We start from the raw sequence: 97,207 nt of genomic DNA, 5'->3' as shown, positions 1-97,207 counted from the left end.
TATCGTAGCATGAGGAGAGTGGTGAGCTCGCATCGCTTGCGCGGGAACGCAAGCTACAAATTGAAGCGCCACTGTATGCCGAGCGCGAATGCGAGGCATTGCTTCGGACGATTGCTTCAAGCTGCGTCATGACTGCGACCGCCGTTTCTAGCTCCAGCTCGCAATTCTTTCTGCGGATGGACTTGGAGTTCACGCAAAAGAGAGACACTTTGCAGGTTGCGTCGGCAAGGCGGCTGGAGCTTGCGTTCGTTCAGGTCGACTACCGGGATCAGCATCATTCGAATGCAAGAGCTAGCGCCGATGACATCTATGCGCAGATCGCATCCGACTGCGACAAGTCGATTGCGGCGGCGGGTCCCTGCAAAATCGATCGCATCTATCTAAATACCAATGTCGCCGAGCAGAACGGGCCGGCAACCCGTGTCTTCACGCGGGGATCGGCGAACTTTTTTCTCGTACGCGAGGAGGAAGGGCGCGCAAGTCTGGCGACACCGCCGGATAATGCCCGTGAGCCGGGGTGAAGAGGTCAATGCAAAGAGTGATTTCGTTGCGGCGGGGCCTTCTTATCGCTGGAGTCCTTCTTGGAGGCCGATTTCTGCTTTTCGGACCTACGGAGAGGCCGAACGATACGGAAACAGCGCGTACCGTGCTGGAGGAAACATACGGTCCCTTCAGTGTCGCCAACCGGGATGTCGACCTTCTTCCCGCCCTTGTCAACAAGAATGGATTGAGCCGACACCACACGGCGCATGTGGAACTCGCCTGGCCGCAGGAGGTATTCGGAACGTCATGGTCTGAACAGAAGCGCAATCTGGAGGCGCAGGCCACAGCGCTTGCCGAGCGTGAATGCGAAGCTTTTCTGCGCACATTCGCGTCCCGATGCGGGACCTCCTCGACCAGCGTCAGCGCGTGGTCACGGTCTGTCTCCCTGGTTATAAATCTCTATTTCGCGCTGAAGAATGATTTTGGCACTGCGCCTCAGGCCGATGAGAAACGACTTTATACGTTCGACCTGCGCTATGAAGGCGATGGCGGGATTTCCCCCCAGCTTCGTTCTGCCTCAGCGGGAGCGTCCCGGCGCGACAGTATCTATAGGCAGATCAGGCAGGACTGCGAGGATGTGAAAACGGTGTATGGCAATTGTCTGCTCTATCGCGTGCACATCAGTACAGTGGTGGCGGGAGGAGACAGGAAGCCTGACCTTTCCATCAGTGGTTATGCTTCGCTGGCCACGCTCCTTTCCAAGGACAGGCAGGTTCCGAACGACTGGCGGTAGGGAACCGCTCGAGAAATTGCTCGCCTGAACATTGAGTAGGCGACACAAATGTTTACAAGGCAAAACCGTCGCCAGCCTCTTCCGAACAAGTTGAAGGAAGGTTTAGGCGCGATGCTCTACAAACCGCTGCCGCTGTCGTGAAAATCCCGAAACCTGCGACACGGTTTTGTCCCGTGGATTATGTTCGGTTTGCAGCAGGGTGATCAAATCCAGTGAATGTCTCAGAAAAAGTCGAAAGCGGCCTTTCATATCAATCAGCGTTTGTAGGATCGCGCCTAAATCCGTGTAACTGACCTTCTAGCTAAGCGATGAGAAACGCTCGCCACGCCGCGCCCGCCAGAAATGGGCCGTGTCGCCGTAATTCCAGCCGAAATATTCACCCCACGTCAGGGACTTCCGTCAGCGCCGGAAACCCTCTCGCTGCGCCTCCTCGTATGATTGATGAGCCCGCCAGCCCATGCCAGAATCTTCGGAAATTAATGTAGCCAATTATCTGGATGAGGCGGCAGCCGACTTTTAGCCCGAGAATCCGCCACCATCCAGGAACGTTTGCTCCTGCGGCGTGGTCTCGCGGCCAAGCATTTTGTTTCGGTGCGGAAAACGACCGAAATTCTGGATGATGTCGCGGTGCTCGACAGAGTATTTCAGATAGGGTTCGGCCCTGGCCTGGGTCAGATCGACCGATATATGCTGGTCGGCGAGCAGCTCCGAATGCTCGTACGGCAGATAGAGGAAGACGCGGACTTCTTCCTCGAGCGCCAGATCATGGCCGGCCGCGATCGCCTTTGCGGCAAAATATCTGGCGAGCGGGTCGGTCGCGTACATGTGGCCGGTGCCGCGAAAGCAGTTGCGCGGAAACTGGTCGAGCAGGATCATCAGCGCCAGCGCGCCTTCGGCATGCTCCAGCCAGCTGTCGCATTCACGCCGCGCAACGGCGTAGTGCAGATCGAGAAAGCGGTCGCGGAAGTCGGCATCGAAGGCCTCATTCTTCTCGAACCACGCGTCCTCGCCGGCATCGCGCCAGAATTTGGTGACCGACAGGGCTCTGCTGTCCAATTCCATGCCTGATTCCTTGCTCAGTCGGCGGGTTCGGATTTGTGCAGCACACCGGCCGTTTCTTCGTTGAGTGCCTGACCAGGGCGGCGCGGCGTGGAGAGCGGTGTCGGAATCGGCGTGCCGATATTGCCCCTCAGGAAGCGCTGTCCGGCGCGAATGCCTTCGGCAAGCTGGGTTTCGAAGCGGTCGGTGTCGCGGCGCCTGACGTCTTCGATCGTTTCAGCCACGTCTTCCGGATCGACACCCAGCGATTCCAGCGCCGAGCCGCCGAAAACAAGTGCAGATTCGAAGGTTTCACGCAGTTGGTAATCAACGCCGGTGCGAATAAGTTGCAGCGCGGTACCACGATCGAAAGCGCGTGCCAGCACGGTGAGCAAAGGAAACTCAGCCTTGACGAGCTCCGCGATGCGGACAGCGGCATCGGCCTTGTCGACGCAGATCAGCACGGCGCGCGCCCGGCCGGCGCCGGCGGCATGCAGGATGTCCAGCCGCGTGCCATCGCCATAGTAGACCTTGAAGCCGAAATCGGCCGCCGCCTGGATCATTTCGACATCATTGTCGATGATCGAGACGTCGATGCCGCGCAGCAGCAGCGGCTGGCTGGCGATCTGGCCGAAGCGGCCGAAACCGATGACCAGCACGCTGCCGGTCAGGCCATCGGCGACATCGACCCCGTCGAGCGACTGTTCGTCGCGCGGCGTGAGATATCGCAACGCAATGATCGCCAGCGGCGTCAGCACCATGGAGATGATGACGATCGCCGTCAGCGTCGCGTTGGCGTTGCCGTCGATGATGCCGACTGCCGCGGCCGCGGAGTAAAGGACAAAAGCGAATTCACCGCCTTGCGCCATGAAGACCGCGCGCTCCAGCGCCTCGCGATGGCCAGTTTTCAGGATACGGGCGACGATGTAGATGCCGAACGCCTTCATCACCATGTAGGCGACGACATAGATGGCAATCAGCCGCCAGTTCGCGGCGACCACATGCAGGTCGAGCGACATGCCGACGGCAAGGAAGAACAGGCCGAGCAGGATGCCGCGGAAGGGTTCGATGTCGGCTTCGAGCTGATGGCGGAAGGTCGATTCGGACAGCAGCACGCCGGCCAGGAATGCGCCCATCGCCATCGACAGGCCGCTGAGCTGCATGGCGAGCGCGGATCCGAGAACGACCAGAAGTGCTGCCGCCGTCATCACCTCGCGAGCACGGGCATCCGCCAGGATGCGGAAGAACGGATTGAGCAGATACCGGCCGGCCACCACCAGGCCGACGATCGCGGCGAGGCCGATGCCGACCTCGGTCAGCCGCTCCGACAGGCTGGTGTCGGCTCCACCAGGCGCCAGGAACGCAATCAGGGCAAGCAACGGCACGATGGCCAGGTCCTCAAGCAGCAGGACCGATACGATGCGCTGGCCTTTCGGTGCGGCGATTTCGCCGCGTTCCTCGAGAAGTTGCATGACGATCGCGGTCGAGGTGAGCACGAAGCCGGCGCCGGCGACGAAGGATTGCGCGATCGGAAACCCTCCCGCCACGCCGACAGCGGTCAGCAGCAGCGCGCAGACACCGACCTGCAGCGCGCCGAGGCCGAAGATCTCGCGGCGCAGGCCCCACAGCCGCGACGGCTGCATTTCCAGCCCGATGATGAACAGGAACATCACCACGCCGAGCTCGGCGACATGAAGAATGGCTTCCGATTCGGAAAAGACGCGGAGGCCGAACGGGCCGATGACCACGCCTGCGGCCAGATAGCCGAGGATCGAGCCGAGGCCCATGCGCTTGAAGATCGGAACGGCGACGACGCCGGCCGCAAGCAGCGCCACCACTTGAACCAGATCGCTGCTCGATGCCTCTACCGCCATGCCGCCATTCCGCTCGTTTGAGGACCGATTCCGATTTCGGGTTTGTGTGACAAGGGGCGAAGATAGGGGCTTCGGCGGGCATCGAACAGCCCGAATCCGGATCGCCGGCGATGTTGCAGGCGCGATACACAAGTTGACACCGGGAACACGTTGCATCTTGCCACAATCGAAGGCTAAGGACGCTCGGCTTCGGCCGTTGGAGGGTGAGCGACGATCAAGTCGCACCCTTTTGAGGAGATGACTGACATGAAGAAGTTTTTGTTTGTTGCCGTCGGCCTGGCGGTGCTTGCCGGTTCGGCTTGCTCGAAGGCGCCTGAGTGCACGGCGGAAATCGCGACCAAGAAGGCGCAGGACATGGCTGCCGCGCTGCAGGAAGCGATCACCAAGGACCCGTCCAAGGCGGCTGATCTGACCGCCAAGGTCCAGGCGGTGACAACCAAGTATCAGGGCGCCACGACGTTGGCCGACGCCTGCAAGGCGTATGACGAAGTGACGGCCGCGATCAAGGGCTAACGCCCTGATTCGAGATCAAGGGCTAAGCGCCTGATTCTACCGGTTCAAACGAGGCGGCGACCGTTGGGTCGCCGCTTCTTTGTTTTCAGGGATCGATGATTGTTCAGTTCGGCGCGATGGAGCCGACTTCGACGGCGTCGACGCGCTTCAGGCTCATGCCGATCACCGGCACCAACTGGTCGTCGACGCGCACTGCAATGGTCACCGTCATCGAATTGTCGTCGGGGATGCGGGCCTGCATGACGCCGCGCAGCTGGTTGCGGTTGATGGTGAAGACCACCTTGCGGGCATCGACGACGTTGCCGCCGATGATGTCGAGGCCGGAACCGGTCGCGCCACCCATGAAGCTGCCCCTGTAGCCCTCGCGGCCCTTGCGCTCGATCTTGGCCGACATCGGCTGGGTGAACATGCCGACCCGGCAGCCGCCGTCGAGCGACATGCCGACCTTGCCGTCCGGCGTCGAGCCGGTGAAGCTGCAGTTGAACTTGGTGCCCTTGTACTTGCCGGCGACGATTTCGCCAGGACCGATCCATTTGCCTTCGGCCGACTGGAAGAACTGCTTGTCCGGCTCCGCCGCGGAGGCCGCTCCGGCAATGCCGACGAGCGCTGTGATCACGGTTGCCAGGGGCAGGACGCTGGATAGTATGACACTTTTCATCGACGACACCCGGCAACAAAGAGGCTGTTTGGAACCCGTCTGACCATGAACAAGATTGGTTAATGCTTCGTCACTGCGGGGCCGCCGCAAAGCAGTCCGGTGACAATTCCGCAGGTCCAAACGCTCCGGCCGGGCTCACTTGCCGGACGGGGTTGTTTCACCATCTTTCCTGGTTGCAAACGATGTCAGCGCCGAAAGGAAATCGCCCAGTCCGGGACGCTTCGCGGCGCTGAAGGGCAGGGGGCGCGCCGTCTCCATCGCCGCGATGCCGATGCGCGCCGTCATCATGCCGTTGACGACGCCCTCGCCGAGCTTGGCCGAAAGGCGCGCCGCCAGGCCGTGACCGACGATCTGCTGGACGAAACTGTCGCCGACCGCGATCGAGCCGGTGACCGCCAGATGCGCCAGCACGCTGCGCGCCAGGCGAAAGAAACCCAGCGTTCCCGGCCGTCCGCCATAGAGTTCCGACAGGCGGCGAATGAGCCGCCCGGCCTCGAACACGACGTAGGCGACATCGACAAGTGCGCGCGGACTGACCGCCGTCACCAGCGAGACGCGCTTGGCGGCCTCGAGAATCATCACCTTTGCCCTGGCATCGAGTGGTCCGAGAATCTCGGCTTCGGCCAGGCGCACCAGGTTGCCGCCGTCGATGATCTCGCCGCGCAGTTCGGCCAGCGCGCGCCGGCCGGCCGCGGTCTCGGGTTTGGCCGCGACAAAGGCCGACAATTCGTCGACGACCGATCGTGCCGCCTTGGGATCGTCACGCGCGATCGCATCGAGCGCCCGCTTTTGCAGCTTTTCGACCTCGGCGAGGCGGGCGATGGCCAGGAACTCGCGAATCAGGATCACCACAAGCGCCAGCACGGCGATGGCGGCCATGCCCGCGGCCAGCCAGCCCAGCCATTCGGCGCGCGCAAAGAGGTCGCGTATGAGCTGATCGGTCCACAGGCCGACAGCCAGCGAAACCAGCACGCCAAAGGCGCCGAAGAAGATGCCGCCGAGCAGCGAGCGTTTCCTGCGGGCGATGGCCGGTGGCGGCTCCGCGGCAATGATGTCAGGTTCGTCGAAGACGTCGACTTCCGCCGGTATGACCATAGCGACATCGGTTTTCATCGCGCGGGGTTTGCGCTGGGTGTCGGCCTGGGCGTTGCGCGCCTCCGGCGTTTCTTGTCTCGATGAGGCTTCCGGCTCGATGCGGAATGCCGCCGGTTTGCGGGGCACGGTCATGCCAGATGATCTCCGATCAGGAACTGCAAGGCTCGGTCGAGCCTGATATGCGGCAGCGACAGCGTGACACCTTCGGCCGTGCGTTCGAGCTTTGGTGGACGGAAACGGACGAAGCGGATTGCCGGGTCCGCGGAGTCCTGCTTGTGATCGGCTCCCGAAATATCGAAAACCGCGTCAATATTCTCCGGTAAGTCACCGGGAAATATGGCTGTTTCTGTCTTTCCATCAAAGGTCTCGCCGTTGATCTTCTCGCCGGCGATAGGCGTGCCGATGATGACGGGAAGCGTCTCCCGCCCTTGCTTGACGGTGCCTTCGCGTGTCGCGCGCATCGCCGCCATGGCGACGACATCGACATCGGCGCCGGTGAAGTTCGCCCGTGCCACGGCGCGGTCGGCAAGCCGCCGCACGATCGCCTGCAGGCGATCATGGCTTTCGTGATGCAGATGGTCGGCCTTGGTCGCCGCAACCAGTATGCGGTCGATGCGCCGCGAGAACAGGTCGGTGAGGAAGCTGCCGCGGCCGGGACGGAAACAGCTAAGGATCTCGGTCACCGCGCGCTCCAGGTCGGCCATGGCGCCGGGGCCAGCATTCAGCGCCTGCATGGCGTCGATCAGCACGATCTGGCGATCGAGGCGGGTGATGTGTTCGCGGAAGAAGGGTTTGACGACATGCGTCTTGTAGGACTCGTAGCGCCTGTCCATCATGGCGTGCAGCGAGCCCGGGCGCGGACGCCTGTCGCCAATCCCGGTCAGGGGCGCGAAGGTCAGTGCCGGCGAGCCTTCGAGATCGCCCGGCATCAGGAAGCGGCCGGGCGGCAAGGTCGAGAGCGCCCGCTCGTCGAGCTTGCACGCCTTGAGATAGGCGGCGAAGCTCTCGGCCAGGCGGCGCGCCGTCATCTCGTCGGCATCGGCGTTCGGGTCGATCTCCGCCGACAGCGTCCGCCAGGCCCGCGACAGGTCCTCGCGCACCGGCAGAACGGCCATTTCGAAGGCTTCATGCGAAAAATCGGCGAAGGATTTGCCGAGCAGCGGCAGGTCGAGCAGCCATTCGCCGGGATAATCGACGATATCGACCGACAGTCTGCCGGAGGAAAACATGCGGCTCCAGCCGGAGGCCGATTCATATTCGATGGTCAGCCGCAGTTCCGAAATGGCGCGCGTCGAATCGGGCCAGGCGCGGTCGTTGACCAGGGCGGCGATGTGATCCTCGTACTGGAAGCGCGGCACGGCGTCGTCCGGCTGCTGCTCGAGGAAGGCGCGGGCGATGCGCCCCGATTTCTGCGCCTCGAACAGCGGCAGGCGCCCGCCATGGATCAAATTGTGGACAAGGGCCGATATGAACACCGTCTTGCCGGCGCGGGACAATCCGGTCACGCCGAGGCGCAGCGATGGGGAAAAAAGCCCGGTGGCGCGGCCCGATAGCGTGTCGAGGGCAATCCTCGCCTCGTCGGTGAAGGTGGTCAGCGATGATGCCAAAATATGCTCTCTCGGACTTCGGTCCGTCCGATATAGGCTCTGCAACCAGGCTTTGAAATGGCTTCAGAGATCGGCCGGCGTCAGGAACGCTTCGAGATAGCCGGTGCCCTGGGCGGCCTTGGCAAGATCGCCGTCAAAACGGACGACGGCGAGGCCCGAGGTCGGGAACCCATGGTTGAGCGTGGCCCGCGCCGTCTCGTCGCCGTCGCCCGAAACCGCCATGGCGAGATCTTCCGTCATCGGATTGTGGCCGATGACCAGCAATGAACCAGCCCCGCCATTGTCGCGGATGAGCTGGAGGTAACCGGCCGCGTCCGCGCTGTAGAGCGTGTCGAAGAACAGGACCCGGCCGGTGTCGGTCTGGCCGGCCAGGCCTTCCAGCGTCTCCTTGGCGCGTTTGGCATTGGAGCACAGCGTCAGGTCCGGAACATAGAAGCGGGAGCGCATGGCGGCGCCCATCATTTCGGCATCGGCACGGCCGGATGCATCGAGCGGGCGATCGAAATCGCGCATGCCGGGCAGCGCCCAGCCAGCCTTGGCATGTCGCAACAGATAAAGCCTGCTCACCCAACCTCCGAATGCCGAAGCCTTCCAGGATTAGCCACGAGAACGGCATTGCGCACAATGGCCCGTGTTCGTCGAACACAGCGAATCACCATGCGGCGGCGCCGCAAAAGGCGCCTGTGCTTCGGCCAGAAGATCACGGTCGATCTTCGGAAAGCATGTTTTGCCGGATCCAAAGTGTCGCAGCGTAGTTTGGTACCAAAGCGACCGTACGCTGCTGCAAAGGCGCGCGCCGGTGCACATTAACAATTGCGTGAGACGGCGGCCGATTGCGCTTGTGCAGGCGTCGGGCGACGAATATATAGGCGCGAAAATTGGGGCAGTTTGGGTGAGTCGAATGAACGACATCGTTACCGCCGATTACGTACCCTCCGAAGACGAGCCGTTCATGAACGAGCGGCAGAAATCCTACTTCCGCTCAAAGCTCGTCACCTGGAAGAATGACATATTGCGCGAAGCGCGCGAAACACTGGAAATCCTGCAGCAAGAGAACGCCAACCACCCCGATCTGGCCGATCGCGCCTCTTCGGAAACCGACCGCGCTATCGAGCTCAGGGCCCGCGACCGTCAGCGCAAGCTCATCGCAAAGATCGATTCCGCCCTGCAGCGCATCGACGAAGGCACCTATGGCTATTGCGAGGAGACCGGCGAGCCGATCGCGCTGAAGCGGCTCGATGCGCGTCCGATCGCAACGTTGTCGATCGAAGCGCAGGAGCGGCATGAGCGCCGCGAAAAAGTCTACCGCGACGACTAAGGGTCAAGGCTGGCGGCGCACGACCAGCCGTCATGAGCGACGTTGATTTTGAAATGGCCGGTTTTCCGGCCATTTCTATTGGCGTGGCATCCACCGTTCAGGGCGCACGAAATCCACAAGCCCTTGACGTATGGGCCTTCCGAAAGGTGGTTCGGCAGCCAAACCGGTTACGATTTTCGCTTGATATCTTGATATAGTGACTCAGCGGCCGCTCATCGCTTCTGGCTGGAGAGTTCGCCGAGAAGCTTGGTCATTTCATCGTCGAGCGACTGAGGCGCCTTCGCCACCGGTTTGCTCACCGGGCCGCCTGAGCGGGGCTGGTCGAGCGACACTTCGAGTTCCCTCATCAGCGTGTCGTCGATGCTGTCCTGCACAGGTGGCGGCGGTGGCGCGTGCCTGACGACATTGGCATTGGCGGAGCCGTAGGCGGGCAGCGGCGTGACATTGGTCGGCTGGTAGCTTTGCTGCGCCACCGGCTTTGCCGCGGGTGCCGGTGCCGGTGCCGGCGCTATTTGGCGCGGGCGGGCGGGCGGCGCCGTGTTCACCGGCTGCGGAGCGGGTGCCTGTCTTGCCGGCGGTGGAGCGGGTTGCGGCGGACGCGGCCTTGCCGCCGGGGCCGCGGTGGCCGGGACCGGCTGCAAGCCGCCATCTCCGGTCAATGCCGGACGGCGTAGCGCCGAAAGACGGATATCGCGCTCGACGACGACGTCGGTTGGGCCGCCGATCAAGAGCAGGTGCTCGATGTCGTCGCGGCGCACCAGCACCAGCCGGCGATGGCTGTCGACAGCGGTGGCATCCATGACGGCCAGCCGCGTCTTGCGGTTGCGGCCGCCGGCAACGAAAGTTCCGAACGTCAGATTGCGCACCAGCTTGATGATGACGAGAACGATGACCAGCAGGACAAGTGCTGCAAACGTCCACAACAGTGCTGCGGCATAACCAGGGCCCGCCACGCTATCCAGCCATTGCATTGGTTACCCCTGATTGCCCTTGGAAGTGATGCGACACTAGACCGTTGCGGCGGGCCACCGCAAGTTGCGTTTCACGCTGGTGAACAGCTAGAAAAACTCCGAAGGCCGCAAGACATCATTTTTATCCGACATTTGCCGCCCAGGCCTTTTCCGGACTAGGAGAATGTGATTCAACCCGGTACGGGCGGGTGTCGGAACACCGGAATTCACGAGCAGGGGGCATATGGCCAAGGAAGCGCGCGGCGATTTCTATCCGGTACCGATCGTCGACCAGAATACGCGACCGGGCGCGGTCACCCGGCTTATCATTTTCATCGTCGTTCTGACGGGGGCGGCGATCGTTTTCGGCCTGTTCCGCGAGCGCCTCGGCGATCCTTTCCTGCTCGGCATGCTCGGCGTGCTGGCGATGATCGGCGTCGGCTTCCTGTTTGCCACGGCGATCGGCTTCGTGCAGGTCACGCCACGTTCGACGGGCGACGAACTGTCGAAATCCTTCGTCGACTCCATGTCGCAGGGCCTTCTCGTCACCGACACCAAAGGCCGTGTCGTCTACGCCAATCGCGCCTATGCCGACATGACCGGAGCGTCGTCGGCGGCCGACCTGAAGACGGTCGAGGGGTTGCTCTCGGATGTTCCTGAAGCTTCGGTGACGATCTATCGCCTGGCGTCCGGCCTGCGTGACGCCCAGCCGGGCGATGGTGAGTTTCGGCTCGCGCAATCCATTCGGCCAGGCGCGGAGCCAGGCGCCCGCTGGTACAGGGCGCGGGCGCGCACCTTCAGCGTTCCGGGCCAGCGGCTGCCGATGCTGGCCTGGCAGCTGGCCGACATCTCGCAGGAGCGGGCCGAGCAGGAGCGTTTCTTCCTCGACTTGCAAAAGGCGATCGATCATCTCGACCACGCGCCGGCCGGCTTCTTTTCGGCCGACCAGGAAGGCCGCGTCACCTACATCAACGCCACGCTCGCCGAATGGCTGGGCATCGACCTCACCAGCTTCACGCCCGGTGCCGTCTCCCTGGCCGAGATCGTGGCCGGCGACGGCATGGCGCTGGTCCGCTCGGTCAAGGCCGACCCCGGCACGACACGCAACGCGGTGATCGATCTCGATTTGACGACGATGACGGGCGAGGCGCTGCCAGTGCGCTTCATGCATCGCGTTTCGGCCAGCCGCGAAGGCCTCAACGGGCCGACGCGCACAATTGTGCTCAACCGCACGCAAGGCGAGGACTCCTCGGCCGATTTGCGGGCCTCGGAAGTGCGCTTCACCCGCTTCTTCAACTCGACACCGATGGCGATAGCCGGCGTCGACCACAACGGGCGCATCCTGCGCACCAATGCGCCGTTCCTGTCGCTGTTTTCAGCCGTCGTCGATGGCGACGCCGTCGATCGCCGTGTGCGGCTCGACACGGTGATCCATGAACGCGACCGGCCCGCCTTTGCGGCTGCCTTCGAAAGAGCGCAGCAGCGGCAGGCCGACATCGAGCCGATCGACACGCTTTTGCCCGGCAACGACGAGCGGCACATCCGTTTCTACGTCAACGCGGTCGCCGACGGCACCGGCGGCGAAGGCGCCGAGGAGTCGGCGATCGTCTACGCCGTCGAGACGACGGAGCAGAAGGCGCTCGAAGGACAGATGGCGCAAAGCCAGAAGATGCAGGCGGTCGGCCAGCTTGCCGGCGGCATCGCGCATGATTTCAACAATGTGCTGACCGCCATCATCATGGCGTCGGACCTTTTGTTGACCAACCACCGTCCGTCGGACCCGTCCTTCCCCGACATCATGAACATCAAGCAGAACGCCAACCGGGCGGCTTCGCTGGTGCGGCAACTGCTGGCCTTCTCGCGCAAGCAGACATTGCGGCCGGAAGTGCTCAACCTGACCGACGTGCTCGCCGATCTCAGGATGCTGCTGGCCCGGCTGGTCGGCAACGACATCAAGCTGAAGGTCGACCATGGCCGCGACCTGTGGCCGGTCAAGGTCGATATCGGGCAGTTCGAACAGGTGGTGGTCAACCTTGCGGTCAACGCGCGCGACGCAATGCCGGCGGGTGGCGATCTCACCGTGCGCACCCGAAATGTGACCGCCGAGGAGTGCAAGGCCTTTTCCTATCGCGAGCTCGCCCCGGCGGACTATGTCGTGGTCGAAGTCGAGGACACCGGCAGCGGTATCGCGCCCGACGTGCTGAAGAAGATCTTCGAGCCCTTCTTCACCACCAAGGAAGTCGGCAAGGGCACCGGCCTTGGCCTGTCGATGGTCTACGGCATCATCAAGCAGACAGGCGGCTTCATCTTCTGCGATTCCGAAGTCGGCAAAGGCTCGACTTTCCGCATTTTCCTGCCGCGTCATATTGCGGAAGCGAGAAAAGCAGGCGAGCCCGGCGATGTGCCGGCGGCGCCGGCGAAGGTCGCCGATGCGGCCAAGGACCTGTCGGGCTCGGCCACGGTGCTGCTCGTCGAAGACGAGGATGCCGTGCGCATGGGCGGCATGCGGGCGCTGACCTCGCGCGGCTACACCGTGCACGAGGCGTCATCGGGCGTGGAGGCGCTGGAGGTGTTCGAGGCGCTGGGCGGCAAGGTCGACATCGTCGTTTCCGACGTGGTGATGCCGGAAATGGACGGGCCGACGCTGCTTGGTGAGTTGCGCAAGCGCCAGCCCGACATCAAGTTCGTCTTCGTATCCGGTTATGCCGAGGACGCATTCGCCAGAAACCTGCCTGCCGACGCGCATTTCGGCTTCCTGCCAAAGCCGTTCTCGCTCAAGCAACTGGCAACGATCGTCAAGGACGTGCTGGAGTCCTAGAACCTCCTTCATGTTCTTTCCTTGCGCTGCGCCGCGACAACGCCATGATTGCGGGTGAAACGGCAGGCCGGCTCGGGGGAGCAGCGATTGACGCCACACAACGAAGCAGACAAGGGCGACTACGCCGACACAGTGTTGTTGCCGGGTGATCCGCAGCGCGCCGAGTGGATGGCGCAAACGTTTCTGGAGGCGCCGCGCTGCATCAATCGCCGACGTGGCGCGCTTGGCTTTACCGGGCTGTTTGGCGGCAAACCCGTCAGCATTCAGGCGACGGGCATCGGCGTTTCATCGTTTCTGATCTATGTGCATGAATTGCTGGAACATTTTGGTGCGCGAACGTTGATCCGCACCGGCACCTGCGGCAGCCTGACCGCCACGGCAAAACTGCGCAGCCTTGTCATCTCGCAATCGGCACAGGCGGAGAGCGCCCAGAGCGGTCAGGTTTTCGGCCTCTATGGACCCGCCGGCCCGGATCCGGCGCTTCTCGCCTGTGCGCTGGCCAAGGCAGCCGAACTTGGCATCGACCATTGTGCGGGCCTGACGGTGTGCAGCGACATCTTCTATCACCCGGAAGGACGCGCCCGTTTTGCCGACGCGCAGGCAGCCGGAGCTCTGGCCGTCGATATGGAAACCAGCGCGCTCTACCGCATATCAGCGCATTTCGGGGCTCGTGCGCTGTCGATCTGCGCGGTGGTCGACAACATCGAGACCGGTGAACTGACCGATTATTCCGAACGCCAGGCGCTTTTCACCGACATGAGCCGATTGGCGCTCGCTGTCGCTGTGGAAGCGCGCTAGGCAGCTTCCCGCTTCAGCGCCATCTGCTCGTCCACATCAGGCCTATGGCCACGCAGGTAGAGCGCGCAGGTGGTGCGCAGCATCGATGCGAAGTTCGGAATGGCGCCGTTGATCTCGATGGCTTCGTCATAGAGCTTGGAGATGAATTTTGGCGTCGTCAAACCCTGATTTTCGGCGATTTCGTCCAGCAAAGCCCAGAATGTCGCTTCAAGCTGGATGCTGGTCGAGTGGCCGTCGATGCGAATCGACCGGTTGATCTGGCGATAGCCTTCGGGATCCTGGCCCGCAAACACCCTGCACATCCGACAAACCTCCCATGATTGTTGGTCTTGGGTGGACGGCGCGCAGCCTGACACCGCTCAACCTGTCCCCACATGCATTGTCGGGCAAAATTGGCGGAACGGCAATCGGACTTTCGTCCCCGTCGCCGAAGCAGGACAATTCACGGGTCTTGAGCGTGGTAACCGGCTGCCACCACCTTTTTTCCGCGCTGCCCATAATCGTTTCCACACATTAGGACGGAGACTGATTTGGCAAAAGCGATCCATTCCATGATCCGGGTTCTCGACGAGGCCCGATCCGTCGATTTCTACAGAAATGCCTTTGGGCTCGATGTCGCCGACAGGCTGGACTTCGAGACATTCACGCTCATTTACCTCAGCAATGCCGAGACAGGGTTCGAACTCGAACTGACCGTGAACAAGGATCGGCAGGGGCCTTACGGGCTCGGCGATGGCTACGGCCACCTCGCGGTCTCGGTCGTCGACCTCGACAGCGAACATGACCGTCTCGGCGCGCTCGGCCTCAACCCGAAGAAGATCGTCGAGTTCAACCGCGACGGGTCGCTGATCGCCCGCTTTTTCTTCATCGAGGATCCGGACGGCTACAAGATCGAGGTTCTGCAACGCGGAGGTCGCTTCCAATAGGAGACATAGCAACCGCACCGGCAGGTGCGGCGCCAGCAACGGCGCTCACCAGAGCGCACATAGCAAGCAGGGAGGAATAAAATGGTCACGATCTATGACGCGAAGCCTGGGCTTTCACGTCGTGAACTTCTCAAGCGGGGTGGCATCGGCGCGCTGCTCGTCATCTCCGGCAGTGCGGTCATCAGCCCCGAACATGCCTGGGGCCTCGAGACATCGGCGCTCAAGCCCGAAACCATGGCGACGCTGATCCAGATGGCGCGCGACATCTATCCGCACGATCAGGTTCCCGACAAATATTACGCCATTGCCGTGAAGGGCCATGACGAGCAGGCCGGCAAGGACGCCGCCTACAAGGCGACGATCGAAGACGGCATCGCCGACCTAGACAAGAAGTCCGGTGACGGCGGCTACCGCGGCCTCGGCTGGGAGGACCAGCGCGTCGGCGTGCTGAAGCAGATCGAGGCGACGCCGTTCTTCCAGGCCATCCGTGGCGGCCTCGTCGTCAGCCTGTACAACCAGAAAGAGGTGTGGCCGATCTTCGGTTACGAGGGCGAGTCCTATTCCAAGGGCGGCTACATCGCGCGCGGTTTCAACGACATAGAGTGGCTCTGAGCCCCGTCGTTCCTGAACCCGCAAACAGAAATCATGGGAGGAAACCATGGCAGCTTCATTTGATCTGAACAACGACGGCGTGGTCGTCATCATCGGCTCGGGCGCCGGCGGCGGCACGCTCGGCAACGAACTCGCCCAGAAGGGTGTCGACGTCGTCATCCTGGAAGCCGGCGCGCGCCACGAATATGAGGATTTCATCAATGACGAGTGGGGTTCGTTCGCACAGCTCGCCTGGACGGACAAGCGCACCACATCCGGTGACTGGCGTGTGGCCAAGGATTTTCCGAACCTGCCGGCCTGGATCGTCAAGTCGGTCGGCGGTTCGACCACGCATTGGGCGGGAGCCTCGTTGCGCTTCCAGGAGCATGAGTTCAAGACGCTGTCGACCTACGGCAAACTGGAAGGCGCCAACCTGCTCGACTGGCCGATCACACTGGCCGAGATGGAGCCCTACTACGCCAAGGCCGAAGCCAAGATGGGCGTCACCGGCACCAATGACTGGCCGCGGCTGCCGGGCAACAACAATTTCAAGGTGTTGAAAGCCGGCGCCGACAAGCTCGGCTACAAGGAATGCCACACCGGCAACATGGCGATCAACTCGGTCGAGCGCGACGACCGCATGTCCTGCCAGCAAACCGGCTTCTGCTTCCAGGGCTGCAAATGGGGCGCCAAATGGTCGACGCTCTACACCGAGATCCCCAAGGGCGAGGCGACAGGCCATCTTGAAGTCAGGCCGAACGCCATGGCGATCAAGATCAACCATGACGCCTCGGGCAAGGTGACCGGCGTCGTCTATGCCGACAAGGACGGCAAGCTGCAGGAGCAGAAGGCCCGCATCGTCGCCGTTGCGGGGAATTCGATCGAGAGCCCAAGGCTGTTGCTCAATTCGGCATCGGGCAAATTCCCCGATGGTCTTGCCAACTCGTCGGGGCAGGTGGGCAAGAACTACATGCGCCACACCACCGGCTCGGTCTATGCCATCTTCGACAAGCCGGTGCACATGTATCGCGGCACCACCATGGCCGGCATCATCCGCGACGAGGCGCGCCATGATCCGTCACGTGGTTTCGTCGGCGGCTACGAGTTCGAGACGCTGTCACTCGGCCTGCCGTTCATGGCGGCCTTCCTGGATCCCGGCGCCTGGGGCCGCTCGTTCACCACCGCACTCGACCACTACGACCACATGGCCGGCCTGTGGATCGTCGGTGAGGACATGCCGCGCGCGGAGAACCGCATCACGCTGCATGCCGACGAGAAGGACGCGCACGGCATGCCGATCGCCGACGTGCATTTCGACGACCATCCGAACGACACCGCGATGCGCAACCACGCCTATAAGCAGGCCACGGCGCTCTATGCGGCGGTTGGTGCCACGCGCACCTTCCCGACGCCGCCCTATCCGTCGACTCACAATCTGGGCACCAACCGGATGAGCGAGAAAGCGGCCGACGGCGTCGTCAACAAGCACGGCCAGGCGCACGACATCAAGAACCTGTTCGTGTCGGATGGCAGCCAGTTCACCACTGGGGCCGCCGAAAACCCGACCCTGACGATCGTGTCGCTGGCGATCCGCCAGGCCGACTACATCGCCGCGCAGATGTCGGCCAAGACGATCTAGTCACATCCTCCCCGATTGCGTGATGGCGCGGAACCCACAAGGTTCCGCGCCTTTTTCTTGCCATCTCAACCTCTGGTGCAGGTCGAGGCGGTGAAGGCGCCGTCGGGTTGTTTCATGATGATGTCGAAGGAGGGCGTGGTCTGGCCGTCCAGCGTTGCCTGGGTCAGCGACAGCGAGTTGCCGCCGGCGGTGTAGCCGCCCAGCGGTCCCAGCCAGGAGATCACGCCGTTTGCATCCATCTGATAGTTGTACCCCTGCTGCGCGGTGCCGAAGGTGCCAAGGCCGGTGTAAATTGGGCCGCTGTAGACGTTCCCCTTGATGGTGATGTCGCCGAGGTTGAGGAACATGCCGAGCAGGTAGACCTCGCAGTGATAGGTGCCGTCGGGCATCTTGCCGTCGCTGAAGTCGGCTCGTGCGGTCCCGGTTGCTGCCGCCAGAAGCAATATGCCGATAAAGATGCGTGAAATGCCTGAAGCCATGACGTCGCTCGTTTGAGGAACGAGCTTGCCCTATTTTTGCACTGCGCCGCAACATCGGTCGTCGGCGATACGCCTGCGAAGGCCAAAATCTAGGCATTTGGCAAAAATGGGCGAAAATTAGGCAGAGGTCGCGTGCGCTGCGCAAATTTCTCTCAATCAATTTTTAACCGGCTCTCTTTGTTTTTATAAGCCTAATATTTCAAGGCACTGATAATGCGTAATTATTGGTTTCTCCTCGGCGTCGCCAAAGCGATTGGCATGGGGGTTGCATTGTAGTGTTGCGGTGCAATCAACCAGCTTGGGAGTCTGTAATATGAGGGGTAATTTCTCGACCATAACAAAAATGTTTTCGGCGAGCGTGGTTGCCGCCGGCCTGTTGATGTCCGCTCCCGCCAAGGCTGCTGACGACACGATCAAGGTCGGCATTCTCCATTCGCTGTCGGGGACCATGGCGATTTCGGAGACGACGCTGAAGGACGCCATGCTGATGCTCATCGACGAGCAGAACGCCAAGGGCGGCCTGCTCGGCAAGAAGCTCGAGGCGGTCGTCGTCGATCCGGCTTCCAACTGGCCGCTGTTTGCCGAAAAGGCACGCGAGCTGATCTCCAAGGACAAGGTCGCGGCGGTGTTCGGCTGCTGGACCTCGGTGTCGCGCAAGTCGGTTCTCCCGGTGTTCTCCGAACTCGACAACATCCTGTTCTATCCCGTCCAGTATGAGGGCGAGGAAAGCGAGCGCAACGTGTTCTACACGGGTGCTGCGCCGAACCAGCAGGCAATCCCGGCTGTCGACTATCTGATGAGCGAGGATGGCGGTTCGGTGAAGCGCTGGGTGCTGGAAGGCACCGACTATGTCTATCCGCGCACCACCAACAAGATCCTCGAGGCCTATCTGAAGGCCAAGGGCGTCGCGGCGGAAGACATCATGGTCAATTACACGCCGTTCGGCTTCTCCGACTGGCAGACCGAGGTTTCGGCGATCAAGAAGTTCGGTTCGGCCGGCAAGAAGACCGCCGTCGTCTCGACCGTCAACGGCGACGCCAATGTGCCGTTCTACAAGGAACTCGGCAACCAGGGCATCAAGGCCGAGGACATCCCGGTCATGGCCTTCTCGGTCGGCGAGGAAGAGCTTGCCGGTCTCGACACCGCGCCGCTGGTCGGCCATCTCGCCGCCTGGAACTACTTCGAGAGCGTCGACACGCCCGAAAACAAGAAGTTCATCGCCGACTGGCACAAGTTCATCAAGAACGACAAGCGCACCACCAACGATCCGATGGAAGCCCATTACATCGGCTTCAACATGTGGGTGAAGGCGGTCGAGAAGGCCGGCACCACCGATCCGGACAAGGTCATCGACGCCATGATCGGCGTCTCGGTGCCGAACCTGACCGGCGGCTATTCGACGATGATGCCGAACCACCACATCACCAAGCCGGTGCTGATCGGTGAAATCCAGGCCGACGGCCAGTTCGAAACCGTGTCGCGCACGCCGGGTCTGGTGATGGGCGACGAGTGGTCCGACTATCTGCCGGACTCCAAGGACCTGATCTCCGATTGGCGCGCGCCTCTGTCCTGCGGCAACTTCAATGTTGCCACCGGCAAGTGCGGCGGCAAGGGCACAAACTGATCCTCCCCGGGCTGGACCTTCAGGTCTATGCCCATGACCGCGCGTCCGGACGGTTTCCTCCGCCGTCCGGACGCCCAATTCAACTTTCAAAGGTCACCTGGAGCCGATGAACCTGTTTCGCGCCATTGGTCTGACGCTGTTGTTCCTGCTGGCGACGCTGTCGTCATCGGGCGCAAGCGAAGCCGATCTGCGCGGCATCATCGCCAAATTCGCGACGGCCAAGGGTTTTTCGGAGATCGGAGCCGTCGTCCACGAACTGGCGGCCATTGGCGATCCGGCGGTGGAACGGCCGCTTGCGGCGCTCGCCGACGGCAACCTCTATGTCCGCAAGGTCGATTCCCTGGTGTTTGCCGGCAAGGAAGCGGGCGAAACCGTTCAGCTCTCCGACCCGTTGAGCGGCGAGGCATCGGGCGAGGCGGCCAAGGACGACATCACCAAGATCAAGGTCAACAACACGCTGCGTCGCGTCATCCGCGATGCGTTGGGTACGCTGACGCTTGGCGCCAAGGACCCGGCAGTGCGCATTGCAGCCGCCGACACCATGTTCAAGACACCCGATGCCGCAAACATCGGGCCGCTCGACACGGCCATTGCCAACGAAAGCGTGGCCAGCGTCAAGGCTCTGCTCGAACAGGCTCGTGCCGCCTCCGTGCTGGTCTCCGATCGGCCGGATGCCGACAAGCTGGCTGCCGTCGCGCTGATCGGCGCGCGTGGCGACCGTGATGCTGTTTCGCTGCTCACGTCTGTCGAGGCGAATTCCGCGGACGCGGTCAAGCAAGCTGCCACGGCCGCGATCGCCAACATCAATTCGACGCTGGCCTTCTGGGATGCCGGCCAGAACATCTGGTACGGCATTTCGCTGGGCTCGGTGCTGCTGCTGGCGGCGATCGGCCTTGCCATCACCTTCGGCGTCATGGGCGTCATCAATATGGCGCATGGCGAGATGGTCATGCTCGGCGCCTACACGACCTTCGTCGTCCAGCAAGTGATCCGTACGTCTTTTCCGGACCTGTTCGACTGGTCGCTGGTCATCGCGCTGCCGCTCGCTTTCCTCGTCTCGGCTCTGGTTGGCCTGATCATCGAGCGCGGCGTCATCCGTTTCCTCTACGGGCGGCCGCTGGAAACGCTGCTGGCGACATGGGGTGTCTCGCTGATCCTGCAGCAAGCGGTGCGCTCGATCTTCGGGCCGACCAACCAGGAGGTCGGCAACCCGTCGTGGATGTCGGGCTCGTTCAATGTCGGACAGCTTGCGATCACCTGGAACCGACTGTGGATTCTGGTTTTCGCGCTCACCGTGTTCGCGGTGCTGCTCTATGTGATGAAGCGCACGCCCTGGGGCCTGCAGATGCGCGCCGTCACCGCCAACCGGCGCATGGCCGCCTCGATGGGCATCAGAACGCCATGGGTCGACGCACTGACCTTCGCGCTCGGTTCCGGCATTGCCGGCATCGCCGGTGTCGCGCTCAGCCAGATCGATAATGTCTCGCCCAATCTCGGCCGCGGCTACATCATCGACAGTTTCATGGTCGTCGTCTTCGGCGGTGTCGGCAATCTGTGGGGCACGCTGGTCGGCGCCTTCTCGCTCGGCATCGTCAACAAGTTCCTTGAGCCCTATGCCGGCGCGGTGCTCGGCAAGATCGTCGTGCTGGTGCTGATCATCCTGTTCATCCAGAAGCGCCCGCGCGGTCTGTTCGCGCTCAAGGGCAGGGCGGTGGAAGCATGATGTCAGGACGCTTCTTCGCTGCGGGCGCGGACCGCCGCATCGCCATCACGATCTTCATCCTGTTGGCTGCGGCCGTCATCGTGCCGCTGCTCAATCTCGCGGTGTCTCCCACCAGTACCTTCTACGTCCCGTCCTATATTGTGGCGCTGACCGGCAAATATCTCTGCTATGCGCTGCTCGCCTTGGCGCTCGATCTCGTCTGGGGCTATTGCGGCATTCTCTCGCTCGGGCACGGCGCCTTCTTCGCGCTCGGCGGCTATGCGATGGGCATGTATCTGATGCGCCAGATCGGCTCGCGCGGCGTCTATGGCAACCCCATCCTGCCCGACTTCATGGTGTTCCTGAACTACAAGGAACTGCCGTGGTTCTGGTATGGCTTCGACCATTTCTGGTTTGCCGGCCTGATGGTGCTCGCGGTGCCTGGCCTGCTGGCTTTCGTGTTCGGCTGGTTCGCCTTCCGCAGCCGCGTCACCGGCGTCTATCTCTCCATCATCACCCAGGCGATGACCTATGCGCTGCTGCTCGCCTTCTTCCGCAACGACATGGGTTTTGGCGGCAACAACGGCCTGACCGATTTCAAGGATATTCTTGGCTTCAACGTGCAGGCCGACGCGACGCGTTCGGCGCTGTTCGCGGCCAGCGCTGTTACGCTCGCGCTCGCCGTCTTCGTCACCTGGGCGATCGTCGGCTCGAAATACGGCAAGCTGCTGATGGCGGTGCGCGATGCCGAGAGCCGCACCCGCTTCCTCGGCTGGCGGGCGGAGAATGTAAAACTGTTCGCCTTCACCGTATCGGCTGTCATGGCCGGCATTGCCGGCGCGCTCTACGTGCCGCAAGTCGGCATCATCAACCCTGGCGAGTTCGAGCCGGCCAATTCGATTGAAGTCGTGGTGTGGGCCGCCGTCGGCGGGCGCGGCACCATTGTCGGACCGATCATCGGTGCGCTGCTGGTCAATGCCGGCAAATCCTGGTTCACCGGCGTGCTGCCGGAATTCTGGCTGTTTGCGTTGGGTGGGCTGTTCGTCGCCGTCACGCTTTTGCTGCCCAAGGGCATCATCGGCATGTGGGATTCCTGGCGCGGCAACGCCAGGGCGTTGCGAGCAGCCTCGATTGCCGAGGAAGCCGGCACCGATGCCGACGTCACGCCGCCGGCGAAAATCGTTCGTAGCGCGGCGACAAAGCCCGGCGACTGGTCCGCAGCCAGCCCCGAACCGCAGCCGGCGGAGTGAGCGGCCATGTCAAAGTCGAACACGATCCTCTATCTCGACGGCGTCTCGGTCTCCTTCGACGGCTTTCGCGCCATCAACAGTCTGTCGCTGGTGCTCGACAAGGGCGAGATGCGCGCCATCATCGGCCCCAACGGCGCCGGCAAGACGACGATGATGGACATCGTCACCGGCAAGACGCGGCCCGATGAGGGCGAGGTGTTCTTCGACGGCCAGGTCGATCTCACCAAGCACGATGAAGCCGAGATCGCCATGATGGGCATCGGCCGCAAGTTCCAGAAGCCGACCGTCTTCGAAAGCCACACTATCGAAGAGAATCTGATGCTGGCGCTGAAGGGGCCGCGCTCGATCTTCCCGGCGCTGTTCCATCGCCGCTCGACGGCCGAGACGCGGCAGATCGACGACATCCTGGGCATCATCCGGCTTGGCGACAAGCGTAACGAACTGGCGGCCAATCTCAGCCATGGACAAAAGCAGTGGCTCGAGATCGGCATGCTGCTGGCGCAGGATCCGAAGTTGCTTCTGGTCGACGAACCGGTCGCCGGCATGACCGACGCAGAGACCGAGGAAACCGCGCGGCTGCTCAAGGATATCGCGCGCGACCATTCGGTCATCGTCGTCGAGCACGACATGCATTTCGTGCGCGAGCTCGGCGTCAAGGTCACCTGCCTGCACGAGGGCTCGGTGCTTAGCGAAGGCACACTCGATTTCGTGTCGGCCGACGAGCGCGTCGTCGAAGTCTATCTGGGGAGATAAATATGGTCTGGCGGGTGCAATTCCATCACTTCGACCTGTCCTTCCTCAGGTTCTGGAGAAGGCGCTGACATGCTCGAAGTATCCGATGCCACGCTGCACTACGGCGCCGCCCAGGCGCTGCGCGGCGTGTCGCTGAAAGCCGGCGCCGGCAAGATCACCTGCGTGCTCGGCCGCAACGGCGTCGGCAAGACCAGTTTGATGAGATCGATCGTCGGCCACCACCGGCTGACGAGCGGAAGCGTTGCCTTCGAGGGGAAGGCGCTCGACCGGAGCGCGGCGTATGATCGCGCCCGGTCGGGCATCGCATTCGTGCCGCAGGGCAGGGAGATATTTCCGCTGCTCACCGTGCGGGAGAACCTGGAATCAGGCTTTGCGCCGCTGAAACGGGCCGACCGCAACATACCGGCGCATGTGTTTGAGCTGTTTCCGGTGCTGAAGCAGATGCTCGGCCGCCGCGGCGGCGATCTTTCCGGCGGCCAGCAGCAGCAACTCGCCATCGGCCGGGCATTGGTGATGCAGCCGAAGCTGCTGGTGCTCGACGAGCCGACCGAAGGCATCCAGCCGTCGATCATCAAGGATATCGGCCGCGCCATCCGCTATCTGCGCGATCAGGCCGGCATTGCCGTGCTTTTGGTCGAACAGTATCTCGACTTCTGCCGCGAGTTGGCCGACGAGGTCAACATCATGGACCGTGGCGTGATCGTCCATACCGGCCCGGCGGAAGATCTCGACAGGGCGGATGTCCGCAAGTTCCTGACGGTCTAGAATCGTCGTTGGACTTCAGTTGACGTTCCCAAGTCATTGGCAAGTCCAATATTTCTCCGCTCCAACCTTCCGCGTCACTGGCGCACCATGGGCTGCGTGCTAGTCTTTCCCAGGGCTTTTGTGAGTCGGCCGCTTCCGTATCAGTCTGGTTGGTTGCAGATAGAGGGAAGGTGCAGGCTCCAGCCGGCAAGTTCCACGCAAGCAAGGCTTCCTAGCTTCCCTCCTGCGATCTCTGTCGTTCAACGCGTTTGGGCACACAGGCTAAGGGACAGCCATGGAACGTTACGTCGAGGACTACCAGAAGCGGCGGCTTACCGAACGTGTCGACATCATCGCCGCCATCAACATCTTGAGGTCACAGGGCTGCGAATACGACGACCTGATCGAGGAGATCACCAAGGTCTTCTATGTCGACCTGGATACCTTCAATGAAATCGTCATCGCGGCATAAGGGCCGCCTTTGCTCATCCTGATCGTAGCTACGGCATCGATGCGCGCGGTCAGCTTGCGCGCCGGAATGGAGAGGCGGTGACGCGGTTGCGGCCGCCGCGCTTGGCGGCATAGAGCGCCTTGTCGGCAGCGCTGAGCACCTTGTCGAAGCTGAGACCCTCCTTGGTGCCGAAGGCAAATCCGGCACTGACCGTGCATGTCAGTGAACCCATCTCGGTTTCGATGCGACGCGCGGCAAAAGCTGCCCGTATGGCCTCGGCGGTGGCCTCCACCGTTTCGGGTAAGGTCCGCTTCAGCACCAGCGCGAACTCCTCGCCGCCCATGCGCGCGGCGACGTCGGCCGGGCGAAGATTGCCGGCGAGGTCCCTGGCGAAAACCTTCAGCACTTCATCACCGGCGGCGTGGCCGAATTCGTCGTTGATGGCCTTGAAGCTGTCGAGGTCGAAGACAACCACCGCCGTGAAGGCACCGACCGGGGCATCGCCGTGCAGGTCGAACAGGGCGCGGCGGTTGAGCAGGCCGGTCAGCGGGTCGGTCAGGGCATTGTGGCGGTGATGCCTGGCCAGGCGCCCCTGATTGAGCGCCAGGGAAAGCGCTCCGATACCGGTCATGCTGGCGATGACGATGATGAGGCTCAGCTCCTCGGCCCAGTTGCTGGGCGCATGACCAAGGATCAGCTTTCCATCCCAGACAAGAACCATGGCGCACAGAGCGAAGGACGTGGCGGTGGCCGAATAGAGCGCGGTGATGCCGATCGTCAGGGCAGGGGCTTCGTCGCGGCCTTTCCAGTATTCGAACGCCGTTACGAACAGAAGCAATGCGGCGAAGGCGTTTTCGAACATGAAGCCCAGCCCGTCATAGCCAAGAGCCATGGGGGGCAACGTCACAACCAGCGAAATGGCGCCGACAAGCACCATTCGCGGCATTGGCGAGCCGCCGGTTCTGAATTGGTAGGCGGCGCCCAGCATTGTCGAAAAACCGAGCAGGAGGAAAGCCAGCGTGGCGATGCCCTGCAGGCGCCCGGGCATATCGATATAGGCGTCATAGACAAAAATATCGCCGACCACGAACACCAGGCTGATCGCCCATGTCAGCAGGAACTTCTCCGTGCGAGCGGTCAGCCACATGCCAAACAATGTCAGGCTCAGGCAGGCGGCGGAAAAGCCGACAGCCAGCAGAAGTGAAGTGTAGTCGAGCGACATGCCCCTCGTTTCCTTGCCGGCGGCGGTTCCAGCTCTGCAACTTGGCGTGCCGGATTCATGCAGCAAGGAAGTGTCGATAAGGTTACGATGGCGCTGAATACGCCACGATCAAGCGCTTTGCTGCGCGCAAAACGCATAGGAGACGCGCTTTGCTCGTCAGTCTGTCACGCGCTTCATCAGCGCCATGGCGCCGAACGGCGCGCGCACCTTGCCCTCGGTGATGAAGTAGACGAACACGTCGCGCGGCTTGACCGGCGCCTCGGTGGCGGGATCAGCGCGCCGCAGGTCGGCGGGCACCTTGCCTTCCGCCCAGGTCTTCGCACGTGCCGCCCATTCATCGAGGCCTTTCGGCGTGTAGCAATCGGGATTGTCGTCACTGCCGGTCTGCAGCCGCGCATAGATGAAATCGCCGGTGACGTCGGCGATATCAGGATATTTGGCATGGTCGGCATAGACGATCGCGACCTTGTACTTGCGCACGAGTGCGGCGAATTCCGGCACGACGAAGGTGTCGTTGCGCACCTCGACCGCGTGGCGCAGCGCAACGCCGTCCTGCTTTTCCGGCAGGAGTTTCAGGAAGGCTTCGAAATCGTTGGGATCGAATTTCTTGGTCGGCGCGAACTGCCACAGGATCGGCCCGAGCTTTTCGCCGAGTGCCGCCACGCCCGAGCCGAGGAAACGCATCATCGACTCGCCGGCCTCGCCGAGCACGCGCCGGTTGGTGACGAAGCGGTTGCCCTTCAGCGCATAGACGAAACCGTCCGGCGCCTCGCTGGCCCATTTGACGAAGGTCGGCTCCTTGAAGCTGGAATAATAGGTGCCGTTGACCTCGATGCTCGCCACCTGGCGGCTGGCGTAGTTCAGCTGCTTGGCCTTGGAAAGCTTGTCGGGATAGAAGGACGTATCCCAGGGCTCGAAGGTCCAGCCGCCCATGCCGGCGCGGATTGTTCCCGATGTGCTCATGTTATCCTCCCGAGTTCAGAAAAATCAGGCCGCTGTGATCTCATCGACGGTTTTGGCCATGTCGACGAGCACCCATCCTGGCCGGTAGGGATTGGGCCGGCGACCCGTTTCGTGGAAACCATAGGCCAGATAGAGCGCGATGTTCCGCTCCATCCTGGCGTTGGTGTAAAGCCGTACCTCGGGCAGGCCCCACAGGCGCGTCTGTTCGTCCGCGTGTTTCAGCAACGCAATGCCGAAGCCTTTGCCCTGAAAGTCAGGGGAGACCGCGACGGAAAAGATCATGGCGTGATCGTCATGCCGTTCCAGGGTGAGCAGCCCCGCAAGTTCGCTGCCGCTCTCGAGCAGCCAGACCTCGCCACGCGCGATGCGCGGCTCATAGTCTTCGGTGACCGGGATCGGCGGTGCGCCGAGCAGGGCGGTGTAGGGTGCATAAGCGGCTTGCGTCAGCGAGACGACGGTTTGGAGATCACCGGCAAGCGCTCTTCGGATTGTCATTCAAAAACTCTCCAGGCGCCAACCGGTCCGATCACTCCGCCGCTTCGCGCTTGCCTCCGGGGCGCCGTTCCAGCAGTTCCTTGAGGAATTGGCCGGTGTAGCTGCGCTTTTCGCGCACGATCGCTTCCGGTGTGCCCTGTGCGACCAGTTCGCCGCCGCCGTCGCCGCCTTCGGGGCCGAGGTCGAGCACCCAGTCGGCGGTCTTGATCACTTCGAGATTGTGCTCGATGACCACCACCGTGTTGCCCTGGTCGACCAGTTCGTGCAGCACTTCCAATAGTTTGGCGACGTCGTGAAAATGCAGGCCGGTGGTCGGCTCGTCGAGGATGTAGAGCGTCTTGCCGGTCGCCTTGCGCGACAGTTCCTTGGCCAGCTTGATGCGCTGCGCCTCGCCGCCGGACAGCGTCGTCGCCTGTTGGCCGATATGGATATAGCCGAGGCCGACCTGCTTCAGCGTGTCGAGCTTGTCGCGCACGCCGGGCACGGCGGCGAAGAAGTCGACGCCTTCCTCGACCGTCATGTCGAGCACGTCGGCGATCGACTTGCCCTTGAACACGACGTCGAGCGTCTCTCTGTTGTAGCGCTTGCCGTGGCAGACGTCGCAAGTGACGTAGACGTCGGGCAGGAAGTGCATCTCGATCTTGATGACGCCGTCGCCCTGGCAGGCCTCGCAGCGGCCGCCCTTGACGTTGAACGAGAAGCGTCCCGGCTGATAGCCGCGCGCCTTGGCTTCGGGAAGGCCAGCGAACCAGTCGCGGATCGGCGTGAAGGCGCCGGTATAGGTGGCGGGATTGGAACGCGGCGTACGGCCAATGGGCGACTGGTCGATGTCGATGACCTTGTCGAGGAATTCGAGGCCCTCGATGCGGTCATGATCGGCCGGATGCTCACGCGAGCCCATGATGCGGCGCGAGGCCGCCTTGAACAAAGTCTCGATCAGGAAGGTCGACTTGCCGCCGCCCGACACGCCGGTCACGGCGGTGAAGGTGCCGAGCGGGATTTCGGCGGTGACGTTCTTCAGATTGTTGCCGCGCGCGCCGACGATCTTGAGGCGCCGGTTCTTCTTCGCTTCACGGCGCACGCCAGGCGTCGCCACTTCGAGAGCGCCCGACAGATATTTGCCGGTGATCGAATTCGGATTGGCCATCACCTGCTGCGGCGTTCCCTGGGCGATGATCTCGCCGCCATGGATGCCGGCGGCCGGGCCCATGTCGACGACATAGTCGGCATGCAGGATGGCGTCCTCGTCATGCTCGACGACGATCACCGTGTTGCCGATGTCGCGCAGGTGCTTCAGCGTATCGAGCAGGCGCGCATTGTCGCGCTGGTGCAGGCCGATCGATGGCTCGTCCAGCACGTAGAGCACGCCGGTGAGGCCGGAGCCGATCTGCGACGCCAGCCGGATGCGCTGGCTCTCGCCGCCCGACAGCGTGCCGGAATTGCGCGACAGTGTCAGATAGTCGAGCCCGACATCGTTGAGGAAGCGCAGCCGCTCGCGGATCTCCTTCAAGACGCGCACCGCGATCTCGTTCTGCTTGTCGTTGAGCGACGCGGGCAGGTCGGTGAACCACTGGTCGGCCTTGCGGATGGACAGCTCGGTGACTTCGCCGATATGCCTGCCTGCGATTTTCACCGCCAGCGATTCGGGCTTCAGCCGATAACCCTTGCAGACCGGGCAAGGCGTCGCCGACATGAAGCGCTCGATCTCCTCGCGCATCCAGGCGGATTCGGTCTCTTTCCAGCGCCGCTCGAGATTGGGGATGACGCCTTCGAAGGTTTTCGTCGTCTTGTAGGAGCGCAGGCCGTCATCATACTGGAAGGTGATTTCGCGCTCGCCGGTGCCGCGCAGAATGGCTTCCTGGGCTTCCGTGGTTAGATCCTTGAACTTGTCGCCGAGCTTGAAGCCATAAGCCTTGCCGAGCGCTTCCAGCGTCTGCGCGTAATAGGGCGAGGTCGACTTGGCCCATGGGCTGACGGCGCCGTCGCGCAGCGAGATGTTTTCGTCCGGCACGATCAGATTGCCGTCGATGGCGCGCTGGCTGCCGAGACCGTCGCAGGTCGGGCAGGCGCCGAACGGGTTGTTGAACGAGAACAGGCGTGGTTCGATTTCCGGAATGGTGAAGCCGGAGACCGGGCAGGCGAACTTTTCCGAGAACAGGATGCGCTCATGCGTCTCGTTCTTCGACTTGTTGACCGAATCCTCGCCGGTCTGGCTGGAATCGAGCGGCTTGTCGGCAAATTCGGCAACCGCCAGCCCATCGGCCAGTTTCAGCGCGGTTTCGATGGAATCGGCAAGCCGCGTCGCCAGGTCGCCGCGCACGACGATACGGTCGACGATGACGTCGAGATCATGCTTGTACTTCTTGTCGAGCGCCGGCACGTCGGCGATTTCATAGAAGACGCCGTCGACCTTGACGCGCTGAAAGCCCTTCTTCTGCAGCTCCAGCAATTCCTTGCGGTATTCGCCTTTCCGGCCGCGCACCATCGGCGCCAGGATGAACAGGCGCGTGCCTTCCTCGACCGCCAGCACACGGTCGACCATCTGCGAAACCGTCTGGCTCTCGATCGGCAGGCCGGTGGCCGGCGAATAGGGGATGCCGACGCGCGCAAACAGAAGCCGCATGTAGTCGTAGATTTCGGTGACGGTGCCGACGGTCGAACGCGGGTTCTTCGAGGTGGTCTTCTGCTCGATGGAAATGGCAGGCGACAGGCCGTCGATCTGGTCGACGTCAGGCTTCTGCATCATTTCGAGGAATTGCCGCGCATAGGCCGACAGGCTTTCGACGTAGCGGCGCTGGCCTTCGGCGTAGATGGTGTCGAAGGCAAGCGACGATTTGCCGGAGCCCGACAGGCCGGTCATGACAATCAGGCTGTCACGCGGCAGGTCGAGATCGACATTCTTCAGATTGTGTTCGCGCGCCCCGCGAATGGAAAGATATTTATGGTCGGCCATAGCCGGTCGCCGCCTCAGAATCTGGAATTTCCTGGAATGGCGGGTTTTCCCGGCCATCCCCTATGTAGGTAGTTTTGCCGCCACGTCGAGAGACGCCACAATTCCCGACAAATGCGTTTAACCGTCTTTCGCGTGCACGGGCAAGCGGAAAGAACAAAGGCCGAACACGCTCCTGACAAAGCTGTGCAAAGAACTGACTTGTACGTAACCTCCCCGCGATCACATTTTTCGGTAACCGGCTATTGAAGGTTGACGTCCCCGACTCAGGGGCGCAGACTCCAGCAGTCAACGAAGCCGGCCGTCTTTCGATGGCCTCGCCGCCCAGAGGCGGCCTGCGAGACGCCGCAGGCATTTGCGATTTGCGCTTCGGGACAACAACGTCGCAACGGACACAGGAGCGGAGCCATGACGCCACCGGATCGTCCCCTAGGGTTCCAGTTGTCACTGGAGCCGTGGCGGGCATAAGTGCCAGGGTTTAGCGTTTTCGCCACCCGACAAACCGTGACCTGCCATCTCCCACAAAAATCAGAGACTGCTAGTCGGATCGACGGCGGAATGCCGCGATGCATCCGAAATCAAACGCCGGCAGTACACTCCCGGCAAAATTGGATTTGAGATCCAAAAGGCCCCGTCCGTTTGCGCAAAGCACGGCGGGGCCGTTTTTATGTTCGAGATCATCTCGTGCCTGCGCAGCAATCGCGTAATCAAATTTCATTGAGGCAGCCAATTGCGAGCGTCGGCGCCGCCCCTCATTGCCCTGCCGGGCATTTCTCCCCGTATAGTGACGGGGAGAAAGACGCTGGCCGCAGCCTTGGCACCCTTCTTGCGCGCTGGCGATTGGCGAAAGCGTCGATGATAGCGTCCCTCTCCCCGTCACTATACGGGGAGAGGATGCCGGCAGGCAGGTGAGGGGCGGCGCCGACGCTCGTAAGGTTCAAACCCTACCGATTGGACGGCTTGATCGCGCCCACCCCGACATCAACCGTGATGCTGCCGGAAATCCTGACATCCGTATCGCCGATCTTGAACTGGCCGTTGCCGTTGCTGGGAAACGCGTCGTCGGGTTCGGGCTTGGGAGCCGGCTTGGCGATACGATAGTCGCCGGTCACGCCGGGCAGGGCGCTTTTTTGCGTCGACGGCGAACTGTCCTCGGCAAGTGCCGCGCCGCTGATGAGGCCCGCAATGGCGAGCGCTACAACGACGATGACGCGGCGGCGCAACGGTCTGGACGGATGAGTGTCGATCATCCCAGGGACTATAGTGACGTGCCGGCGACGGGACCAGACCGGCATCGTCAAATCTTCGACAACCGGCAGGAGCCGGATAGAGCCCTGGCTTCAGGTCGCCTTTTTGCGCGTGTCGAAAACATGGTCGACGATGCCCCATGCCTGGGCCTCGCGGGCCGTCATGAAGTGGTCGCGATCCAGCGTGCGCTCGACCTCTTCATAGGTGCGGCCGCAATGTTGCGCGTAGAGTTCGGCCATGTGCCTTTTCGTCCGGCCGATGCGCTCGGCATGACGCTGGATGTCGGAGGCCTGGCCCTGGAACCCGCCCAGCGGCTGATGCAGCAGGATGGTGGCGTTCGGCAGCGAGATACGACGCCCCGGTGTGCCTGCCATCAGCAGGAAAGAACCCATCGACGCGGCGAACCCCATGCACACGGTCGATACCGGGCAGCTGATGTATTGCATCGTGTCGTAGATGGCGAAGCCGCTGGTCACCACGCCGCCCGGCGAGTTGATGTAGAGCGAGATCTCCTTGTCGGGGTTGTCGGATTCCAGCGACAGCAGCTGTGCGCAGACCAGCGCCGAGATGTCGTCGTTGATCTCGCCGTTGATGAAGACGATGCGCTCGCGCAGCAGCCGTGAAAAGATGTCGAAGGCACGTTCGCCGCGGCTCGATTGCTCGATCACCATCGGCACCAGACTGGCAAGGCCGCTCATTGTATGTCTCCGTTGTTGTCGCTCAGGCTGCACGCAGCAAGAGGCGAGGCGTGTTTGCGGCGATTGGCTTGCGTGAGTTGTTTGCGTTGAGCGAGAGGCGGCAGCCGGCGCCGGCCATGGCAACCGCGGGCATTGCCGTTCGGGCGAAGCCGTCATGGACGATGCGCAGATGCGTGCCGCCTGAAACGGTGCGGGCGAGTGTGAAGGTGACAATGCTGTCCAATGGGCTGTCGAGCGGATCCTGCCGCGCGCCATCGCCTGGCTGCGAGCGCTCCCGCCAGGAATAGCGCAACAGCCGTTCGGGCTCGGCGTCGAGGATTTCGCATTCGATCGGCGCATCCGGACCGGCGAAGGCAAAACGATTGCCGATCTCGGGTCTCATGTCGTTCGGCATCATCCAGGCGGCGAGCAGCTCCGGTACGGTCAGGGCCCGCCACACCTTTTCCGGCGGCTCGGCAAGGTCGTACTCGAACTCGATCGCGTCCGGGGCGTCGCTTTGGCCCTCGTTGGTCGTTGATTCCGCCTTCTTCATTGATCCATGTCCTTCAAAGATCCATGTCCTTCAAAACCGCCTTCAGCCTTTCGATGCGTTCCGGCCAGAAGGTCCGGTAGCGTTCGATCCAGGAGAGCAAGGGGGCGAGCCCCTGCGGATCGGCGCGGTAAAAGGCGTTGCGGCCCGCACGCCGCTCGACCACCAGGCCGGCGCCGCGCAGCACCGCCAGATGCTGCGACACAGCCGGCTGCGATACCGTCATGCCGGTGCGCAATTCCGACACGCTCATCTCGCCGGCGGCGAGCCGCTCAAAGACAGCGCGGCGCGTCGGGTCGGCCAGGGCCCGGAAAATCTCTGCTTCGATCATGACCAAAGCATAAGTCTACACTTATTGATTTGGCAAGCGCTCTTTTCACGAGACTGCCGGAAGCCAGCGCCTCACTGCCCCAACAGGTCCATCAAACGTCGCCTCGAAGATTGGCGATGCAAGCACGGCGTGAATATGAAGCGTTCCGGTGCCGACGTTCTTGAACCCGTGTTTCCTTTTCGCGGGAACAACAAGAGACTGGCCCGGTGTCAGGACGCGGTGCTCATCGTCGATCCACATCTCGGCCCTGCCGGCGATGACGGTCAGCACTTCCTCGACGGGATGCCAATGCGTTGGGGCGCCGACCGTGGGCTCGACCCAGTGTTCGAATATGCAAAGTTGCGATGCACCGTTGCTGGCCGACACATGCATACGCGTTTCCACGCCTGCTCGCCATTGCTCGCGCTGCTGGTCTTCATGTGCGACGGACTTCATTTGATCGCCCCCGAGCCATTCCCGATTTCATGGAAATCTCGGACCAGAACACTACATCTTGCTGACAAACATTGACAGAACGTCGTATATATCATAGAACGAATAGAGAACAAAAACCTTGTGGGTAAAGGCAGCCATGGCAGGCGGCTGACGTCCGCAGCCTGTAAGGTGCTGCAACAAAAATTTGTTTTGGATGAGCGCGGAGAAATATCATGGCGGGTAGCGTCAACAAAGTCATTCTGGTCGGCAACCTCGGTGCGGACCCTGAAATCCGCCGGTTGAACTCGGGCGAGCCGGTCGTCAACATCCGCATTGCCACGTCGGAAAGCTGGCGCGACAAGAATTCCGGCGAGCGCAAGGAAAAAACCGAGTGGCACAATGTCGTCATCTTCAATGAGGGCATCGCCAAGGTGGCGGAGCAGTATCTGAAGAAGGGCATGAAGGTCTATGTCGAGGGCCAGCTGCAGACGCGCAAATGGCAAGACCAGACCGGCGCCGACAAGTACACGACCGAGGTCGTGCTGCAGAAGTTCCGTGGCGAGCTGCAGATGCTCGACGCGCGCGGACAGGGTGAGGGCGGCCAGGTCGGCGGCTATGCCGGTGGCAGCAGCAGCCGTGGTTCCGATTTCGGCCAGTCCAGCCCGAGCGAAAGCTTCAATCGTGGCGGCGGCGCTCCCAAGGGCGGCGGCGGTTCTTCACGCGAGCTGGACGACGAAATCCCGTTCTGATCGCAACGGCAGATGCTATTTTTGGCTTAAGTCAAACATTGCGCCCCGAGAGTCCCTCATGGACTTTCGGGGTTTTGCATTGTCGAATTGAACGCTGACTTGGCGATCAACGAAATATGGCGAAGGACGAGTTCGATGAAAGCACGCGTAAAATGGGTCGAGGAACGCACCTTCGTCGGCGAGTCCGGTAGCGGCCACAAGGTCGTTCTGGGAACCGCGCTCGGACCGGACGGCAAGACGCCGGGGCCGAGCCCGATGGAACTGGTGCTGATCGGTACAGGCGGCTGCTCGGCCTATGATGTCGTGCATATTCTCGAAAAGGGCCGCGAGGCGGTCGAGGACTGCGTCGTCGAACTCGACGCCGACCGGGCCGAAACCGAGCCCAGGGTTTTTACCCGCATTCACATGCATTTCGTCGTCAAGGGCCGGTCGCTCTCCAGCGACAAGGTCAAACGGGCGATTGACCTTTCGATCGAAAAATACTGCTCGGCCTCCGCGATGCTGGCCAAGACCGCGACGATCACGCATGATTTCGAAGTGGTCGATACTGCTGCTTGAGTGAGGGTCGGGCCGATGTCCATAACAGCTTCGCCCAAGGCGTCACTCTATGGCCTCCTTGTCGCTGAAATAGCGCGAATTGCCGCGCAGAACGAACCAATCCAACTGACTTCTGAAGGAAAATTTGTTGATAGGAAACAAACAGATAAAGCTGAAGTCGGCCGAAAGGGAAGTGTCTTTTGTCACAACTTCACGTCAGCCTTTGAAAGGGCTTCTTTCGTCCTCTGGGCACTCGAGATAGCCGAGCCCGTCAAGCAGACTGGTGCACATTGGACCATAGTTCGAGATCATCCTCCCGGCAGCATGAGGCCTTACTATCAACTTCAGCACGATGTCGACGCCATAGCTGCTGTGGCAGCAAAGGAAGCGTCCCGTATTTTCCCGTCTCTAGATTATGTCTTGAGTACGTATCTCGATGTAGTCGAGCAGTCGATGTATCTCTTGGTCGAGTTCACAAAAGTATTGAACGATAGCAGCGAATGGGGCTCGGAAAAACAACTTAAACAGGTGGTCGGCTCGATGTTGCCGGACGGATATACAGGAGCGCGCGCGGAACTGCCGGCCGTTTTTGAATCGTCAGTTCCCCGATTGGCGACGTTGTTGGAGAGAGCAGGCTATGTCACCAGCGAAAACGGCCACCTAGCTTGGACGGAAGCGGCGGCACCGGCTTTGCGTGGCCACTGGTATGCCTTGCAAGGCGGCGATGTCAGCATCGATGATGGCCGACCTCGGCTGAGGCTGCGGCAGTAGATAGGATGTGCCGATCGTTCAGCCCGCCATCAGCGCCTTGATGCCGTCGGCGACGAACTGCACGGCCAGTGCGGCCAGGATGACGCCGAGCAGCCGGGTCAGGATCGAGCGGCCGGTCTGGCCGAGGATGCGGTCGATGCGTTCCGACAGCACGAACACCAGATAGGTGATGGCGAGGCAGACGAAGATGATGCCGACCAAAGCCGCCTGCGCGGCAAAGCCCTGGAACGAGCCGGAGAGCAGCACCGTCGCCGAAATGGCGCCGGGTCCGGCGATCAGCGGGATCGCCAGCGGAAAGGCGGCGATGTTGTGGATCATGTCCTTGGTGATGGCGACATCGCCGATCTTCTCCTTGCGGTCCTGCCGGCGCTCGAACACCATTTCGAAGGCGATGAAGAACAGCAGGAAGCCACCAGCGACGCGGAAAGCCGGCAGCGTGATGCCGAACACCGACAGGATCGAGGCGCCGGCAACCGCAAACAGCGCCATCACCAGGAAACCGATGATCGAGGCACGAACGGAAACCTGCTGGCGCTCCTCGCGGTTCATGCCGCGTGTCACGGCGAGGAACAGCGGCGCCAGGCCAGGCGGATCGATGGTCACGAGAATGGTGACGAAGGCGTTGAACAGGCTGTCGAAGCTCGGCATCTCTGACCCCTCCCGCCGGGCCGTGCCCGCACCAGCATATTGGTAGAGCAAAGCCCGGTCGGTGGGAACTGTCAGGACAGCGAAACCGGGTTTAGCCGGCAGCGCCGCAATAGGCCTCGATGCGATAGCCGTCCGGGTCGACGACAAAGGCGGCATAGTAGTTGTCGCCGTAGTCGGCGCGCAGGCCCGGCGCGCCATTGTCACTGCCGCCTTCGCGCAGAGCGCCGGCATGGAAAGTGTCGACGCTGGTCCGCGTTGGTGCGGCGAAGCAGAAATGCAGACCGGATTTGTCGTCTGACGGCACAGGCCGAGCCGCCTCGTTCACCCACAACACGACGTTTTGAGCGCCATAACCAAGCGAGCCCGGTGACTGGCTCAGACAGCTGTAGCCGAGCGGTTTCAGGGCGGCATCATAGAAGCGCTTGGAAGCGGCGGCGTCGCGGACGCCGATCGAGATATGATCGAACATGATTTTCTCCATTGTTACAATGTCTTGTGGTGTCAACTTGTGGTTGCGCGGCGCGCCAGGAACTCGACCTCCAGCCGCCATGTCGCGCCATTGTCGTGCGAGCGCTCGCCAAGCCAGCGGAAGCTGCCTTCGGTGATCCGCGAAAAACTCCAGCGTACCGATGTGCCGGTGCCGTCGGCGCCCACTTGCACGATCGTGTCACCCTCGGCGCGGCCGAGCTGGCGGCTGAAATACTGGTTGCGCGGATCGCTCCAGAAGATGTGCCAGGCATCCGCGGCGGGATCATAGACGCGCAGGGTCGTGCCATAGAACGTCCATTTGCCTAGGGAAGGCTGGGAGCCAGTGTCCCGCGCGGGCAGGATCCACACATCCTGGATCGCCCGGCCTTCGAGCACCCAGCCGAAATGCACCTCGCCACGCCCAGTCAGCACCGTGCCCTCCTCGAGATGGCGCGAGGCGTCGAACGTCCAGGCGCCGACGAAGCGGCCGTAAAGCTTCAGCTTTTCAGCAAGCCCTTCCGCTGGTCCGGGGCTGTGCAGGGCTTCGGCAAAGGGGTCGAACATGGTTCCGGTCTCTTCTTGTCAGGAGACCGAGAGGAGTAGGCGGTGACGGGGTTCAGGGCTTGGGAAAAATTGCTATATTCCGCCCATGACAGCGACCACGCACACGCTCGCATCCGGACCCGGCTGGCACGTGACGGACGTGATCTGCACGGCCGGCGCCGGCGACCGGCCGTTCGAGGAAATACATCAGGATTTCTGCGTCGCTGCGGTCACCAGCGGCACGTTCCGCTACCGCTCCCAACAAGGCACGGCGATGCTGGCGCCCGGTGCGCTCCTGCTCGGCAATCCCGGCACATGTTACGAATGCGGGCACGAGCATGGCAGCGGCGACCGTTGCCTCTCGTTCCATTTCGGGCCGTCTTACATGGAACGGATCGTGGCTGGCGTGCCGGGCGCCAGGAAGCTCGCCTTCGAGGCGGCGCGCCTGCCGCCTTTGCCGGTCCTGGCGCTACTGCTGGCCGAGGCGGAAACCGCGCGCGAGATGGCCGACAACGGCGCCTTCGAGGAACTTTCCCTGCGCATGGCCGGTGCTGCCGTGGCTACAGCCTCTGGCGCTACGCATGTCAGGCGCGCACCAAGCCGCCGCGATCAGAAACGGGTTGCCGAGGCCGTGCGGCGGATCGAACTGGACGCCGACGGGCCGGTCTCGCTCACCGAGCTTGCCGGCGAAACGGCGACCAGCCCCTATCACTTCCTGCGCATCTTCCGGCAGGTCGCGGGCATGACGCCCTATCAGTTCCTGCTCAAGACGCGGCTGCACAGGGCCGCGATGCGGCTATGCATGTCTGACGATGCGGTCTCGGCGATCGCCTTCGAGGCCGGCTTCAACGATCTGTCGACCTTCAATCGTCGTTTTCGGCGGATCATGGGCGAGACGCCGGGCCAGTATCGCACCCGCCGCGCAGCGGCCCGCTAAGGCTTGCCGCTTAGTCCGATGTTGGCCCGCACCAGCCGGGCAGATAGTCCGCGTCCTTGCTCTTGGAAAGGCTGACGGCTTCCTTCATCGCCTTGTCGAAATTTTTCGCCACCGCATTGCTGTCGATGCGCCGGCGAAAAAAGTCCGCCCACAGGAATTCGCTGAACGGCGTGGTGTCCTTGGCAAAGCCGCCCTGCCGGCGCAGTTCGCCGGCCAGGCTCCTGTAGGGATCGTCGACGAGCTCGGCCATGGTTTTGGGAATGGCGTCGTAGTCCCGGCGCTTGCCGTTCTCGTCGAACGGGTGCATCCAGCCTCTGTTATCGAGCACGACGAAAAATGCCTCCTTGTCGAGCCCCGACAGGTCGCTGATCACCGTCACCAGAACATCCCTGATGCCTTCCTCGAGCAGGGCGCGGGCGAGATGGTGGTGATCGGTGACATAGTTGCGCTTCTTCGGCCCCAGCACGACCGGAACCATGTGGGTGCCGAGAAACGTGCCCGTCTTCCTGGCGCTCTGCGAGCGGATCATCTGGCGCTTCAAGGCGACTTCCCGCATGCCGACGGTGATCTGCGTCGGCCGCAAATCCCTGACAGCGACGGGGGTCAGCAAGGGTTCCCGCTGGGTCGTCATTTGACTTCGTCCTGTTGTGGCGGCTTTTGGCCTGGACCGAGCGTCCTGATGGCGGCATCGACGCTGTGAAAGATCCGCTCGGGACCGATCAGTTCGGCGATGCCAAATCGTGCCAGCGCCGCCTGGGCACGCAGCGATTCCAATCGCGCGATGGCAAATATCGCGCCCGCCTTGCGGCAATGGGTGACGGTGTCGATCAGGGCTTGCGCGGCTGTATAGTCGATTTCGACGATGTTGCTGGCCTCCAGCACGACCAGCCTCACGCTTTCGCTCCTGGTGTCGATGAGATCGCAAAGGCCACGCTTGAAGCGGTCGGCATTGACGAAAGACAGCGGCGCCTGGAACGCCGCGACCAGCACGCCGGGGAGCTGTTCGCCGACAGCTGGGTTGCCGGGCGGCCACCACACCGAAGTGCCCGGCACCTGTTCCAGTTCGATCGGAAGCGTGCGGGTCGCGCTCCAGATTCCGTGCAGCAGCGACAGGCCGATACCGATCGCCACGCCGGTCTCGATCGGCAGCACGATGATGGCCGCCATGGTGATGAGGATCAGTGCGAATTCGACCGGCGCCTGCCGGTAGACACTGGCGAACACCTTCCAGCGCAAAATGTGCTGCGCCACGAACAACAGAACGCCGGCAAGGGCCGCCTGTGGAACATCGGCAAGCAGGCCGCCGCCGAAAGCACCGAGCGTCAGCACGATGGCCGCGGCAATGAGGCCGGACAATTGCGAGCGGCCGCCCGACTGGGCGACGATTGCGGTGCGCGGCGGGCTGGCATTGACGGCAAAGGCGCCGAACAGGCTGGATGCGATGCTGCCGGCGCCAACGCCGACGAAATCGCGATTGACGTCGGGAGCCTCGCCCTGCCGCGGCGCGAAGGAGCGGGAGGTGGCCGCCGTCTGCACCATGACGACGATGGCGATCAGCAATGCCAGTGGAAACAGCGCCTGCACATCGTCGAGGCTGGTAAGCGGCAGGCCGGCCTGTGGCAGGCCGTTGGGCAAGGTGCCGAGCACCTCGACGCCGCGGTCCTTAAGGCCGAAGACGGCAACCGCCATGGTGGCGAGCACCATGCCGATCAACGCGCCGGGGATGCGGGCGCTGATCCGGTCGGCGCAGAACACGATCGCGAACACACTGAGGCCGAGCGCGAGGCTCCAGGGATTGGTGAGATGGAGATTGCCGGCGATCTCACCGATGTGCCGCAAGGTTTCGCCGCTTTCGGAGGGCAGGCCGAGCAGTCCGGGCAATTGCGAAACGATGATATGGACGGCGATGCCGGCCAGAAAACCTGTCGTGACCGGCACCGACAAAAGGTCGGCGATCCAGCCAAGGCGAAAGACACCGCTTAGGGTCACGATCAGCCCGACCATCAGCGCCAGCATGGCTGCCAGCGCCAGATAATGCGGCGACCCGGATGCCGCTAGCACAGCGAGACCGCCGGCAAACAAGGGCGTGATGGTCGAATCCGCGCCGGACGAGAGATGCCGGTTGGCCCCGAACAGAGCAAATGCCACCGAACCGGCAACAAAGGCGAAGAAGCCGATCTCTGGGGCAAAGCCGCCCAGCCGGGCCGTTGCCATCTGTTCGGGAATGGCAATCGCCGCCAATGTCACGCCCGCGATCAGATCGCTGTTGAGATCCCGGGGTCGCCAACCGCTCAGTGCTCGCAAAGGCAGCCACGGGGTCCAATTCATCGCGCTCGTGGCTTTCGCAGGGGAAAACGGTCCATTGCAGGCTTTTGCATCGGTGGCGGCGAAAACCGCCTTGGCCATATCGTCGCAATCAGTGGTATCCATTTGAAATTACCACCAAAAATGACACTGGAAAAGTGCCGCGGACGTTGGAGTTTCGGCCTTGCTTCCTATATAAGGCCCAAGTGATTCCTGATTAGATTGTGATCCGATTTGACCGACCAGAAGACACCGCGCGGCGCCGACGGCGGCCCCACCGGCATCGAGCCGATATCCATCGTCGAGGAGATGCAGCGTTCCTATCTCGATTACGCCATGAGCGTGATCGTCAGCCGCGCGCTGCCCGACGTGCGCGACGGCCTGAAGCCGGTGCATCGCCGCATTCTCTTCGCTGCCCATGAGAGCGGCTACCACTGGAACCGCAAATATGTGAAGTCGGCGCGTCCGGTCGCCGACGTGATGGGTAAATACCATCCGCATGGCGACGCTTCCATCTATGACGCCTTGGTACGCATGGCGCAGGATTGGTCGCTGCGCGTGCCGCTGATCGACGGACAGGGCAATTTCGGCTCCATCGACGGCGATCCGCCGGCGGCGATGCGCTACACGGAAGCGCGGCTGACCAAGGTCGCACACGAGCTTTTGGAGGATATCGACAAGGACACCGTCGATTTCCAGGACACGTACGATGCGTCGGGCAGCGAACCGAAGGTTCTGCCGGCACGGTTTCCCAACCTTCTGGTCAACGGCTCCGGCGGCATCGCGGTCGGCATGGCGACAAACATCCCACCGCACAATCTCGGCGAAATCTGCAACGGCGCCATCGCCATCATCGACAATCCGGCAATCGACCTGCCGGCGCTGATGGAGATCATTCCGGGACCGGATTTCCCGACCGGCGGCATTGTGCTTGGCCGTTCCGGCATCTACAGCGCCTATTCGACCGGCCGCGGCTCCATCGTCATGCGCGGGCGTGTCAACATCGAACAGCGCGGCAACGACCGCGAATCCATCATCATCACCGAAGTTCCCTACCAGGTGAACAAGTCGTCGATGATTGAGAAGATGGCCGAACTGGTGCGCGACAAGCGCATCGAGGGCATTTCCGACATTCGCGACGAGAGCGACCGCCAGGGCTACCGGGTCGTCATCGAATTGAAGCGCGACGCCGTTGCCGACGTCATCCTCAACCAGCTCTATCGTTTCACGCCGCTGCAGACCTCTTTCGGCGCCAATATGGTGGCGCTGAACGGCGGCAAGCCGGAAGTGATGAACCTGACCGACATGCTTAAGGCCTTTGTGGCCTTCCGCGAGGAGGTGATCACCCGGCGGACGAAATTCCTGCTGCGCAAGGCGCGCGACCGCGCCCATGTGCTGGTCGGTCTCGCCATCGCCGTCGCCAACATCGACGAGGTCATCAAGCTGATCCGCACCGCGCCGGATCCGCAGACCGCGCGCGAGCAGTTGATGGAGCGGCGCTGGCCGTCCGGCGACGTCGAATCGCTGATCCTTCTGATCGACGATCCGCGCCATCGCATCAACGAGGACGGTACCTACAATCTGTCCGAGGAGCAGGCGCGCGCCATCCTCGAACTGCGCCTGCAGCGCCTGACCGCGCTCGGCCGCGACGAAATCGCCGACGAGTTGAACACGATCGGCGCCGAAATCATTGATTATCTGGACATTTTGTCGTCCCGCGCGCGCGTTCAGCAGATCGTCAAGGACGAGCTTGCCGCCGTTCGCGACGAGTTCGGCACGCCGCGCCGCACCGAGCTCACCGATGGTGGGGCGGACATGGAAGACGAGGACCTGATCCAGCGCGAGGACATGGTCGTGACGGTGAGCCATTCCGGCTACATCAAGCGCGTTCCGCTGTCGCTCTACCGGGCGCAGCGCCGCGGCGGCAAGGGCCGCTCCGGCATGTCGACCAAGGAAGAGGATTTCGTCACCCGGCTGTTCGTCGCCAACACGCATACGCCGGTGCTGTTCTTCTCCTCGCGCGGCATCGTCTACAAGGAAAAGGTCTGGCGGCTGCCGATCGGCAATCCGCAGTCACGCGGCAAGGCGCTGATCAACATGCTGCCGCTGGAGCAGGGCGAGCGCATTACCACCATCATGCCGCTGCCCGAGGACGAGACCAGCTGGGGCGAGCTCGACGTGATGTTCGCCACCACGCGTGGCACCGTGCGCCGCAACAAGCTTTCCGACTTCGTCCAGGTCAACCGCAACGGCAAGATCGCCATGAAGCTGGAGGAGGATGGCGACGAGATTCTTGGCGTCGAGACCTGCACCGACAATGACGACGTGCTTCTGACCGCCAGTTCCGGCCAGTGCATCCGCTTCTCGGTCGGCGACGTGCGCGTCTTCCAGAGCCGCAATTCGGTCGGCGTGCGCGGCATCACCATGGCTGAGACCGACCGCATCATCTCGATGTCGGTGATCGAGAATGTCGATGCGCCGCCGGCCGAGCGCGCAGCCTATCTCAAGCGGGCGGCGGCCGAACGGCGGCTTGCCGCCGGAATCGCTGCCGGCGAAGAGGAAGAGATCGCGCTGACCAATGAAGAGGTCGGCGAGGAGACGGAGCTTTCCGACGAACGCTACGAGTTCCTCAAGGCGCATGAGAAGTACGTGCTGACGGTGACCGAATTCGGCTACGGCAAGCGCTCTTCGTCCTATGATTTCCGGCTGACGGGACGCGGCGGCAAGGGCATCCGTGCCACCGACGTGTCAAAGGTAGCCGAGATCGGCCGGCTGGTGGCGACCTTCCCGGTCGGCAATGACGACCAGATCATGCTGGTCTCGGATGGCGGCACCGTCATCCGGGTTCCGGTCAACGGCATCCGTTTCGCCAGCCGCGCCACCAAGGGCGTGACCATCTTCAACACGGCTGAAGGTGAAAAGGTGGTTTCGGTCGAGCGGATCTCGGAACCGCAATCGGACGAAGAAAGCGAAGAGACCGTCGAGGGCGGTGCTGATGCCGCTCCGGCGCCTGACGCCGGTCCGGAGGGTGCGGACTAAAGCGTGTCGCGCCTGAACGGATTCAAGCGACCCGCTTTAGGTCTTTGTTTTTATGCATGTCGTTCTCCCAAAACCGAGGTCACTTTTGGGCGACATGCATTAGGTCCGGCACCCAGGTTTTGACATAGCAACGCCGGCCCATCGGCCGGCGCGGCAGCAAGTTCAGGCTTTATCAGTAGTGACGATATGGCTTGCGGGGGCCGAAGCCTTCGAAGCGCTTGGTGTTTGCCCTGACGCGGACGCGTTGTGCCTCCTGATGCAGCCCAAATACGGTGGCGATCAGCATGGCGACGGTCATTGCGGTGGCGAGCATGTAGATCAGCATATGCGTGTTCTCCTGCGCCTAACAACGGATAGATGGGATTTTGGTTTCATCTTATTAAGGTGCAACCTAGTGAACGCTGCGTGAAGGCTTCGTGATCAGCGTGTTCATCTGTCGTTCATGTGCCGGAAAAGGTTCACGGCCGGCGCGCCGATCGGATTTGCCTTTGCGAGAGAGGCTCGCTAGAAGCACCTGCCATGACTGAACGCATCGCCCTCTATGCCGGCTCCTTCGACCCGCTGACCAACGGCCATCTCGATGTGCTGAAGGCCTCGCTGGCCGTGGCCGATATGGTTTATGCGGCGATCGGCATCCATCCGGGCAAGCAGCCTCTATTTTCCTTCGAGGAGCGGGTGAAGCTGATCGAGACGGCGACGAAGGCGGAATTCGGCCGCGACGGCGCCCGCATCAAGGTCGTCGCCTTCGACGGGCTGGTCATCGACGCGGCCAGGAAGCAGGGCGCCTCGATCATGATCCGCGGCCTGCGCGACGGCACCGATCTCGACTATGAGATGCAGATGGCCGGCATGAACGAGACCATGGCGCCTGAACTGCAGACGGTTTTTCTGCCCGCCAGCCCCTCCGTGCGCACCATTACCGCCACACTTGTCCGCCAGATTGCCTCGATGGGAGGCGACATCCGCCCCTTCGTGCCGGCGGCTGTCGCTGGCGCGCTCACCGCCAAATTCAAGAAATAAGACCCCGGAGACAGATATGCAGCTGAAAAAGCTCGCCTCGTTCCTCGTTGTGCTTGCCGGTCTTGTGACCGCATCGGTCTCGGCTTTCGCCGCCGACCCGGAAAACACCATGATCATCACACTGAAGGACGGCGACGTCACCATTGCGCTGAGGCCCGACCTCGCGCCCAAGCATGTCGCCCAGATCAAGACGCTGGTGCGCCAGGGCGCCTATGACAATGTCGCCTTCCACCGCGTCATCGACGGTTTCATGGCACAGACCGGCGACGTCAAGTTCGGCAATATGAAGAAGGGTTTCAGCGCCGAGGCCGTCGGCACCGGCGGTTCCGACCTGCCAGACCTGCCGGCCGAATTCTCACAGACCGAACACTACAAGCGCGGGGTGGTCGGCATGGCCCGCTCGCAGGACCCCAACTCCGCCAATTCGCAGTTCTTCATCATGTTCGCGCCGGCGCCGCCGCTCGATGGCCAGTACACCATCGTCGGCAATGTCGTCAGCGGCATGGAGCTGGTGGACCATATCAAGAAGGGCGACCAGGCGGACAACGGCACGGTCTCCGATCCCGACCGGATGATCAAAGTGCGCATCGCCGCCGACAAGTAAAATTGTCAAATAACTCTGTTTTCTCAAAAGGATATCTGACATGGCCGAAATCAAGGACCGCGAGAACGCGCTCATCATGGAAACGACCAAGGGCAAGGTCGTCATTGAACTTTTCCCCGACCTGGCGCCCGGCCATGTCGCCCGCATCAAGGAACTGGCTAGGGAAGGCGCCTATGACGGCGTGGTCTTCCACCGCGTCATCGAGGGCTTCATGGCGCAGACCGGCGACGTCAAGTTCGGCAATTCCTCGAAACCGACATTTGCTCCATCCCGCGCGGGCATGGGCGGCTCGGAAAAGCCGGATCTGAAGGCTGAATTCTCCAACGCCAACCATGGCCGCGGCACCTGCTCGATGGCCCGGTCGCAGAACCCGAACTCGGCCAATTCGCAGTTCTTCATCTGCTTCGACGACGCCGCCTTCCTCAACCGCCAGTACACGGTCTGGGGCCAGGTCATCGAAGGCATGGACAATGTCGACAAGATCAAGCGCGGCGAGCCGGTGCAGGATCCCGACAAGATCGTGTCGCTGAAGGTCGCGGCCGACGTCAAGTAAGGGCAAACGACAATGATGGGCGTCGTCTGGTCGCTTTTCGGCATCCTGTCCGGCGCCTTCATTGCCATTCAGGCACCGATCAATTCGCAGTTGGCGCGCGGCCTGGGTCTCCCGGTCGCGGCGGCTGCGTTTTCGTTCCTGTCGGGCGCGATCGTGCTCGGCATCATCTCCGTTACGGTGGTGAGGCTGCAAGGCATCTCGCTCGACTGGAAAGCGCCGGCGCCCTGGCTGTTCGTGGCCGGCGGCATGCTCGGCGGCTTCTATGTCACGCTGTCGACGGTTCTGACGCCACGCATCGGCGCCGCCGCGCTGATGGCGTTTCTGGTGGCCGGCCAGTTGCTGGCTGGCATGCTCATCGACCGCGTCGGTTTCCTCGGCGTCGCGGTGCGTGAAATCTCGCTCGGCCGCATCGCCGGCGCGGTGCTGCTGCTGGCCGGAGCGCTGCTCGTCCGGCTCTACTGATGCGTGTCGATCTCTTTGACTTCGATCTGCCGGAGGAGCGCATCGCGCTTCGCCCGGTGGAGCCGCGCGACAGCGCCAAAATGCTGGTGGTCAAGCCCGGCGAAGGGCTGGACGACCGCAGGGTTGGCGACCTGCCGTCCCTGCTGAGGGCTGGCGACGTGCTGGTTTTCAACGACACCAAGGTCATTCCGGCGCAGCTCAAAGGCATCAGGCGGCGCGGCGAGGCGGCGGCTCAGGTCGAAGCCACGCTGCACATGCGCACGGCGCCGGACCGCTGGCTGGCCTTCATGCGGCCGGGCAAGCGCATCGCAGCCGGCGACCGCATCCATTTCGGCCATGACGGCAATTCCTGTTTCCTCGGCCAACTCGACGCCACGGTGATCGAGAAAGGCGAGGGCGGCGAGGCACTGCTTGGCTTCGACCTGTCGGGACCCTTCCTCGACGAGGCACTGCACGCGGTCGGCCACATTCCGCTGCCGCCCTATATCGCCTCGAAGCGTGACGACGACGAACGCGACCGGGCCGACTACCAGACCATCTATGCCCGCGAGGAAGGCGCCGTCGCGGCACCGACAGCGGGCCTGCATTTCACGCCTGAGCTTTTTGCAGCGCTTGACGCCAAGGGCATCGAACGCCGCTTCGTCACCTTGCATGTCGGCGCCGGCACGTTCCTGCCGGTGAAGGCGGACGACACCGCCGACCACAAGATGCATGCCGAGACGGGTTCGGTCAGCCGAGAAACCGCGGATGCGCTCAATGCGGCCAAGGCGAGGGGTGGGCGCATTGTCGCCGTCGGTACGACCTCGCTGCGCCTGCTGGAGAGCGCGGCGCGTGAGGACGGCACTCTGCTTGCCTGGTCCGGCCCGACCGATATCTTCATCACGCCCGGCTACCGCTTTCGCACCGCCGACATGCTGATGACCAATTTCCATCTGCCGCGCTCGACGCTGTTCATGCTGGTTTCGGCCTTCAGCGGCCTCGACACGATGCGTACGGCCTATGCGCATGCGATCGAGAACCGCTACAGATTCTATTCCTATGGCGACGCAAGCCTGCTTTTTCGAGCGGAGACGAGCGATGGACGATGATCTGCAATCCCTTGACCGCGATGCGCTGATCGCGGAGGTGAAAAAACTGCGCGCCGGCATTCGCCAGCATCGCGATGCAACCGGCCATGATCTGTGCTGGCATCACCCCGATCTGTGGGACCTTTTGCCGGAGAAGACCGAACCATCGATCGCCGTGCCGCCTTGGCCCAAATTCATGCGCGGCTGCATCCAATACCGCCAGTCGCTCGACAAGCAGGCACCGGGCGCCCCGGTCCACGACAAGGAATTCAATGGCTAAGCCGTTCAGCTTCAAGGTTCTGGCGACTGACGGCAAGGCGCGGCGCGGTGTGATCGACATGCCGCGCGGTGAAATCCGCACGCCGGCCTTCATGCCGGTCGGCACCGGCGGCACCGTCAAAACGATGTATATGGATCAGGTGCGCGGCCTCGGCGCCGACATCATCCTTGGCAACACCTATCACCTGATGCTGCGGCCTGGCGCCGAGCGTGTTGCGCGGCTCGGCGGCTTGCATGAATTCGCCCGCTGGCCGCATCCGATCCTGACCGACAGCGGCGGTTTCCAGGTGATGTCGCTGTCGAAGCTGCGAAAGCTGACCGAAAAGGGCGTCACCTTCCGCTCGCATATCGACGGCGCTGCCTACGAGATGTCGCCGGAGCGCTCGATCGAGATCCAGGGGCTGCTCGATTCCGACATCCAGATGCAGCTCGATGAATGCACGGCGCTGCCCGCCGAGATGAAAGAGATCGAACGCGCCATGGAGTTGTCGCTGCGCTGGGCCGAGCGCTGCAAGACAGCGTTCGGCGACCAGCCTGGCAAGGCGATGTTCGGCATCGTGCAAGGTGGTGACAATGCAGCGCTGCGGGTGCGTTCGGCGCAGGCGCTAAGCGCGATGGAGTTGAAAGGCTACGCCGTTGGCGGCCTTGCCGTCGGCGAGCCGCAAGCGGTGATGCTCGAAATGCTCGACATCACCTGTCCGGAACTGCCAGCGGATAAACCACGCTATCTCATGGGCGTCGGCACGCCTGACGATATCCTGAAATCGGTGGCGCGCGGTATCGACATGTTCGACTGCGTGATGCCGACGCGGGCCGGCCGCCATGGCCTTGCCTATACCAGGCGCGGCAAGGTCAATCTGCGCAACGCCCGCCATGCCGACGATCCGCGGCCGCTTGACGAGGAAAGCGACTGCCCGGCCGCCCGGGACTATTCGCGCGCCTATCTGCATCATCTGGTGCGCTCGCAGGAGGCGCTCGGCGCCATGCTTTTGACCTGGAACAACCTTTCCTACTACCAGAAACTGATGCAGGACATTCGCGCTGCGATCGAGGCCGGCACCTTCGAAGCGAGCGGCGCGGAAATCACCGAGGGCTGGGCGAGGGGCGATATCCCGTTGCTGTGAGGCCTCAAGTGCTGAGTGAATTCGACGCGCGCAGGCTGCAGCCGGTGATCTGGAACCTGCCGTCGGGCTGTTGCTGCAACGTGTAGACAGCCTCGTAGTCCTTGCCGTCCGGTCCAACGATCAGCACCTGTTGGACGATCGAACCCGGGGCCGTCTCCTCGACCTTGCCGAAGGAGTAGGTCTGCGGCTTGCGCACCGGCGGGTAGCCGTTGGTCACCATGTTCATGAAGGCGTCGACGGTCGGGAAGATCCGTTTCACATTCGGGGCGGCGAAGCTGTAGGCGGTGGCGCCGTCATTGGCGATGAGGGCCTTCAACTGACCGTCGATGACAGACTGCCCTGCCTTGATCTCGGCATCGCCGGCGAATGCCGACGAGGCGAGGATGAGTGGAACGAACGCGAATGCGAAAAACTTGCGGCGCATGGCCTGTCTCCGTTGTCCCGCGAAATATCTTCCCTCAAAAAACAGTGCTGTCCGAAGACGCATCATAACATACGCTTGGCAGCGCATCGCGGTTTCAGCGATTGCGATTATTCGCCAGCTGCGGGGCACGCCGGCGCTGGTGATTGGCGGCAGGCTGTTCAAGCGCGGCATGCCGGTGGCGGAGCTGCGGGAGGTCGTAGCCCAGGTCCGGGCCGGCTGAGCATTCATTCCAGCGCTTGAAAGCCCGCCTCCAGTCTGCCAGAAGGGCCGCTGGACTTGGACGTTTAGCGGGACGAAGCCATGAAGGCGTTTTTCGTGCAGATCAAATGCGAGCTCGGCAAATCCTATGAGGTTGCCAGTGCGCTTGCCGATGCCGAGATTGCTTCGGAAATCTACTCGACTGCCGGCAACTACGATCTGCTCGCCAAATTCTATGTCGACGACGAGGAAGATGTCGGCCATTTCGTCAACGAGAAGGTGCAGATTCTCCCCGGCATCAAGGACACGTTCACCGTCGTCACGTTCCGCGCCTTTTAGCCGCTAAACCCACTTGCCCGGACACGAGGCAAAGCCTGATTACTGTCATATTTCGGCTGCCTCAATTTTAGGCAGGCGCAACATACTGATCGCCCGTATCTCCCAAATCACCGATTGCGCTTGATTTTCTCCGGCGACGCCAGTGAAATGGCGTCACAGGGGAGTATGCGATTGGCAGCGTTCGATGAAATGCTTCCGGAAGTCTCCGGATTGAGAACACCGTATTCGGCCTATGATCGCTGGCTGAAGGAGCAGGATCCGGCAAGGCTGACCGAAAAAATGCAGGACGCCGAACGCGTCTTCCGCAAGACCGGCATTACCTTCGCCGTCTATGGCGAGCAGGAAGCCTCCGAGCGGCTGATCCCGTTCGACATCGTTCCCCGCATCATTTCAGGCAATGAATGGCGGCGCCTCACGCAAGGCATCGAGCAACGCGTGCAGGCGCTGAACGCCTTTCTCGACGACATATACCACCGCCAGGAGATTCTGCGGGCAGGGCGCGTTCCCCGGGAGTTGATCGCCAGGAACGAGGCATTCCTGCCGGAGATGATAGGCGTCAGGCCGCCGGCCGGCGTCTATACGCACATCATCGGCGTCGACATCGTCCGCATTTCAGAGGACGAATTCTACGTGCTGGAGGACAATGCGCGCACGCCGTCAGGCGTCTCCTACATGCTGGAGAACCGCGAGACGATGATGCAGCTGTTTCCCGAGCTGTTCCAGAAGATCAAGGTGCGGCCGGTGGAAAACTACCCGCAGCTTCTGCGCCAGTCGCTGGCGGCGGTGCGGCCGCAAAGCACCAAGGGCGCGCCGACCATCGCGGTGCTGACGCCCGGCAGCTACAATTCCGCCTATTTCGAACACGCCTTCCTTGCCGACCAGATGGGCGTGCAACTGGTCGAGGGCCAGGATCTGCGCGTCGTCGACGGCCATGTCGCCATGCGTACGACCGAAGGCTACAAGCAGATCGACGTGCTCTACCGGCGTGTCGATGATTCTTACCTGGACCCGCTGACGTTTCGGCCGGACTCGGCGCTTGGTGTGCCCGGCATCATGGATGTCTACCGGGCCGGCAACATCACCATCGCAAACGCGCCTGGCACCGGCATCGCCGACGACAAGGCGATCTATTCCTACATGCCCGAGATCATCGAATTCTACACCGGCCGCAAGGCGATCCTCGGCAACATTCCGACCTGGCGCTGCTCGGAGCCGGACAGCCTGAAATACGTGCTCGAGCACATCGACGAGCTGGTGATCAAGGAAGTGCACGGTTCCGGCGGTTACGGCATGCTGGTCGGGCCGGCGGCGACCAAGAAGGAATGCGAGACCTTCGCCAAGAAACTCGCGGCAAAACCGTCGAACTACATCGCCCAGCCGACGCTGGCGCTGTCGACATGCCCGATCCTGACGGAAAAGGGGCTGGCGCCACGCCACGTCGATCTCAGGCCTTATGTGCTGGTCTCCGATCGCATCCAGATCGTGCCCGGCGGGCTGACGCGCGTCGCGCTCAAGGAAGGCTCGCTTGTGGTCAATTCCTCGCAGGGCGGCGGGACGAAGGACACGTGGGTGCTGGATGATTGAAGCGAATAGCGAATAGTGAGTAACGAATAGGGGAAGGGCAGCAAAACGACGATTAACTCTTACAGGGACTTGATTGTTTGGAAGGCGGCCGTCGAGTTGGCCGTAGATTGCTATTCAGCAACGAAAGCTTTTCCAAGCAGCGAAGTTTACGGAATGACCTCTCAGATGCGGCGGTCGTCCGTATCAATTGCCGCGAACATCGCTGAAGGACATGGGCGAGAAAGTACAGGATCATTCATTCAATTTCTTCGCATGGCCCAGGGATCTCTCAAAGAGTTGGAAACGCACCTGATCGTGTCCGGAAAAGTAGGGTTGATGGTTGAAGCAGAGGTGGTGCGCTTGCTTAGCAAAGCCGATGAGATAGGGAAAATGCTACGTTCTATGATCAGGAGCCTGCAACAAAAGTCATGAAGCTATTTTTCCCCTATTCGCTACTCCCTATTCGCTACTCGCTCAAAATCGGGGCACGTTGACATGCTTCTCGGCCGCACCGCCAACGGGCTTTACTGGATGAACCGCTACATCGAGCGGGCGGAAAACATGGCGCGCTTGGTCGATGCCGGCCTGCGCATGGCGCTTACCCGCACGCAGAGCGCCTCGGAAGAGTGGAATTCGGTGCTGCTCAGCGCTGGTTCTGACGTCACCTTCAGCCAGAAATATTCTGACTATACCGCCGCCAATGTCGCCGATTTCCTGTTGCGCGACACGTCGAACCCGTCCAGCACCATGGCGTCGATCGAGACGGCCCGCAACAATGCCCGCATGGTGCGCACCGCGCTGACGCGCGAGACCTGGGAAAGCATCAACGAGGCCTGGATGTCGCTGAAGCGGATGCTGGCCAGGCCGATCGACGAGCGCGACCTGCCCAGCGTGCTCGACGCGATCAAGCGCGAGACGGCGCTAATCCGCGGCTCGTTCTACGGCACCATGCTGCGCAACGAGATCTTCGATTTCTCGCAGCTCGGCACCTATGTCGAGCGCGCCGACAACACGGCGCGCATCCTCGACGTGAAATACTATGTGCTCCTGCCGTCGATCTCCTGGGTTGGCTCGACGCTCGACAACTACCAGTGGGAATCGATCCTGCGTTCGGTCTCGGCGCATCGCTCCTACCGTTGGGTCTATGACGCCGATTACAAGCCGACCAACATTGCCGACTATCTGATCCTCAATGTCCGCATGCCGCGCTCGCTGACCTTCTGCTATCGCTTCCTGTCGGAGCATCTGAAATTCCTCGGCGACGATTACGGCGAGCGCCATGCCTGCCACGCAACGGCCGAGAAGACGCAGACAATGCTGAGAGCCGGGTCGATCAAGGATATTTTCGATACCGGCCTGCATGAATTCCTGGCCAAGTTCATTCGCGACAACACCAAGCTCGGCGATGAGATCGCACAAGATTACCGGTTCAATTGATATGCGGCTGAAGATCACTCACCGGACCGAATACCGCTACGATGCACCGGTGCACTATCTGTTGCAGCGGCTGCGGCTGCTTCCGGTCAGCGGATCGACGCAGACCGTTCTGTCCTGGGCGCTGGCGATCGAAGGCGCGCGCGAAGAGGTTCGCTTTGTCGACCATTTCGGCAACGACACAAGGCTGCTGAGCGTCGAGGGCGAGCGCGACTTCATCACGGTGGAAGCGTCAGGCGAAGTGGTGACGCGCGACACCGCGGGTGTCTCGGGACCACACCAGGGCTTTACGCCGCTCTGGCTGTACAGCCATGAAACGCCATTGACGACGATCGGCAGCGGTGTTCGCGAACTCGCGGCATCGATCGGCAAGGGCACCGACATCGAGAGGCTTCACCGGCTGATGGCTGTCATCGGCGAGCGCGTTGCCTACACGCCCGGCACCACCAATGCGACGACGCCGGCGGAGGAAGCCTTGGCGCTCAAGACCGGTGTCTGCCAGGATCACACCCATATCTTTGCCGCCGCGGCGCGCGCCATGGGCTTTCCGGCCCGCTATGTCAGCGGCTATCTGATGCTGGATGCGACGGTCGAGCAGGCCGCAAGTCATGCCTGGGCCGAAGCGCATGTTTCCGGTCTCGGCTGGGTTGCCTTCGATGCCGCCAATGGCATTTCGCCTGACGAGCGCTATGTAAAGGTGGCAACGGGCCGCGACTACCGCGACGCCACGCCGGTGTCGGGAATTCGGCTGGGACAGGCGGAAGAACAGCTTGCGGTCACCGTCACGGTGGAGCAGTAATCCTTCGCAAGATTGCTGTCAGAGCGATTCATCGTTTCAAGGAAACGCCGAACCGCTCTATCCCTTTGTTTTAACGCAATTCCGGACGGAAAACCGCTTCACACTTTTCCTGGAATTGCTCTAGAAGAGATTCCATGACTTATTGCGTTGGCCTGAAGATCGATCGCGGGCTCGTGTTCATGTCCGACACGCGCACCAATGCCGGCATGGATTCGATTTCCACCTTCCGCAAGATGCATATCTGGGAGCAGCCGGGCGAGCGCGTCATCGTTTTGATGTCGGCGGGCAATCTGGCGACGACGCAGGCCGTGGTCAGCCTGCTTGACGAACGCACCAAGGCAATTGCCGACCGTCACGCCACGCTTCTGGAAACGCCGTCTATGTATCAGACGGTGCGGCTGGTCGGCGATACGGTCAAGGAGGTCATCGCCAGCTCGTCGCCTGCGGGCGAGAAGGCGGATTCCTACTTCAATGCTTCCTTCATCCTCGGCGGCCAGATCAAGGGCAGCGAGCCGCGCCTGTTCATGATCTATCCCGAAGGCAATTTCATCGAATCGACCGATGACACGCCGTTCTTCCAGATCGGCGAGACCAAATACGGCAAGCCGATCATCATCCGTGCCTATGAAAAAACGATGAGCCTCGCCGAGACGGTGAAGCTGCTTTTGGTGTCGTTCGATTCGACGCTGAAGTCGAACCTGTCCGTCGGTTTGCCGCTCGACCTGCTCTTCCTTGAGAAGGACGCCTTCAAGGTCGGGTTGAAGAAGCGGATCGGCCAAGACGACCAGTATTACCGCACGATATCGGACGGCTGGTCGAATGCGCTGAAGACGGCTTTTGCCAGCCTGCCGGATTTCCCGGGCTGAGGCATGCCGCATTCGCTGGCGGTTGCATATATTTCACGCGTTAATTAATAAAGAGGCCAGCCGTGATGGATGGCGGCGAGGGATCATGTCGGGAGGACAGGATGAACAACAATGATTTCCGGCAATGGTCGCGGCGCGCCGCCGACTGGGGTGCCGACTACCGTAACTCGCTGCGCGAGCGGCCGGTGCGGCCGCAGGTCGATCCGGGCGCCATTTTCAAAAGCATCGAGGCTTCGCCGCCTGAAGACGCCGAACCGATGGACCGGATCTTCGCCGACTTCGAAGAGAAGATTTTGCCGGGGATGACGCATTGGCAGCATCCGCGCTTCTTCGCCTATTTCCCGGCCAATGCGGCGCCGGTCTCGGTGGTGGCGGAATATCTGGTTTCGGCGATGGCCGCGCAATGCATGCTCTGGCAGACGTCGCCGGCGGCGACCGAACTCGAAACGCGCACCGTCGACTGGATGCGCCAGGCGCTCGGCCTGCCCGAAGGGTTCGCCGGGGTGATCCAGGATTCGGCCTCGTCGGCAACACTGGCCGCGGTGCTGACCATGCGCGAGCGGGCACTGGACTGGCAAGGCAACAAGCAAGGGCTGGCAGGGCAGGCGCGGCTGCGCATCTATTCCTCCGACCAGGTGCACACTTCGATCGACCGCGCGATCTGGGTGTCCGGCATTGGCGAGGACAATCTTGTGCGCATTCCCGTCGGCGGCCGCTTTCGCGCCATGGATACGGCAGCGCTCGAGGCGGCAATCGTCGCCGACCGGGAAGCAGGCATGCTGCCGGCCGGCATCATCGCTTGCGTCGGCGGCACCAGCACCGGCGGCACCGACGACATTGCGGCGGTTGCCGAGGTGGCGCGGCGGCATGGACTTTATCTTCACGTCGATGCCGCCTGGGCGGGATCGGCGATGATCTGTCCGGAGTATCGGCATTTCTGGACAGGCGTTGAAGGTGCCGATTCGATCGTTTTCAATCCGCACAAATGGCTGGGCGCGCAGTTCGACTGCTCGATCCAGTTCCTGCGCGACCCCGAAAGCCATGTCAGGACGCTGGCCATCAAGCCGGATTATCTCAAGACACACGGCCACGACGGCATCATCAACTATTCCGAATGGTCGGTGCCGCTCGGCCGGCGGTTCCGTGCGCTGAAATTGTGGTTCCTGCTGCGTGCCCATGGCCTGGAAAGCCTGCGCACGATGATCCGCAATCATGTTGCCTGGAGCGAAGGGCTTGCCGCGCGGCTGGCAAGGGAGCCGGATTTCGAGCTCGTCAGCGAGCCGATGCTGTCGTTGTTCTCGTTCCGGCACAAGACCGCGGCTGGCACCGATGCGGACGCGCACAATCTGCGGTTGGTCAATATGATCAACGACGACGGCCGCATCTACCTGACGCAGACGAGCGTCGATGGCAGGGTGGCAATCCGCTTCCAGGTCGGCCAGTTCGAGGCGACCGCCGCCGATGTCGACATGGCCTTCACCGTCATCACGGAAATCGCGCGCGGTATGGCCTGATCAGGCACAATCTGGTTTGCGTTCGCATTTGCCTTGGCAATCACATGCATTTCATTAGCCGGCTTATGCCTTTTCATCGGTTTCGTTTTCGACTATAGACAAGAAAAACGAAAACGGGAGGTTGCCTATGTATCTGTCGCCACGCCATGCCGAAATCATCCAGATGGCCAAGGATCATGGTCGCGTGTTGGTCGATGACCTCGCCACCCACTTCAATGTGACGCCGCAGACCATACGCAAGGATCTCAACGATTTGTGCGACCAGCGGCTGCTTTCGCGCATCCATGGCGGCGCCTTGTTCCCGTCCGGCATCGAGAACATGGAGTATGAGGCGAGGCGCAAGATTGCTGCCGACGAGAAGGAGGCGATCGGCCGTGCGGCAGCCAGGCTGATCCCCGACAATGCCTCGCTGTTCATCAACATAGGCACCACGACCGAGTCGGTCAGCAAGGCGTTGCTCGATCACACCGGACTCATGGTCATCACCAATAACATCAATGTTGCCAATAGGATGCGGATATATCCCTCGATCGAGGTGGTGATCGCCGGCGGGGTTGTGCGCGGTTCCGATGGCGGCGTGGTCGGCGAAGCGGCGGTCGACTTCATCAGGCAGTTCAAGGTCGACTATGCGGTGATCGGCGCGTCGGCGATCGACCATGACGGCGCGCTGCTCGACTTCGATTTCCGCGAGGTCAAGGTGGCGCAGGCGATCATCGCCAATGCAAGGCATGTCATCCTGGTTTCCGACCAGACCAAATTCGAGCGAACCGCACCCGTGCGCATCGGCCACCTGTCGCAGGTCAACACCTTCATCACTGATCGTTGCGACATCCCGTCGGTGCGCAAGATCTGCCAGGAGGCCGAGGTTCAACTGATCGAGACGTCGCTCGCCTAGGCGGTTTTCGACCCGATATCACGCGCTCGTGATATTTCGTTTGACATTCGTTATCATTTCGAAATAATTCCGACACGGTTTCGTAAAAGCCCAAAAATGGTGCAATGCGAAATCGCTGGAGGAATTTGTGGACGCATCTCCGATCCGTGACATTTTCGTCATTGGGGGCGGCATCAATGGCTGCGGTATCGCCCGCGATGCCGTCGGGCGTGGCTTTTCCGTCTTTCTCGCCGAGATGAACGACCTGGCCAGCGGGACCTCCTCTGGCTCGACCAAATTGATCCATGGCGGCCTGCGTTACCTCGAATTCTACGAATTCCGCCTGGTGCGCGAGGCGCTGATGGAGCGCGAGGTTCTGTGGAAGAACGCGCCGCATATCATCTGGCCGATGCGCTTCGTGCTGCCCTATGCCAAGGGCCTGCGCCCGGCCTGGCTGATCAGGCTCGGTCTCTTCCTCTACGACCACATTGGTGGGCGCAAATTGCTGCCGGCGACCAGGACGCTGGACATGGCCAGGGATCCAGCCGGCAAGCCTTTGAAACCGCTGTTCAAAAAGGCCTTCGAATATTCGGATGGCTGGGTCAATGATGCGCGGCTGGTGGCGCTGAACGCGCGTGATGCCGCCGATCGCGGCGCAACGGTCCGCACCCGCACGAAAGTGGTCGGCGCGCGCCGCGAAAACGGTTTGTGGACGGTCCAGATCGAGGACCTGCAGACCGGCGAGACCGAGGAGATCAAGGCGCGCCTGCTGGTCAATGCCGCGGGACCCTGGGTCGATCATGTGCTTTCCGGCGTTGTCGGCCTCAACGATGTGCACAATGTCCGCCTCGTGCAGGGCAGCCACATCGTCATCGCCAAGAAATTCGACGATCCGCGCGCCTATTTCTTCCAGAACAGGGATGGCCGCATCATCTTCGCCATTCCCTATGAGGAAGAGTTCACCCTGATCGGCACCACGGACCAGGATTACCCCGGCGATCCGCATGACGTGAAGATCAGCGACACCGAGATCGACTACCTCTGCGCCGCGGCAAGCGAATATTTCGCGCAACCGGTCAAGCGCTCGGACATCGTCTGGACCTATTCGGCCGTCCGCCCGCTCTACGATGATGGCGCCTCCAAGGCGCAGGAAGCGACGCGCGACTATGTGCTCAAGGCCGATGGCGGCGAGGGCGCAGCCCCGATCGTCAATGCTTTCGGCGGCAAGATCACCACCTATCGCCGGCTGTCGGAATCGATGCTGGAAAAGATCGAGGGCTTTCTCGGCAAGCGCGGCAAGCCATGGACGGCAAACGCGCCACTGCCGGGCGGGGATTTCCCGGCCACCGGTTTCGATGCCGAAGTGGCGAAACTAAAAACCGCCTATCCGTTCCTCGACGCGCGCCTGGCCCGCCGGCTGACCAGGCTCTACGGCACCCGCGCAAGGATGCTGTTGGGGCTGGCCAAATCGAATGCTGATCTGGGCCGTAACTTCGGCGCCGATCTTTATGAGGCCGAGGTGCGCTATCTCGTTCAAAACGAATGGGCTGTCACCGCCGAAGATGTATTGTGGCGCCGGACCAAGCGCGGTCTGCATCTCAGCCGCGAGCAGGTGGCGGCTCTCGATGAATTCATGCACGGCATAAGCCGGCGACATGTCGCGGCCGCCGAATGAAGAGGGGTTTGAGCTGATGCGGAAGGCCTGGGAGGAGGCGTCATGCTGGAACTGAGAAACGTCACCAAGACGGTCGGTGCGGTCGAGCATATCCGCGACGTGTCGCTGACGCTCCAGCACGGCTCGCTCAACGTCCTGCTCGGACCTACGCTCTCCGGCAAGACCAGCCTGATGCGGCTGATGGCCGGTCTCGATGTGCCGACCTCCGGTTCGATCTGGTTCGACGGCCAGAATGTCACCGGCGTACCGGTGCAGAAGCGCAAGATCGCCATGGTCTACCAGCAGTTCATCAACTATCCGGCGATGACCGTCTATGAGAACATCGCTTCGCCGCTCAGGGTGGCCGGCACCGATCAGGCCAAGATCGACAAGGAAGTGCGCAATGCCGCCGCGCTTCTCAAGCTGACACCCTATCTCGACCGCACGCCGCTTAGCCTGTCCGGCGGCCAGCAGCAGCGCACCGCGCTGGCGCGCGCCATCGTCAAGAACGCCAGCCTGGTCCTGCTCGACGAACCGCTCGCCAATCTCGACTACAAGCTGCGCGAGGAACTGCGCGCCGAATTGCCCAGGATATTCGCCGCCGCCGGCACCATCTTCGTCTACGCCACGACCGAGCCGCACGAGGCCCTGCTGCTCGGCGGCAACACGGCGACGCTTTCGGAGGGCAAGATCACCCAGTTCGGATCGACCATCGAGGTGTTCCGCAAGCCGGCCGACCTGGTGACAGCCAAGACGTTTTCCGATCCACCGCTCAACACCATCGTGCTTGCCAAGAAGGGCCGGGATTTCCTGCTCGAGGGCGGCGTGAACCTGCCGGTGCCGGCCGAGCTCTCCGGTATTGCTGACGCCATCTATACGATCGGCTTTCAGCCACATCACCTGTCGCTCGAGCGGCCCAACGCGGCGGCAGTGCCGGTGCGGGCCAAGGTGACGATCACCGAGATCACCGGGTCGGAGAGTTTCATCCATCTCGATTTCGCCGATGCGCGCTGGGTCATGCTGACCCACGGCATTCGCGATTTCGAGCCTGACGAAGTGGTCGAGGTGTTCATCGATCCGCGCCACATCATGGTTTTCGACGAGCACGGCCGCGCCGTGAGCGCGCCGAAGCTGGCGGCTTGAGAGGAAAGAGATGGCGCGCATCGACGTCAACCATGTCAGGCATTCCTATCTGCCCAACCCGCAGAAGGATGCCGATTTCGCGCTGCGGGAAGTGCATCACACCTTCGAGGATGGCGGCGCCTATGCGCTGCTCGGGCCCTCGGGCTGCGGCAAGACCACGCTGCTCAACATCATTTCGGGATTGCTGCACCCCTCACACGGCCAGTTGCTGTTCAACGGCAAGGACGTGACCAATTTGTCGACGCAGGAGCGCAACATCGCGCAGGTGTTCCAGTTCCCGGTCATCTACGACACCATGACCGTCTACGACAATTTGGCCTTCCCACTGCGCAATCGCGGCGTGCCGGAAGCCGATGTCGACCGCAAGGTGCGCGAGACGCTGGAGATGATCGATCTGGCGTCCTGGGCGAAGAAGAAGGCGAGGGGGCTGACCGCCGACCAGAAGCAGAAGATATCGCTCGGCCGTGGACTGGTGCGCTCGGATGTCAACGCCATCCTGTTCGACGAACCGCTGACCGTCATCGATCCGCACATGAAGTGGGTGTTGCGTTCGCAGCTGAAACAGCTGCACCGCCGCTTCGGCTACACCATGGTCTATGTCACGCACGACCAGACCGAAGCGCTGACTTTCGCCGACCAGGTCGTGGTGATGTATGATGGCGGCATCGTGCAGATCGGCACGCCGGCCGAACTGTTCGAGCGGCCGCGGCATACCTTCGTCGGCTATTTCATCGGCTCGCCCGGCATGAACGTCATGCCGGTGGCGATCGACGGCAAGACGGCAAAACTGGGTTCGCAGCGGATCGAACTGCCCGGCGTGCCAAAGGCCGGCAGCGGCGCCATCGAGCTCGGTATCCGTCCCGAATATGTCCGGCTCGGCCGCGACGGCATGGCCGTTTCGATCAGCAAGGTCGAGGATCTCGGCCGCCATAAGGTGGTCCGTGCCAATCTCGAAGGCCGCGAGATTGCGGCTGTCATCGGCGAGGACGAGACCGTGCCTGCCGATCCGAAGGTGCGGTTCGACCCGGCCGGTATCAACATTTATGCCGATTCCTGGCGCGTCGAGATGGGGGCATAGATGGAAAAGACCTGGAACAACAAGGCCTGGTTCCTGGTGCTGCCGGTGCTGGTGCTGGTGGCGTTCTCGGCGGTCATCCCGCTGATGACCGTCGTCAACTATTCGGTGCAGGACACGTTCGGCAACAACGTCTTCTTCTGGGCCGGCACCGAGTGGTTCGAGGAACTGCTCTCTTCCAGCCGCTTCTGGGAGGCGATGGTCCGCAACCTGATCTTCTCCTTCATCATTTTGGCCATCGAAGTGCCGCTCGGCATCTTCATCGCCCTCAACATGCCGAAAAAGGGCTGGGGCGTGCCGGTCTGCCTGGTTTTGATGGCGCTGCCGCTGTTGATCCCTTGGAACGTCGTCGGCACCATCTGGCAGGTCTTCGGGCGCAACGACATCGGCTTGCTCGGCTACTACGTCAATGCGCTCGGCATCGACTACAACTACGTGCAGGACCCGTTCGACGCCTGGGTCACCGTCATCGTCATGGATGTCTGGCACTGGACCAGCCTCGTCGTGCTGCTCTGCTATGCCGGCCTGGTTTCCATTCCGGATGCCTTCTATCAGGCGGCCAAGATCGACGGCGCCTCGCGCTGGGCGGTGTTCCGCTACATCCAGCTGCCGAAGATGAATCGGGTGCTGCTGATCGCCGTGCTGCTGCGCTTCATGGACAGCTTCATGATCTACACCGAGCCCTTCGTGGTGACGGGCGGCGGTCCCGGCAACTCGACGACGTTCCTGTCGATCGACTTGGTCAAAACGGCACTCGGCCAGTTCGACCTCGGTCCGGCGGCAGCCATGTCGCTGGTCTACTTCCTCATCGTCCTTCTGCTGTCATGGGTGTTTTACACCGTGATGACCAACTACGACGCGGAGCGCTGAGATGAGCGGCGCCAACGAAAGAACGACGAGGCAGGACAGAGTGAGCGAAACGACGGCTTCGGAAGCACTGGCCAGCGCAATGTCGCAGGACCAGATCGCGCGGCTGATGCGCCGCCGCGGCGAGGAATCGCGCTGGTGGTGGATCGTGCCGACGGTCTACATCATCGTGCTTTTGCTGCCGATCTACTGGCTCATCAATATGAGCTTCAAGACCAATGCCGAGATCGTCTCCTCGCTGACGCTCTATCCGCACCAGCCGACGATCGCCAATTACGTCACCATCTTCACCGATGCGTCCTGGTATTCAGGCTACATCAACTCGATCACCTATGTGGTGATGAACATGGTGATCTCGGTGGCGGCGGCGCTGCCGGCGGCCTACGCCTTCTCGCGCTATCGCTTCCTCGGCGACAAGCATTTGTTCTTTTGGCTGCTGACCAATCGCATGGCGCCGCCGGCGGTGTTCGCGCTGCCGTTCTTCCAGCTCTATTCGGCGTTCGGCCTGATCGACACCCACATCGCGGTGGCACTGGCGCACTGCTTGTTCAACGTGCCATTGGCGGTGTGGATCCTCGAAGGCTTCATGTCGGGCGTGCCGAAGGAAATCGACGAGACCGCCTATATCGACGGCTATTCGTTCCCGCGCTTCTTCATCAGGATCTTCATGCCGCTGATCGCGAGCGGCATCGGCGTCGCCTGCTTCTTCTGCTTCATGTTCTCATGGGTCGAATTGCTGATCGCGCGCACGCTGACCACCACCGACGCCAAGCCGATCGCCGCCACCATGACCCGCACCGTTTCGGCCGCCGGCATGGACTGGGGCCTGCTCGCCGCCGCCGGCGTGCTGACGCTGATCCCCGGCGCGCTCGTCATCTGGTTCGTGCGCAACTACATCGCCAAGGGCTTCGCCCTGGGGAGGGTGTGATGAAACAAACGCACGAGTTCATCCGCAACACCATCGCCAAGGGCTTCGCCCTGGGGAGGGTATGACCATGAATTTCGACCTCACCTGGATGGCGTGGACGTGGCCGACGGCGGCCTTTTTCGGAACCATCTTTCTGCTGCTGTGCGGCATGGCGGCGTGGGAATACGCCTCGCCGGGCGGCAATCCGCGCGTCGGCGTGCTGCGTTTCGAGACAACGCGCGGCGACCGTCTTTTCCTGTCGCTGCTTGGCAGCGCCTTTATCCATCTCGCTTGGTTGGGTCTTGTCGGATCCAACCTGTGGTGGGCTCTCGCTCTCTCCGTGGTCTACGCCGTTGGCGTGTTCCGCTACGTATAGAGGGGGAAACTGTTGGAGCGACCGCGTGCCGGCGGCCGCTCCAGATCGCACTTGAAACCTGTAACGTGGAGGAAACACATGCGACGGCAATTTTTAACATCAACGACTGCGCTTGTCCTGTTGCTCGGGGTTGGCAATGCCTATGCCGGAATGGACGAGGCAAAAGCCTTCCTGGACAAGGAAATCGGTCCGCTTTCGACGCTCGACCGCGCCGGCCAGGAAGCCGAGATGCAGTGGTTCATCGATGCCGCGAAGCCTTTCGCCGGCATGGATATCAAGGTCGTTTCGGAAACCATCGCCACGCACCAGTATGAATCCCAGGTGCTGGCCCCGGCCTTTACCGCCATCACCGGCATCAAGATCACGCATGACGTCATCCAGGAAGGCGACGTCGTCGAGAAGATCCAGACCCAGATGCAGACCGGCCAGAACCTTTATGACGGCTGGGTCAACGATTCCGACCTGATCGGCACCCACTGGCGCTACCAGCAGGTGCGCAATTTGACCGACTGGATGGCGGGCGAGGGCAAGGATGTCACCAACCCGAACCTCGACCTGAAGGACTTTATCGGCACCTCGTTCACGACGGCACCGGACAAGAAGCTCTACCAGCTTCCGGACCAGCAGTTCGCCAATCTCTACTGGTTCCGTTACGACTGGTTCAACGATGAAAAGAACAAGGCGGACTTCAAGGCCAAGTACGGCTACGACCTCGGCGTTCCCGTCAACTGGTCGGCCTATGAGGATATCGCCGAATTCTTCACCGGCCGCGAGATCGACGGCAAGAAGGTCTACGGCCACATGGACTACGGCAAGAAGGACCCGTCGCTCGGCTGGCGGTTCACCGACGCCTGGCTGTCGATGGCCGGCAACGGCGACAAGGGCCTGCCGAACGGCCTGCCGGTCGACGAATGGGGCATCAAGGTCGACGAGAATTCACGACCGGTCGGCTCCTGCACCGCGCGCGGCGGCGACACCAATGGCCCGGCCGCCGTCTACTCGATCCAGAAGTATCTCGACTGGCTGAAGGCCTACGCCCCGGCCGAAGCCCAGGGCATGACCTTCTCCGAATCCGGCCCGGTTCCGGCTCAGGGCGCGGTTGCCCAGCAGATCTTCTGGTACACCGCCTTCACCGCTTCGATGGTCGATGCCGGCGCCAAGGCAGTGCTGAACGACGACGGCACGCCGAAGTGGCGCATGGCGCCGTCGCCGCACGGCGTCTACTGGAAGGACGGCATGAAGCTCGGCTATCAGGACGTCGGTTCCTGGACATTGATGAAGTCGACGCCGACCGACCGCGCCAAGGCCGCCTGGCTCTACGCGCAGTTCGTAACCTCGAAGACCGTCGACGTGAAGAAGAGCCATGTCGGCTTGACCTTCATCCGCCAGAGCACGATCGACGACAAGAGCTTCACCGAGCGCGCTCCGAAGCTCGGCGGCCTGATCGAGTTCTACCGTTCGCCGGCCCGCGTCCAGTGGTCGCCAACCGGCACCAACGTGCCTGATTATCCGAAGCTGGCACAGCTTTGGTGGCAGGCGATCGGCGATGCGTCGTCGGGTGCCAAGACGGCGCAGGAAGCGATGGACTCGCTCTGCGGCGAGCAGGAAAAGGTGATGAGCCGCATCGAGAAGTCGGGCGTCCAGGGCGATATCGGCCCGAAGATGGCCGAAGAGCATGACCTCGCCTACTGGAACGCCGACGCGGTCAAGAAAGGCAATCTCGCTCCTCAGTTGAAGATCGAGAACGAGAAGGAAAAGCCGATCACCATCAACTACGACGAACTGGTGAAGAGCTGGCAGAAGTAACCTTGATGTTGGCGTTCGCGCCCGCATCATGAGAATAGGGGGAGGCGGCATCTTGCCGTCTCCCCTGTTTGTGTAAAAGACTAAGCGGGGAGGCAGAATGACCGGATACATCCTTGCCATTGACCAGGGCACGACATCGACCAGGGCGATCCTGTTCGACGACAAGATGAGGGTCGCGGGCAGCGGGCAACAGGAGTTCACCCAGCACTATCCGGCCTCCGGCTGGGTCGAGCACGATCCCGAGGATATCTGGGCGAGCGTCGTGTCGACCGTGAAGGCGGCGCTGAAGAACGCCGGTCGGACTGCTGCCGAGGTGGCCGCGATCGGCATCACCAACCAGCGCGAGACCGTCGTCATCTGGGACAGGGCGACCGGCAAGCCTATCCATAATGCCATCGTCTGGCAGGACCGGCGCACCGCGCCGCTGTGCCAGAAGCTGAAGAAGCAAGGGCTGGAGAAGAAATTCACGAAAAAAACCGGCCTGCTGCTCGATCCTTATTTTTCCGGCACCAAGATCGCCTGGATGTTGGACAAGGTGAAAGGTACCAGAAAGCGCGCCGAGAAGGGCGAGTTGCTCGCTGGCACCATCGACAGTTTCCTGATCTGGCGGCTGACCGGCGGCAAGGTCCATGCGACAGACGCCACCAACGCCTCGCGCACGCTGGTCTACAACATCGAGAAAAATGCCTGGGATGACGAGCTGCTGGCGATTCTCAACATCCCGGCAAAAATGCTTCCTGAGGTAAAGGACTGCGCCGATGACTATGGAATCACGGAGAAAAATCTCTTTGGCGCCGAGATAAGAATCCTCGGCGTCGCCGGCGACCAGCATGCCGCGACCATCGGCCAGGCCTGTTTCGAGCCAGGCATGATGAAGTCGACTTACGGCACCGGCTGCTTTGCGCTGTTAAACACCGGCAGCGACCTGGTGCGTTCGAAGAACCGACTGCTGACCACCATTGCCTACCGCCTGAACGGCAAGACGACCTACGCACTGGAAGGCTCGATCTTCATTGCCGGCGCCGCGGTGCAATGGTTGCGCGATGGCATCAAGGTGATCGGCAAGGCCGAGCAGAGCGGCAGACTGGCTGATGAAGCCGATCCGACACAGAACGTCTACCTCGTGCCAGCGTTTGTCGGGCTGGGCGCACCGCATTGGGATGCCGAAGCACGCGGCGCCATCTTTGGCCTGACCCGCAATTCCGGGCCGGCGGAGTTTGCCCGCGCCGCGCTGGAAGCCGTGGCCTACCAGACGCGCGACCTGCTCGACGCCATGCGCAAGGACTGGAAGGGCGCTTCGGCCAAGACCGTGCTGCGGGTCGATGGCGGCATGGTAGCATCGGACTGGACCATGCAGCGGCTGGCCGACATCCTCGATGCGCCGGTCGACCGCCCGACCATTCTCGAGACGACCGCGCTAGGCGCCGCATGGCTCGCCGGCTCGAAGGCAGGTGTGTGGCCGGATGCCAGGAAATTCGCGAAAAGCTGGGCACTCGAACGGCGCTTCCAGCCGGACATGGAGACGTCAACCCGTTCAGCCAAGCTCGCGGGCTGGCGGGATGCGGTGCGCAGAACCTTAAGCGTAAAGGAATAGACCCGCGCTGTTTCCGGCGCGGGTCTTTTACTCAGCACTTCGCTTAGGATCAGTAAGGCGAACGACATTCCTGACGGGGGCCGTAGTTCGGCTGGAACGTGTTGTCCGAAGAGCGGTAGCTGCGATAGTGATCGTAGCACCACTGCACATGCGAGTTGCCTTCATAGACACGGTTGTTTTCACTGTTGATGATCGCGCCGGTGATCAGGGCGCCAGTCGCGAAGGCAGCCAGCGGGAACCAGTTGTCGCCATGGCGACGATAGCCGCGATGGTATTCGCGATAGCCGCGATGGCCGTTCCAATACACGCCACGATCATTGTTGCGGGCAAAGTTCCGATTGCCGTTGAAATTGCGGCTGAAGTTGCGGCGATCGCCATGGTGCTTCTTCCATTGGAAATCACCGTTGCGAGCTTCGACGTTCAGAATATTTGACGAGGCCTCCGGTGCCTGCGGCACGAACATTTGCGCTGCATTGGCCGGCATGGCAGTCGCCGCGAAAGAAACTGACAGGGTGGTCGCCAGTATACCCGATACGATCTTGTTCATTATTCTCTCCTTCGAAAGGGTGATTGACGTCCCTTGTGGCGAGGAAACGGGCGAGGTGGCCTATAGTTCCCCTCGAAAAGTCAAGTTGCTGATTTGTAATGTTTCTCCGGCCCGCTGGCGACGCGGCTGACCGGTCGCGCAATCGCTCTGCCAGGGCGGTGCCTCTCATGATCGAAGCGGCCGCTCAGACCCGGTGGTCGTGCTGGAAAAGCCGGGCGTGCGAATGCTGTTTTTCCGGTTGACCGGTCGCGGCACTCTCCCTATGTTCCGCGCAATTTCGAGGGCCACCTTTCGCGCCCGCGGGAGCGCGTAGCTCAGCCGGTAGAGCAACTGACTTTTAATCAGTAGGTCATGGGTTCGAATCCCATCGCGCTCACCATTGCTCACTCATTCGCAAACACCAGCGAGACATTGCCCCCGGCATGGCGCTCGATGCGGCCGGCGAGATCGAGTTCCAGCAGGACCATGAAGACCTGGGCCGGGTGCAGGCGAGTGTGGCGGATGATCTCGTCGACCGCCACTGGTGTCGGGCCGAGTGCCTTGATGACTCGGGCGCGGTCGCTTTCGCCGGGCGGTGGTGTGGCCGAGAAGTCGGGCGGCTCTTCGAACGGCGGCACGTCGGGCGCTCGCATGCCGGTCAGCGGGGCGATCGCCCGCGAAATGTCCGACGCCTCGGTGACCAGGGTGGCGCCATCCTTGAGCAGGCCGTTGGTACCGGCGGCGCGTGGATCGAGCGGTGAGCCCGGCACGGCGAAGACCAGTCGTCCCATTTCCCCGGCAAGCCTGGCGCTGATCAGGGATCCAGAGCGTTGCGCTGCCTCGACCACCACCAGCCCAAGGGCCGCACCCGCGACAAGACGGTTGCGGCGCGGGAAATCCTGGGCGCGCGGCTGCCAGCCGAACGGCATTTCCGAGATGACGGCGCCGCGCGCGGCAATTTCCTCGCACAGACCGGCATTTTCAGGCGGGTAGGGCAGGTCGAGGCCTCCGGCCAACACGCCGATCGTGCCGGTCGCCAGACTGCCCTGATGCGCCGCGGTGTCGATGCCGCGCGCCAGGCCGGAGACAATTGCGTAGCCGTCGCGGCCAAGATCGGCCGCCAGCATGCGCGCCATCTTGATGCCGGCCAGCGATGCGTTGCGCGCGCCGACAATCGCGACCCCCGGCAGCCGGAACACGGCGGCATTGCCTTTGACCGCCAACAGTGGCGGCGGATGATCCATGCTGCGCAAGAGTTGGGGATAGTCGGGTTCACCGATGCCGACAAAGCGCGCGCCGGCCTTTCGGGCTGTTTCCAGTTCGGCCTCGGCTTCGGCAACGGACGGGATGCGGGCGATCCGACGGGCGCCGCCCGAAATCATCAGTTCCGGAAGCATCTCCAGCGCCACCTCGGCCGAACCGAAGCGGTTGATCAGGTCGCGAAAGGAGGCGGGGCCGACATTCTGGGTGCGGATCAGCCGCAGCCAGCTCAGCCGCTGCCGGTCGCTGAGACGCGGCCCGGCCGGCTCGCTCACCGCGGTGGCGCGATCGTTCACCCCTTGGCTCCGATCTTGCCTTCGGTGCCGGCAAGCAGGCGCGAAATGTTTTCCCGGTGCTTGATGAAAACGATGATGCTCATCACCACGAACAGGGCGGCAATCTGCGGCGTGCTCAGGACATAGAGAGCGATCGGCACGATAACGGCCGCCGTCAGCGCTGCCAGCGAGGAGTAGCGGAACAGGAAAGCCATCACCAGCCAGACGACGGCGAAGATCAGCGCCACCTGCCAGGCCAGGCCGATCAGCACGCCGAGATAGGTGGCGACGCCCTTGCCGCCCTTGAACCCGAGCCATACCGGGAAGAGATGGCCGAGAAAGGCGCCGAGACCGGCCCAGATCGCCAGTTCAGGCGCGAAATGGCCAGCAACAAGCACGGCGGCCGTGCCCTTCAGCGCGTCGAGCAGCAGCGTCGCGGCGGCAAGGCCCTTGTTGCCGGTGCGCAGAACATTGGTGGCGCCGATGTTGCCGGAGCCGATCTTGCGCACATCGCCAAGGCCGGCTGCGCGGGTGAGCAGCAGCCCGAACGGAATCGAGCCGAGCAAATAGCCGAACACCAGCGCCAGGATGAAGTTGTAAGTCATTGTTTCCCCCGCATTTCCCCCAGTCTTGCTGGATCAGACGCGATGTACAGCGACCAGCTCAGACGGAAAACACTGTGCGGCCCGCAACCAGCGTTTGCAAGACCTTGCCTTGCAGCCGCGCGCCTTCGAAACAGGTGTTTTTCGAGCGCGAACGAATGCCGCTTTCGCTGACGATCCAGGGTTCGTCGAGATCGACCAGCGCAAGATCGGCGACAGCACCCGGCTTCAGCGTGCCGCCGGGCAGTCCGAACAGTTTTGCCGGAGCGGTGGACAAGGTCTCGATCAGCCTCAGCAACGGCACGTCGCCATTGTGGTAGAGCCGCAAGGCCGCGCCCAGAAGGGTCTCCAACCCGATGGCGCCGGCCGCCGCATCGGCGAAGGGCAGGCGCTTGGTGTCGACATCCTGCGGATCGTGCGAGGAGACGATGATGTCGATCGTGCCGTCCCTGACCGCCTCGATCATCGCCAGCCGATCTTCCTCGGCGCGCAAAGGCGGCGTCAGGCGAAAGAAGGTGCGGTATTCGCCGACATCGTTTTCATTCAGTGACAGATTGTGGATCGCGACGCCTGATGTGACGGCCGCACCATCGGCTTTCGCACGCGTGACAGCGTTTGCCGCCATCGCCGTCGAGATCTTTGCCGCATGGTACGAACCGCGCGTCAGCCGTGCCAGCGCAAGGTCGCGCTCCAGCGGGATGGATTCGGCTTCACGCGGAATGCCGGAAAGGCCGAGCCAGCTGGCGTAGAGGCCTTCGTTCATCACGCCGGACGAACCGAGGTCGGCATCCTGCGTTTCATGCACGATGGTGGCGCCGAAGTCGCGCGCATAGGTCAGCGCACGGCGCATCACCAGCGCGCTCGATATGGTGTGGCGGCCATCGGTGAAGGCGACGGCGCCGGCCTCGCGCAGCAGGCCGAACTCGGTCATCTCGCGCCCGTCGAGGCCCTTGGTGATCGCCGCCGCCGGAAAGACATTGACGCTTGCCGTGTCCTTGGCGGTGCGCAGCACGAACTCGACCAGCGCGACATTGTCGATCACCGGATCGGTATCGGGCATCATGACGATGGAGGTGACGCCGCCGGCTGCCGCCGCGACACTCGCGGACGCTATGGTTTCGCGATGTTCGCCGCCCGGTTCGCCGATGAAGACGCGGCCATCGATCAGGCCTGGAATGACGGCCTTCCCGGCGCAGTCGATGACGGTTGCGCCCTCCGGCGCGCCCTGGTTCAGTGCTGCCTTGCCTGCGGCGACGATCTTGCGGCCCTCGACGATGACAGCGCCGACTTCGTCGATGCCGCGCGAGGGGTCGACGATGCGGGCGCGCTCAAAGACCGTTATGCTCATGCGCCGCGGCCCTCATGATTGCGGCGCGGGTCGAGCAGCGCTTCCATGACGGCCATACGCACAGCAACGCCCATCTCGACCTGTTCCTGGATGACGCTTTGCGGACCATCGGCGATTTCCGAGGCGATCTCGACGCCGCGGTTCATCGGCCCGGGGTGCATCACCAGCGCATCGTCCTTGGCCGCCTTCAGCTTCTCGGCATCGAGGCCGAAATAGCGGAAATATTCGCGCACCGAAGGCACGAAGGCGCCTTCCATGCGCTCGCGCTGCAGGCGCAGCATCATCACCACGTCGGCGCCCTTGAGGCCTTCGGCCATCGAACGGGTGACGATGACGCCCATTTTTTCGATGCCGGTGGGCAGCAGCGTCGACGGCGCGACGACGCGCACCTGCGCGCCGAGCGCGTTGAGCAGCATGATGTTCGAGCGCGCCACGCGCGAATGCAGGATGTCGCCGCAGATGGCCACGATCAGCTTCGACAGCGGACCCTTGGCGCGGCGGATGGTCAGCGCGTCGAGCAGCGCCTGTGTCGGATGCTCATGCGCGCCGTCGCCGGCATTGACCACTGAACAGCCGACCTTCTGCGCCAGAAGCGCGGCAGCACCGGCCGACTGATGGCGGATGATCAATATGTCGGGGCGCATGGCGTTCAGCGTCATCGCCGTGTCGATGAGCGTTTCGCCCTTCTTCACCGAAGAGCTTGCCACCGACATGTTCATGACGTCGGCGCCGAGCCGTTTTCCGGCCAGCTCGAACGACGACTGCGTGCGCGTCGATGCTTCATAGAAGAGGTTGATCTGGGTGCGGCCGCGCAGCGTCGAGGTTTTTTTCTCGGACTGCCGTGAGATCGCGACCGCTCGATCCGCCCTGTCGAGCAATAGCTCGATGTCGGCGGGCGAAAGATCGCGGATGCCCAGAAGATGGCGGTGAGGATAGAGTGGCAGGGACGAAGCGTCGGTCATCTCAAGGCGCTGCTATAGGGTGGAGATATTGCGGCTGCAAGCGCCAGCTTTGGATTGCAGCCGTTCTCCCCGGTATTTTCATCGCGCGCGCTGCAAGGCTTGGCTATATCTAGCCGACGGCCTCGGATTCGTGGCTTTCTGACGACAAGGGCCTTTCTACCGATAGAAGGATTGGGCGTGACCGACGACGTGACGAACCAGCCGCCGCCGCTGACGGGCGGCAACGCCTGGCGGGGGGATCCGTTGCTGATCCAGCTCGCGGAGCGCTTTTCCGATCCGGTGCGCAAGGATCTCGACGGGCTCGGCCGTTTCGTGCTGACGCAGGAGGCGCAGGAACTGGCCCGCCTCGCCAATGTCGAGACACCGAAGCTCAGGACACATGATCGCCAGGGACGGCGCATCGACGTGGTCGAGTTCCATCCCGCCTATCATGCCTTGATGCGCCGCTCGGTGGCCAACGGGCTGCATTCCTCGGTGTGGGAAAACGGCGACGCCGAGATCGGCCGTCGCCATCAGGTCCGCGCTGCCCGGTTCTATCTGACAGCGGAACTTGAGACCGGGCATCTGTGCCCGATCACCATGACCAACGCTTCGCTTGCCGCCTTGATGGCCAGCCCAAAATTGTTTCGCGAATGGGCGCCGCGTGTGACGACGCGCAAATATGACCAGAGCCAGAAGCCACCGGTCGAGAAGACCGGGCTGACGCTCGGCATGGGTATGACCGAGAAACAGGGCGGCACCGATGTGCGTGCCAATGTGACGAGGGCGGAACGCGCCGGCAGCGGGTTCTATCGCCTGACCGGACACAAATGGTTCATGTCGGCGCCGATGTCGGATGCGTTCCTGGTGCTGGCGCAGGCGCCGGAGGGACTGTCGTGCTTCCTCGTGCCGCGCGTTCTCGGCGACGGCACGGGCAACGGCTTCCGCTTCCAGCGGCTGAAAGACAAGCTCGGCAACCGTTCCAACGCGTCCTCCGAAGTAGAATTTGTCAACGCCATCGGTGAGATGGTCGGCGAACCGGGTGCAGGCGTGAAGACGATCATGGACATGGTCACCCTGACCCGGCTCGATTGTGCCATCGCATCGTCGGCGATCATGCGCGCCGGCCTCGCCGAGGCCGTCCATCACGCGCGCCACCGACAGGTGTTCGGCTCAACCTTGATCGAGCAGCCGCTGATGCAGCGCGTGCTGGCCGACATGGCGCTCGATGTCGCCGCCGCCACCGCACTGTCGTTCCGGCTGGCGCGGTCCTTCGACGAGGCGGCCAGCGATCGAGGTGAAGCGGCGTTTGCCCGCGCCATGACGCCGGTCGTCAAATACTGGGTCTGCAAGATCGCGCCGCCGCTGCTCTACGAGGCGATGGAGTGCCTCGGCGGCAACGGCTATGTCGAGGAGGCGCCACTCGCCCGCTATTATCGAGAAGCCCCGGTCAATGCGATCTGGGAAGGCTCGGGCAATGTCATGGCGCTCGACGTGCTGCGCGTGCTTGGCCGCGCGCCCGGCCTGTTCGAGGATGTGCTGGCCGGCATCGACCGCGATCTCGGCGCCGGCGGGCGCGGCACGATCGGCGTGCTGAAGGCGGCGATGCAGGTCGCTTCAACCGACGAAGGGTCGGCTCGGCTGCTGACCGAACAGTTGGCGTTGTCGGCGGCGGCGGCGGAATTGCGCCGGCTGGGGGCAGGGCGGATCGCCGACGCTTTCGTCGAGACGCGCCTGGCTGGCCAGTGGCGCAACACCTACGGCATGCTCGATTCGCGCCACGATGCGCGCATGATCATCGACACGCTCTATCCACCGGTGAATTGAGCCCGCGAGCATCGCAAAAACCGGCGCCATCCACAGTTTTGAGGCGTTGGTCTGTATCCTCACGCGTATGGCTAATCGCCGTTAACCTTAACAAATGGTTTCCGTTGCGGTGACGAGCGGCAAAGCCCACTGTCTTGGCGAAAGCAGGGAATGGTTCAAATTGGCCGTCCCTTGCTTTGCGAAGCAGGAACACCGATGCGACAGGTACTGACCTCTTTTCTGGCCTTGCACTGGGCGATCGTTTTCGCCCTGCTTGCGCTCATCTGCATCGACGGAAACCGCGGTGTGGCGGCGGCGCTCGGTGTGTTGGGTGCCACAATGGAGGGCACCCGCTTCGTCGACCTCGACAATGTCGTCGTCGTGGCGCCGCTTGCCACCGCATTGCTTGTCGTCGCGGTGCTGTTCTTCTGGGCCTTTGTCGAAGCCCTGATCAACGACGCGACCAGCCCGGGCGCCGACAGCGTTGCCCGCATCGCCTTCATCTCCGCGTCCGGCGTGTTGTCGCTGATCGTTGTCGGAGGTGCTGCGCAAAGCATCAACGGGCTGTTCATGGTTGTCGCCGTGCAGTTGGCAGCACTTTTGGCGTCCTATGTCGCCATGCTTGCCGAGCGGCGGTCCGTGGTTGCGGCAGCTGCTTCGGGCGAGGGCGAGGTCCGCGCCGTCGCGCACGGCATGGCAAAGGCCGCAGCCCACAATTCGCTGCTTTCACTCATATCGGGCCGGACAGGGTCCAATCCCAGGGGAGGCCGCTGATGCGATACATCTTCGCATCCTGGGCGGCCCCGATGGCGTTTTTCTGGGGCTGGTTCTATCTGTCGGCCAATGACATCAATTTCGGCTACACGATGCTCAGCCGACAGATGCATGACTTCTTTTTCCAGCTCTATGGTCAGATGCTTGGCATCGACCCGGCGATCATCCCCGGCATGGTGGCGAAGACGTGCATCTTCGACGGGTTTCTGCTGATCGCGCTTTGGGCATTCCGCCGTCGCCGCGAAATCGCCGGCTGGGTCAAACAGCGCTGGGCGGGTCCGGTTCCGTTCGAGCGGATGCGTGGAGCGACTGAAGCCGGTCCAAAACTCCCTGCAGAATAAACGCGGCTGCCGCCGAATCGATCTTGCCAGCGCGCTTGCGTCGCGAGAAATCCATCTCGATCAGCGTCCTTTCGGCCGCGACTGTCGATAGTCTTTCGTCCCAGAGCACGAAGGGCAGGTCGCTCATCTGTGCCATGTTGCGGACGAAGGCGCGCGATTTCTGCGCACGCGGCCCTTCCGACCCGTCCATATTGATCGGCAGCCCAATCACCACCGCGCCGGCATTCTCCTTCTGCAGCAAGGCGAGCAGCACCGCTGCATCGAGCGAGAATTTCCTTCGCATGATGACCGGGCGCGGATGGGCGAAGGAAAACCTCTGGTCCGAGACCGCGACGCCGATCGTCTTGTCGCCGAGGTCAAGCCCGGCCAGCGTTTTGCCGCCGGCCAGCCGCGCCGGCAATTCCTCTATCGTGATAATGCCCAACGGCCGTCCTCGCCTTTCACCACCACGTGTTTTGTCAAACGCGCAACGGACACAGTAACCCTTTGATCTCGGGGCTATCGGCGTTCTATCTTCTGGCAAGCCAAAAATCGAGGAATGCATTCATGAAACTGACCTGGTACGGCCACTCGGCCTTTCGCATCGAAACGGCCGACGCCAAGATCCTCATCGATCCCTATCTGATCGGAAATCCGTCCTGGACGGGCGGCTGGGAGGGACCGGCTGAGGGGATCACGCATGTGCTGCTGACGCATGGCCACAGCGACCACATCAGCGGCGCGCTGGAAGTGCTCGGCAAAAGCGGCGCCCAGCTGGTCGCCAATTTCGAGATCTGCATGTATCTGGTCGGCAAGGGCGCCAGCGACAAGAAGATCAATCCCGGCAACATCGGCGGCACTGTCGATTGCGGCAGCTTCACCACCACTTTCGTCCAGGCCCTGCACTCATCCTCGTTCCCGGGCGAGGGCGGCCAGAACACCTATCTCGGCAATCCGGGCGGCCTCGTCCTGCATTTCCCGGAAGACAAAACGCTCTATCACATGGGCGACACCGACATCTTCTCCGACATGGCGCTGATCAACGAGTTGCATGAACCGAAGATCGGCATCGTGCCGATCGGCGACCGTTTCACCATGGGCGGTGCGGTGGCGGCACTTGCCTGCCGCCGCTTCTTCAAGTTCGACACCGTGGTTCCCTGTCACTTCGGCACATTTCCGATGATCGATCCGACCGCCGATAAGTTCGAGGCCGGCCTGGAAGGATCCGGTGTAAAGGTGGCGTTGCCGAAAATCGGTGAGACGATTACGATCTAGAAACAGCTAAAGCGGAATAAATCCATGGTGTTGGGGCGATCTCTTTGCGTTTCCATGTTTGTCGCGGCGTCGCCCGCGCTCGCCGCGGATGATTTCATCGAAGGCGTCTACCTTCAGTCCGAGGAGCTTTGCACGCAGGCCAAAAAGGACACGCTGCAAACGCTGATCGACGCCGGCAACATCGTGCTTTCGGCGCGCGGGCTGCAGGGCGTCGAATACAATTGCGAGTTTCTGCAGATCAGCAAGGCGACGGCTTCGCCGAGCTGGGCGGTGACGGCCATCTGCCAGGAACCGGGCTATGTCTTCCCGGATGTCCTCTCGGTGACGCAAATGAACGCCAAGCAAGTCGACCTCGTGTCGGTTCGGCCCGTCGATGACGAAAGCGAGGCAAGCGGCAACAGTGGCAGCTACTATCTGTGCGACGGCGTTGCCCTGCCATGACGATGCTGCAACGTGTCAGTTCGCTTTTTCGCGGCGAGCGGCCTGTGTTCCGAAAACTGGAACTGCATGTCGCGCATGGCTGCAATCTGTCCTGCGAAAGCTGCTCGCACTATTCCAATCACGCCCATGCCGGCACCGTCTCGCTCGAGGAGGCGGACCGCTGGATGGGACTGTGGAGCCGACGCGTGTCGGTGACGCGCTTCAGCCTGCTTGGAGGAGAGCCCAGCATTCATCCGCAACTGCCGGGCTTTGTCGGGCTGGTGCGGCGGCACTGGCCGCGTGCCCACATTGAAATTGTCAGCAACGGCTTCTTCCTGCATCGTCACCCGTCGCTGCCGGCGATCCTTGCCGCCGATCCCGATGCACGGCTGGTCGTGTCGGTCCATCATGATTCCGAGGAGTACCGGGAGAGACTGAAGCCGGTTTTCGACTTGCTGGAGGGATGGCAGCGGAACCACAAATTGCGTCTCGAGATACGCCCTTCGGACAAGAACTGGACCCGACGCTACGAGGGCTTTGGCAATGCCATGTTGCCATTCGAGGACGGTGACACTCGCGCCAGTTGGGAAATCTGCCCGGCTCGCCACTGCAAGCAACTGCATGACGGGCAAATCTGGAAATGCGCGCCGCTGGCCTATCTGCCGATGCAGAAGGCGAAATACCGCCTTTCCGAGAAATGGGATCCCTATCTGGCCTATCGGCCGCTTGAACCGGGCTGTTCCGAGGCCGAATTGCAGGCGTTCGCCGCGCTCGAGGATGAGGACGCGTGCGGCATGTGTCCGGCAAAACAGCGCTTTTTCGAATTGCCCAACCCTTTGCGTCGTCCCAAGGACCGTGTGAGCACCGCAGCCTAGCCCAACGTCCAGCACGATGCATGTTGCGCAGCGCGCGCGGCGCCGCTATAGCCCGAACTGGTTTTCCCCGAGGCAGAAACATGTCCGTAGATCTTCAGACAGTGAAGCGCGTCGCGCGTCTCGCCCGCATCGCGGTGAGCGAAGAAGATGCAGAACGCATGACCGGCGAGCTGAACGCCATTCTGGGCTTCGTCGAACAGCTGAACGAGGTCGATGTCTCGGGCGTCGAGCCGATGACCTCGGTGACGCCGATGGAGATGAAGAAGCGCAGGGATGTCGTCACCGACGGCGGCAAGGCGGCCGACATCGTCGCCAACGCGCCGGCGACCGAAGAGAATTTCTTCCTCGTGCCGAAGGTCGTGGAGTAACCGGCCGATGGCAATCGAGATCGCCATTGAAACGCCGCTGCAGGACGATGTGCGTGGGCTGGTCGAGGAACTCAACCAGACGTTGCTCGAATTGACGCCGCCGGAACACTGCTACCATCTGACGGTCGAGCAGATGGCCGGTGAGGACACGACCGTTTTCATCGCCCGTGACAATGGCCTAGCCATCGGCTGCGGCGCGCTGAAGCGCCATGACGGTGCCATCGGCGAGGTCAAGCGCATGTACACGCGGCCTTCGCATCGCGGCCGCAAGATCGGTGCCAGGATCGTCGAGCGGGTCGAGGCGCTGGCGCGCAATGAGGGGCTGAAGCGCCTGGTGCTGGAGACGGGCGATCGTCATCCCGCGGCGTGGACAGTCTATGAACGTGCCGGGTTTTCGCGCTGCGGCCCGGTGCTGGATTATCCCGATTCCGAGTGGTCGGTGTTTTACGAAAAGAGCCTTTGATGAGCGACCTGACCCAGCTGACGATTTCACAGGCCCGCGCCAAGCTGCGCGGCAAGGAAATCACCGCGACCGAGATCACCGAGGCCTATCTTTCGGCCATCGATCGCGCCAATCCCGCGCTCAATGCCTATGTCGCGGTGACCGGCGACAAGGCGCGCGATATGGCCAAGGCGTCCGACGCAAGGCTGGTCAAGGGCGAGGGCGGTGCGCTGGAAGGCATCCCGCTCGGCATCAAGGACCTGTTCGGCACCAAAGGCGTCCATACGCAGGCCTGCAGTCATGTGCTCGACGGGTTCAAGCCGCGCTACGAATCGACCGTTACATCCAATCTGTGGGCCGACGGCGCCGTCATGCTGGGCAAGCTCAACATGGACGAGTTCGCCATGGGCTCGTCCAACGAGACGTCCTACTATGGTCCGGTCATCAACCCATGGCGGCGTTCGCGTGTCGACACGGTGGTGATGCCGACGACGCATCAGGGCGACGGCGGCTTTGTCTCGGCTGGCGGCACCAAGACTGCGCGCAGCCTCGACAATGCGCAGCTGGTGCCGGGCGGTTCTTCCGGCGGTTCGGCAACCGCAGTCTCGGCCTTCCTGTGTGCCGGCGCGACGGCGACGGATACTGGCGGTTCGATCCGCCAGCCTGCCGCCTTCACCGGCACCGTCGGCATCAAGCCGACCTATGGCCGCTGCTCGCGCTGGGGCATCGTCGCCTTCGCCTCGTCGCTCGACCAGGCCGGACCGATCGCCCGCGACGTGCGCGATGCCGCGATCCTGTTGAAGTCGATGGCGTCCGTCGATCCGAAGGACACGACGTCGGTCGACCGGCCGGTGCCGGACTATGAGGCGGTGATCGGCAAGCCGATCAAGGGCATGAAGGTCGGCATTCCCAGGGAATACCGTGTCGACGGCATGCCCGAAGAGATCGAGGCGCTGTGGCAGAAGGGCATTGCCTGGCTGAAGGACGCCGGCGCCGAGATCGTCGACATCTCCCTGCCGCACACCAAATACGCGCTGCCGGCCTACTACATCGTTGCGCCCGCCGAGGCTTCGTCCAACCTCGCCCGCTATGACGGCGTCCGCTACGGCTTGCGCGTACCGGGCAAGGATATCGTCGACATGTATGAGAAGACCCGCGCCGCCGGTTTCGGCCGCGAGGTCAAGCGCCGCATCATGATCGGCACCTATGTGCTGTCGGCCGGCTATTACGACGCCTACTATCTGCAGGCGCAGAAGGTGCGCAATCTGATCAAGCGCGATTTCGAGACTGTCTTCGCCGCCGGCGTCGATGTCATCCTGACCCCGGCAACGCCGTCCGCCGCCTTCGGCATCGCCGACGAGGACATGGCTGCCGATCCGGTCAAGATGTACCTGAATGACATTTTCACGGTCACCGTGAACATGGCCGGCCTGCCGGGGATCGCCGTGCCCGCCGGGCTCGACGCCAAGGGCCTGCCGCTCGGGCTGCAACTCATCGGCCGGCCGTTCGATGAGGAAACCCTGTTCCAGACCGCTGCCGTCATCGAGCAGGCCGCCGGCACATTCCAGCCGGAGAAATGGTGGTAGCATGCCGCCCCCGTCTCGCATTTCCATCGTCGAGACGGGAGACGAACTGCTGATAACCAACCCACCACGCACCTCGGATTTCAGGACGGGCTTCGTCCTGATTGGGGCCGGGATCGTTGCCTACACCGGCTACATGGGATTGACCGACACGTCGCCCGCAACCGTCGCCAGCGGCACTCTCGGACTGCTGTCGTTCGCGGCGATCATTGCCCTCTTCACCTATTTCCTCGGCAAGGATTTCATCTGGCTGGTATTCGGCAAGGAAACCCTGCAGCTAACCAACGCCGCAGCCGTGCGCGACGTCAGGGGTTCTTTGCGAAATCGTTCGTCATTGCCTTTGAAAGGGCACCTTGAGGCCGAAATCCTCGACCATACCTATCCAACGGATGAAGCGGGTCTGTTGGAAGTCATCAGGTTGTCCAACACTAACGGCGTCATCGTTTTCGGCAGGGAGTTGAGCCGGCCCGAGGCCGAGGCTGTGACGAGTGCCGTCGAGCACTTCATCGGTCGTCAGAATTCGAGCCGACGATAGGCAGCCAATGTTCTTCTACCTTTCCAAGATCTTCTGGTTCTTCATCCAGCCGCTCAATCTGGCGATCTTCCTGCTGCTGGCGGGACTGCTCGCGGCCGTGGTTGGTCGCCGGCGGCTGGCGGTCACCGGCAGCGTGCTGGCCTTCCTGATCCTTGCGCTGTCGGCCTGGACGTCGCTCGGCGCCATGATGCTCAATCCGCTGGAAGAGCGCTTTGCGCGCCCGCCGCAGCCGGAAAAGGTAGACGGCATCGTCGTGCTCGGCGGCGGCTTCGAGGGCGCCATCAATCTGGTGCGCGGCGGCTATGAGCTAAACAGCGGCGGCGATCGGATGGTCGAGACAGCGATTCTGGCCCGGCGCTTTCCAGCAGCCAAGGTGATCGTCTCCGGCGGCACCGGAGAGTTGTTTCTCGAAGGCGAGGGTGACGCCGCCACGGCCCCCCGCTTGCTCACCGCGCTTGGCGTGACGGCCGATCGCCTGATCCTCGAAAACAAATCCCGCAACACCTATGAGAATGCCGTCTTCACCAAGGAGCTGGTAACGCCGAAGCCCGGCGAGACCTGGCTGCTGGTGACCTCGGCCTTCCATATGCCGCGCGCCAAGGCGCTGTTCGACAAGGCCGGCTTTGCGACTGTTCCCTGGCCGGTCGACTATCGCACCTCGGGCAAAGAGGGCATCGGCCTGTTCCGCGACAATCCAGCCGATTCGCTGCAGGCCACCACCATCGCCATCCGCGAATGGATCGGTTTGATCGCCTACTGGCTGTCAGGGCGGATCGATCAGCCTTTTCCTGGCGGCTGACCGATCACCGCCTGTCTGGCGGCCGAGAAGAACTGGCGCCGCACCAGCACGGCCAGCAGCAACACCGTCGACAACACGAACACCATGGGGTCGACGAACCAGCCGAGATAACCGATCGAGAAGAACACGCCGCGCAGGCCGGAGTTGAAGTGCTTTCCGGCGAGCATGTTCATCTGCGCCGCACGCCACACCGCCGTTTCGGTGACCGGATTGCGTGAGGCTTCGCCATGCGGGATCGGCACGGCGCCGATCAGGATCGTGCAATAGTTGAACAGCCGGTAAGCCCAGCCGAATTTGAAGAACGAAAACGCCAGGATCAGCACCAGTCCGAACACCTTTATCTGGAAGGCCGCGCGCGACGGCGCGCCACCCAAGGGCAGGTCGCTCAACACTTCAAGAACCCGGTCGGACGCGCCGAGCAAGGCAAAGCAGCCGCCGATCGCGATCAGTGAGCTGGAGGCGAAGAAGGCGGTGCCTTGTTGCAGGCCGCTCATGATGGCGGTGTCGACGATGCGGATCTCGCGCTCGGCCATGGTCCGCATCCAGGCTTGCCGCTGTGCATTCATCGCCGTCGTCAGCGACACGCGGCTGACCAGCTTGCCGTCGGAGGCGAACGTGTGCAGCAGCCACACGACGAGGAAGAAGGCCAGCGCCGCGAGATCGGCTGTCGAAAGATCGAGGGAATCGCCCATGGCCTGAATTTATCACATTCAGCGCGATCGCTTCGATGTCCGCATACAGCGATCGGCACCAATGTCGCTGCCGGAGCAAACAAGGTCGGCGGGTGCAGCGCCGCGATTTCCAAAAGAGCGGAAACATCCTGGGAATTCCTATATATAATCCTCGACCTGACTCCAGGAGACAACGCCGCGTGTTCCTTTCGGTTTTCGACCTGTTCAAGATCGGCATAGGACCCTCGAGTTCGCACACGATGGGGCCGATGACCGCCGCTGCGCGGTTTCTCGACGAGGTCGCGGGAAATGACTGGCCGCGTCCGGCGGGTGTGAAGGTCGACCGGCTTGGCGCCAGCCTGCACGGGTCACTCGCCTACACCGGCATCGGCCACGGCAGTGATCGCGCCGTCATCCTCGGCCTTGCCGGTCTGACGCCGCAGACAGTCGATCCCGATCAGGCCGATGGCATTGCCAGCCGCATCACCGCCGAAAAGCGCATTTCGCCGCCCGGCCATCCCTCCTATCGCTTCGACCCGGCCACCGATCTGGTGCTGGACCGCAAGACGCCGCTCACCGGTCACGCCAACGGCATGGCGTTCTACGCCTATGACGCCGGCGGCCGCCTGCTGCTCAAGCGCATCTATTATTCGATCGGCGGCGGCTTCGTGGTTTCGGAAGAAGAACTGCAGCGGATGAAGGCCAAGGGGTCGGTGACGACAGAAGGCAAGAAAGTGCCTTATCCGTTCAAGAACGCGGTCGAGATGCTGGCCATGGCCGGCAAAAGCGGCCTTTCCATCGCTGACATGAAGCGCGTCAACGAGGAGACGCAGATGTCGCGCGAGGCGCTCGACGCCGGCCTCGACGGCATCTGGAGCGCCATGAAGGGCTGCATCGACCGTGGCCTGTCGCAGGACGGCATCATGCCGGGCGGGCTGAAGGTGCGCCGGCGGGCGCGCATGCTGCACGACAAGCTGCAGGAGCAGTGGCAGCAGAACAAGCCCAATCCCTTGCTCGCCAATGACTGGCTGTCGATCTACGCCATGGCGGTGAATGAGGAGAATGCGGCCGGTGGGCGCGTCGTCACCGCGCCGACCAATGGCGCTGCCGGCACGCTGCCGGCGGTGCTGCGCTACTGGCTGCACTTCCATCCCGAAGCCGATCAGCCGAGCATCCGCGATTTCCTGCTGACGGCCGCCGCCGTCGGCGGCATCATCAAAACCAATGCCTCGATCTCGGGCGCCGAGGTCGGCTGCCAGGGTGAGGTCGGGTCGGCGTCGGCAATGGCGGCGGCCGGCCTGTGCGCCGTCATGGGCGGCACGCCCGAACAGGTCGAGAATGCAGCCGAGATCGCGCTCGAACATCATCTCGGCATGACTTGCGATCCGGTCGGCGGGCTGGTTCAGGTGCCGTGCATCGAGCGCAATGCGCTGGGCGCGGTCAAGGCGGTGACGGCGGCGTCGTTGGCTATCAAGGGCGACGGCATCCATTTCGTGCCGCTCGACGCGGCGATCGAGACCATGCGCCAGACCGGCCTAGACATGAACGAGAAGTACAAGGAAACCAGCCTTGGTGGGCTCGCCGTCAATGTCGTGGAGTGCTGACGGCTGGCCTAAACTGCCACTGTGGAGAAGTCGATCAGGCCGTTGACGCCTCCGCGCGCGGGACTAAACCTTAAGCGATGTCTCTCAATCTCATAAAACTCTGTGTCGGCTGCGACAGCGTCGAGGATCTCGAAGAGTGGATTGCCTTCCGCCTCGACGAGCGGCGGCGCGCCGGTGAGCCGGTCGAGCAATACCACACCACCCGCATGATGCCGACGCGTGGCGCCGAGGTTACCGATGGCGGTTCGCTTTACTGGGTGATCAAGGGCAATGTGCAGTGCCGCCAGCTGATCACCGAGATCCGGCCGTTCACCGACGGTGAAGGCATCGGCCGCTGCCACCTGATTCTCGACCCCGAGGTTGTTCGAACCGACTGGCAGCCGCGCCGGGCTTTTCAGGGCTGGCGCTATCTGAAGCCGGCGGACGCGCCGCTCGATCTCGGCAAGGGTAAGGCCGGGCTGATTGAGATGCCGCCGAAACTCAGGCGCGAGCTTGCCGATCTCGGCCTGCTCTGACCCCAGGTGACATCACCCTCTGGCCCTTTGTGCCACCCGATGTGGGGCTTGCAAGCGATGTTACGACGCCACATCTTGTTTTTATGAGCGACAAGAAGCAGCCCGTGCCCGCGAGGGCCAATCCTGCGCCGATCAAGCCTCAATCCAACGCCGGCGAGATCGACGCCTTCATTCGTCAGGCGAGGACACTTGCCGCGTCGGCGACCGGTTCGGGCAGGCTGATCCTTGCCCTCGACGCGACGATGAGCCGCCAGCCGACCTGGGATCTGGCCTGCACGCTGCAGGGCCAGATGTTCGACGCCGTCGGCAAGGCCGGAACCCTCAGCGTGCAACTGGTTTATTTTCGCGGTCTCGGCGAGTGTCGTTCCTCCGCTTTCGTGAGCGACACCAATGCCTTGAAGCAGCTGATGACGCGGATCGAATGCCGCAGCGGCCACACCCAGATCGGCAAGGTGCTGGCGCATGCGCTGAAACAGACGGCGGCCGCCAAGGTTAATGCGCTCGTCTACATCGGCGATGCGATGGAAGAGGATATTGACGATCTGGCCGAAAAGGCCGGTAGCCTCGGCCTGCATGGCGTTCCTGTCTTCGTCTTTCAGGAAGGTCATGATTCCGGCGCAGAAAAGGCGTTCAAGGAGGTCGCGCGGCTGTCCAAAGGGGCTTGGTTCCGATTTGATCGGCGGGCTGCCGCGACCCTGGCAGGACTGCTTTCGGCCGTTGCCGTGTTTGCGACCGGCGGGTTGAAGGCGCTCGAAGCCAGGGGCAGGCCGGAAGACCGGTTGATGATCGAGCATCTGCGGGGCGGCGGAAAATAATGGGCGCAATCATCGCTTTTGTAGCGTTGCTTCTGCTGCTTCTCGGCGCGGTGACGATCTTTCTGCGCGCCGACCCAGCGAAACTGGCGGGCACGATGCGAACGCTTGGGCCGGCTCTTCTGGCACTTGTCGGCGTTGCCGTGCTTGTGGTCGGCCGTGAAGGCATCGGCGGCATGATCCTCGCCGCGGCGCTTGCTTGGTATGGTTCCATGCGCATGAAGCGCCAGCCGGCCGGGCTGGCGCCGGGCAAGCGCTCGACCGTGCGAACAGCCGCGCTCGAGATGGAACTCGATCACGATACCGGCGGCCTCGAAGGACTGATCCTGGCTGGCCGCCACGAAGGCAAGATGCTTGGCGCGATGGGGCTGGCGGAGTTGCAGCATCTCCACCGGGAACTCTCCGCCGATCCGGAGAGCCGGCAGCTGCTAGAGACGTATCTTGACGGCAGATTTCCCGTCTGGCGCAAAAACGCTGAGACGGACGGTGGCGAAAGGCTGGGTGTTGCGCCAGGTCCGGGCGCCATGACTAAGGAGGAGGCCTACAAGGTCCTTGGTCTTGAAGCGGGGGCCGCCGCGGCGGATGTCCGCAAGGCGCACCGCCGCCTGATGCAGCGCCTGCACCCCGATATCGGCGGCACGTCTTTCCTGGCGGCGCGGATTAACGAAGCCAAGGACGTCTTGCTCTCCAATCACAACTAGTCTCCTTCGACGCAGAATTTTTCCGGGAGATGACCTCCACGCCGTCCTACTGCTGGACGGCGTAGCACTCGATGTTCTTCTTCTTCAAAGCGGTGCAGGCCTTCCAGGCCGCGGTCTTCGAACCAAAGCCACCGAAGCGGGCGCGGTAGTAGGTGACGCCATCCTTGTCGAAGGCGACGGTGAAGCCGGAGGCGTCGGCCAGCACCTTGGGTGCCTGCTTGGTGGTCTTGTCGAGGAAGGCCTGGGCTTCGGACTGCTTTGGCGACGAGGCGACCTGAATGGCCCAGCCCGACGGCACCGACGCCGTGTTGACCGGGTCAACGGCCGCCGGAGTTGGCTCGGCATAGGAAGCCACGACCTGGGCCGTGGCGACCTTGGGGGCGGCGACGATGACCGTCTTCACCTTCCTTGCGGGGACGGCGACGGCCAGCTTGGGCGTTTCAGCCTCGGCGCTCTCTTCATCATCGCTATCGCCCTGTGCGACCGTCGCGTCTTCGGCGACGGCTGTATCGGCCTCGGCCACTGTCACAGGCTTATCGTCCGGGGTCGGCGCGTCGTGCTTGGGAAGCAGCACCTTGGCTAGCGCCTTGATCGGATTGTTACTGTCCGCATCGGCTACCAGGGCACCGCCGCCGCGGGTCGAGGCCCGCGGCATATAGGTGTTGATCAGGCCCGCCATCTGATTGTCGCGGCTGCCACCCGAGGTGCCGCCCATGACAACGGCGACGAGGCGGCGGTTGCCGTCGGAAACCGACGAGACGAGATTAAAACCGGAGGCGCGGGTGTAGCCGGTCTTGATGCCATCGACGCCCTTGATGCGTCCAAGCAGACGGTTGTGACCATTGATGCGCTGACGGCCATAGAGAAAGGACCGCTGCGAGAAATAGCCATAGTATTGGGGAAAATGTTCCCGCAGTGCGATGCCGAGCGTTGCCATGTCGCGCGCGGTGGTGAACTGGCCGGGGTCGGGCAAGCCGTTGGCGTTGCGGAAGACGGTGCCGTCCATACCCAGCGCCCGTGCCTTGGCGGTCATCATGCGGGCAAAAGTGGGTTCATTGCCGCCGAGCATTTCACCTAGCGCGGTGGCCGAGTCGTTCGCTGACTTGGTGACGATCGACAGGATCGCGGTCTCGACCGTGACAGAGCCGCCCGGCTTCACGCCGAGTTTCGTCGGCGCCTCGGCGGATGCATGGGCCGAAAACACGACTGGTGAGTTCCTGCTGATCTCGCCCTTCGCCATCGCCTCGAAGGTCAAATAAAGCGTCATCATTTTGGTCAGCGAAGCCGGATAGCGCCTGCCGTTGGCATCCGCGGAGTACAGCACCTTGCCGGTCTTGGCGTCCACGACAATGGCCGCCTGCCTCGCCGCCAGCGACGAGACAACGTCGCCACAAACGAACGTCATCGCCATGGCGAAGATCATGATCGTTTTGAGGGGGGAGGTGGATTTGGAAACGATGCCCAACAACGCCTTACGCACTGGTACTTCCCTTGGATTCTTCGTTGCGTTGGAGGCGGCAAAGGGTCCTGCCTCGCTTCCGGCCAAGCTACCGGGGCAGCGTTACCAATCCGTTTATGGTAACCGCCGCGTTCACCATTTTCTTCGGGCTTGAAGCTCTCTTTATTCGATTTTTAGCCATTGGCTGCGCAGGCGGGTCCCGCAGGCGAGTGAAATATTGACTTTTGTGCGGCGCACAATGTATTATCTTGCATTGCACAAGGGCGCCCCGAAGAAGGACGCCTCAACCGTCAAGGGAATCGTGAAATGACCCAGACCTATGAGGACTTCAGCAAATACGGCAAAGAGTTCGCCGACACCGGATTGAAGAGCTTCGCGTCGCTCTCCAAGGGCGCGCAGGCGATCGCGACCGAGGCTGGCGAATACACCAAGAAGAGTTTTGAGGCCGGCAGCGCCACCGTGGAGAAGCTGTTCTCGGCCAAGTCGCTGGAAAAGGCGATCGAGATCCAGTCGGATTACGCCAAGCAGTCCTATGAGGCGTTCGTCGCCGAGGCCACCAAGATTGGCGACCTCTATGCCGAACTCGCCAAGGAAGCCTACAAGCCCTTCGAATCGATCGTTGCCAAGGCGAAGTAATTCCGCCCGGGCGAAGTCATTTCGCCTGCCGCGACCCAAATCCGGCCCTTTGGGATCGGGACAAAGCCCGGCTGCGGAAACGCGGCCGGGTTTTTTCATGTCGATTTCCGCTCCAGGGCCTCGCGTCCCTTCACGATTGCGAAAATCGTCCAAGTTTGGTCACCTAGCCATATTGTCAGCTAAACAGAAGGGCTTAAAATCGTCCATCGAACACCTACATGTCGAACTCGCATGGGGATTCGAAAGAGGCAGGAATACGTGACGATCGGTTTGACTGCCACGAGACACGTGGTGCGGATGCAAAACGGCGACGGCAACGGCAATGAAGCCGGCCGTGGGACGGCCGTCATCACGCGCACCAAAACCAAAACCAAGAAGCCCAGCCTTTATCGGGTCCTCATCCTCAACGACGACTACACGCCCATGGAGTTCGTGGTTCACGTGCTGGAGCGTTTTTTCCAGAAGGACCGCGAAGCCGCCACACGCATCATGCTTCATGTTCACAATCATGGAGTGGGCGAGTGCGGGGTCTATACATTCGAGGTGGCCGAGACCAAAGTGTCCCAGGTCATGGATTTCGCCCGACAGAATCAGCATCCGCTGCAATGCGTGATGGAGAAGAAGTGAGGTAACATGCCGGCTTTCTCCCAAGGCCTGGAAAAGGCGCTTCACCAGGCGCTGACGCTCGCCAATGAGCGGCACCATGAATACGCAACCCTTGAACATCTGCTGCTCGCGCTCATCGACGACACCGAGGCGGCCGCCGTCATGCGCGCCTGCAATGTCGATCTCGACGAGCTCAAGCACACGGTGCTCACCTATATCGACACCGAGCTCGACAATCTGGTCACCGGTTATGACGAGGACTCCAAGCCGACTGCCGGGTTCCAGCGCGTCATCCAGCGCGCGGTGATCCATGTCCAGTCGTCTGGCCGCGAGGAAGTGTCGGGCGCCAACGTGCTCGTCGCCATCTTCGCCGAGCGCGAGAGCCATGCCGCCTATTTCCTGCAGGAACAGCAGATGACCCGCTACGACGCGGTCAACTATATCTCGCACGGCATTGCCAAGCGTCCGGGCGCGTCGGAGACACGCTCGCCGCGCGGCGCCGATGATGAGCAGGGCGGCCAGAACGGCGCCGAGCCGCAAGAGGAAGGCGGCAAGAAGAAGCAGCAGCAAGATGCGCTGACGGCTTATTGCGTCAACCTGAACAACAAGGCCAAGGCCGGCAAGATCGATCCGCTGATCGGCCGCGAGTCCGAGATTAACCGCACCATCCAGGTGCTGTGCCGCCGCTCCAAGAACAACCCGCTCTATGTCGGCGATCCCGGCGTCGGCAAGACGGCGATCGCCGAGGGCCTGGCCAAGCGCATCGTCGAGGGTGACGTTCCCGAAGTGCTGCACAACGCCACCATCTTCGCGCTCGACATGGGCACGCTGCTCGCCGGCACGCGCTATCGCGGCGATTTCGAGGAACGACTGAAGCAGGTCGTCAAGGAGCTCGAGGACTATCCAGGTGCCGTGCTGTTCATCGACGAGATCCACACGGTGATCGGGGCAGGGGCCACATCAGGCGGCGCCATGGACGCGTCGAACCTTTTGAAGCCGGCCTTGTCGTCGGGTGCGATCCGCTGCATCGGCTCGACCACCTACAAGGAATTCCGCCAGTTCTTCGAGAAGGACCGTGCCCTGGTGCGGCGCTTCCAGAAGATCGACGTCAACGAGCCGACCATCGAGGACGCCATCGAGATCATGAAGGGCCTCAAGCCCTATTATGAGGAGTTCCACAAGGTGAAGTTCACCAACGAGGCGATCAAGGCCTCGGTGGAGCTGTCGGCGCGCTACATCAACGACCGCAAGCTGCCGGACAAGGCGATCGACGTGATCGACGAGACCGGCGCCTCGCAGATGCTGGTGCCGGAAGCCAAGCGCAAGAAGGTCATCGGCATCAAGGAGATCGAAGCGACGATCGCCACCATGGCCCGCATCCCGCCTAAGACGGTTTCGGCCGACGACGAGAAGGTGCTGCAAGGCCTCGACATCGAGCTGAAGCGCGTCGTCTATGGCCAGGACACGGCGATCAGTGCGCTGACCTCGGCGATCAAGCTGGCACGTGCCGGACTGCGTGAACCGGAGAAGCCGATCGGCTCCTACCTGTTCTCCGGCCCGACGGGTGTCGGCAAGACCGAAGTGGCCAAGCAGTTGGCTGCCTCGCTCGGCGTCGAGCTGATCCGCTTCGACATGTCGGAATATATGGAACGCCACACCGTGTCGCGGCTGATCGGTGCTCCTCCCGGCTATGTCGGCTTCGACCAGGGCGGTCTTTTGACCGACGGCGTCGACCAGCATCCTCACTGCGTGCTGTTGCTGGACGAAGTCGAGAAGGCGCATCCGGATCTGTTCAACATCCTGTTGCAGGTGATGGACCACGGCAAGCTGACCGACCACAACGGCAAGCAGATCGACTTCCGCAACGTGATCCTGATCATGACCACCAATGCGGGCGCGTCGGATGCTCAGCGCGCGGCGATCGGTTTCGGTTCGACCAAGCGCGAAGGCGACGATGTCGAGGCGATCAACCGGCTGTTCACGCCGGAGTTCCGCAACCGTCTCGATGCGATCATCCCGTTCGGTTCGCTGCCGGTGCCGGTCATCCATCAGGTGGTGCAGAAGTTCGTCATGCAGCTCGAGGCCCAGCTTTCCGAGCGTGGCGTCACCTTCGACCTGTCGGCGGATGCGATCGCCTGGCTCGCCGACAAGGGTTATGACGAGCGCATGGGGGCGCGGCCGCTCGGCCGGGTCATCCAGGAGCACATCAAGAAGCCGTTGGCTGACGAGGTGCTGTTCGGCAAGCTCAAGAAGGGCGGCACGGTGCGCGTCACCGTCGAGAAGAAGGAAACCGGCGAGACCGGCCTGAAGCTTGAATCGCTCGCCGACGAGGCGCCGGTGAAGCCGAAGAAGGAAGAGCCGGAAGAAACGCCGAAGCCCAGAAAGGCCGTGGCGAAGAAGCCCGCGGCCAAGAAGCTGGTGGCGCCGAAGCCCGAAGCCAAGGGCAAGGACGGCGGCAAGCGCAGCCTCGTGCCGCAACTGCCCCGAAAGAACTGAGCCTTACGAAAGTCGAAAAGCCCCGGAAACGGGGCTTTTTTCATTGGAGCACGAGGTGACGCATGGCCGGCCAGATCATCGTCCTGAACGGCGCGCCGCGATCGGGAAAATCAAGCATCGCCAGGGCTATTCAGGAGAGTTTCGATGGCGTCTGGATCAATCTCGGCGTCGACGTTTACGAGCAGGCTACGCCGCAGCGCTATCGGCCTGGAATCGGATTGCGGCCAGGCGGCGAGCGTCCGGATATTGAAAGCGTCGTGCCCGGATTCTACGCCGCGCTCTACGAATCGATAGCCGCTCACAGCCGGCTGGGGCTGAATGTCGTTGCGGATGTCGGCCATCACGATGCCTATTCGAAACCCCTCAACTGCCTCGTCGATTGCGCCCGCGGTCTCGCCGGCCTGCCGGTGCTGCTTGTCGGTGTTCGCTGCCCGATCGAAATCATCATGGAGAGGCGTGCGGCCAGCGCGGCGGACAAGGGATATGTGACGGGCTCGCCTGACGATCCCGTGCCATTGCCCGTGCGTCTATGGCAGGAAGAGGTGCACCGGCCAGGCGTGTACGATCTGGAAGTCGATACGTCACTTCTGAACTCTGCCCAGTGCGCGGAGATAATTCGTGAGCTTGTGTTGGAAAATTTGAATTCAACGGTTTTTCAGAGATTCTCGGATTCTTCATGGGACTCCCACAGGAGTTCTTGACCATTCCTGCTTCCAGTTTCACTCTTGATTAACGCTCATTGGTCATGTTTCAGGCATGATCTTGCTTCCTGCAGAACGGACAATACTGGCTATTGTGTTGGCGCTGGTCGCCGTCTGCTTTTTCCTTGCATGGGACAAGGACATCACCGTTGCGCTTGACGGCTACGGTTTTTCCATCGGCTTTGCCATTGTGATGACCGCTCTCGGCCAATTCTATCGCCGGGTCCGCAAGGCGGAGCGGATCGCGCTCACTGCGCATGCCCTGGCGCTGTTCATCCTCTTTTCAGTTGTTGCCTCGCTGTTCAACCTTCTGCTCTTGCCACGGCATTCAGCACCGATCGACGCCACCCTGGTGTGGATCGACTCCTGGTTTGGTTACTCGTGGCCAGCCGCTTGTGCATGGATTTCTCAATACCCGCTTCTCTCGGATATGCTGAGGCAGGTCTATACTCTGACGCTGGCTCAGATCCTGTTGGTCTTTCTCTTCCTGGGTATGGCCAACGATCGGAAGCGGCTTCACGCGGCCATGCTGGCGACGGTGTTTGCCGCGCTGGCCACTATCTTTTGCTGGGCGCTGTTTCCGTCCAGTGGCGCTTCCGCCTACTGGACCTTGGACCCTGAAATCGATCGCATTGTTGGACCCGTGGTTAATTCCGCCTACGGGGCGGAATTGAATCGCCTGCTGGTTGACGGCATCAAGGACATTTCAGCGATTCAGGCGACAGGGCTCATAGGGTTCCCGTCGTTCCACACGGTCATGGCGCTGATGTCGCTTGTCGCGATCTGGCCGTATCCATTTGCGCGTTTCGCGCTGATCCTCGTCAACACCATGCTGGTGCCGGCAATTCTTATCCATGGCGGGCACAATCTGATGGACGTGTTCGGCGGCGCGGTGATTACAATAGCCTGCTGGCGACTGGGCCTGTGGGCATTCGAAGCGCAGCAGCGACGGCCGTCGTCGAGGGCCAAATGCGAGGCGCTGACGACCGCCGAGGGCTGAGCGTCACCGCGCGGTCATCGCAGCCCGTATCTTTTCGGCGCTCTTGGCCAGCACTTCCGGCTTCTCCATTCCGCCCGTGTGCGGTTTCAGCGGAATGCCATCGAAGCGCGGGATGACATGCACATGCAGATGATAGACGGTCTGCCCCGAGGCCGGCTCATTGAACTGCATGACTGTGACGCCGTCGGCGCCGAAGGCCTTTTTCACCGCCAGCGCTACTTTCTGGACGACGGTGAAAAGCGGGCCGAAAATTGACGGATCGGCGTCGAGCAGGTTGCGCGACGGCGCCTTCGGCACCACGAGCGTATGGCCCGGCCCCTGCGGCATCACATCCATGAAGGCTATGAACGCATCGTCCTCGTAGATGCAGTGCGAGGGAATTTCGCCGCGCAGGATCTTTGCGAAGATGTTGTCGGTGTCGTAGGCGGCCTCGGTCATGGCGAACGCTCCGGGTTGTGCCTTTCGTGTAGCGAAGCCGTGGAAAGTCGGCAAGACGATCGGGCGAAGTCGATCCTGCCATCAGGGCAGCCCTGTTGCTACTCCTCCAGATCCTTGCGGAACGGGGTGTGCTCTTCGAGATATTCGCTCATCCGCTCCACCTCTTGCCGCTCGCGCCTGAGATAGTCGGCGACGGCGTTGCGCAGGCCGGGGTGCGCAATGTAGTGCGCGGAATGCATGGTCACCGGCCGGTAGCCGCGCGCGAGCTTGTGCTCGCCCTGTGCGCCCGCCTCGACCACCTTCAGCTTACGCTCGATGGCGAAGTCGATCGCCTGGTGGTAGCAGACCTCGAAATGCAGGAAGGGGTGGTCCTCGATGCAGCCCCAGTTGCGGCCATAGAGTGCATCGGAGCCGATGAAATTGATGGCGCCAGCAACATAGCGCCCATTGCGTTTGGCCATCACCAGCAGGATGTCGTCGGCCATGCGTTCGCCGATCAGCGAGAAGAATTGGCGGTTGAGATAGGGCCGGCCCCATTTGCGGCTGCCGGTGTCCATGTAGAAGGTGAAGAAATCGTCCCAGGCCTTCTCGGTGAGATCCTTGCCGGTCAGCCGGTCGATCGAAATGCCATTGCCAAGCGCTTCGCGCCTTTCCTTCTTCATCGCCTTTCGCTTGCGCGAGGCAAGGGTAGCGAGGAAGTCGTCATAGGTTGAAAAGCCTTCATTGAAGAAATGGAATTGCTGGTCGGTGCGGTGCAGGAAACCTGCCGCCTCCAATACCTCCACGTCGCCCTCCTGCGCGAAGGTGACATGCGCGGAAGAGACACCGAGTTTTTGCGTCACCGCTTTCAGGCCTGCCGCGAGACCGGCCTTCACCGTGGCGCTGTCCTCGCCCTTGCTGACCAGCAGGCGAGGGCCGGTGACCGGGGAGAAAGGCACAGCACTTTGCAGTTTTGGATAGTAGCGGCCACCGGCGCGCTCGAACGCATCCGACCAGCCATGGTCGAACACATATTCGCCCTGGCTGTGCGATTTGAGATAACAGGGCACCGCGCCCAGCAATCTGCCTTGCCCATCCTCCAGCCTGAGGTGGTGGCCCTGCCAACCGGTGCGCCGCACAGCGCATCCGGAATCCTCGAGCGCGCTCAGAAAAGCGAAGGAAACCAAAGGATTGTAATTGGTTTCTGCATCGCCGCGCGTCGTTCCGGCAAAGCTGTTCCATTCATCGCAGGTGAAAGCGCCGATACCAGCCGCGACGCGGATCGAATAGTCCGCATTTGCTGTCTGGCCATCGCCCTCGTCGCCTTGATCCATGAGGCTTATTTAAGCTCCGTCCGGCTTGGTACAAGTCACGTTTCAGACACTCGACTTCAGGCGACTTTGACCAGATCGGGTTCAAAGCCCTCGAACGTCATCTGGTCGGCATATCTGAAGGTCAGGTCGACCGCGGGCTGGTCATGCACGGTCCAGGTGATAACAGGCATTTTCAGCTTTTCGCGCACGAAGCTGACGAACCGGTTCGGCAGGTCGCCGGCGGCATAGGAGGTGAAGGCGATCTCGTGCGCCAGCATGGCGAAATGCGCCTCGATCAGCTTGACGTCCTTGCCGTAGGCGGTCAGTCCGCCCGGAATGCCCGGCGCGTGTTTCGGGAAATCGCGGATCAGCCAGTGGTCGAACGACATGATCGCGGCTTTGCCCTTGTAGCGCTTGAGCATCTTGCCGACGCTTGCCACCAGGCCTTCGTCACGACCGGGAATCCCTTTGAGCTCGACAACCATCGGCACGCGGCCGTCAACCAGGTCGAGCGCTTCCTGCAGCGTCGGCAGGTGGTCCGATGTGCCACCGACCTTGAGCGCCGTAAGTTCCGCCGCGGTGCGTTGCCAGACGAAACCGTCCTGGCCGGTCAGCCTTTGCAAATCGTCATCATGAATGATCACGGGAACGCCATCCGACGACAGGTGCACGTCGCATTCGATCGCATAGCCGCGCTCGGCCGCCGCGGCGAAGGCGGACAGCGTGTTTTCCCAGCGCGTCTTGTTCATGTCGTGGAAACCGCGATGGGCGACGGGCCGGGCGGTCAGCCAGGATAGGTCGGTCATTTCTGTCCCCTGGCTCATTCGACTTCGAAGATGGCTTCGATTTCCACTGCGGCATTAAGCGGCAGGCAGGCGGTGCCGACGGCGGAACGGGCATGCTTGCCGCGTTCGCCAAGTGCCGCGACCAGGAAGTCGGAGGCGCCGTTGGCAACCAGGTGCTGCTCGACAAACTCAGGCGTCGAGGCGACGAAAACGGTGATCTTCACCAGCCGGCGGATTTTCTCGAGATCGCCGAGCGCTGCCTTGGCCTGCGCCAGGATGTTGATCGCGCAGTACTTTGCCGCGTCCTTGCCGCTTGCGGTGTCGATATCGCGGCCAAGCAGCCCGCTCGCCTGCAGCTTGCCATCCTTGAGCGGCAATTGGCCGGCGGTGAACAGCAAATTGCCGGTCCTGCAATAGGGCACGTAGTTGGCGGCGGGCGCGGCGGCGACAGGAAGCGTCACGCCCAGATCGCTTAGCCGCTTTTCGATTGTTTCACTCATGGTATTTCCCTATTGCTTGGTGACGCCGCGCGGGCCGGGCCGAAATTGCTATTTTTGCCTCGCTTCCGCCACGACTTTTTTTAAGCTGGACCATCTTTCCCTGCGGCTTGCCGTCAGCCGCGACGATCGGAGTACCTCATGCGCGCTACGCGCCTTGCATTCCATGCCGTTCTGTTGTCGGGGGTCTTCTCGATAGGCCCAGCCTTTGCCGTGCCGGCGCTGCAAGCCCACCGCGCCGTTTACGACCTTACCCTCAAGAAAGCGTCCGATCAGTCCGGCATCACAGGCATATCCGGCCGCATGGTCTATGAGTTCAACGGCTCGGCCTGCGAAGGCTATACGGTGAAATTCCGCTTCGTCACCCAGATTGTGACTGCCGACAACACCAGGCTGACGGATCAGCAGACGACCACTTTCGAGGACGCCGAAGGCAAGACCTTTTCATTCGTGACAAAGTCCTTCGTCGACCAGAACCTCGACAAGGAGGTCAAAGGCGTCGCCACGAAAGGGACCAAGGGCCTGAAGGTCGATATCGACAAGCCTGAAAAGAACAGCGTCGAGCTGGAGACTACCCAATTTCCGACCCAGCATCTGGTCGAACTGATCGGCAAGGCCGAAAAGGGCGAGAACTTCTACGAAACCAACCTGTTCGACGGTTCCGAAGACGCCAACAAGGTTATGACCACCACCGTCGTCGTCGGCAAGAAAACCGATGCCGACAAGGCCGACCCGGAGGCTCCTGCACTGGCGAAGCTCGCCACCGACAAATACTGGCCGGTCGACATCGCCTATTTCGACGACACCGATAAGACAGGCGAAGAGGTGCCGGAATACCGCATCAGCTTCAAGCTGCATGAGAACGGCATCACCCGCGACCTCGTCATGGACTATGGCGACTTCTCGATGACCGGCAAGCTGGTCAATCTGTCGTTGTTCGACCAGACGAAAGCCTGTCCGACCAAATAGGGCTTCATCCGGCCGGTTGATTAACCACGACACGGCGTGGTCGTGGCGAACGACTTGAACGCGCCGCAATCGTCTCTCAACCTCTTCCCCCAGCGTCCAGGCGCAAGGGGGGAGCAGCTTGAGCAAGATCGATGTCTTCGTGGCGCCGCGGCCCAATCCTGCACTGATCAGGGTCATGACATCCGTCAACCGGATCGTCATGCTGCGCGGCATTCCCGGATTTCGTGACCTGTTGCCGTTCAACCGCCTGGCCGGTCTGCGCGGCGTCGCCAATGTCCGTCACATCGACTTTCCCGACGCCGATCTCGACCGGCTGAAGGCCAGTTGCGGGGCAGGGAAGGCGACCTTCATCACGCCCAATCATCCCGAGTTCTTCACCGACTGGATGATCGACAAGGAGATCGTGTCGCAGGTCAGCCCGCTCACTGCCTCCTGGGCGACGAATGGTGTCGTCAACGGTCTTGGCCGGCTGATGCAGAAATTCTGGCTGGCCAACAATCTGATCGCCCAGATACCCGGCAACAGCGGGGCAGCCAAGGAACACTCCGTCGCCTGGGCCTTGAAGGGCCATGGCGTGCTGCTGCATCCCGAAGGCGGCGTCGGCTGGCACGCCAATATCGTTGCGCCGTTGCTGCCGGGTGCCGTCGAGATGGGGCTTGAGGCCCTCAAGCGCGGTCGGGCCACGGATCCCGATTTCAAGGTCTGGATCGCGCCAGTCGTCTGGAAACTTGCCTTCACCAGGAATGTCGAAGCGGCGCTGGCGAAGGAATGCGCCTATGTCGAGAAAAACCTGAAAATAGAACGTCGCGCGAACGACACGCTGCCGCAGCGCATCCACCATATCTATTCGACGCTGCTGACCCGCGACGAAGCCGCATGGGGCATGCCGTCCGACGCAGGCGCGACCTATGCCGAGCGCCAGAGGGCGTTGGTCAGCGAACTCGCCCGCCGGCTCGGCGAGAGCATCTCACCCAACGCTGTAATCACCGACACCACCGAGCTTCTGCGCCGGGCGCGTCGCTGGCAGCGCGAAAACACCGGCGATGCGGAAGGGCAAAAGCAGGTCCGCGCGCTCGCCGATACGGTCCAGAGGCTGCGACGCGTCGGGCCCTGGGCCTCGGCCAACCCGCGCATCACCCAGGAGGAGATCGCCGAACACCTGAAGCGGATCCGCAACGACTATTGCCGGGGCGGACTGCGTGACACGATCAACCGGTTCATTCCGCAGCCGGCCGGGCCGCGTTGCGCCTATATCCGGGTGCCGGAGGCGCTGGGCCTGCATGAATATGCCGGCTCGATCGACGATGCGGTTGCCGAGTTGCACCGTCGCATGCAGGAAAGCATCACCAGCACGGTGGTTGAGATCGAGGCCGGCCGCGGCTTCATTTTCTATCCGAATCCCTTCTATCATCGCTAGACGAGTGCCGATCGGCGCAAGATGAAGGAATGCGGCAAGCCTCATGGCGGTCTATGTCGACGCGGCAATCTGGAAATGGGTTGGTCATCGCTGGTGCCATTTGATGGCTGACGACACCGATGAGCTCCATCGCTTTGCCGCTCAGCTTGGCATCAAGCGCTCATCCTATCAGGGGCCGCCCAAGACATCGGCGCCGCATTATGACATAACCGGCTTCGAGCGCGACCGCGCGGTGCGGCTCGGCGCCATCGAATGCAGCCGCGAGAAGATCGTCGCGATCTTCCGGCGCGTTCGGGTGCCCAAGGGAAAGATCCGATCATGACACTGACGGCATTTCTGGCTTATTGCGCGGCGATCACGCTTGCCGCCGCGACGCCTGGACCAGCAATGTTCGCCGTCATCACCAACGGCGTGTCGCGCGGGTTCCTTCGCGCGTTCATGGCCGGAGTCGGTGTTGCCGCCGGCGATGCCTTGCTGGTCACACTGGCACTGCTCGGACTGGTGGCGCTGGCCCAGACCTTCGAATGGATTTTTCTGCTGCTGAAATACGCGGGCGCTGCCTATCTGGTCTTCCTCGGCATCAGGATGTGGCGCACTGCCGCCACGCAATCGAATGAACCGCAGGCGGCGCAGGCGAGATTGTCGCGGTCGTTCTTCCTCGGCGCGTCCATTGCGCTTGGCAATCCGAAGGCGATCCTGTTCCATGCATCGATCATGCCGCTGATCCTGAACCTCGACACCATGACCCTTGCAGATGGCCTGCTGGTGGTTGCTGTCGTGATCAGCGTCAACATCCTCACCATGGGTCTCTATGCTGCTCTCGCCGGCCGGGCTTCGGGCTGGTTCCGGACGCCGAGGCGCATGCGGCTGATGAACCGGTTCGCCGGCAGTGCCATGATCGGCACCGGAGCGCTGATTGCCGCACGCTGAGCGGTGAAGCGCCACACGGCTGTCGGTAGCTAATCAA

The 97,207-nt window shown here is 62.2% G+C and carries 106 protein-coding genes and 1 tRNA gene; 69 read left to right on the top strand and 38 right to left on the bottom strand.

Going from position 1 to position 97,207, the window contains the following annotated elements; translation table 11 throughout:
* The first annotated feature begins 128 nt into the window (after positions 1 to 128).
* Together FCU66_RS18115 and FCU66_RS18110 are read left to right on the top strand one after the other, a co-directional pair.
* A complete protein-coding gene (locus tag FCU66_RS18115; RefSeq protein WP_136618943.1) occupies positions 129 to 521 on the top strand; it encodes a hypothetical protein in 393 nt (130 codons plus the stop codon).
* Positions 522 to 646: 125 nt separating this feature from the next.
* Positions 647 to 1,276, top strand: a complete 630-nt coding sequence (locus FCU66_RS18110; protein ID WP_136618944.1) for a hypothetical protein — start codon at positions 647 to 649, stop codon at positions 1,274 to 1,276.
* Positions 1,277 to 1,792: 516 nt separating this feature from the next.
* Here FCU66_RS18110 and FCU66_RS18105 read toward each other — a convergent pair.
* Positions 1,793 to 2,338 (bottom strand): DUF924 family protein, encoded by a 546-nt coding sequence (locus FCU66_RS18105; RefSeq protein WP_136618945.1) that lies wholly within the window; start codon positions 2,336 to 2,338, stop codon positions 1,793 to 1,795.
* A gap of 14 nt (positions 2,339 to 2,352) precedes the next feature.
* Entirely contained in the window at positions 2,353 to 4,188 is a 1,836-nt protein-coding gene (locus FCU66_RS18100; protein WP_136618946.1) for a monovalent cation:proton antiporter-2 (CPA2) family protein, read from the bottom strand.
* 246 nt (positions 4,189 to 4,434) lie between these two features.
* Here FCU66_RS18100 and FCU66_RS18095 point away from each other — a divergent pair, with 246 nt between their 5' ends.
* Positions 4,435 to 4,701 (top strand): hypothetical protein, encoded by a 267-nt coding sequence (locus FCU66_RS18095; RefSeq protein ID WP_056582264.1) that lies wholly within the window; start codon positions 4,435 to 4,437, stop codon positions 4,699 to 4,701.
* Between the two features lie 103 nt (positions 4,702 to 4,804).
* Here FCU66_RS18095 and FCU66_RS18090 read toward each other — a convergent pair whose 3' ends face one another.
* The 4 genes from FCU66_RS18090 to FCU66_RS18075 all read right to left on the bottom strand — a co-directional run bounded on the left by FCU66_RS18090 (position 4,805) and on the right by FCU66_RS18075 (position 8,628).
* Positions 4,805 to 5,359: a hypothetical protein gene (locus FCU66_RS18090; protein ID WP_136618947.1), complete on the bottom strand. Its 555-nt coding sequence runs from the start codon at positions 5,357 to 5,359 to the stop codon at positions 4,805 to 4,807.
* Between the two features lie 135 nt (positions 5,360 to 5,494).
* Positions 5,495 to 6,586 carry a YcjF family protein gene (locus FCU66_RS18085; protein WP_136618948.1) on the bottom strand — a complete coding sequence of 364 codons (1,092 nt, stop codon included), beginning with the start codon at positions 6,584 to 6,586 and terminating at the stop codon, positions 5,495 to 5,497.
* Positions 6,583 to 8,061: a YcjX family GTP-binding protein gene (locus tag FCU66_RS18080; protein WP_136618949.1), complete on the bottom strand. Its 1,479-nt coding sequence runs from the start codon at positions 8,059 to 8,061 to the stop codon at positions 6,583 to 6,585. Before FCU66_RS18080 ends, FCU66_RS18085 begins: the two co-directional genes overlap by 4 nt.
* Positions 8,062 to 8,124: 63 nt before the next feature.
* Entirely contained in the window at positions 8,125 to 8,628 is a 504-nt protein-coding gene (locus FCU66_RS18075; RefSeq protein WP_136618950.1) for a SixA phosphatase family protein, read from the bottom strand.
* Positions 8,629 to 8,962: 334 nt separating this feature from the next.
* Here FCU66_RS18075 and dksA point away from each other — a divergent pair, with 334 nt between their 5' ends.
* Complete coding sequence (dksA, locus tag FCU66_RS18070) at positions 8,963 to 9,379, top strand: RNA polymerase-binding protein DksA (protein WP_013531862.1); 417 nt, start codon at positions 8,963 to 8,965, stop codon at positions 9,377 to 9,379.
* 32 nt (positions 9,380 to 9,411) lie between these two features.
* The gene (locus FCU66_RS41175; RefSeq protein WP_168992257.1) at positions 9,412 to 9,576 is read left to right on the top strand and encodes a hypothetical protein; all 165 of its coding nucleotides are present in this window, start codon (positions 9,412 to 9,414) and stop codon (positions 9,574 to 9,576) included.
* Positions 9,577 to 9,591: 15 nt separating this feature from the next.
* On the opposite strand, the gene FCU66_RS18065 is transcribed toward FCU66_RS41175, so the two are convergent.
* Positions 9,592 to 10,350, bottom strand: a complete 759-nt coding sequence (locus tag FCU66_RS18065) for a flagellar biosynthetic protein FliO (protein ID WP_136618951.1) — start codon at positions 10,348 to 10,350, stop codon at positions 9,592 to 9,594.
* 223 nt (positions 10,351 to 10,573) lie between these two features.
* On the opposite strand from FCU66_RS18065, the gene cckA reads away from it, so the two are divergent.
* Both cckA and FCU66_RS18055 read left to right on the top strand, forming a co-directional pair.
* Positions 10,574 to 13,147 carry a cell cycle histidine kinase CckA gene (gene cckA, locus FCU66_RS18060; protein ID WP_136618952.1) on the top strand — a complete coding sequence of 858 codons (2,574 nt, stop codon included), beginning with the start codon at positions 10,574 to 10,576 and terminating at the stop codon, positions 13,145 to 13,147.
* Positions 13,148 to 13,234: 87 nt separating this feature from the next.
* Entirely contained in the window at positions 13,235 to 13,945 is a 711-nt protein-coding gene (locus tag FCU66_RS18055; protein ID WP_136618953.1) for a purine-nucleoside phosphorylase, read from the top strand.
* Here the strand turns inward: FCU66_RS18055 and FCU66_RS18050 are convergent.
* Complete coding sequence (locus FCU66_RS18050) at positions 13,942 to 14,247, bottom strand: ribbon-helix-helix domain-containing protein (protein WP_136618954.1); 306 nt, start codon at positions 14,245 to 14,247, stop codon at positions 13,942 to 13,944. The genes FCU66_RS18055 and FCU66_RS18050 overlap by 4 nt on opposite strands.
* Before the next feature lie 228 nt (positions 14,248 to 14,475).
* Between FCU66_RS18050 and FCU66_RS18045 the strand changes: the two genes are divergently transcribed.
* The 3 genes from FCU66_RS18045 to FCU66_RS18035 all read left to right on the top strand — a co-directional run bounded on the left by FCU66_RS18045 (position 14,476) and on the right by FCU66_RS18035 (position 17,101).
* A complete protein-coding gene (locus tag FCU66_RS18045; protein WP_136618955.1) occupies positions 14,476 to 14,871 on the top strand; it encodes a VOC family protein in 396 nt (131 codons plus the stop codon).
* An 81-nt stretch (positions 14,872 to 14,952) separates the two neighbouring features.
* Positions 14,953 to 15,483, top strand: coding sequence for a gluconate 2-dehydrogenase subunit 3 family protein (locus FCU66_RS18040; RefSeq protein ID WP_136618956.1), 531 nt, complete (start codon positions 14,953 to 14,955; stop codon positions 15,481 to 15,483).
* Positions 15,484 to 15,529: 46 nt separating this feature from the next.
* On the top strand, positions 15,530 to 17,101 hold the full coding sequence (locus tag FCU66_RS18035) for a GMC family oxidoreductase (RefSeq protein ID WP_136618957.1): 1,572 nt from the start codon (positions 15,530 to 15,532) through the stop codon (positions 17,099 to 17,101).
* Between the two features lie 65 nt (positions 17,102 to 17,166).
* On the opposite strand, the gene FCU66_RS18030 is transcribed toward FCU66_RS18035, so the two are convergent.
* Entirely contained in the window at positions 17,167 to 17,580 is a 414-nt protein-coding gene (locus FCU66_RS18030; RefSeq protein WP_136618958.1) for a hypothetical protein, read from the bottom strand.
* A 313-nt stretch (positions 17,581 to 17,893) separates the two neighbouring features.
* Between FCU66_RS18030 and urtA the strand changes: the two genes are divergently transcribed.
* The 6 genes from urtA to FCU66_RS18000 all read left to right on the top strand — a co-directional run bounded on the left by urtA (position 17,894) and on the right by FCU66_RS18000 (position 24,125).
* Positions 17,894 to 19,204, top strand: a complete 1,311-nt coding sequence (gene urtA / locus FCU66_RS18025) for an urea ABC transporter substrate-binding protein (protein ID WP_126069003.1) — start codon at positions 17,894 to 17,896, stop codon at positions 19,202 to 19,204.
* A gap of 106 nt (positions 19,205 to 19,310) precedes the next feature.
* Positions 19,311 to 20,927, top strand: coding sequence for an urea ABC transporter permease subunit UrtB (gene urtB, locus FCU66_RS18020; protein WP_136618959.1), 1,617 nt, complete (start codon positions 19,311 to 19,313; stop codon positions 20,925 to 20,927).
* Positions 20,924 to 22,156 (top strand): urea ABC transporter permease subunit UrtC, encoded by a 1,233-nt coding sequence (gene urtC / locus FCU66_RS18015; protein ID WP_136618960.1) that lies wholly within the window; start codon positions 20,924 to 20,926, stop codon positions 22,154 to 22,156. The genes urtB and urtC overlap by 4 nt, the downstream gene beginning before the upstream one ends.
* Positions 22,157 to 22,162: 6 nt before the next feature.
* A complete protein-coding gene (gene urtD / locus FCU66_RS18010) occupies positions 22,163 to 22,909 on the top strand; it encodes an urea ABC transporter ATP-binding protein UrtD (RefSeq protein ID WP_136618961.1) in 747 nt (248 codons plus the stop codon).
* A 69-nt stretch (positions 22,910 to 22,978) separates the two neighbouring features.
* Positions 22,979 to 23,674 (top strand): urea ABC transporter ATP-binding subunit UrtE, encoded by a 696-nt coding sequence (gene urtE, locus FCU66_RS18005; RefSeq protein WP_136618962.1) that lies wholly within the window; start codon positions 22,979 to 22,981, stop codon positions 23,672 to 23,674.
* A 274-nt stretch (positions 23,675 to 23,948) separates the two neighbouring features.
* Complete coding sequence (locus FCU66_RS18000) at positions 23,949 to 24,125, top strand: hypothetical protein (RefSeq protein WP_136618963.1); 177 nt, start codon at positions 23,949 to 23,951, stop codon at positions 24,123 to 24,125.
* Positions 24,126 to 24,174: 49 nt separating this feature from the next.
* Here FCU66_RS18000 and FCU66_RS17995 read toward each other — a convergent pair whose 3' ends face one another.
* From FCU66_RS17995 to FCU66_RS17945, 10 genes are all read right to left on the bottom strand, one after another.
* Positions 24,175 to 25,326 carry a GGDEF domain-containing protein gene (locus FCU66_RS17995; RefSeq protein WP_136618964.1) on the bottom strand — a complete coding sequence of 384 codons (1,152 nt, stop codon included), beginning with the start codon at positions 25,324 to 25,326 and terminating at the stop codon, positions 24,175 to 24,177.
* 156 nt (positions 25,327 to 25,482) lie between these two features.
* Positions 25,483 to 26,289, bottom strand: a complete 807-nt coding sequence (locus FCU66_RS17990; protein ID WP_136618965.1) for a DUF72 domain-containing protein — start codon at positions 26,287 to 26,289, stop codon at positions 25,483 to 25,485.
* Positions 26,290 to 26,313: 24 nt separating this feature from the next.
* Positions 26,314 to 26,784 (bottom strand): GNAT family N-acetyltransferase, encoded by a 471-nt coding sequence (locus FCU66_RS17985; protein WP_136618966.1) that lies wholly within the window; start codon positions 26,782 to 26,784, stop codon positions 26,314 to 26,316.
* A gap of 31 nt (positions 26,785 to 26,815) precedes the next feature.
* Entirely contained in the window at positions 26,816 to 29,737 is a 2,922-nt protein-coding gene (gene uvrA / locus FCU66_RS17980; protein ID WP_136618967.1) for an excinuclease ABC subunit UvrA, read from the bottom strand.
* Between the two features lie 535 nt (positions 29,738 to 30,272).
* Complete coding sequence (locus FCU66_RS17975) at positions 30,273 to 30,452, bottom strand: hypothetical protein (RefSeq protein WP_136618968.1); 180 nt, start codon at positions 30,450 to 30,452, stop codon at positions 30,273 to 30,275.
* Between the two features lie 226 nt (positions 30,453 to 30,678).
* Positions 30,679 to 30,984 (bottom strand): hypothetical protein, encoded by a 306-nt coding sequence (locus FCU66_RS17965; RefSeq protein ID WP_136618969.1) that lies wholly within the window; start codon positions 30,982 to 30,984, stop codon positions 30,679 to 30,681.
* 90 nt (positions 30,985 to 31,074) lie between these two features.
* Positions 31,075 to 31,680, bottom strand: coding sequence for an ATP-dependent Clp protease proteolytic subunit (locus FCU66_RS17960; protein ID WP_136618970.1), 606 nt, complete (start codon positions 31,678 to 31,680; stop codon positions 31,075 to 31,077).
* Positions 31,681 to 31,702: 22 nt separating this feature from the next.
* Positions 31,703 to 32,212, bottom strand: coding sequence for an SRPBCC family protein (locus FCU66_RS17955; RefSeq protein WP_136618971.1), 510 nt, complete (start codon positions 32,210 to 32,212; stop codon positions 31,703 to 31,705).
* Between the two features lie 13 nt (positions 32,213 to 32,225).
* Entirely contained in the window at positions 32,226 to 32,540 is a 315-nt protein-coding gene (locus FCU66_RS17950) for an ArsR/SmtB family transcription factor (RefSeq protein WP_136618972.1), read from the bottom strand.
* A 45-nt stretch (positions 32,541 to 32,585) separates the two neighbouring features.
* The gene (locus tag FCU66_RS17945; RefSeq protein WP_136618973.1) at positions 32,586 to 32,975 is read right to left on the bottom strand and encodes a cupin domain-containing protein; all 390 of its coding nucleotides are present in this window, start codon (positions 32,973 to 32,975) and stop codon (positions 32,586 to 32,588) included.
* A gap of 212 nt (positions 32,976 to 33,187) precedes the next feature.
* On the opposite strand from FCU66_RS17945, the gene FCU66_RS17940 reads away from it, so the two are divergent.
* From FCU66_RS17940 to FCU66_RS17930, 3 genes are all read left to right on the top strand, one after another.
* Positions 33,188 to 33,703 (top strand): single-stranded DNA-binding protein, encoded by a 516-nt coding sequence (locus FCU66_RS17940; RefSeq protein WP_136618974.1) that lies wholly within the window; start codon positions 33,188 to 33,190, stop codon positions 33,701 to 33,703.
* Between the two features lie 135 nt (positions 33,704 to 33,838).
* Complete coding sequence (locus FCU66_RS17935; RefSeq protein WP_136618975.1) at positions 33,839 to 34,261, top strand: OsmC family protein; 423 nt, start codon at positions 33,839 to 33,841, stop codon at positions 34,259 to 34,261.
* Positions 34,262 to 34,276: 15 nt separating this feature from the next.
* Positions 34,277 to 35,011 carry a hypothetical protein gene (locus FCU66_RS17930; RefSeq protein WP_136618976.1) on the top strand — a complete coding sequence of 245 codons (735 nt, stop codon included), beginning with the start codon at positions 34,277 to 34,279 and terminating at the stop codon, positions 35,009 to 35,011.
* An 18-nt stretch (positions 35,012 to 35,029) separates the two neighbouring features.
* Here FCU66_RS17930 and FCU66_RS17925 read toward each other — a convergent pair whose 3' ends face one another.
* The 3 genes from FCU66_RS17925 to FCU66_RS17915 all read right to left on the bottom strand — a co-directional run bounded on the left by FCU66_RS17925 (position 35,030) and on the right by FCU66_RS17915 (position 36,691).
* On the bottom strand, positions 35,030 to 35,659 hold the full coding sequence (locus tag FCU66_RS17925) for a MarC family protein (RefSeq protein ID WP_023670949.1): 630 nt from the start codon (positions 35,657 to 35,659) through the stop codon (positions 35,030 to 35,032).
* 91 nt (positions 35,660 to 35,750) lie between these two features.
* Positions 35,751 to 36,128, bottom strand: a complete 378-nt coding sequence (locus tag FCU66_RS17920; RefSeq protein ID WP_136618977.1) for a VOC family protein — start codon at positions 36,126 to 36,128, stop codon at positions 35,751 to 35,753.
* A 32-nt stretch (positions 36,129 to 36,160) separates the two neighbouring features.
* On the bottom strand, positions 36,161 to 36,691 hold the full coding sequence (locus FCU66_RS17915; RefSeq protein WP_136618978.1) for a hypothetical protein: 531 nt from the start codon (positions 36,689 to 36,691) through the stop codon (positions 36,161 to 36,163).
* Positions 36,692 to 36,776: 85 nt separating this feature from the next.
* On the opposite strand from FCU66_RS17915, the gene FCU66_RS17910 reads away from it, so the two are divergent.
* Positions 36,777 to 37,607, top strand: coding sequence for a helix-turn-helix transcriptional regulator (locus FCU66_RS17910; RefSeq protein ID WP_136618979.1), 831 nt, complete (start codon positions 36,777 to 36,779; stop codon positions 37,605 to 37,607).
* Positions 37,608 to 37,617: 10 nt separating this feature from the next.
* Here the strand turns inward: FCU66_RS17910 and FCU66_RS17905 are convergent, their stop codons facing one another.
* Positions 37,618 to 38,238 (bottom strand): ParB-like protein, encoded by a 621-nt coding sequence (locus FCU66_RS17905; protein ID WP_136618980.1) that lies wholly within the window; start codon positions 38,236 to 38,238, stop codon positions 37,618 to 37,620.
* Positions 38,235 to 39,935: a SulP family inorganic anion transporter gene (locus tag FCU66_RS17900; protein WP_246093940.1), complete on the bottom strand. Its 1,701-nt coding sequence runs from the start codon at positions 39,933 to 39,935 to the stop codon at positions 38,235 to 38,237. The genes FCU66_RS17905 and FCU66_RS17900 overlap by 4 nt, the downstream gene beginning before the upstream one ends.
* Before the next feature lie 210 nt (positions 39,936 to 40,145).
* Here FCU66_RS17900 and gyrA point away from each other — a divergent pair, with 210 nt between their 5' ends.
* The gene (gene gyrA, locus FCU66_RS17895; RefSeq protein ID WP_136618981.1) at positions 40,146 to 42,950 is read left to right on the top strand and encodes a DNA gyrase subunit A; all 2,805 of its coding nucleotides are present in this window, start codon (positions 40,146 to 40,148) and stop codon (positions 42,948 to 42,950) included.
* A 172-nt stretch (positions 42,951 to 43,122) separates the two neighbouring features.
* Here the strand turns inward: gyrA and FCU66_RS17885 are convergent, their stop codons facing one another.
* The gene (locus tag FCU66_RS17885) at positions 43,123 to 43,275 is read right to left on the bottom strand and encodes a hypothetical protein (RefSeq protein WP_136618982.1); all 153 of its coding nucleotides are present in this window, start codon (positions 43,273 to 43,275) and stop codon (positions 43,123 to 43,125) included.
* 194 nt (positions 43,276 to 43,469) lie between these two features.
* Here FCU66_RS17885 and coaD point away from each other — a divergent pair, with 194 nt between their 5' ends.
* From coaD to tgt, 7 genes are all read left to right on the top strand, one after another.
* Positions 43,470 to 43,970 carry a pantetheine-phosphate adenylyltransferase gene (gene coaD, locus FCU66_RS17880; RefSeq protein WP_136618983.1) on the top strand — a complete coding sequence of 167 codons (501 nt, stop codon included), beginning with the start codon at positions 43,470 to 43,472 and terminating at the stop codon, positions 43,968 to 43,970.
* Between the two features lie 109 nt (positions 43,971 to 44,079).
* Positions 44,080 to 44,574: a peptidylprolyl isomerase gene (locus FCU66_RS17875; protein WP_246093939.1), complete on the top strand. Its 495-nt coding sequence runs from the start codon at positions 44,080 to 44,082 to the stop codon at positions 44,572 to 44,574.
* Between the two features lie 40 nt (positions 44,575 to 44,614).
* Entirely contained in the window at positions 44,615 to 45,127 is a 513-nt protein-coding gene (locus FCU66_RS17870) for a peptidylprolyl isomerase (RefSeq protein WP_109669164.1), read from the top strand.
* A gap of 12 nt (positions 45,128 to 45,139) precedes the next feature.
* Positions 45,140 to 45,589, top strand: a complete 450-nt coding sequence (locus FCU66_RS17865) for a DMT family transporter (protein WP_136618985.1) — start codon at positions 45,140 to 45,142, stop codon at positions 45,587 to 45,589.
* The gene (gene queA / locus FCU66_RS17860; RefSeq protein ID WP_136618986.1) at positions 45,589 to 46,677 is read left to right on the top strand and encodes a tRNA preQ1(34) S-adenosylmethionine ribosyltransferase-isomerase QueA; all 1,089 of its coding nucleotides are present in this window, start codon (positions 45,589 to 45,591) and stop codon (positions 46,675 to 46,677) included. Before FCU66_RS17865 ends, queA begins: the two co-directional genes overlap by 1 nt.
* Complete coding sequence (locus FCU66_RS17855; protein WP_136618987.1) at positions 46,667 to 46,936, top strand: hypothetical protein; 270 nt, start codon at positions 46,667 to 46,669, stop codon at positions 46,934 to 46,936. Before queA ends, FCU66_RS17855 begins: the two co-directional genes overlap by 11 nt.
* Positions 46,929 to 48,059 (top strand): tRNA guanosine(34) transglycosylase Tgt, encoded by a 1,131-nt coding sequence (gene tgt, locus FCU66_RS17850; protein ID WP_136618988.1) that lies wholly within the window; start codon positions 46,929 to 46,931, stop codon positions 48,057 to 48,059. Before FCU66_RS17855 ends, tgt begins: the two co-directional genes overlap by 8 nt.
* Positions 48,060 to 48,063: 4 nt before the next feature.
* Here tgt and FCU66_RS17845 read toward each other — a convergent pair whose 3' ends face one another.
* Positions 48,064 to 48,483, bottom strand: coding sequence for a DUF4864 domain-containing protein (locus tag FCU66_RS17845; protein ID WP_136618989.1), 420 nt, complete (start codon positions 48,481 to 48,483; stop codon positions 48,064 to 48,066).
* Between the two features lie 300 nt (positions 48,484 to 48,783).
* Here FCU66_RS17845 and FCU66_RS17840 point away from each other — a divergent pair, with 300 nt between their 5' ends.
* The 16 genes from FCU66_RS17840 (at position 48,784) to glpK (ending at position 65,492) form a co-directional block, all read left to right on the top strand.
* Entirely contained in the window at positions 48,784 to 49,020 is a 237-nt protein-coding gene (locus FCU66_RS17840; RefSeq protein WP_010909609.1) for an Lrp/AsnC family transcriptional regulator, read from the top strand.
* Positions 49,021 to 49,191: 171 nt separating this feature from the next.
* Positions 49,192 to 50,604, top strand: a complete 1,413-nt coding sequence (locus FCU66_RS17835; RefSeq protein WP_168991929.1) for a circularly permuted type 2 ATP-grasp protein — start codon at positions 49,192 to 49,194, stop codon at positions 50,602 to 50,604.
* Positions 50,605 to 50,655: 51 nt separating this feature from the next.
* Entirely contained in the window at positions 50,656 to 51,015 is a 360-nt protein-coding gene (locus FCU66_RS17830; protein WP_136618991.1) for a four helix bundle protein, read from the top strand.
* Between the two features lie 63 nt (positions 51,016 to 51,078).
* Entirely contained in the window at positions 51,079 to 52,020 is a 942-nt protein-coding gene (locus tag FCU66_RS17825) for an alpha-E domain-containing protein (RefSeq protein ID WP_136618992.1), read from the top strand.
* A gap of 1 nt (position 52,021) precedes the next feature.
* The gene (locus FCU66_RS17820; protein ID WP_136618993.1) at positions 52,022 to 52,816 is read left to right on the top strand and encodes a transglutaminase family protein; all 795 of its coding nucleotides are present in this window, start codon (positions 52,022 to 52,024) and stop codon (positions 52,814 to 52,816) included.
* Positions 52,817 to 52,950: 134 nt separating this feature from the next.
* The gene (locus FCU66_RS17815; protein WP_136618994.1) at positions 52,951 to 53,682 is read left to right on the top strand and encodes a proteasome-type protease; all 732 of its coding nucleotides are present in this window, start codon (positions 52,951 to 52,953) and stop codon (positions 53,680 to 53,682) included.
* 101 nt (positions 53,683 to 53,783) lie between these two features.
* Positions 53,784 to 55,196, top strand: coding sequence for a pyridoxal phosphate-dependent decarboxylase family protein (locus tag FCU66_RS17810; protein ID WP_136618995.1), 1,413 nt, complete (start codon positions 53,784 to 53,786; stop codon positions 55,194 to 55,196).
* Between the two features lie 127 nt (positions 55,197 to 55,323).
* Positions 55,324 to 56,091 (top strand): DeoR/GlpR family DNA-binding transcription regulator, encoded by a 768-nt coding sequence (locus FCU66_RS17805; protein WP_136618996.1) that lies wholly within the window; start codon positions 55,324 to 55,326, stop codon positions 56,089 to 56,091.
* Positions 56,092 to 56,218: 127 nt separating this feature from the next.
* Entirely contained in the window at positions 56,219 to 57,745 is a 1,527-nt protein-coding gene (gene glpD / locus FCU66_RS17800; protein ID WP_136618997.1) for a glycerol-3-phosphate dehydrogenase, read from the top strand.
* Positions 57,746 to 57,787: 42 nt separating this feature from the next.
* Positions 57,788 to 58,867, top strand: coding sequence for an ABC transporter ATP-binding protein (locus tag FCU66_RS17795; RefSeq protein ID WP_136618998.1), 1,080 nt, complete (start codon positions 57,788 to 57,790; stop codon positions 58,865 to 58,867).
* Positions 58,868 to 58,877: 10 nt separating this feature from the next.
* Complete coding sequence (locus FCU66_RS17790) at positions 58,878 to 59,945, top strand: ABC transporter ATP-binding protein (RefSeq protein ID WP_136618999.1); 1,068 nt, start codon at positions 58,878 to 58,880, stop codon at positions 59,943 to 59,945.
* Positions 59,946 to 60,812, top strand: a complete 867-nt coding sequence (locus FCU66_RS17785; RefSeq protein WP_057145738.1) for a carbohydrate ABC transporter permease — start codon at positions 59,946 to 59,948, stop codon at positions 60,810 to 60,812. It begins immediately after the preceding gene.
* A 1-nt stretch (position 60,813) separates the two neighbouring features.
* A complete protein-coding gene (locus tag FCU66_RS17780) occupies positions 60,814 to 61,737 on the top strand; it encodes a carbohydrate ABC transporter permease (protein WP_136619000.1) in 924 nt (307 codons plus the stop codon).
* A 67-nt stretch (positions 61,738 to 61,804) separates the two neighbouring features.
* Positions 61,805 to 62,092, top strand: coding sequence for a DUF2160 domain-containing protein (locus FCU66_RS17775; RefSeq protein ID WP_057145740.1), 288 nt, complete (start codon positions 61,805 to 61,807; stop codon positions 62,090 to 62,092).
* A 78-nt stretch (positions 62,093 to 62,170) separates the two neighbouring features.
* Positions 62,171 to 63,898, top strand: coding sequence for an ABC transporter substrate-binding protein (locus FCU66_RS17770; protein WP_057145741.1), 1,728 nt, complete (start codon positions 62,171 to 62,173; stop codon positions 63,896 to 63,898).
* 97 nt (positions 63,899 to 63,995) lie between these two features.
* Entirely contained in the window at positions 63,996 to 65,492 is a 1,497-nt protein-coding gene (glpK, locus tag FCU66_RS17765; protein ID WP_136619001.1) for a glycerol kinase GlpK, read from the top strand.
* 49 nt (positions 65,493 to 65,541) lie between these two features.
* On the opposite strand, the gene FCU66_RS17760 is transcribed toward glpK, so the two are convergent.
* Entirely contained in the window at positions 65,542 to 66,039 is a 498-nt protein-coding gene (locus FCU66_RS17760) for a BA14K family protein (RefSeq protein WP_136619002.1), read from the bottom strand.
* Positions 66,040 to 66,342: 303 nt separating this feature from the next.
* Here FCU66_RS17760 and FCU66_RS17755 point away from each other — a divergent pair.
* A tRNA-Lys gene (locus tag FCU66_RS17755) sits at positions 66,343 to 66,418 on the top strand.
* A 4-nt stretch (positions 66,419 to 66,422) separates the two neighbouring features.
* Here the strand turns inward: FCU66_RS17755 and dprA are convergent.
* The 4 genes from dprA to FCU66_RS17735 are packed head-to-tail and all read right to left on the bottom strand — an operon-like array spanning position 66,423 to position 70,465.
* On the bottom strand, positions 66,423 to 67,553 hold the full coding sequence (dprA, locus tag FCU66_RS17750; protein WP_136619032.1) for a DNA-processing protein DprA: 1,131 nt from the start codon (positions 67,551 to 67,553) through the stop codon (positions 66,423 to 66,425).
* A gap of 17 nt (positions 67,554 to 67,570) precedes the next feature.
* Positions 67,571 to 68,158, bottom strand: a complete 588-nt coding sequence (gene plsY, locus FCU66_RS17745) for a glycerol-3-phosphate 1-O-acyltransferase PlsY (RefSeq protein ID WP_136619003.1) — start codon at positions 68,156 to 68,158, stop codon at positions 67,571 to 67,573.
* A 58-nt stretch (positions 68,159 to 68,216) separates the two neighbouring features.
* Positions 68,217 to 69,503 carry a dihydroorotase gene (locus tag FCU66_RS17740; protein WP_136619004.1) on the bottom strand — a complete coding sequence of 429 codons (1,287 nt, stop codon included), beginning with the start codon at positions 69,501 to 69,503 and terminating at the stop codon, positions 68,217 to 68,219.
* Complete coding sequence (locus tag FCU66_RS17735; RefSeq protein WP_056587495.1) at positions 69,500 to 70,465, bottom strand: aspartate carbamoyltransferase catalytic subunit; 966 nt, start codon at positions 70,463 to 70,465, stop codon at positions 69,500 to 69,502. The genes FCU66_RS17740 and FCU66_RS17735 overlap by 4 nt, the downstream gene beginning before the upstream one ends.
* A 177-nt stretch (positions 70,466 to 70,642) precedes the next feature.
* Here FCU66_RS17735 and FCU66_RS17730 point away from each other — a divergent pair, with 177 nt between their 5' ends.
* From FCU66_RS17730 to FCU66_RS17720, 3 genes are all read left to right on the top strand, one after another.
* Entirely contained in the window at positions 70,643 to 72,271 is a 1,629-nt protein-coding gene (locus FCU66_RS17730) for a DNA alkylation response protein (RefSeq protein ID WP_136619005.1), read from the top strand.
* Between the two features lie 195 nt (positions 72,272 to 72,466).
* Positions 72,467 to 73,024, top strand: coding sequence for a hypothetical protein (locus tag FCU66_RS17725; RefSeq protein ID WP_136619006.1), 558 nt, complete (start codon positions 72,467 to 72,469; stop codon positions 73,022 to 73,024).
* Positions 73,024 to 73,365: a DUF6105 family protein gene (locus FCU66_RS17720; RefSeq protein ID WP_136619007.1), complete on the top strand. Its 342-nt coding sequence runs from the start codon at positions 73,024 to 73,026 to the stop codon at positions 73,363 to 73,365. Before FCU66_RS17725 ends, FCU66_RS17720 begins: the two co-directional genes overlap by 1 nt.
* On the opposite strand, the gene ruvX is transcribed toward FCU66_RS17720, so the two are convergent.
* The gene (gene ruvX / locus FCU66_RS17715; protein ID WP_013531790.1) at positions 73,283 to 73,789 is read right to left on the bottom strand and encodes a Holliday junction resolvase RuvX; all 507 of its coding nucleotides are present in this window, start codon (positions 73,787 to 73,789) and stop codon (positions 73,283 to 73,285) included. The two genes, FCU66_RS17720 and ruvX, sit on opposite strands and share 83 nt — an antisense overlap.
* Positions 73,790 to 73,911: 122 nt before the next feature.
* On the opposite strand from ruvX, the gene FCU66_RS17710 reads away from it, so the two are divergent.
* The 8 genes from FCU66_RS17710 (at position 73,912) to FCU66_RS17675 (ending at position 79,641) form a co-directional block, all read left to right on the top strand.
* Positions 73,912 to 74,619, top strand: a complete 708-nt coding sequence (locus FCU66_RS17710; RefSeq protein ID WP_136619008.1) for a metal-dependent hydrolase — start codon at positions 73,912 to 73,914, stop codon at positions 74,617 to 74,619.
* 54 nt (positions 74,620 to 74,673) lie between these two features.
* On the top strand, positions 74,674 to 75,060 hold the full coding sequence (locus tag FCU66_RS17705; protein WP_168991931.1) for a hypothetical protein: 387 nt from the start codon (positions 74,674 to 74,676) through the stop codon (positions 75,058 to 75,060).
* Positions 75,057 to 75,914, top strand: coding sequence for a radical SAM family protein (locus FCU66_RS17700; RefSeq protein ID WP_246093936.1), 858 nt, complete (start codon positions 75,057 to 75,059; stop codon positions 75,912 to 75,914). The genes FCU66_RS17705 and FCU66_RS17700 overlap by 4 nt, the downstream gene beginning before the upstream one ends.
* Positions 75,915 to 75,994: 80 nt before the next feature.
* A complete protein-coding gene (gatC, locus tag FCU66_RS17695) occupies positions 75,995 to 76,282 on the top strand; it encodes an Asp-tRNA(Asn)/Glu-tRNA(Gln) amidotransferase subunit GatC (RefSeq protein WP_056587510.1) in 288 nt (95 codons plus the stop codon).
* Between the two features lie 7 nt (positions 76,283 to 76,289).
* A complete protein-coding gene (locus FCU66_RS17690) occupies positions 76,290 to 76,745 on the top strand; it encodes a GNAT family N-acetyltransferase (RefSeq protein ID WP_136619010.1) in 456 nt (151 codons plus the stop codon).
* On the top strand, positions 76,745 to 78,310 hold the full coding sequence (locus FCU66_RS17685) for an amidase (protein WP_136619011.1): 1,566 nt from the start codon (positions 76,745 to 76,747) through the stop codon (positions 78,308 to 78,310). The genes FCU66_RS17690 and FCU66_RS17685 overlap by 1 nt, the downstream gene beginning before the upstream one ends.
* Before the next feature lies 1 nt (position 78,311).
* Positions 78,312 to 78,842, top strand: coding sequence for a hypothetical protein (locus FCU66_RS17680; protein WP_136619012.1), 531 nt, complete (start codon positions 78,312 to 78,314; stop codon positions 78,840 to 78,842).
* Between the two features lie 7 nt (positions 78,843 to 78,849).
* Positions 78,850 to 79,641: a YdcF family protein gene (locus FCU66_RS17675; protein WP_136619013.1), complete on the top strand. Its 792-nt coding sequence runs from the start codon at positions 78,850 to 78,852 to the stop codon at positions 79,639 to 79,641.
* On the opposite strand, the gene FCU66_RS17670 is transcribed toward FCU66_RS17675, so the two are convergent.
* The gene (locus tag FCU66_RS17670; RefSeq protein WP_136619014.1) at positions 79,620 to 80,333 is read right to left on the bottom strand and encodes a DUF599 domain-containing protein; all 714 of its coding nucleotides are present in this window, start codon (positions 80,331 to 80,333) and stop codon (positions 79,620 to 79,622) included. The genes FCU66_RS17675 and FCU66_RS17670 overlap by 22 nt on opposite strands.
* 179 nt (positions 80,334 to 80,512) lie before the next feature.
* On the opposite strand from FCU66_RS17670, the gene FCU66_RS17665 reads away from it, so the two are divergent.
* The 4 genes from FCU66_RS17665 (at position 80,513) to FCU66_RS17650 (ending at position 83,944) form a co-directional block, all read left to right on the top strand.
* Entirely contained in the window at positions 80,513 to 81,916 is a 1,404-nt protein-coding gene (locus FCU66_RS17665) for an L-serine ammonia-lyase (protein ID WP_136619015.1), read from the top strand.
* A gap of 77 nt (positions 81,917 to 81,993) precedes the next feature.
* Positions 81,994 to 82,431: a DUF1489 family protein gene (locus FCU66_RS17660; protein ID WP_056587530.1), complete on the top strand. Its 438-nt coding sequence runs from the start codon at positions 81,994 to 81,996 to the stop codon at positions 82,429 to 82,431.
* An 83-nt stretch (positions 82,432 to 82,514) separates the two neighbouring features.
* Positions 82,515 to 83,246, top strand: a complete 732-nt coding sequence (locus tag FCU66_RS17655) for a VWA domain-containing protein (protein WP_136619016.1) — start codon at positions 82,515 to 82,517, stop codon at positions 83,244 to 83,246.
* Positions 83,246 to 83,944: a DnaJ domain-containing protein gene (locus tag FCU66_RS17650; protein ID WP_136619017.1), complete on the top strand. Its 699-nt coding sequence runs from the start codon at positions 83,246 to 83,248 to the stop codon at positions 83,942 to 83,944. The genes FCU66_RS17655 and FCU66_RS17650 overlap by 1 nt, the downstream gene beginning before the upstream one ends.
* A 46-nt stretch (positions 83,945 to 83,990) precedes the next feature.
* Here the strand turns inward: FCU66_RS17650 and FCU66_RS17645 are convergent, their stop codons facing one another.
* Positions 83,991 to 85,424, bottom strand: coding sequence for a D-alanyl-D-alanine carboxypeptidase (locus FCU66_RS17645; RefSeq protein ID WP_136619018.1), 1,434 nt, complete (start codon positions 85,422 to 85,424; stop codon positions 83,991 to 83,993).
* Between the two features lie 285 nt (positions 85,425 to 85,709).
* Here FCU66_RS17645 and FCU66_RS17640 point away from each other — a divergent pair, with 285 nt between their 5' ends.
* The 5 genes from FCU66_RS17640 (at position 85,710) to FCU66_RS17620 (ending at position 90,842) form a co-directional block, all read left to right on the top strand.
* A complete protein-coding gene (locus FCU66_RS17640) occupies positions 85,710 to 86,039 on the top strand; it encodes a phasin family protein (protein WP_056587548.1) in 330 nt (109 codons plus the stop codon).
* Positions 86,040 to 86,336: 297 nt separating this feature from the next.
* The gene (clpS, locus tag FCU66_RS17635) at positions 86,337 to 86,666 is read left to right on the top strand and encodes an ATP-dependent Clp protease adapter ClpS (RefSeq protein WP_056587551.1); all 330 of its coding nucleotides are present in this window, start codon (positions 86,337 to 86,339) and stop codon (positions 86,664 to 86,666) included.
* 6 nt (positions 86,667 to 86,672) lie between these two features.
* A complete protein-coding gene (gene clpA, locus FCU66_RS17630; protein ID WP_136619019.1) occupies positions 86,673 to 89,141 on the top strand; it encodes an ATP-dependent Clp protease ATP-binding subunit ClpA in 2,469 nt (822 codons plus the stop codon).
* A gap of 62 nt (positions 89,142 to 89,203) precedes the next feature.
* Positions 89,204 to 89,842 (top strand): chloramphenicol phosphotransferase CPT family protein, encoded by a 639-nt coding sequence (locus FCU66_RS17625; protein ID WP_136619020.1) that lies wholly within the window; start codon positions 89,204 to 89,206, stop codon positions 89,840 to 89,842.
* 94 nt (positions 89,843 to 89,936) lie between these two features.
* Positions 89,937 to 90,842 (top strand): phosphatase PAP2 family protein, encoded by a 906-nt coding sequence (locus tag FCU66_RS17620; protein WP_246093938.1) that lies wholly within the window; start codon positions 89,937 to 89,939, stop codon positions 90,840 to 90,842.
* Between the two features lie 3 nt (positions 90,843 to 90,845).
* Here the strand turns inward: FCU66_RS17620 and FCU66_RS17615 are convergent, their stop codons facing one another.
* From FCU66_RS17615 to FCU66_RS17600, 4 genes are all read right to left on the bottom strand, one after another.
* Complete coding sequence (locus FCU66_RS17615; protein ID WP_136619022.1) at positions 90,846 to 91,280, bottom strand: HIT family protein; 435 nt, start codon at positions 91,278 to 91,280, stop codon at positions 90,846 to 90,848.
* Between the two features lie 98 nt (positions 91,281 to 91,378).
* Complete coding sequence (locus tag FCU66_RS17610) at positions 91,379 to 92,593, bottom strand: GNAT family N-acetyltransferase (protein ID WP_136619023.1); 1,215 nt, start codon at positions 92,591 to 92,593, stop codon at positions 91,379 to 91,381.
* Positions 92,594 to 92,649: 56 nt separating this feature from the next.
* Complete coding sequence (locus FCU66_RS17605) at positions 92,650 to 93,378, bottom strand: glycerophosphodiester phosphodiesterase (RefSeq protein ID WP_136619024.1); 729 nt, start codon at positions 93,376 to 93,378, stop codon at positions 92,650 to 92,652.
* A 14-nt stretch (positions 93,379 to 93,392) separates the two neighbouring features.
* Positions 93,393 to 93,857 (bottom strand): RidA family protein, encoded by a 465-nt coding sequence (locus FCU66_RS17600; RefSeq protein WP_136619025.1) that lies wholly within the window; start codon positions 93,855 to 93,857, stop codon positions 93,393 to 93,395.
* Between the two features lie 138 nt (positions 93,858 to 93,995).
* Between FCU66_RS17600 and FCU66_RS17595 the strand changes: the two genes are divergently transcribed.
* From FCU66_RS17595 to FCU66_RS17580, 4 genes are all read left to right on the top strand, one after another.
* A complete protein-coding gene (locus tag FCU66_RS17595) occupies positions 93,996 to 94,823 on the top strand; it encodes a cell envelope integrity EipB family protein (RefSeq protein ID WP_136619026.1) in 828 nt (275 codons plus the stop codon).
* Positions 94,824 to 94,941: 118 nt separating this feature from the next.
* Positions 94,942 to 96,240, top strand: a complete 1,299-nt coding sequence (locus FCU66_RS17590) for a lysophospholipid acyltransferase family protein (protein ID WP_136619027.1) — start codon at positions 94,942 to 94,944, stop codon at positions 96,238 to 96,240.
* A gap of 43 nt (positions 96,241 to 96,283) precedes the next feature.
* Positions 96,284 to 96,562, top strand: a complete 279-nt coding sequence (locus FCU66_RS17585; protein WP_136619028.1) for a DUF4031 domain-containing protein — start codon at positions 96,284 to 96,286, stop codon at positions 96,560 to 96,562.
* Positions 96,559 to 97,170, top strand: coding sequence for a LysE family translocator (locus tag FCU66_RS17580; protein WP_136619029.1), 612 nt, complete (start codon positions 96,559 to 96,561; stop codon positions 97,168 to 97,170). The genes FCU66_RS17585 and FCU66_RS17580 overlap by 4 nt, the downstream gene beginning before the upstream one ends.
* Positions 97,171 to 97,207 lie beyond the last annotated feature (37 nt).

Origin of the sequence: Mesorhizobium norvegicum, assembly GCF_004919685.1 — a bacterium.
Lineage (GTDB): Bacteria > Pseudomonadota > Alphaproteobacteria > Rhizobiales > Rhizobiaceae > Mesorhizobium > Mesorhizobium norvegicum.
The sequence above is the reverse complement of the archived record's forward strand: the minus strand, read 5'-3'. Positions and strand labels throughout refer to the sequence as shown.

Bases quoted from the DNA above. Each gene is read 5' to 3' on its own strand.
- FCU66_RS18115 (WP_136618943.1), top strand. From the start codon at position 129: ATGACTGCGACCGCCGTTTCTAGCTCCAGCTCGCAATTCTTTCTGCGG.
- FCU66_RS18105 (WP_136618945.1), bottom strand. From the start codon at position 2,338: ATGGAATTGGACAGCAGAGCCCTGTCGGTCACCAAATTCTGGCGCGAT.
- FCU66_RS18100 (WP_136618946.1), bottom strand. From the start codon at position 4,188: ATGGCGGTAGAGGCATCGAGCAGCGATCTGGTTCAAGTGGTGGCGCTG.
- FCU66_RS18095 (WP_056582264.1), top strand. From the start codon at position 4,435: ATGAAGAAGTTTTTGTTTGTTGCCGTCGGCCTGGCGGTGCTTGCCGGT.
- FCU66_RS18090 (WP_136618947.1), bottom strand. From the start codon at position 5,359: ATGAAAAGTGTCATACTATCCAGCGTCCTGCCCCTGGCAACCGTGATC.
- FCU66_RS18085 (WP_136618948.1), bottom strand. From the start codon at position 6,586: ATGACCGTGCCCCGCAAACCGGCGGCATTCCGCATCGAGCCGGAAGCC.
- dksA (WP_013531862.1), top strand. From the start codon at position 8,963: ATGAACGACATCGTTACCGCCGATTACGTACCCTCCGAAGACGAGCCG.
- FCU66_RS41175 (WP_168992257.1), top strand. From the start codon at position 9,412: ATGAGCGACGTTGATTTTGAAATGGCCGGTTTTCCGGCCATTTCTATT.
- FCU66_RS18065 (WP_136618951.1), bottom strand. From the start codon at position 10,350: ATGCAATGGCTGGATAGCGTGGCGGGCCCTGGTTATGCCGCAGCACTG.
- cckA (WP_136618952.1), top strand. From the start codon at position 10,574: ATGGCCAAGGAAGCGCGCGGCGATTTCTATCCGGTACCGATCGTCGAC.
- FCU66_RS18050 (WP_136618954.1), bottom strand. From the start codon at position 14,247: ATGTGCAGGGTGTTTGCGGGCCAGGATCCCGAAGGCTATCGCCAGATC.
- FCU66_RS18040 (WP_136618956.1), top strand. From the start codon at position 14,953: ATGGTCACGATCTATGACGCGAAGCCTGGGCTTTCACGTCGTGAACTT.
- FCU66_RS18035 (WP_136618957.1), top strand. From the start codon at position 15,530: ATGGCAGCTTCATTTGATCTGAACAACGACGGCGTGGTCGTCATCATC.
- FCU66_RS18030 (WP_136618958.1), bottom strand. From the start codon at position 17,580: ATGGCTTCAGGCATTTCACGCATCTTTATCGGCATATTGCTTCTGGCG.
- urtA (WP_126069003.1), top strand. From the start codon at position 17,894: ATGAGGGGTAATTTCTCGACCATAACAAAAATGTTTTCGGCGAGCGTG.
- urtB (WP_136618959.1), top strand. From the start codon at position 19,311: ATGAACCTGTTTCGCGCCATTGGTCTGACGCTGTTGTTCCTGCTGGCG.
- urtC (WP_136618960.1), top strand. From the start codon at position 20,924: ATGATGTCAGGACGCTTCTTCGCTGCGGGCGCGGACCGCCGCATCGCC.
- urtD (WP_136618961.1), top strand. From the start codon at position 22,163: ATGTCAAAGTCGAACACGATCCTCTATCTCGACGGCGTCTCGGTCTCC.
- urtE (WP_136618962.1), top strand. From the start codon at position 22,979: ATGCTCGAAGTATCCGATGCCACGCTGCACTACGGCGCCGCCCAGGCG.
- FCU66_RS18000 (WP_136618963.1), top strand. From the start codon at position 23,949: ATGGAACGTTACGTCGAGGACTACCAGAAGCGGCGGCTTACCGAACGT.
- FCU66_RS17995 (WP_136618964.1), bottom strand. From the start codon at position 25,326: ATGTCGCTCGACTACACTTCACTTCTGCTGGCTGTCGGCTTTTCCGCC.
- FCU66_RS17990 (WP_136618965.1), bottom strand. From the start codon at position 26,289: ATGAGCACATCGGGAACAATCCGCGCCGGCATGGGCGGCTGGACCTTC.
- FCU66_RS17985 (WP_136618966.1), bottom strand. From the start codon at position 26,784: ATGACAATCCGAAGAGCGCTTGCCGGTGATCTCCAAACCGTCGTCTCG.
- uvrA (WP_136618967.1), bottom strand. From the start codon at position 29,737: ATGGCCGACCATAAATATCTTTCCATTCGCGGGGCGCGCGAACACAAT.
- FCU66_RS17975 (WP_136618968.1), bottom strand. From the start codon at position 30,452: ATGAAATTTGATTACGCGATTGCTGCGCAGGCACGAGATGATCTCGAA.
- FCU66_RS17965 (WP_136618969.1), bottom strand. From the start codon at position 30,984: ATGATCGACACTCATCCGTCCAGACCGTTGCGCCGCCGCGTCATCGTC.
- FCU66_RS17960 (WP_136618970.1), bottom strand. From the start codon at position 31,680: ATGAGCGGCCTTGCCAGTCTGGTGCCGATGGTGATCGAGCAATCGAGC.
- FCU66_RS17955 (WP_136618971.1), bottom strand. From the start codon at position 32,212: ATGAAGAAGGCGGAATCAACGACCAACGAGGGCCAAAGCGACGCCCCG.
- FCU66_RS17950 (WP_136618972.1), bottom strand. From the start codon at position 32,540: ATGATCGAAGCAGAGATTTTCCGGGCCCTGGCCGACCCGACGCGCCGC.
- FCU66_RS17945 (WP_136618973.1), bottom strand. From the start codon at position 32,975: ATGAAGTCCGTCGCACATGAAGACCAGCAGCGCGAGCAATGGCGAGCA.
- FCU66_RS17940 (WP_136618974.1), top strand. From the start codon at position 33,188: ATGGCGGGTAGCGTCAACAAAGTCATTCTGGTCGGCAACCTCGGTGCG.
- FCU66_RS17935 (WP_136618975.1), top strand. From the start codon at position 33,839: ATGAAAGCACGCGTAAAATGGGTCGAGGAACGCACCTTCGTCGGCGAG.
- FCU66_RS17930 (WP_136618976.1), top strand. From the start codon at position 34,277: ATGTCCATAACAGCTTCGCCCAAGGCGTCACTCTATGGCCTCCTTGTC.
- FCU66_RS17925 (WP_023670949.1), bottom strand. From the start codon at position 35,659: ATGCCGAGCTTCGACAGCCTGTTCAACGCCTTCGTCACCATTCTCGTG.
- FCU66_RS17920 (WP_136618977.1), bottom strand. From the start codon at position 36,128: ATGTTCGATCATATCTCGATCGGCGTCCGCGACGCCGCCGCTTCCAAG.
- FCU66_RS17915 (WP_136618978.1), bottom strand. From the start codon at position 36,691: ATGTTCGACCCCTTTGCCGAAGCCCTGCACAGCCCCGGACCAGCGGAA.
- FCU66_RS17910 (WP_136618979.1), top strand. From the start codon at position 36,777: ATGACAGCGACCACGCACACGCTCGCATCCGGACCCGGCTGGCACGTG.
- FCU66_RS17905 (WP_136618980.1), bottom strand. From the start codon at position 38,238: ATGACGACCCAGCGGGAACCCTTGCTGACCCCCGTCGCTGTCAGGGAT.
- FCU66_RS17900 (WP_246093940.1), bottom strand. From the start codon at position 39,935: ATGAATTGGACCCCGTGGCTGCCTTTGCGAGCACTGAGCGGTTGGCGA.
- FCU66_RS17885 (WP_136618982.1), bottom strand. From the start codon at position 43,275: ATGCTGATCTACATGCTCGCCACCGCAATGACCGTCGCCATGCTGATC.
- coaD (WP_136618983.1), top strand. From the start codon at position 43,470: ATGACTGAACGCATCGCCCTCTATGCCGGCTCCTTCGACCCGCTGACC.
- FCU66_RS17875 (WP_246093939.1), top strand. From the start codon at position 44,080: ATGATCATCACACTGAAGGACGGCGACGTCACCATTGCGCTGAGGCCC.
- FCU66_RS17870 (WP_109669164.1), top strand. From the start codon at position 44,615: ATGGCCGAAATCAAGGACCGCGAGAACGCGCTCATCATGGAAACGACC.
- FCU66_RS17865 (WP_136618985.1), top strand. From the start codon at position 45,140: ATGATGGGCGTCGTCTGGTCGCTTTTCGGCATCCTGTCCGGCGCCTTC.
- queA (WP_136618986.1), top strand. From the start codon at position 45,589: ATGCGTGTCGATCTCTTTGACTTCGATCTGCCGGAGGAGCGCATCGCG.
- FCU66_RS17855 (WP_136618987.1), top strand. From the start codon at position 46,667: ATGGACGATGATCTGCAATCCCTTGACCGCGATGCGCTGATCGCGGAG.
- tgt (WP_136618988.1), top strand. From the start codon at position 46,929: ATGGCTAAGCCGTTCAGCTTCAAGGTTCTGGCGACTGACGGCAAGGCG.
- FCU66_RS17845 (WP_136618989.1), bottom strand. From the start codon at position 48,483: ATGCGCCGCAAGTTTTTCGCATTCGCGTTCGTTCCACTCATCCTCGCC.
- FCU66_RS17840 (WP_010909609.1), top strand. From the start codon at position 48,784: ATGAAGGCGTTTTTCGTGCAGATCAAATGCGAGCTCGGCAAATCCTAT.
- FCU66_RS17825 (WP_136618992.1), top strand. From the start codon at position 51,079: ATGCTTCTCGGCCGCACCGCCAACGGGCTTTACTGGATGAACCGCTAC.
- FCU66_RS17820 (WP_136618993.1), top strand. From the start codon at position 52,022: ATGCGGCTGAAGATCACTCACCGGACCGAATACCGCTACGATGCACCG.
- FCU66_RS17815 (WP_136618994.1), top strand. From the start codon at position 52,951: ATGACTTATTGCGTTGGCCTGAAGATCGATCGCGGGCTCGTGTTCATG.
- FCU66_RS17810 (WP_136618995.1), top strand. From the start codon at position 53,784: ATGAACAACAATGATTTCCGGCAATGGTCGCGGCGCGCCGCCGACTGG.
- FCU66_RS17805 (WP_136618996.1), top strand. From the start codon at position 55,324: ATGTATCTGTCGCCACGCCATGCCGAAATCATCCAGATGGCCAAGGAT.
- FCU66_RS17795 (WP_136618998.1), top strand. From the start codon at position 57,788: ATGCTGGAACTGAGAAACGTCACCAAGACGGTCGGTGCGGTCGAGCAT.
- FCU66_RS17790 (WP_136618999.1), top strand. From the start codon at position 58,878: ATGGCGCGCATCGACGTCAACCATGTCAGGCATTCCTATCTGCCCAAC.
- FCU66_RS17785 (WP_057145738.1), top strand. From the start codon at position 59,946: ATGGAAAAGACCTGGAACAACAAGGCCTGGTTCCTGGTGCTGCCGGTG.
- FCU66_RS17780 (WP_136619000.1), top strand. From the start codon at position 60,814: ATGAGCGGCGCCAACGAAAGAACGACGAGGCAGGACAGAGTGAGCGAA.
- FCU66_RS17775 (WP_057145740.1), top strand. From the start codon at position 61,805: ATGAATTTCGACCTCACCTGGATGGCGTGGACGTGGCCGACGGCGGCC.
- FCU66_RS17770 (WP_057145741.1), top strand. From the start codon at position 62,171: ATGCGACGGCAATTTTTAACATCAACGACTGCGCTTGTCCTGTTGCTC.
- glpK (WP_136619001.1), top strand. From the start codon at position 63,996: ATGACCGGATACATCCTTGCCATTGACCAGGGCACGACATCGACCAGG.
- FCU66_RS17760 (WP_136619002.1), bottom strand. From the start codon at position 66,039: ATGAACAAGATCGTATCGGGTATACTGGCGACCACCCTGTCAGTTTCT.
- plsY (WP_136619003.1), bottom strand. From the start codon at position 68,158: ATGACTTACAACTTCATCCTGGCGCTGGTGTTCGGCTATTTGCTCGGC.
- FCU66_RS17740 (WP_136619004.1), bottom strand. From the start codon at position 69,503: ATGAGCATAACGGTCTTTGAGCGCGCCCGCATCGTCGACCCCTCGCGC.
- FCU66_RS17735 (WP_056587495.1), bottom strand. From the start codon at position 70,465: ATGACCGACGCTTCGTCCCTGCCACTCTATCCTCACCGCCATCTTCTG.
- FCU66_RS17725 (WP_136619006.1), top strand. From the start codon at position 72,467: ATGCGACAGGTACTGACCTCTTTTCTGGCCTTGCACTGGGCGATCGTT.
- FCU66_RS17720 (WP_136619007.1), top strand. From the start codon at position 73,024: ATGCGATACATCTTCGCATCCTGGGCGGCCCCGATGGCGTTTTTCTGG.
- FCU66_RS17710 (WP_136619008.1), top strand. From the start codon at position 73,912: ATGAAACTGACCTGGTACGGCCACTCGGCCTTTCGCATCGAAACGGCC.
- FCU66_RS17705 (WP_168991931.1), top strand. From the start codon at position 74,674: ATGTTTGTCGCGGCGTCGCCCGCGCTCGCCGCGGATGATTTCATCGAA.
- FCU66_RS17700 (WP_246093936.1), top strand. From the start codon at position 75,057: ATGACGATGCTGCAACGTGTCAGTTCGCTTTTTCGCGGCGAGCGGCCT.
- gatC (WP_056587510.1), top strand. From the start codon at position 75,995: ATGTCCGTAGATCTTCAGACAGTGAAGCGCGTCGCGCGTCTCGCCCGC.
- FCU66_RS17690 (WP_136619010.1), top strand. From the start codon at position 76,290: ATGGCAATCGAGATCGCCATTGAAACGCCGCTGCAGGACGATGTGCGT.
- FCU66_RS17685 (WP_136619011.1), top strand. From the start codon at position 76,745: ATGAGCGACCTGACCCAGCTGACGATTTCACAGGCCCGCGCCAAGCTG.
- FCU66_RS17680 (WP_136619012.1), top strand. From the start codon at position 78,312: ATGCCGCCCCCGTCTCGCATTTCCATCGTCGAGACGGGAGACGAACTG.
- FCU66_RS17675 (WP_136619013.1), top strand. From the start codon at position 78,850: ATGTTCTTCTACCTTTCCAAGATCTTCTGGTTCTTCATCCAGCCGCTC.
- FCU66_RS17670 (WP_136619014.1), bottom strand. From the start codon at position 80,333: ATGGGCGATTCCCTCGATCTTTCGACAGCCGATCTCGCGGCGCTGGCC.
- FCU66_RS17660 (WP_056587530.1), top strand. From the start codon at position 81,994: ATGTCTCTCAATCTCATAAAACTCTGTGTCGGCTGCGACAGCGTCGAG.
- FCU66_RS17655 (WP_136619016.1), top strand. From the start codon at position 82,515: ATGAGCGACAAGAAGCAGCCCGTGCCCGCGAGGGCCAATCCTGCGCCG.
- FCU66_RS17650 (WP_136619017.1), top strand. From the start codon at position 83,246: ATGGGCGCAATCATCGCTTTTGTAGCGTTGCTTCTGCTGCTTCTCGGC.
- FCU66_RS17640 (WP_056587548.1), top strand. From the start codon at position 85,710: ATGACCCAGACCTATGAGGACTTCAGCAAATACGGCAAAGAGTTCGCC.
- clpS (WP_056587551.1), top strand. From the start codon at position 86,337: ATGCAAAACGGCGACGGCAACGGCAATGAAGCCGGCCGTGGGACGGCC.
- clpA (WP_136619019.1), top strand. From the start codon at position 86,673: ATGCCGGCTTTCTCCCAAGGCCTGGAAAAGGCGCTTCACCAGGCGCTG.
- FCU66_RS17625 (WP_136619020.1), top strand. From the start codon at position 89,204: ATGGCCGGCCAGATCATCGTCCTGAACGGCGCGCCGCGATCGGGAAAA.
- FCU66_RS17615 (WP_136619022.1), bottom strand. From the start codon at position 91,280: ATGACCGAGGCCGCCTACGACACCGACAACATCTTCGCAAAGATCCTG.
- FCU66_RS17610 (WP_136619023.1), bottom strand. From the start codon at position 92,593: ATGGATCAAGGCGACGAGGGCGATGGCCAGACAGCAAATGCGGACTAT.
- FCU66_RS17605 (WP_136619024.1), bottom strand. From the start codon at position 93,378: ATGACCGACCTATCCTGGCTGACCGCCCGGCCCGTCGCCCATCGCGGT.
- FCU66_RS17600 (WP_136619025.1), bottom strand. From the start codon at position 93,857: ATGAGTGAAACAATCGAAAAGCGGCTAAGCGATCTGGGCGTGACGCTT.
- FCU66_RS17595 (WP_136619026.1), top strand. From the start codon at position 93,996: ATGCGCGCTACGCGCCTTGCATTCCATGCCGTTCTGTTGTCGGGGGTC.
- FCU66_RS17585 (WP_136619028.1), top strand. From the start codon at position 96,284: ATGGCGGTCTATGTCGACGCGGCAATCTGGAAATGGGTTGGTCATCGC.
- FCU66_RS17580 (WP_136619029.1), top strand. From the start codon at position 96,559: ATGACACTGACGGCATTTCTGGCTTATTGCGCGGCGATCACGCTTGCC.